This is a genomic window from Pseudomonas fluorescens, from assembly GCF_001623525.1.
GTDB lineage: Bacteria > Pseudomonadota > Gammaproteobacteria > Pseudomonadales > Pseudomonadaceae > Aquipseudomonas > Aquipseudomonas fluorescens_Q.
In genome coordinates, this window is record NZ_CP015225.1 from 3,154,151 (window position 1) to 3,267,412 (window position 113,262).

At 60.6% G+C, this 113,262-nt stretch carries 105 protein-coding genes, 1 tRNA gene, 1 pseudogene and 1 riboswitch (2 of these 108 only partly in view); of the genes and pseudogenes, 42 read left to right on the forward strand and 65 right to left on the reverse strand.

Annotated features, from left to right (window positions below; translation table 11 throughout):
• The 3 genes from TK06_RS13430 to TK06_RS13440 all read right to left on the reverse strand — a co-directional run.
• Positions 1-3,844 carry the start of a filamentous hemagglutinin N-terminal domain-containing protein gene (locus tag TK06_RS13430; protein WP_238992630.1) on the reverse strand. Its footprint begins 9,242 nt before the window's first position, so 3,844 of the gene's 13,086 nt are visible here — the first part of the coding sequence; the start codon lies at positions 3,842-3,844; its stop codon lies beyond the left edge, outside the window.
• 24 nt (positions 3,845-3,868) lie between these two features.
• The gene (locus TK06_RS13435; RefSeq protein WP_063322461.1) at positions 3,869-5,575 is read right to left on the reverse strand and encodes a ShlB/FhaC/HecB family hemolysin secretion/activation protein; all 1,707 of its coding nucleotides are present in this window, start codon (positions 5,573-5,575) and stop codon (positions 3,869-3,871) included.
• A gap of 324 nt (positions 5,576-5,899) precedes the next feature.
• The gene (locus tag TK06_RS13440; protein WP_063322462.1) at positions 5,900-8,404 is read right to left on the reverse strand and encodes a glycoside hydrolase; all 2,505 of its coding nucleotides are present in this window, start codon (positions 8,402-8,404) and stop codon (positions 5,900-5,902) included.
• A gap of 366 nt (positions 8,405-8,770) precedes the next feature.
• Between TK06_RS13440 and TK06_RS13445 the strand changes: the two genes are divergently transcribed.
• Complete coding sequence (locus tag TK06_RS13445; protein ID WP_063322463.1) at positions 8,771-9,046, forward strand: hypothetical protein; 276 nt, start codon at positions 8,771-8,773, stop codon at positions 9,044-9,046.
• Between the two features lie 245 nt (positions 9,047-9,291).
• Here TK06_RS13445 and TK06_RS13450 read toward each other — a convergent pair whose 3' ends face one another.
• Complete coding sequence (locus TK06_RS13450; protein ID WP_063322464.1) at positions 9,292-10,638, reverse strand: DEAD/DEAH box helicase; 1,347 nt, start codon at positions 10,636-10,638, stop codon at positions 9,292-9,294.
• Positions 10,639-10,831: 193 nt separating this feature from the next.
• Here TK06_RS13450 and TK06_RS13455 point away from each other — a divergent pair, with 193 nt between their 5' ends.
• Positions 10,832-12,130: a mechanosensitive ion channel family protein gene (locus tag TK06_RS13455; RefSeq protein ID WP_063322465.1), complete on the forward strand. Its 1,299-nt coding sequence runs from the start codon at positions 10,832-10,834 to the stop codon at positions 12,128-12,130.
• Between the two features lie 109 nt (positions 12,131-12,239).
• Here TK06_RS13455 and TK06_RS13460 read toward each other — a convergent pair whose 3' ends face one another.
• The 4 genes from TK06_RS13460 to TK06_RS13475 form a co-directional block, all read right to left on the reverse strand.
• A complete protein-coding gene (locus tag TK06_RS13460; RefSeq protein WP_063322466.1) occupies positions 12,240-13,106 on the reverse strand; it encodes a carboxylate/amino acid/amine transporter in 867 nt (288 codons plus the stop codon).
• A gap of 80 nt (positions 13,107-13,186) precedes the next feature.
• A complete protein-coding gene (locus TK06_RS13465; RefSeq protein WP_063322467.1) occupies positions 13,187-15,055 on the reverse strand; it encodes an ATP-binding protein in 1,869 nt (622 codons plus the stop codon).
• Positions 15,056-15,355: 300 nt separating this feature from the next.
• Entirely contained in the window at positions 15,356-15,955 is a 600-nt protein-coding gene (locus TK06_RS13470) for an FMN-dependent NADH-azoreductase (RefSeq protein ID WP_063322468.1), read from the reverse strand.
• A 150-nt stretch (positions 15,956-16,105) separates the two neighbouring features.
• Positions 16,106-16,420: a hypothetical protein gene (locus tag TK06_RS13475; protein ID WP_063322469.1), complete on the reverse strand. Its 315-nt coding sequence runs from the start codon at positions 16,418-16,420 to the stop codon at positions 16,106-16,108.
• A gap of 50 nt (positions 16,421-16,470) precedes the next feature.
• On the opposite strand from TK06_RS13475, the gene TK06_RS13480 reads away from it, so the two are divergent.
• The 5 genes from TK06_RS13480 to aqpZ all read left to right on the forward strand — a co-directional run bounded on the left by TK06_RS13480 (position 16,471) and on the right by aqpZ (position 21,809).
• Entirely contained in the window at positions 16,471-17,394 is a 924-nt protein-coding gene (locus TK06_RS13480; RefSeq protein ID WP_060738713.1) for a LysR family transcriptional regulator, read from the forward strand.
• Between the two features lie 14 nt (positions 17,395-17,408).
• The gene (locus TK06_RS13485) at positions 17,409-18,212 is read left to right on the forward strand and encodes an alpha/beta fold hydrolase (RefSeq protein WP_063322470.1); all 804 of its coding nucleotides are present in this window, start codon (positions 17,409-17,411) and stop codon (positions 18,210-18,212) included.
• Positions 18,213-18,216: 4 nt separating this feature from the next.
• On the forward strand, positions 18,217-18,780 hold the full coding sequence (locus TK06_RS13490) for a peptidylprolyl isomerase (RefSeq protein WP_063322471.1): 564 nt from the start codon (positions 18,217-18,219) through the stop codon (positions 18,778-18,780).
• Between the two features lie 84 nt (positions 18,781-18,864).
• Complete coding sequence (locus TK06_RS13495) at positions 18,865-20,697, forward strand: ABC transporter ATP-binding protein (protein WP_063322472.1); 1,833 nt, start codon at positions 18,865-18,867, stop codon at positions 20,695-20,697.
• A 422-nt stretch (positions 20,698-21,119) separates the two neighbouring features.
• The gene (aqpZ, locus tag TK06_RS13500; protein ID WP_063322473.1) at positions 21,120-21,809 is read left to right on the forward strand and encodes an aquaporin Z; all 690 of its coding nucleotides are present in this window, start codon (positions 21,120-21,122) and stop codon (positions 21,807-21,809) included.
• A 17-nt stretch (positions 21,810-21,826) separates the two neighbouring features.
• On the opposite strand, the gene TK06_RS13505 is transcribed toward aqpZ, so the two are convergent.
• The 9 genes from TK06_RS13505 to aceK all read right to left on the reverse strand — a co-directional run bounded on the left by TK06_RS13505 (position 21,827) and on the right by aceK (position 36,085).
• Positions 21,827-22,951, reverse strand: coding sequence for a GNAT family N-acetyltransferase (locus tag TK06_RS13505; RefSeq protein WP_063322474.1), 1,125 nt, complete (start codon positions 22,949-22,951; stop codon positions 21,827-21,829).
• Between the two features lie 180 nt (positions 22,952-23,131).
• Positions 23,132-24,163: an RHS repeat-associated core domain-containing protein gene (locus TK06_RS13510; RefSeq protein WP_063322475.1), complete on the reverse strand. Its 1,032-nt coding sequence runs from the start codon at positions 24,161-24,163 to the stop codon at positions 23,132-23,134.
• A 1-nt stretch (position 24,164) separates the two neighbouring features.
• Positions 24,165-25,241 (reverse strand): RHS repeat-associated core domain-containing protein, encoded by a 1,077-nt coding sequence (locus tag TK06_RS13515; RefSeq protein ID WP_063322476.1) that lies wholly within the window; start codon positions 25,239-25,241, stop codon positions 24,165-24,167.
• A gap of 194 nt (positions 25,242-25,435) precedes the next feature.
• Positions 25,436-26,746 (reverse strand): OprO/OprP family phosphate-selective porin, encoded by a 1,311-nt coding sequence (locus TK06_RS13520; RefSeq protein WP_063322477.1) that lies wholly within the window; start codon positions 26,744-26,746, stop codon positions 25,436-25,438.
• A 222-nt stretch (positions 26,747-26,968) separates the two neighbouring features.
• A complete protein-coding gene (locus TK06_RS13525; RefSeq protein ID WP_063322478.1) occupies positions 26,969-27,205 on the reverse strand; it encodes an anti-sigma factor family protein in 237 nt (78 codons plus the stop codon).
• Positions 27,199-27,810 (reverse strand): RNA polymerase sigma factor, encoded by a 612-nt coding sequence (locus tag TK06_RS13530; protein WP_063322479.1) that lies wholly within the window; start codon positions 27,808-27,810, stop codon positions 27,199-27,201. The genes TK06_RS13525 and TK06_RS13530 overlap by 7 nt, the downstream gene beginning before the upstream one ends.
• 192 nt (positions 27,811-28,002) lie before the next feature.
• The gene (locus TK06_RS13535) at positions 28,003-29,124 is read right to left on the reverse strand and encodes a beta-ketoacyl-ACP synthase III (protein ID WP_063322480.1); all 1,122 of its coding nucleotides are present in this window, start codon (positions 29,122-29,124) and stop codon (positions 28,003-28,005) included.
• A gap of 248 nt (positions 29,125-29,372) precedes the next feature.
• Positions 29,373-33,284 carry an ATP-dependent RNA helicase HrpA gene (gene hrpA, locus TK06_RS13540; RefSeq protein ID WP_063322481.1) on the reverse strand — a complete coding sequence of 1,304 codons (3,912 nt, stop codon included), beginning with the start codon at positions 33,282-33,284 and terminating at the stop codon, positions 29,373-29,375.
• Between the two features lie 1,079 nt (positions 33,285-34,363).
• Positions 34,364-36,085 (reverse strand): bifunctional isocitrate dehydrogenase kinase/phosphatase, encoded by a 1,722-nt coding sequence (gene aceK / locus TK06_RS13545; RefSeq protein ID WP_063322482.1) that lies wholly within the window; start codon positions 36,083-36,085, stop codon positions 34,364-34,366.
• A gap of 130 nt (positions 36,086-36,215) precedes the next feature.
• On the opposite strand from aceK, the gene TK06_RS13550 reads away from it, so the two are divergent.
• Positions 36,216-37,124: a DMT family transporter gene (locus TK06_RS13550; RefSeq protein WP_063322483.1), complete on the forward strand. Its 909-nt coding sequence runs from the start codon at positions 36,216-36,218 to the stop codon at positions 37,122-37,124.
• Between the two features lie 119 nt (positions 37,125-37,243).
• Here TK06_RS13550 and TK06_RS13555 read toward each other — a convergent pair whose 3' ends face one another.
• The 3 genes from TK06_RS13555 to cysK form a co-directional block, all read right to left on the reverse strand.
• A complete protein-coding gene (locus tag TK06_RS13555; protein ID WP_063322484.1) occupies positions 37,244-38,107 on the reverse strand; it encodes a DMT family transporter in 864 nt (287 codons plus the stop codon).
• Positions 38,108-38,445: 338 nt separating this feature from the next.
• Positions 38,446-39,384 (reverse strand): aspartyl/asparaginyl beta-hydroxylase domain-containing protein, encoded by a 939-nt coding sequence (locus TK06_RS13560; protein ID WP_063322485.1) that lies wholly within the window; start codon positions 39,382-39,384, stop codon positions 38,446-38,448.
• Positions 39,385-39,815: 431 nt separating this feature from the next.
• Positions 39,816-40,790, reverse strand: coding sequence for a cysteine synthase A (gene cysK, locus TK06_RS13565; protein WP_063322486.1), 975 nt, complete (start codon positions 40,788-40,790; stop codon positions 39,816-39,818).
• A 147-nt stretch (positions 40,791-40,937) separates the two neighbouring features.
• Between cysK and TK06_RS13570 the strand changes: the two genes are divergently transcribed.
• On the forward strand, positions 40,938-42,005 hold the full coding sequence (locus TK06_RS13570; RefSeq protein ID WP_063322487.1) for a DUF748 domain-containing protein: 1,068 nt from the start codon (positions 40,938-40,940) through the stop codon (positions 42,003-42,005).
• Positions 42,006-42,010: 5 nt separating this feature from the next.
• Here the strand turns inward: TK06_RS13570 and TK06_RS13575 are convergent, their stop codons facing one another.
• Together TK06_RS13575 and TK06_RS13580 are read right to left on the reverse strand one after the other, a co-directional pair.
• On the reverse strand, positions 42,011-42,511 hold the full coding sequence (locus tag TK06_RS13575; RefSeq protein ID WP_063322488.1) for a DUF2442 domain-containing protein: 501 nt from the start codon (positions 42,509-42,511) through the stop codon (positions 42,011-42,013).
• Complete coding sequence (locus TK06_RS13580; RefSeq protein ID WP_063322489.1) at positions 42,499-42,729, reverse strand: DUF4160 domain-containing protein; 231 nt, start codon at positions 42,727-42,729, stop codon at positions 42,499-42,501. The genes TK06_RS13575 and TK06_RS13580 overlap by 13 nt, the downstream gene beginning before the upstream one ends.
• Before the next feature lie 199 nt (positions 42,730-42,928).
• Here TK06_RS13580 and TK06_RS13585 point away from each other — a divergent pair, with 199 nt between their 5' ends.
• Both TK06_RS13585 and TK06_RS13590 read left to right on the forward strand, forming a co-directional pair.
• Positions 42,929-43,774, forward strand: coding sequence for an AAA family ATPase (locus tag TK06_RS13585; protein ID WP_003184225.1), 846 nt, complete (start codon positions 42,929-42,931; stop codon positions 43,772-43,774).
• A 34-nt stretch (positions 43,775-43,808) separates the two neighbouring features.
• Positions 43,809-44,987, forward strand: a complete 1,179-nt coding sequence (locus tag TK06_RS13590; protein WP_003198888.1) for a vWA domain-containing protein — start codon at positions 43,809-43,811, stop codon at positions 44,985-44,987.
• Positions 44,988-45,089: 102 nt separating this feature from the next.
• Here TK06_RS13590 and TK06_RS13595 read toward each other — a convergent pair whose 3' ends face one another.
• From TK06_RS13595 to TK06_RS13625, 7 genes are all read right to left on the reverse strand, one after another.
• A complete protein-coding gene (locus TK06_RS13595) occupies positions 45,090-46,010 on the reverse strand; it encodes a biotin-dependent carboxyltransferase family protein (RefSeq protein ID WP_063322490.1) in 921 nt (306 codons plus the stop codon).
• Positions 46,007-46,711, reverse strand: coding sequence for a 5-oxoprolinase subunit PxpB (gene pxpB / locus TK06_RS13600; RefSeq protein ID WP_063322491.1), 705 nt, complete (start codon positions 46,709-46,711; stop codon positions 46,007-46,009). Before pxpB ends, TK06_RS13595 begins: the two co-directional genes overlap by 4 nt.
• Positions 46,708-47,460 carry a 5-oxoprolinase subunit PxpA gene (locus tag TK06_RS13605; protein ID WP_063322492.1) on the reverse strand — a complete coding sequence of 251 codons (753 nt, stop codon included), beginning with the start codon at positions 47,458-47,460 and terminating at the stop codon, positions 46,708-46,710. Before TK06_RS13605 ends, pxpB begins: the two co-directional genes overlap by 4 nt.
• A gap of 64 nt (positions 47,461-47,524) precedes the next feature.
• Entirely contained in the window at positions 47,525-48,811 is a 1,287-nt protein-coding gene (locus tag TK06_RS13610; protein WP_060738732.1) for an MFS transporter, read from the reverse strand.
• 546 nt (positions 48,812-49,357) lie between these two features.
• The gene (locus TK06_RS13615) at positions 49,358-49,900 is read right to left on the reverse strand and encodes a DUF2937 family protein (protein ID WP_063322493.1); all 543 of its coding nucleotides are present in this window, start codon (positions 49,898-49,900) and stop codon (positions 49,358-49,360) included.
• 12 nt (positions 49,901-49,912) lie between these two features.
• The gene (locus TK06_RS13620) at positions 49,913-50,689 is read right to left on the reverse strand and encodes a class II glutamine amidotransferase (RefSeq protein WP_003198875.1); all 777 of its coding nucleotides are present in this window, start codon (positions 50,687-50,689) and stop codon (positions 49,913-49,915) included.
• A 32-nt stretch (positions 50,690-50,721) separates the two neighbouring features.
• Positions 50,722-51,219: a hypothetical protein gene (locus TK06_RS13625; RefSeq protein WP_063322494.1), complete on the reverse strand. Its 498-nt coding sequence runs from the start codon at positions 51,217-51,219 to the stop codon at positions 50,722-50,724.
• Between the two features lie 135 nt (positions 51,220-51,354).
• Here TK06_RS13625 and TK06_RS13630 point away from each other — a divergent pair, with 135 nt between their 5' ends.
• Positions 51,355-53,409: a S9 family peptidase gene (locus TK06_RS13630; RefSeq protein ID WP_063322495.1), complete on the forward strand. Its 2,055-nt coding sequence runs from the start codon at positions 51,355-51,357 to the stop codon at positions 53,407-53,409.
• A 160-nt stretch (positions 53,410-53,569) separates the two neighbouring features.
• Complete coding sequence (locus TK06_RS13635) at positions 53,570-54,043, forward strand: cyclic nucleotide-binding domain-containing protein (RefSeq protein WP_063325148.1); 474 nt, start codon at positions 53,570-53,572, stop codon at positions 54,041-54,043.
• Positions 54,044-54,112: 69 nt separating this feature from the next.
• Here the strand turns inward: TK06_RS13635 and TK06_RS13640 are convergent, their stop codons facing one another.
• The gene (locus tag TK06_RS13640; protein WP_063322496.1) at positions 54,113-54,400 is read right to left on the reverse strand and encodes a hypothetical protein; all 288 of its coding nucleotides are present in this window, start codon (positions 54,398-54,400) and stop codon (positions 54,113-54,115) included.
• Positions 54,401-54,472: 72 nt separating this feature from the next.
• Here TK06_RS13640 and TK06_RS13645 point away from each other — a divergent pair, with 72 nt between their 5' ends.
• From TK06_RS13645 to TK06_RS13665, 4 genes are all read left to right on the forward strand, one after another.
• Positions 54,473-55,159 carry a spermidine synthase gene (locus tag TK06_RS13645; RefSeq protein ID WP_063322497.1) on the forward strand — a complete coding sequence of 229 codons (687 nt, stop codon included), beginning with the start codon at positions 54,473-54,475 and terminating at the stop codon, positions 55,157-55,159.
• Between the two features lie 48 nt (positions 55,160-55,207).
• Complete coding sequence (locus TK06_RS13650; RefSeq protein ID WP_003184246.1) at positions 55,208-55,582, forward strand: YajD family HNH nuclease; 375 nt, start codon at positions 55,208-55,210, stop codon at positions 55,580-55,582.
• Between the two features lie 305 nt (positions 55,583-55,887).
• A complete protein-coding gene (locus TK06_RS13660) occupies positions 55,888-56,142 on the forward strand; it encodes a DUF2933 domain-containing protein (protein WP_063322499.1) in 255 nt (84 codons plus the stop codon).
• 2 nt (positions 56,143-56,144) lie between these two features.
• On the forward strand, positions 56,145-58,304 hold the full coding sequence (locus tag TK06_RS13665; protein WP_109790757.1) for a copper-transporting P-type ATPase: 2,160 nt from the start codon (positions 56,145-56,147) through the stop codon (positions 58,302-58,304).
• A 77-nt stretch (positions 58,305-58,381) separates the two neighbouring features.
• On the opposite strand, the gene TK06_RS13670 is transcribed toward TK06_RS13665, so the two are convergent.
• Positions 58,382-58,714: a DUF2790 domain-containing protein gene (locus TK06_RS13670; RefSeq protein ID WP_063322500.1), complete on the reverse strand. Its 333-nt coding sequence runs from the start codon at positions 58,712-58,714 to the stop codon at positions 58,382-58,384.
• Positions 58,715-58,898: 184 nt separating this feature from the next.
• On the opposite strand from TK06_RS13670, the gene TK06_RS13675 reads away from it, so the two are divergent.
• Together TK06_RS13675 and TK06_RS13680 are read left to right on the forward strand one after the other, a co-directional pair.
• Positions 58,899-59,369: an RNA methyltransferase gene (locus TK06_RS13675; protein WP_063322501.1), complete on the forward strand. Its 471-nt coding sequence runs from the start codon at positions 58,899-58,901 to the stop codon at positions 59,367-59,369.
• Positions 59,370-59,446: 77 nt separating this feature from the next.
• On the forward strand, positions 59,447-59,824 hold the full coding sequence (locus TK06_RS13680; RefSeq protein WP_063322502.1) for a YgaP family membrane protein: 378 nt from the start codon (positions 59,447-59,449) through the stop codon (positions 59,822-59,824).
• Positions 59,825-59,926: 102 nt separating this feature from the next.
• Here TK06_RS13680 and TK06_RS13685 read toward each other — a convergent pair whose 3' ends face one another.
• Positions 59,927-61,156 carry a hypothetical protein gene (locus TK06_RS13685; protein ID WP_063322503.1) on the reverse strand — a complete coding sequence of 410 codons (1,230 nt, stop codon included), beginning with the start codon at positions 61,154-61,156 and terminating at the stop codon, positions 59,927-59,929.
• Between the two features lie 31 nt (positions 61,157-61,187).
• Positions 61,188-61,637 (reverse strand): YcgN family cysteine cluster protein, encoded by a 450-nt coding sequence (locus TK06_RS13690; protein ID WP_063322504.1) that lies wholly within the window; start codon positions 61,635-61,637, stop codon positions 61,188-61,190.
• Positions 61,638-61,797: 160 nt separating this feature from the next.
• Between TK06_RS13690 and TK06_RS13695 the strand changes: the two genes are divergently transcribed.
• Positions 61,798-62,391, forward strand: a complete 594-nt coding sequence (locus tag TK06_RS13695) for a nitroreductase family protein (RefSeq protein WP_063322505.1) — start codon at positions 61,798-61,800, stop codon at positions 62,389-62,391.
• A 234-nt stretch (positions 62,392-62,625) separates the two neighbouring features.
• Here TK06_RS13695 and TK06_RS13700 read toward each other — a convergent pair whose 3' ends face one another.
• The 6 genes from TK06_RS13700 to TK06_RS13725 all read right to left on the reverse strand — a co-directional run bounded on the left by TK06_RS13700 (position 62,626) and on the right by TK06_RS13725 (position 69,300).
• Complete coding sequence (locus TK06_RS13700; protein WP_063322506.1) at positions 62,626-63,558, reverse strand: D-2-hydroxyacid dehydrogenase; 933 nt, start codon at positions 63,556-63,558, stop codon at positions 62,626-62,628.
• A 126-nt stretch (positions 63,559-63,684) separates the two neighbouring features.
• A complete protein-coding gene (locus TK06_RS13705) occupies positions 63,685-63,978 on the reverse strand; it encodes a YcgL domain-containing protein (protein ID WP_003198853.1) in 294 nt (97 codons plus the stop codon).
• Entirely contained in the window at positions 63,975-65,108 is a 1,134-nt protein-coding gene (rnd, locus tag TK06_RS13710; protein WP_003198851.1) for a ribonuclease D, read from the reverse strand. The genes TK06_RS13705 and rnd overlap by 4 nt, the downstream gene beginning before the upstream one ends.
• A 121-nt stretch (positions 65,109-65,229) precedes the next feature.
• Complete coding sequence (locus TK06_RS13715) at positions 65,230-65,871, reverse strand: class I SAM-dependent methyltransferase (protein ID WP_063322507.1); 642 nt, start codon at positions 65,869-65,871, stop codon at positions 65,230-65,232.
• 68 nt (positions 65,872-65,939) lie between these two features.
• Positions 65,940-67,589, reverse strand: a complete 1,650-nt coding sequence (locus TK06_RS13720; protein WP_063322508.1) for a phosphoethanolamine transferase — start codon at positions 67,587-67,589, stop codon at positions 65,940-65,942.
• Positions 67,590-67,932: 343 nt separating this feature from the next.
• The gene (locus TK06_RS13725) at positions 67,933-69,300 is read right to left on the reverse strand and encodes a glutamine synthetase family protein (protein WP_161951756.1); all 1,368 of its coding nucleotides are present in this window, start codon (positions 69,298-69,300) and stop codon (positions 67,933-67,935) included.
• A 536-nt stretch (positions 69,301-69,836) separates the two neighbouring features.
• Here TK06_RS13725 and TK06_RS13730 point away from each other — a divergent pair.
• Positions 69,837-70,769 (forward strand): LysR family transcriptional regulator, encoded by a 933-nt coding sequence (locus TK06_RS13730; RefSeq protein ID WP_063322510.1) that lies wholly within the window; start codon positions 69,837-69,839, stop codon positions 70,767-70,769.
• A gap of 3 nt (positions 70,770-70,772) precedes the next feature.
• Here the strand turns inward: TK06_RS13730 and TK06_RS13735 are convergent, their stop codons facing one another.
• The 6 genes from TK06_RS13735 to TK06_RS13760 form a co-directional block, all read right to left on the reverse strand.
• A complete protein-coding gene (locus TK06_RS13735; protein WP_063322511.1) occupies positions 70,773-71,138 on the reverse strand; it encodes a 5-carboxymethyl-2-hydroxymuconate Delta-isomerase in 366 nt (121 codons plus the stop codon).
• A 103-nt stretch (positions 71,139-71,241) separates the two neighbouring features.
• A complete protein-coding gene (locus tag TK06_RS13740; RefSeq protein WP_063322512.1) occupies positions 71,242-72,165 on the reverse strand; it encodes a LysR family transcriptional regulator in 924 nt (307 codons plus the stop codon).
• A 227-nt stretch (positions 72,166-72,392) separates the two neighbouring features.
• Positions 72,393-74,480, reverse strand: a complete 2,088-nt coding sequence (locus tag TK06_RS13745; protein WP_063322513.1) for a DUF6311 domain-containing protein — start codon at positions 74,478-74,480, stop codon at positions 72,393-72,395.
• Positions 74,477-74,812, reverse strand: a complete 336-nt coding sequence (locus tag TK06_RS13750; protein WP_063325150.1) for a GtrA family protein — start codon at positions 74,810-74,812, stop codon at positions 74,477-74,479. Before TK06_RS13750 ends, TK06_RS13745 begins: the two co-directional genes overlap by 4 nt.
• Before the next feature lie 44 nt (positions 74,813-74,856).
• Positions 74,857-75,567 (reverse strand): class I SAM-dependent methyltransferase, encoded by a 711-nt coding sequence (locus TK06_RS13755; protein ID WP_063322514.1) that lies wholly within the window; start codon positions 75,565-75,567, stop codon positions 74,857-74,859.
• Positions 75,568-75,569: 2 nt separating this feature from the next.
• Positions 75,570-76,538, reverse strand: a complete 969-nt coding sequence (locus TK06_RS13760; protein WP_063322515.1) for a glycosyltransferase family 2 protein — start codon at positions 76,536-76,538, stop codon at positions 75,570-75,572.
• 301 nt (positions 76,539-76,839) lie between these two features.
• Here TK06_RS13760 and TK06_RS13765 point away from each other — a divergent pair, with 301 nt between their 5' ends.
• The 3 genes from TK06_RS13765 to TK06_RS13775 all read left to right on the forward strand — a co-directional run bounded on the left by TK06_RS13765 (position 76,840) and on the right by TK06_RS13775 (position 78,518).
• Entirely contained in the window at positions 76,840-77,031 is a 192-nt protein-coding gene (locus tag TK06_RS13765; RefSeq protein WP_063322516.1) for a YegP family protein, read from the forward strand.
• Between the two features lie 208 nt (positions 77,032-77,239).
• Positions 77,240-78,046 (forward strand): AraC family transcriptional regulator, encoded by an 807-nt coding sequence (locus TK06_RS13770; protein WP_063322517.1) that lies wholly within the window; start codon positions 77,240-77,242, stop codon positions 78,044-78,046.
• A gap of 103 nt (positions 78,047-78,149) precedes the next feature.
• Positions 78,150-78,518, forward strand: coding sequence for a cupin domain-containing protein (locus tag TK06_RS13775; RefSeq protein ID WP_063322518.1), 369 nt, complete (start codon positions 78,150-78,152; stop codon positions 78,516-78,518).
• Between the two features lie 11 nt (positions 78,519-78,529).
• On the opposite strand, the gene TK06_RS13780 is transcribed toward TK06_RS13775, so the two are convergent.
• From TK06_RS13780 to TK06_RS33475, 3 genes and pseudogenes are all read right to left on the reverse strand, one after another.
• Positions 78,530-79,276, reverse strand: a complete 747-nt coding sequence (locus TK06_RS13780; RefSeq protein WP_063322519.1) for a phytanoyl-CoA dioxygenase family protein — start codon at positions 79,274-79,276, stop codon at positions 78,530-78,532.
• Positions 79,277-79,289: 13 nt separating this feature from the next.
• Positions 79,290-80,078 carry a methyl-accepting chemotaxis protein gene (locus TK06_RS33470; protein WP_409077395.1) on the reverse strand — a complete coding sequence of 263 codons (789 nt, stop codon included), beginning with the start codon at positions 80,076-80,078 and terminating at the stop codon, positions 79,290-79,292.
• Between the two features lie 69 nt (positions 80,079-80,147).
• A pseudogene (locus TK06_RS33475) lies at positions 80,148-80,924 on the reverse strand (MCP four helix bundle domain-containing protein); the annotation flags it as partial.
• Between the two features lie 789 nt (positions 80,925-81,713).
• Between TK06_RS33475 and TK06_RS13790 the strand changes: the two are divergent.
• The gene (locus tag TK06_RS13790; protein ID WP_063322521.1) at positions 81,714-82,007 is read left to right on the forward strand and encodes a DUF1778 domain-containing protein; all 294 of its coding nucleotides are present in this window, start codon (positions 81,714-81,716) and stop codon (positions 82,005-82,007) included.
• Complete coding sequence (locus TK06_RS13795; RefSeq protein WP_063322522.1) at positions 81,965-82,486, forward strand: hypothetical protein; 522 nt, start codon at positions 81,965-81,967, stop codon at positions 82,484-82,486. Before TK06_RS13790 ends, TK06_RS13795 begins: the two co-directional genes overlap by 43 nt.
• A gap of 240 nt (positions 82,487-82,726) precedes the next feature.
• Here TK06_RS13795 and TK06_RS13800 read toward each other — a convergent pair.
• The 5 genes from TK06_RS13800 to dapA all read right to left on the reverse strand — a co-directional run bounded on the left by TK06_RS13800 (position 82,727) and on the right by dapA (position 86,415).
• Positions 82,727-82,816, reverse strand: a tRNA-Ser gene (locus TK06_RS13800).
• An 83-nt stretch (positions 82,817-82,899) separates the two neighbouring features.
• The gene (gene purC, locus TK06_RS13805) at positions 82,900-83,613 is read right to left on the reverse strand and encodes a phosphoribosylaminoimidazolesuccinocarboxamide synthase (RefSeq protein ID WP_063322523.1); all 714 of its coding nucleotides are present in this window, start codon (positions 83,611-83,613) and stop codon (positions 82,900-82,902) included.
• Positions 83,614-83,640: 27 nt separating this feature from the next.
• Positions 83,641-84,399: an MBL fold metallo-hydrolase gene (locus TK06_RS13810; RefSeq protein WP_063322524.1), complete on the reverse strand. Its 759-nt coding sequence runs from the start codon at positions 84,397-84,399 to the stop codon at positions 83,641-83,643.
• Positions 84,400-84,403: 4 nt separating this feature from the next.
• Positions 84,404-85,519 carry an outer membrane protein assembly factor BamC gene (gene bamC, locus TK06_RS13815; protein WP_063322525.1) on the reverse strand — a complete coding sequence of 372 codons (1,116 nt, stop codon included), beginning with the start codon at positions 85,517-85,519 and terminating at the stop codon, positions 84,404-84,406.
• A 17-nt stretch (positions 85,520-85,536) separates the two neighbouring features.
• The gene (gene dapA, locus TK06_RS13820) at positions 85,537-86,415 is read right to left on the reverse strand and encodes a 4-hydroxy-tetrahydrodipicolinate synthase (RefSeq protein ID WP_063322526.1); all 879 of its coding nucleotides are present in this window, start codon (positions 86,413-86,415) and stop codon (positions 85,537-85,539) included.
• Positions 86,416-86,730: 315 nt separating this feature from the next.
• On the opposite strand from dapA, the gene TK06_RS13825 reads away from it, so the two are divergent.
• Both TK06_RS13825 and TK06_RS13830 read left to right on the forward strand, forming a co-directional pair.
• On the forward strand, positions 86,731-87,291 hold the full coding sequence (locus TK06_RS13825; protein WP_003184325.1) for a glycine cleavage system protein R: 561 nt from the start codon (positions 86,731-86,733) through the stop codon (positions 87,289-87,291).
• 10 nt (positions 87,292-87,301) lie between these two features.
• Entirely contained in the window at positions 87,302-87,775 is a 474-nt protein-coding gene (locus tag TK06_RS13830) for a peroxiredoxin (RefSeq protein WP_063322527.1), read from the forward strand.
• A gap of 129 nt (positions 87,776-87,904) precedes the next feature.
• Here TK06_RS13830 and TK06_RS13835 read toward each other — a convergent pair whose 3' ends face one another.
• Positions 87,905-88,975 carry an AI-2E family transporter gene (locus TK06_RS13835; protein WP_063322528.1) on the reverse strand — a complete coding sequence of 357 codons (1,071 nt, stop codon included), beginning with the start codon at positions 88,973-88,975 and terminating at the stop codon, positions 87,905-87,907.
• Between the two features lie 29 nt (positions 88,976-89,004).
• The gene (locus TK06_RS13840; RefSeq protein WP_053120054.1) at positions 89,005-89,244 is read right to left on the reverse strand and encodes a sulfurtransferase TusA family protein; all 240 of its coding nucleotides are present in this window, start codon (positions 89,242-89,244) and stop codon (positions 89,005-89,007) included.
• Between the two features lie 98 nt (positions 89,245-89,342).
• On the opposite strand from TK06_RS13840, the gene TK06_RS13845 reads away from it, so the two are divergent.
• Complete coding sequence (locus TK06_RS13845; RefSeq protein ID WP_063322529.1) at positions 89,343-90,776, forward strand: M48 family metalloprotease; 1,434 nt, start codon at positions 89,343-89,345, stop codon at positions 90,774-90,776.
• Positions 90,777-90,839: 63 nt separating this feature from the next.
• On the opposite strand, the gene TK06_RS13850 is transcribed toward TK06_RS13845, so the two are convergent.
• From TK06_RS13850 to rpoE, 4 genes are all read right to left on the reverse strand, one after another.
• Positions 90,840-92,270 carry a DegQ family serine endoprotease gene (locus TK06_RS13850; RefSeq protein ID WP_063322530.1) on the reverse strand — a complete coding sequence of 477 codons (1,431 nt, stop codon included), beginning with the start codon at positions 92,268-92,270 and terminating at the stop codon, positions 90,840-90,842.
• 234 nt (positions 92,271-92,504) lie between these two features.
• The gene (locus TK06_RS13855) at positions 92,505-93,452 is read right to left on the reverse strand and encodes a MucB/RseB C-terminal domain-containing protein (RefSeq protein WP_063322531.1); all 948 of its coding nucleotides are present in this window, start codon (positions 93,450-93,452) and stop codon (positions 92,505-92,507) included.
• Positions 93,453-93,464: 12 nt separating this feature from the next.
• A complete protein-coding gene (locus TK06_RS13860) occupies positions 93,465-94,052 on the reverse strand; it encodes a sigma-E factor negative regulatory protein (RefSeq protein ID WP_039010798.1) in 588 nt (195 codons plus the stop codon).
• Positions 94,053-94,083: 31 nt separating this feature from the next.
• The gene (gene rpoE / locus TK06_RS13865) at positions 94,084-94,665 is read right to left on the reverse strand and encodes an RNA polymerase sigma factor RpoE (RefSeq protein WP_003172477.1); all 582 of its coding nucleotides are present in this window, start codon (positions 94,663-94,665) and stop codon (positions 94,084-94,086) included.
• A gap of 559 nt (positions 94,666-95,224) precedes the next feature.
• On the opposite strand from rpoE, the gene nadB reads away from it, so the two are divergent.
• Positions 95,225-96,841 (forward strand): L-aspartate oxidase, encoded by a 1,617-nt coding sequence (gene nadB / locus TK06_RS13870; protein ID WP_063322532.1) that lies wholly within the window; start codon positions 95,225-95,227, stop codon positions 96,839-96,841.
• Here the strand turns inward: nadB and TK06_RS13875 are convergent.
• Together TK06_RS13875 and TK06_RS13880 are read right to left on the reverse strand one after the other, a co-directional pair.
• Complete coding sequence (locus tag TK06_RS13875) at positions 96,810-97,262, reverse strand: protein YgfX (protein ID WP_063322533.1); 453 nt, start codon at positions 97,260-97,262, stop codon at positions 96,810-96,812. The two genes, nadB and TK06_RS13875, sit on opposite strands and share 32 nt — an antisense overlap.
• Positions 97,246-97,500 (reverse strand): succinate dehydrogenase assembly factor 2, encoded by a 255-nt coding sequence (locus TK06_RS13880; protein WP_003184348.1) that lies wholly within the window; start codon positions 97,498-97,500, stop codon positions 97,246-97,248. Before TK06_RS13880 ends, TK06_RS13875 begins: the two co-directional genes overlap by 17 nt.
• Before the next feature lie 149 nt (positions 97,501-97,649).
• On the opposite strand from TK06_RS13880, the gene TK06_RS13885 reads away from it, so the two are divergent.
• The gene (locus TK06_RS13885; RefSeq protein WP_063322534.1) at positions 97,650-98,591 is read left to right on the forward strand and encodes a YgfZ/GcvT domain-containing protein; all 942 of its coding nucleotides are present in this window, start codon (positions 97,650-97,652) and stop codon (positions 98,589-98,591) included.
• A 35-nt stretch (positions 98,592-98,626) separates the two neighbouring features.
• Positions 98,627-99,448 (forward strand): HDOD domain-containing protein, encoded by an 822-nt coding sequence (locus TK06_RS13890; RefSeq protein ID WP_063322535.1) that lies wholly within the window; start codon positions 98,627-98,629, stop codon positions 99,446-99,448.
• Between the two features lie 132 nt (positions 99,449-99,580).
• Here the strand turns inward: TK06_RS13890 and TK06_RS13895 are convergent, their stop codons facing one another.
• Complete coding sequence (locus tag TK06_RS13895) at positions 99,581-100,972, reverse strand: sensor histidine kinase (RefSeq protein WP_063322536.1); 1,392 nt, start codon at positions 100,970-100,972, stop codon at positions 99,581-99,583.
• Positions 100,965-101,636 carry a response regulator gene (locus TK06_RS13900; protein ID WP_063322537.1) on the reverse strand — a complete coding sequence of 224 codons (672 nt, stop codon included), beginning with the start codon at positions 101,634-101,636 and terminating at the stop codon, positions 100,965-100,967. The genes TK06_RS13895 and TK06_RS13900 overlap by 8 nt, the downstream gene beginning before the upstream one ends.
• A gap of 426 nt (positions 101,637-102,062) precedes the next feature.
• On the opposite strand from TK06_RS13900, the gene TK06_RS13905 reads away from it, so the two are divergent.
• The 4 genes from TK06_RS13905 to TK06_RS13920 are packed head-to-tail and all read left to right on the forward strand — an operon-like array spanning position 102,063 to position 106,121.
• Positions 102,063-103,055: a Bug family tripartite tricarboxylate transporter substrate binding protein gene (locus TK06_RS13905; RefSeq protein ID WP_063322538.1), complete on the forward strand. Its 993-nt coding sequence runs from the start codon at positions 102,063-102,065 to the stop codon at positions 103,053-103,055.
• Positions 103,056-103,110: 55 nt separating this feature from the next.
• A complete protein-coding gene (locus TK06_RS13910) occupies positions 103,111-103,572 on the forward strand; it encodes a tripartite tricarboxylate transporter TctB family protein (RefSeq protein ID WP_063322539.1) in 462 nt (153 codons plus the stop codon).
• 1 nt (position 103,573) lies between these two features.
• Positions 103,574-105,088, forward strand: a complete 1,515-nt coding sequence (locus TK06_RS13915) for a tripartite tricarboxylate transporter permease (protein ID WP_063322540.1) — start codon at positions 103,574-103,576, stop codon at positions 105,086-105,088.
• Positions 105,081-106,121 carry an AbrB family transcriptional regulator gene (locus TK06_RS13920; protein WP_063322541.1) on the forward strand — a complete coding sequence of 347 codons (1,041 nt, stop codon included), beginning with the start codon at positions 105,081-105,083 and terminating at the stop codon, positions 106,119-106,121. Before TK06_RS13915 ends, TK06_RS13920 begins: the two co-directional genes overlap by 8 nt.
• A gap of 244 nt (positions 106,122-106,365) precedes the next feature.
• Here the strand turns inward: TK06_RS13920 and ung are convergent, their stop codons facing one another.
• Positions 106,366-107,058: a uracil-DNA glycosylase gene (ung, locus tag TK06_RS13925; protein ID WP_063322542.1), complete on the reverse strand. Its 693-nt coding sequence runs from the start codon at positions 107,056-107,058 to the stop codon at positions 106,366-106,368.
• A gap of 131 nt (positions 107,059-107,189) precedes the next feature.
• Between ung and TK06_RS13930 the strand changes: the two genes are divergently transcribed.
• On the forward strand, positions 107,190-108,302 hold the full coding sequence (locus tag TK06_RS13930) for an enoyl-CoA hydratase/isomerase family protein (RefSeq protein ID WP_063322543.1): 1,113 nt from the start codon (positions 107,190-107,192) through the stop codon (positions 108,300-108,302).
• A gap of 92 nt (positions 108,303-108,394) precedes the next feature.
• On the opposite strand, the gene TK06_RS30875 is transcribed toward TK06_RS13930, so the two are convergent.
• Positions 108,395-108,823 (reverse strand): hypothetical protein, encoded by a 429-nt coding sequence (locus tag TK06_RS30875; protein ID WP_086936650.1) that lies wholly within the window; start codon positions 108,821-108,823, stop codon positions 108,395-108,397.
• Positions 108,824-109,127: 304 nt separating this feature from the next.
• Positions 109,128-109,229, forward strand: a riboswitch (guanidine-I (ykkC/yxkD leader).
• 60 nt (positions 109,230-109,289) lie between these two features.
• On the opposite strand from TK06_RS30875, the gene TK06_RS13935 reads away from it, so the two are divergent.
• The 5 genes in view from TK06_RS13935 to TK06_RS13955 are tightly spaced (at most 15 nt apart) and all read left to right on the forward strand, a layout consistent with a single transcriptional unit that may run on beyond the window.
• Positions 109,290-110,357 (forward strand): putative urea ABC transporter substrate-binding protein, encoded by a 1,068-nt coding sequence (locus TK06_RS13935; protein ID WP_063322544.1) that lies wholly within the window; start codon positions 109,290-109,292, stop codon positions 110,355-110,357.
• 15 nt (positions 110,358-110,372) lie between these two features.
• A complete protein-coding gene (locus TK06_RS13940; RefSeq protein ID WP_063322545.1) occupies positions 110,373-111,188 on the forward strand; it encodes an ABC transporter permease in 816 nt (271 codons plus the stop codon).
• On the forward strand, positions 111,185-111,973 hold the full coding sequence (locus tag TK06_RS13945) for an ABC transporter ATP-binding protein (RefSeq protein ID WP_063322546.1): 789 nt from the start codon (positions 111,185-111,187) through the stop codon (positions 111,971-111,973). The genes TK06_RS13940 and TK06_RS13945 overlap by 4 nt, the downstream gene beginning before the upstream one ends.
• A 12-nt stretch (positions 111,974-111,985) precedes the next feature.
• On the forward strand, positions 111,986-112,711 hold the full coding sequence (locus TK06_RS13950; RefSeq protein ID WP_063322547.1) for an urea amidolyase associated protein UAAP1: 726 nt from the start codon (positions 111,986-111,988) through the stop codon (positions 112,709-112,711).
• 11 nt (positions 112,712-112,722) lie between these two features.
• Positions 112,723-113,262: the 5' portion of an urea amidolyase associated protein UAAP2 gene (locus TK06_RS13955; RefSeq protein WP_063322548.1), read on the forward strand. It continues 102 nt past the right edge of the window; the window shows 540 of its 642 coding nt (coding positions 1-540); the start codon lies at positions 112,723-112,725; its stop codon lies beyond the right edge, outside the window.

The following is a 113,262-nucleotide window of genomic DNA, read 5'->3' on the forward strand; positions in this document are numbered from 1 at the left end:
CTTTCTGGCTATTGTCCAGGCTGGCGCTTTTGAGGCTCAGGCCGGCGTCGGTGCTGATGGAGCCACCCTGGTTGATCAGCCCACCCTGGCTGACAATGGACAACGCGCCGGCACTGCCGAGGCTACCGGCGGTGTTATCGAGGCTGCCGGCGTCGACGCTCAGTTCACCTTCGCTGCTGATCAGGCCTTTGTTATTCAACAATGCGTTGTCGAGTGTGATCACCAAAGCATTCAGGCTACTGAGTGCGCCACCGCTGTTGTCCAGCGTACTGCCCGTGAGCATGAGTCGGCCTTGGGCGTGGACCAGGCCCTTGGTCTGGTTGATCAGTTGCGCGACTTTCAATTCAAGCGCGCTGCCTGCAATCAGTTTGCCGCCGTCGCTGTTGTCCAGGCGTTGAGCGCCAACCTTGACGTCCAGCCCTGCGGACAGTTCGCCCGCCCGGTTATCGATCTGCTCAACCTGCAAATCCAGCGCTTTTGTGGTGCCGACCAATCCACCGTTGCGGTTATCCAGAACGCTGCCGGTCAGGCTCAGGTTGCCTTGTGATACCAACGCGCCTCCCTGCTGTTGCAGGGTATCGATCCGCGCGGTGAGGTCGGTTTGGCTGGAGATGCGGCCAAGGGCGTTTTGCACCTCATTGGCCTTCAAGTTCAGCGGGCCTACGCTGCTCAGCAAACCACCGCTGTTGTCCAGCCGCGTGACTTCGACGCCGACGCCGGCTTTGCCGGTAATGATCCCGTTGCTGCGGTTGTCCAGTTGCGCGACCGTCAGTTGCAGCGCTCTGTCGGCGCGGATGTTGCCGCCACGGTTGTCGAGCGAATCGCTGCGCACGGTCAGCAGGTCGACCCCGGTGAGACGACCGCCGCGGTTGTCGAGGCTACCGGTTTGCAGGTCAAGTGCGCCCTTGGCGATCACTTCGCCCTGGCCCTGGTTGTCCAGCAGGCCACTGATGCGTGCGCTCAGGCTGCCGTCGCTGATCACTTGGCCAGCGTTGCCGTTGTTCAGGCTCGCGGCCTGGATGTCCACGACCTTGCCCGAACCGAGCACACCCTCGCGGTTGTCCAGCGCGCCGCCCAGGCTGATGTTCAAGGCGTTATCGCCCAGCACCTGACCATTGCGGTTGTTCAGGGTCATCGCGTTGAGCCGGGTCAGACCGGCACTGGACACTTCACCCTCCAGGTTGGTCAGCGTTCCATCGACGTCCACACTCAGGTCGGCGTCGCTGCTCAAGGTGCCGCTGCTGTTGTCCAGGCTGGCTGCGCGCACGGCAAGGCCATTGGCCGAGACCACTCCTTGGGCGTTGTTCAACGCCTGGGCAATGGTCAGGTTGAGGCCCTGCTTGCTGACGACTTTGCCGGCGCTGTTGTCCAGGCTGTTTGCATTCAGGCTGAAGGACTTGTCGCTGGAGATCTCGCCGTCACGGTTGTTCACAGCGGCGAGGTTGTTCAACAGCAGCGCGCCGGGGGTGCTGATCAGCCCGCCCTGGTTGTTCAATTGCCCATGGTTGAGGTCAAGGGAAAGGCTGGTGTTGCTGACCAATTGGCCGTTCTGTTGCTCCAGCCCGGTGACGCTGGCGTTCAGGGCCTTGGCGCTGGCGATGCGACCGGAGGTGTTGTTCACCTGACCGGCCTTCAGTAGCAGCGTGTCACCGCTGATCAGGCTGCCACCCAGGTTGCTCAGGGTCGCGGCGCTGTCGATGCTCAACGCACCGACGCTGGTCAACTGACCCGCATCGTTATTGATACCGGCGGCTTTGACGCTGGCGGTGGCGTCGCTTTTGAGGCTGCCTTGGGCATTGAGCAGTTGCCCGCGCAGGTCCAGGTTCATCCCTCGCTGGGCATACAGCGACCCCTGGCGGTTGTCGAGTTGGCCGGCGTTGACCGCCAGGACGCCTCGGGTCGAGATCAATCCGAGGCTTTGGTTGGTCAGGCGTTCGAGCGTCAGGCGCAGATCACCATAGGCAATTACTTTGCCGCTGTTGCTGTTGTCCAGCTCGGTGCCGGTCAGCGTCAGGACACCCTGGCTCGACAGCTCACCGCTGCGGTTATCCAACTTGCCTACATCGAGGCTGGCGGCCTGGGTTGTGGTGACGACGCCGTTCTGACGGTTATCCAGGCTCGCCGCATTGAGCGTCAGCAGCCCCGCCGAAGACAGCAATCCCGCCTGATTCAGCAACTGCGCCGAAATGCTGGCGGTGAGCGCACCGTCACTGAGCAAACGGCCTGCGGTGTTATCCACCGACGCAGCGCTGAGCTGCACGCTCTTGCTTGAAGTGAGCCGGCCGCTGCGGTTGTTCACTTGGCCGCTGGCATTAATATCCAACCCCTGCCCTGCCGCGACCAGGCCAGCCACGTTGTCCAGCGACGCAACGCGCAATGTAACGCCGCTCAAGCCGGTGAGTTCGCCACCGTTGTTATTCAACTGACTGACATTGGCCGTCAGGTTGCCGTTGCTGCTGACCGTGCCCTGGGTGTTGAGCAGCGTGTTGGCGGTGACGTTCAGCGTATTGCTGCTGAGCACCCGTCCTTTACTTTGATTGTCCAAGGTCGCGGCGTTGACCGTGGCGGCCTGCCCGGCGCTCAGCGTCCCACCCTTGTTGCTCAGCGTCTGCGCAACGTCGACTGTGAGGTTACGACTGGCAACAACGCTCTTACCGTTGTTACTCAGACTCTGCGCCTCCAGGCTCACGTCCCCCGCCGCGTTACGGGTGTTATCCGCGTTGACCCCGGCCTCGATAATGCCGTTGTTGGTCAACTGCCCACCCGCGTTCAGCGTAATGCTGTCCCGCGCCGCAAGACTCTGCTGGTTGCTCAAGTTGCCCTGGGTCTGGGCGTTCAACCTGGTGCCGGCGTAGGCCGGACCTCGGGCATCAAGGCTCGCGGCTTTGACATTGATGGCGCCACTGGCCGAGGTCTCTGCCAGGCTCAGGCGGCCGTTGGCATCGAGCTGAATGTCGCCGCCGCTGGCGATCAGTTTGCCGTCCAGTTTCACGCCGACGCCAGCTTCGGTGCCCACCAGCTTGATAGTGCCTGCGTACATGCCGCCCAAGGCCGAGGAGTCGATGGCCAATTCGGGCTTGGCACTGCCATCATCGGCCCGGGCAGTGGCGTTGAGGGTATTGGCGTTAACGTCGTTGCGCCCGGCGACGATGGTCAGGTTCTTGGCCTGGATCTCGGCATTGATCCTGGCACTGCGAGTAATGATTTCGAAACTGTCGACGTTGTTGGCGTTGAGGCCCGCGCCTTCGATGGCGACGCTGCCCTGGTCAACCTGGTAGCGGCTCACCTGACCGTTTTCGATGATCGGCTTGCCCGTGGTCAGGGTCGCCTTTGGGGCATTGATGAAACCGCAGCCATTACAGCTGATGCCGTAAGGGTTGGCGACGATGACGTGGGCCGACTGCCCTGCCACTTCGGTGTAGCCGCGCAACTGGCTCGGGTTGCCGCCATTGACTTCGTTGAGAATGGTGGTGGCGGCCGTGCCGTTGAGGTTTGGGTTGCCGAGGATGATCCCGCCCAGTTGCGTGGACTGGGTTCGGTTTGTGGCGTTGTTGAGGATTACGCCGTTGCTGCCGACGTTGTAGTCCTTGAATTGGTTGTGGGACAGACCGCTGCCGTTGGGTTTGGCGATGTTGACGATAGGCACACCATTGCCTGCCTGGCTGAGGCCGGTGCCCGGTGCGCTGACCACAATGCCGTCGGCCTGGGCCCACAGCGGTTGCCAGAACATGACGTTGGCCAACAGGAACGCCAGGCCGCGCTTGGGCATGCCGCAGAACCGGTCACGGGCGTGCAGGGCTGCGGAAGGTTGGCGGGCCAGGAAGGCGTATTGGCGGTCGTCCATGTTCAGGTCTCGTTGCAGCAAAATTTAGAGGAGTACGTCCACGCGGAAGTAGATCGGCGCTTCGCGCTCGCTCAGGGCATCCGGGCGTTCCAGGGAATGGGCGAAGGTGACGCTGGCGCTCAGGTGCTCACCACGGGCGAACAGCTCCAGCGAGTTGCTCGACATGCGCCCGTGCTGGCCGCCGTTGTAGCGGTCGCCGCGAATCACGCCCTGGTCATAGCCGAGGCTGGTGCCGTATTCGGCGAACACCGGGCGCAGCCACTCCAATGTCACCGGACGGCTCCAGCGCAAGTCGTTGCGCCAGTAGCCGCCGCTGTCGCCAGACAGCGTCTGGTCTTTGTAGCCGCGAATCGACGACAGGCCGCCCAGGCTCATGCGCTGGGGGCTGAACAGCACGTCTTCGCTGCGCTGGCCGGTCATCAGGCTGCTGAAGCTGAAGGACTCGCCACCCAGCATGAAGGGCTGCAAATAGCTGAGGGTCGCGGTGTATTTGCGATAGCGCGCATCCGGTACGCCAGGGCCCGGGTCGTGATCGCCCTGGGCATCGAGAGCACCGATACCTTGTTGCATGCCCAGGTCGAGGTTGACGAAGGCATTGCCGATTCGCCGGCCATGGTTGATGCCGAACTGCGCCTCGCTGATGCGATTGCTGCTCTCGCGAAGCTTGCTGTCTTCGATGAAGTTGTTGGTGCGCAGGTACGAAAGGCCGGTGTTGAGGGAAGTCTTGCTCAGCGCATCGCGATGGATCACCCGCTCGACCCGCAACTGATGGTTCTGGCTGTCGCCGGTCTGCTTGAAGTTGAAACCGTTGGCCGGAATTTGCGAGCGGTATTCGCTCTGGCTGTAGGTGTAGCTGACGTTCCACCAGCCCCAAGGCAGGTTGTAATAAAGCATGGCGTTGTTGGAGGTGTGCTGGTGGTCGGTCATCGCGTCATGACCGCCGCGCAACATCAACTGGTCGGCCAGGCCCAGCGGGCTGTCCCACTCGAAACTGCTGCCCCACTGCTGCTCACCGGTGCTGCGCTGGCCGTCGTTGCTGCGCGACAGGCCGGCGCGCCAGGGCTTTTTCGGCTCGTTGGTGACCCGCACTTCACTGCCACCGACTTCCTGGCCGGGGGTCAGCTCCATTTTGGCCTGGTTCGACGGCAGGCGATTGAGCTGATCCACCATCTGCTCGATCTCCCGCAGGTTGACCAGGTCACCGGCCTTGCCGGGAAAAGCCATTCCCAATTCACGGTCCGACAGCTTGCTGTCCTCGGTCCCCTTCAGGCCTTCAAGTCGCCCTTCCACCACCAGCACGCTCAGATGCCCACCGGACAAATCCTGCTGCGGCAGATAGGCACGACTGGTGACCAGCCCCTTTTCGATGTAGTGGTCGGTGATGACTTTGAGCAGTTCGTTAAGCTGCCGCACACCCAGGCATTGGCCGGTGTAGGGCTTGAGCAGTCGTTCGCGCTCACTGGCGGACAGGCTGTCGGCCCCCTTGAGTTCGATGGTCTTGATCGGGAAGCAACGGGTATCGACAGGTGCGGTCGGCTGGGTCGGCTTCGCCTCCTGGCCGGGCAGGTCCTTGAGTTCCTCCAGGCGACGACGCTGCTCTTCGAGCAAACGGTTCTGTCGCTCGCGGATCAGGTCCGTCTCGCCTGGAGTGGGGGCGGCGCGAGCCAGGGTCAGCGGAGAAAGGCACAGCACAGCCACGCACAACCTCGCCCAAAAGGCGGGTGAGGACATGTTCGATCCCTCGAGCGGAAAATGACATCAAAATAGTGGCGCGATGTTAATGAGCCATCATTTTGACGTCAACTAAATGGGTTGGGCTTTAAGGCTATTGCTGGAACCATTCATCTGAAATCGGATGGCTCCGGTACGGGGGTACGAAAGGTCCCGAGGCTACTCTGGAAACCTCCTACAAAACGGACAAGCAGCGTTCGCCGGGGGGTAATTTTGTGTCGAAGGGGCTTCATAAAAAACCGGACTCAAGGTCCGGTTCTTTATGAAAGAGCGAGGAATTCGCCTCGGACAGCAGGGCTATCCTGCTGGGCAGTGGTTTGACGACTACTTGCTTGCCTCCTCGACGGCTGCTGTGTTCTGAGGACCGAAAGAATATTTCAGGGCCCGTGCCTTCATGGTGCGCGGATCAGGTAAGCCTACGGTCTCTGGGCCCGCAAAGCCGGTGACACCTTTGCTGAACGTGGGATTGATCGCATCGAACAGGAAACTGAAACCTTGTTTGAGCGAGCTCTGGGCGATGCCGTGACATCCCATGCAACCGCCCATGGTCAGGCCTTGGGTGCTGTGGTCGTAATCCGGTACCTTGATGTTCGGCTGGTTGCGCGCATTGGTCAGGGTGTTGTTATTCGGGATCGGGAATACGTTGCTCCCGCGAAACAGCTGAATCCCCGGCTGGCTGCTTTCGACCATGATATTGGCCAAGTAGTAATCCGGATCGGTTTGAGTGCTCGACGGGATGGCTTGAACGCCTTTGAGCCGATAATGCTTCCAGACCGAATTGTTGAATTCGCCGCTGCCGTCCATCAACTGCTTGACCTGGTTGTTCACCGCCGCGACTTCGACATCCATGGTGAGCGGTTGCACGACCCGGATCGGGCCGGCCTGCCCTTCAGGGATCCCGTTACTGCCGGAGTAGACCGGCGGATCAAGGCTCGCGTTTGCGACTGCGCCCGCTTTTGGCAGGGAAACCGTATAGGTCTTGTTGCCGTCAGAGAAGGTGGCGGTCGGGGGGTTGTTTATATCGAAACCGGGGTAATCAATCTTGTTGTAGTTGGCAATGTAGTAGAGCCCGGTCGGTGATTTACCGTCGGGCAGCGTCAGGGCATCTTCGTGCTCGAACGTGGCGAAAATGAAGGTCGGGTAGTTGGACGTCTTATGGATTATATGTAAGGCGACCAGTGCGTAGTCTTCGTTCTGCGCCACCGGGTCACTGTCGAGGCCCTTATAGGTCACCACCGTCGCCGTGTGGTAACGCGCGCGATTTTGAACCGGGATGTCTGCCAGCTTGCGCCATGTCGCCTTGACCTCCACCGCGCCGTCGGGCAGCACTACATTCATATCCGGGAAGCTGGTCAGGCCTTTCGCATACTCGTAAACGACGGGGTTCGCCTTGGCCTCGAACAGGATCTGGCTGTCGTTTGAAGGGGCATAATCTCTCCCTGTCTTCGCCACATTTGGCGGATTGACCGGGAAGAAAATAGCGTTTTGTCCTATTTGGGTCGCCTCATCCAGATTGTTGTAATGATTAAAGGTGGCGCCAGGCGCCAAACGAATACCCTGGGGAAATTGTATATAGCTGTATTGCGGGTCAGAACCAAACGGGCGCGTCGGACCACCTGCGGTGTTTTTTTGTGGTCCCGCGGGAAACAACTCAGTACGGTGCGCGAAGGTTTGCCATAACAAGGGGCTGGGAGACTTTGGCACCTTGCCCGAATCAGCAAAACTGCTGGCGGGATTGCCGACGCCGCGGTTAGCGGGCAATGGTGCGGCAGCTGTATTGTTCAGTGCGAAAAAGCTGCGCCAGGCGAACGTTGCATAGTCGCTATGGCTGAGGCCTGTGGCCAGGTCCGAGGGCAGTTGCGGGTTGCGCACGGTTAGATCGCTTGCGGTAATGCCATAGGAAACGCCCAAAACCGAGGGAAAGTTATCAAGCCCACTCGCAGCGAAATACGGATTCCAGTTAACCCCATCGCTGGAGTAAAAAGTTTTTGTATTGTTGCTGACAAACACACGATCGTTGATCATCGCCGCACTGTTCAGGAAAAGTTTACTGTTTATACCTTTCAGCTCTTGCCTCTCTCCCCACTGGCCGCGACGGTTGTAAGTGCGTGCGTACATGAGGCGATTTTCCACCGTGTAATAGACCCAAATTTTACCGCTATAGACGATAGGCACCACTTTGGTCAGAGGCGTGTCAGTGCTTTCCTGGAACGCTGGAGTTTCCCGGCCAAACAGAAGACCATCATTCGAAGTGACGTAATAAACAGTTTTAGCATTACCGTCACCTTTATGATAAAAAATGAATAATTGACCGTTATACACAACGGGGCTGTTAACGCCGGCCATAGGGCTGGTATTGATAGTTTGAATATCGGTCCAACTGACGCCGTCTGTAGAGCTGGTGGTCCTCAAGCGTTGCTGAGGGTCGGCAAAGGTCAGTACTAGTTTCTGCTTAAATACAGTCACTGAAATATCCCCACCCCATCGGTAGCCATTCACTGGGATAGTTTTAGCAGGGGACCACTTTCTCCCATCTGTCGAATAGGAAGAATAGATATGCTCTGAATCATAATTATTGGACCAGAACATATAAATTTTTCCCTTGAACGACTGCACCGCGGGTATAAATCCCGCTGGGAGGCCGAATCCCACCAGGCTCGTCGAGGAAGGAATACCGTTTGAGGCATCGGGCTTGTCAAAGACATCGACTTTTATTCCCACACCTTGTTGCGGTGTGGCGATGATCAGACTTTCCGCATAGGCCGATGAGAGCGCGAACAAACCCCACAGACACAACATCAGCCGACTGAATATCGCTCTAAGACTCATAGGTTTCATTCCTTTGAATTAACGGCTACCACAGGCCGTGGATACGTCCTGACAGGCGTAGTTATTCTATTGTTCAATGCGAGCTGAACTGGATGTTCTGGAAGTCATTGACTGCATCGCGACAGACATATTGTTAGCCTCCTAGCTAATGAAGCACTTACATCCTGTGTGAAGCAGCGACCCGGCGTTGCAGGCATAGGGCTACCAGTCGCCTTTCTCCATGGTAGACGACGGTTTAATATCGGCTAGGGAAATTCTGAAAAAAGGCACCCTGCGAAGCGGCAGCCAGCATGGCGGCCAATGAACTTTCCACCCAACAACGGCCTCAACCCATTACCTGCCCAACAAGGAATATGAGGCCCAGCCATGAAAACCCTCTTGAAACTCACCCTCGCAGCCACCCTCACCTGCGCCCTGCCCGCCTGGGCCACTTGCACGCCAGAAGAAGCGACCGCCAAACGTGAGCAACTGGCCCAGGAAGTGACCAAGCTCACCGAGCAGAACCCGGCCAAGGCCAAGGAAATCAACGACGAGTTGCAGGCCATGGACCTGGAGACTGCCAGCAAGGATGTGCCGGACAAGTGCCAGTTGATCGATAAGCGTCTGCAAGAGTTGAAGGATGCGGAGAAGAAGGCCGGGTGAGTGCCCTAGTCTGAGCACCGCTTCGCTTTTGTGGCGAGGGAGCTTGCTCCCGCTGGGGTGCGAAGCGCCCCCCAAAAACAAGTCTCACCGCGCAATAATGGGTGAACACGCAACTTTGGGGCTGCTGCGCAGCCCAGCGGGAGCAAGCTCCCTCGCCACAGGTTCTGCATCGAACTTAAGGTCGAGTTTCACCCATAAAAAAACCGGACCTTGGGTCCGGTTTTTCATGAGGCACTACCGCCGCTTCACTCAGCAGCAGGCGCTTCTGGCTTGCGGCGCTTGAGCGGGGCCATGCCGTCCTTGCTGACCAGCGACGGGGCGTCGGCCTTCGGACGGTTGGCGGTCTTGCGCTTGGTCGGGGCCTTGGCGCCGGTTTTCTTCTTGTCGCCCTTGGCGTCGACCTTTTTCTTCTTCACGCCAACGGCCTTGCCCGAGGCCTTGACCTTCTTCGGCCCGCCGTAGGTGCCTTTGACTTCCTTGATGGTGCGGCGCTCGAAGCTCTGCTTGAGGTAGCGCTCGATGCTCGACATCAGGTTCCAGTCGCCGTGGCAGATCAGCGAGATCGCCAGGCCGTCGTTGCCGGCGCGGCCGGTACGACCGATGCGGTGCACGTATTCGTCGCCGCTGCGGGGCATGTCGAAGTTGATGACCATGTCCAGGCCTTCCACGTCCAGGCCGCGAGCGGCGACGTCGGTGGCGACGAGGATTTTCACGCCGCCCTGCTTGAGGCGATCGATGGCCAGCTTGCGGTCCTTCTGGTCTTTCTCGCCGTGCAGTACGAACGCCTTGTATTCCTGAGCCACCAGGCGGCCGTAGATGCGGTCGGCCATGGCCCGGGTGTTAGTGAATACGATGGCTTTTTCGTAGGTTTCGTTGGCCAGCAACCAGTTGACGATCTGTTCTTTGTGCTGGTTGTGATCAGCGGTGATGATCTGCTGGCGGGTGGTGGAGTTCAGTTGGCTGACCGCGTTGAGCTGCAAGTGCTCAGGGTTGTTCAGCACCTTGGCGATCATCTCGCGCAGGCCCGAGCCGCCAGTGGTGGCGGAGAACAGCATGGTCTGCTGGCGATTGACGCATTCGTCCACCAGGCGCTGCACGTCTTCGGCAAAACCCATGTCGAGCATGCGGTCGGCTTCGTCCAGCACCAGCACTTCGACTTCCTTGAGGTCAAGGTTGCCGGCGTTCAGTTGCTCGATCATCCGCCCCGGTGTGCCGATCAGGATGTCCGGCACCTTGCGCAGCATGGCGGCCTGGACCTTGAAGTCTTCGCCGCCGGTGATCAGGCCGGACTTGATGAAAGTGAACTGCGAGAAGCGCTCCACTTCCTTCAGGGTTTGCTGGGCCAGCTCACGGGTCGGCAGCAGGATCAGGGTCTTGATGCTGACGCGGACCTTGGCCGGGCCGATCAGGCGGTTAAGGATCGGCAGCACGAACGCGGCCGTCTTGCCGCTGCCGGTTTGCGCCGTCACCCGCAGGTCACGCCCCTGGAGCGCGAGCGGAATAGCCGCTGCCTGCACCGGCGTTGGCTCGACAAATTTAAGCTCGGCCACGGCTTTGAGCAGGCGTTCGTGCAGGGCGAATTGGGAAAACACGGGTGCTACCTCGAAGAAATGCAAAAAAACAGCTGCATAGGGTAACGGTTTCGAGCGCGAAGGCCGAGTTTCTTTATACAAACGGCGGCAAATCAGTGCATTTTTATCAGCCGTTATTGCATCAACAGTCACTTGACCGGGCTTAAATGCTCTAATCGTCCCGTCGCGTCTTTATAGAAGAATCGTTTCGTCCATGGACATCAAACAACTCTGGGTCAACCTCCAAGACCTCTGGGGTGCCCTTGACCAGCACCCGCTCCTGCATTCCAGCCTCGCCCTGATGTTGCTGCTGGTCATCGCCCTGGTGCTTGGCCGTGTGGCGCGCTACCTGATCCTGCACGCCGCCAAGCTGCTGGGGCGCCAACCGGCCTTGAACTGGGTCAACGACCTGCGCCAGAACAAGGTCTTCCATCGCCTGGCGCAGATGACACCGTCGCTGATCATCCAGTTCGGCCTGCACCTGGTGCCGGAACTGAGCAAGACCAGCCTGATTTTCCTCGGCAATGTCGCCCTGGCTTTCACCATTTTGTTCCTGGTGCTGGCTCTCAGTGCCTTGCTCAGCGCCCTGCTGGACGTCTATGCGCGCACCGAGCACGCCCGTACCCGCTCGATCAAAGGCTATGTGCAACTGACGAAGATGGTGCTGTATGTATTCGGTGCGATCATCATCGTCGCCACCCTGATCGACCGTTCGCCGCTGTTGCTGCTGTCGGGCCTGGGAGCGATGTCGGCGGTGATCCTGTTGGTCTACAAGGACACCCTGCTGTCGTTCGTCGCCAGCGTGCAGCTGACCAGCAACGACATGTTGCGGGTCGGCGACTGGATCGAGATGCCCCAGGTCGGCGCCGACGGTGACGTGGTGGACATCACGCTGCACACGGTCAAGGTGCAGAATTTCGACAAGACCATCGTCTCGATCCCGACCTGGCGGCTGATGTCCGAGTCGTTCAAGAACTGGCGCGGCATGCAGCAATCCGGCGGGCGGCGGATCAAGCGCAGCCTGTTCATCGACGCCAGCGGCGTGCGTTTCCTGCATGACGAGGAAGAACAACGCCTGACCCAGGTGCGCCTGCTGACCGACTACATCGGCCGCAAGCAGGCCGAACTCAAGGCCTGGAACGAGGCCCAGGGCAACGTCGCGGCGATGTCGGCCAACCGTCGGCGGATGACCAACCTGGGCACCTTCCGCGCTTATGCACTGGCGTATTTGAAAAGCCACGCGGAGATCCAGCCGAACATGACCTGCATGGTCCGGCAGTTGCAGACCACCGCCCAAGGCATCCCGCTGGAAATCTACTGCTTCACCCGCACCACCGCGTGGACCGACTACGAGCGTATCCAGGGGGATATTTTCGATTACCTGCTGGCGGTGATGCCGGAGTTTGGGTTGAACCTGTATCAGCAACCGAGCGGCACGGACTTGCGTTCGGGGTTGTTGCCGGCGGTGCTGGGGGCGAGCCACCTGCCGGAACCGCAGAAGCAGGTGGTCTGAAACCACCACAGATCCCCTGTGGGAGCGAGCTTGCTCGCGATAGCGGTGTATCAGAAACATAGATGCTGACTGACACTCCGCCATCGCGAGCAAGCTCCCACAGGGGTTTTCAGCGTGCAGGTAGCGGTTGGCGGATCCCCAACCGACTGATCCACACCGCCGCCAATATCACCGATCCCCCCAACAGCAACCGCCCCAACGCCTCGTGCTGGTTCCAGATCAACAGGTTCACCAGCAGCCCCACCGGCACATGCAGGTTGTTCATCACCGCCAGCGTCCCGCCATTGACCAGGCACGCGCCTTTGTTCCACCAGTACAGCCCCAGCGCGGTGGAGACCAGGCCGAGGAACACCAACACGCCCCATTGCAGCGGCGCTTCAGGCCAGAAGTTGGCCTTGCCGAACAGCAGGAAAGCCGGCAACGCCACCATCAGCGCCCCAAGATAGAAATAACCGAAACGCCGGTAATGCGGCAGGTCGCTCGGGTGGCGGGCCACCAGATGCTTGTACAGCACCTGCCCGGCTGCATAGGTGAAGTTGGCCAGTTGCAGCAGCAAGAAACCCATGAAGAAATCCGGGTTGATCCGGTCGTAGCGAATCACCGCGGCCCCCGCCACGGCCACCAGCGCCGCGATCAGCGCCCAGGGGTTGAAGCGACGGTTCAGCGCGTCTTCGATCAAGGTCACGTGCAGGGGCGTCAGGATGGTGAAAAGCAGCACCTCGGGCACCGTCAGCACTCGGAAGCTCAGATACAGGCAGACGTAGGTCACGCCAAACTGCAAGGCACCGATCAACAACATGCCGCGCATGAACGCCGGCTCCACCTGGCGCCAGCGCGTCAGCGGAATGAACACCAGCCCGGCCAGCAACACCCGCACCAGCACCGCGAAATAACTGTCCACATGCCCAGCCAGGTACTCGCCGATCAGGCTGAAGGAAAACGCCTGGATCAATGTCACAAAAAGTAGATAGCCCATACCGCCCTCGTTTCGAATGGCGGCGAAGATAGCGCTTTTGAACGGTGGGAGCGAGCTTGCTCGCGCCCACAGATACTCCACTAACTTGAAAGTTCATCCACGACCCAAGGAGTGGCCTGACGCTGGTGCCGATGGCTGGCGGCACGCTGGAGCACTCGGGTCAGCGCCTGGAAGTTTGCCGGTTTGGTCAGGACGTCATCGGCCCCCCCAGCCCTGAAACGCTCTATCTCGCTGGAAAAAACACTCGCGGTGAAAGCAACGATGTAGCAAGTATCGCCCTGGGGTAACTCGCGAATTCTACGCACAGCCTCCATCCCATCCATCACGGGCATGTTGATATCCATCAGAATGATCTCTGGCGTCGAAGCCATGCAACGATTGACCGCTTCCAGGCCATCTGACGCAAGGTCGGGTGTATAACCCAACTCTTGTAGCATCGCCATGGCCACTTTCTGACTCACCGGATGGTTCTCCACCAGAAGGATATCGAGCGGATAATCCTCGGCAAAAGACGAGTCGAAGCCAACCGCCGCATGATCATCCTTGATGGGTATTTCCGAGACTGAAAAAAGCGCCAGGGGCAGAGAGAAGGAGAATGTCGAGCCTAAACCTGGCTGACTGGTGAACGTTAAAGTCCCCTGCTGCGCCTCGAGCAGGTTCTTACAGATAGAAAGACCCAACCCGCTCCCAGTGAAGCGTTGGCTAGCCGCCCCTTTAAACTGGACAAAGGGTTTGAACAGATTGTCTTGCCGTTCCGTGGGGATACCGATGCCGGTATCGCGTATGGAGAAGTCGAGCCACGCTTGAGAGCCGTAACCGCTGGTGGTGACCAGGAGCGATATTTTTCCGGCTTCGGTAAATTTGACCGCATTGCCCAGCAAGTTGATCAATACCTGGCGAAGGCAATCCATATCAGTCTTGACCAAAGGCGGTACGTCTGGGGAAAACTGCGCCTCCAGCACGATGGGTTTGTCCTGGATATTTTGCCGGATGAGTTCCATACAGGATGAAACCAGTGCTCTCACTTCGAAAACACGAGGTTTCAATTCAAGTTTGCCCGCTTCGATTTTGGCGAGATCGAGAATGTTATCGATAAGAGACAGCAGGGTCCGTCCACTGGAATGAATCGTTGTGAGAAGACGGCGTTGCTCGGGATCCAGGGCGGACCGGGCCAATAGTTCGGTCGCGCCAATGACACCGTACATCGGGGTGCGAATTTCATGACTCATGGTTGCCAGAAAGCTGGTTTTTGAACGATCAGCGTCTTCGGCGGCATTTTTAGCCTGATTCAATACCTGCTCATTGACTCGCAGTTGCTGAAGATGAGCGCGCATGCGTAAAAGGAGGAAAGCGAGAAATACCAGGATGGCCAGGATGATGTGGTACAGCGAGTCATGATTAAGTTGTTGGTAGTAGTCCGCCAAGGTAACTTCCGCCCCGACAACATACACCGTACCGTCTTGTGATTTTAAGGGGACAAAGACCGCGCGAAAATCACCCCAATGATCCGAGTAGTCGATCCAGGTTGGCTCGGTACGCTCAAAACTATCGAGTAAAGCCTGGCTGGCATCGGGATAAGGATCGAAAAAACGCACGAAATTCTTCTCTTGAATTTCTTCTTTCGATGCGCTGGAACTGATCAGGTAGGCCTTTGCACCTCGCTTGATCACGCTATAGACAAACGCAGTGCCCATGGACTCGTTGAAGCCGGAGAGGCGCTGAATGGTATCCCAGTCCTGCGCTTGCGATTTGGATTGCTTATCGACCAGATTGTCATGGTAACGGTCGCCGAGGATCGCCGAAGCCCCCAGCGCGGCATGCAGCAATTTATTATTAATGTTGTCAGTAAGGACGCTTTGCGTCTCGACATAGAGGTAGTAGATATAGCCACCTGCCCCTATGAGATAGGCCAGAAATAAAGCCCATGTTTGCCGTTTGATTTTTAACATATCACAGCCTCCCTACTGTAATTCGGCGCATAAATTACCACAGCCAGACGTCGACAGACTTGCCCAATCCGAGTGAGTTTGCGGCCTGTCTATCTCCCTGCCCTCAAGGCTTGAGGGGCCGTTCATGTCAGGTGGTGGTTATTTCTATTCCCCAAAAAAAAAGCCCGATCTCGCTAAAGCGTTCAATCGGGCTGATGCACTCAGGAGCAAAAAGTGCAAAGGGAGGTTCGATGCGCAAAACGATTTGAAGGGAAGCGCCAGGCCACTAGACCACCTGGCGATTATCCGAGGATTAACGGATCAGGCGACCTGGGACAGTTTGGCGTTGGCCTGATTCAGGCCCTTCTCCTGGAAGTCGCCGCCCAGGTTCATGCCTTCGGCATGGATGAAGGTCACCTCGTGGATCCCGATGAAGCCCATGACCTGGCGCAAGTAGGGTTCTTGATGGTCAGTGCTGCCGCCGGCATGAATGCCACCACGGGCGGTCAGCACGAAGGCGCGCTTGTCGGCCAGCAGGCCTTGAGGTCCGGTGGGGGTGTATTTGAACGTCACGCCGGCACGCAGCACATGGTCGAGCCAGGCTTTAAGTGTGCTGGGGATGGCGAAGTTGTACATCGGTGCAGCCATTACCAGCACGTCGGCGGCCAGCAGCTCATCGGTCAGTTGGTTGGAGCGCTCCAGCGAGGCGTTTTCAACGTCGCTGCGCTGCTCGGCCGGCTTCATCCAGCCACCCAGCAGATTGGCATCCAGGTGCGGCACCGGATTGACGGCCAGGTCGCGAACGCTGATTTCATCGGCCGGGTGCGCCGCTTTCCACTGGCTGATAAAGGTCTGGGTCAGTTGACGGGACACCGAGTCTTGCTGGCGGGCACTGCTTTCGATGATCAGAACGCGGGACATGGCTTGTAGGCTCCATCTGAGAATGTTGTCAGTCGATGGAGTGAAGGTTAAACGCGATCATATCGATGAAAAAGCGCAAATAACTGCTGTAAAGCATCGATAAATTCGTTTATAAGCGGAGCAAGCAATATTGCCTGCCTCACTGCCGGGCTATTTCGGCTGACAGGTCAGCTTGATGCGCAGCTTGATGATGTTGCGGTTGAACTTGGCCGTGGCGTTCTTGAACTTGCCGGCGGCGACTTCGATCTTGCGGGTGCGCGGTGCCTCGGGGCCATTGTTGAAGACCACGGTACAAGCCGCGTCGGTGTTGCCGTAGTTGTTGACCTGGATGGAACCGATATCGGCATCGGTGTCATAGGCGTTGTAGTCGATGCTCAGGCCGTTGAGGTGTTTTTCCACATCGATCGGGTAGGCAAACGCAGTCAGTGGCAGCAGGGCCAGCACCACACAACAGATTTTCTTCATTCGGCAGTCTCCACCAAGGGACTGCCAGCTTAGGACAAGAGGAGCTCGATATGAAAGCGCCCCGCGTAACCCTTGATCAATGGCGCACCTTGCAGGCCGTGGTCGACCACGGCGGCTTCGCCCAGGCCGCTGAAGTGCTGCATCGCTCCCAGTCGTCAGTGAGCTACACCGTGGCCCGCATGCAGGATCAGCTCGGCGTACCGTTGCTGCGCATCGATGGGCGCAAGGCCGTGCTGACCGAAGCCGGCGGCGTACTGCTGCGCCGTTCCCGGCAACTGGTGAAACAGGCCAGCCAACTGGAAGACCTGGCCCACCACATGGAGCAAGGCTGGGAAGCGGAAGTGCGCCTGGTGGTCGACGCGGCCTACCCCAACGCCCGCCTCGTTCGCGCCTTGACGGCGTTCATGCCACAAAGCCGTGGCTGCCGGGTGCGGCTGCGCGAAGAAGTGTTGTCGGGTGTCGAAGAAGTGCTGCTCGAAGGCGTGGCCGACCTGGCCATCAGCGGCTTCAGCATTCCCGGTTACCTGGGGGCGGAGTTGAGCGACGTGGAGTTCATCGCGGTGGCCCATCCCGAGCATGCCCTGCATCGCCTCAACCGCGAACTGAACTTCCAGGACCTGGAAAGCCAGTTGCAAGTGGTCATCCGCGACTCCGGCCGCCAACAGCCCCGCGACGTCGGCTGGCTCGGCGCCGAGCAGCGCTGGACCGTGGGCAGCCTGGCCACCGCCGCGAGTTTTGTCGGCAGCGGTCTGGGCTTCGCCTGGCTGCCCCGGCACATGATCGAACGGGAACTCAAGGAAGGCGTGCTCAAGCGTCTACCCTTGGAACAGGGAGGCAGCCGCAACTCGACCTTCTATCTTTTCTCAAACAAGGAAAAACCCCTGGGCCCGGCCACGCAGATCCTGATCGAATTGCTGCGCACCTTCGACACCGCGCCGCTGGATGCGCCGTTCGCCGCCCCTGAACAAGCCTGACAAGGACTTCGCCGATGGCCTATTTTGAACATGAAGGTTGCAACCTGCATTATGAGGAATACGGCCACGGTACGCCCTTGCTGCTGGTCCACGGCCTGGGCTCGAGCACCCGCGACTGGGAAAAGCAGATCCCGGTGCTGTCCACCCGCTACCACCTGATCGTGGCGGATGTGCGCGGCCACGGTCGCTCCGACAAACCGCGCGAGCGCTACAGCATCGAAGGGTTCAGCGCCGACCTGGTCGCCCTGATCGAACACTTGGACCTCGGCCCGGTGCATCTGGTGGGTTGGTCCATGGGCGGCATGATCTGCTTTCAGCTGGCGGTGGACCAACCCAACCTGGTCAGGAGTCTGTGCATCGTCAACAGTGCTCCCGAAGTCAAAGTCCGCACGCCCGATGACTGCTGGCAATGGTTCAAGCGCTGGAGCCTGATGCGCATCCTCAGCCTGGAGACCATCGGCAAGGCCCTCGGCGCCAAGTTATTCCCCAAACCCGAACAAACCGAGTTACGCCTGGAAATGGCTCGGCGCTGGGCAAAGAACGACAAACGTGCTTATCTCGCCAGCTTCGATGCGATCGTGGGATGGGGCGTGCAGGAACGACTGTCGCAGGTCGCCTGTCCAACCCTGGTCATTTGCGCCGACCATGACTACACCCCGGTGGCACTGAAAGAAGCCTACGTCAGGCTACTGCCCGATGCACGGCTGGTGGTCATCGCCGATTCGCGGCACGCCACCCCGCTGGATCAACCCGAACGCTTCAACCAAACCCTGCTCGACTTTTTGACCGCAACCGATTCCACCACTCAGGATCACTGACCCCATGCTGAAAAAAATCGCCCTTGCCGCCGGCACCGTATTGTTTGCCGCCAACCTGATGGCTGCGACTCCCGCCAAGGCACCCCATGTATTGCTGGAAACCACCAACGGCCAGATCGAAATCGAACTGGACCCGGTCAAGGCCCCCATCAGTACCAAGAACTTCCTTGAGTACGTGGACAGCGGCTTCTACAACAACACGATTTTTCACCGAGTGATCCCGGGCTTCATGGCTCAGGGCGGTGGGTTCACTCAAACCATGCAACAAAAAGACACCAAGGCCCCAATCAAGAACGAAGCCAGCAATGGCCTGCACAACGTTCGTGGCACCTTGTCGATGGCCCGCACATCCAACCCGGACTCGGCCACCAGCCAGTTCTTCATCAACGTGGCCGACAACGCCTTCCTCGATCCGGGCCGTGACGCCGGTTACGCAGTGTTCGCCAAGGTGGTCAAGGGCATGGACGTGGTGGACATCATCGTCAACTCGCCAACCACCCAACGCGGCGGCATGAAAGACGTGCCGGCCGATCCTGTGATCATCAAGTCGGCCAAGCGCATCGACTGAAGAGGCACACGGCAAGCCTGGGCGGCGCGGTCATCCCGCACCGCCCATTAGCAAAAAGGAGAGCCCCTGCCAGGGCATTTACAGATGGTTTTTCGCCGTTTCGAAACACTGATCGATATCTTCCGCGACGCCCCGAGCTCGGCCCCGCCGAACCGCGTCCTGCCCTTCTACACCTATTACCTGAAACAGGTCTGGCCCAGCTTCGCCGTATTGCTGGTGGTGGGCCTGATCGGCGCGCTGATCGAGGTGGCGCTGTTCAGCTACCTGAGCCGCATCATCGACCTGACCCAGGGCACGCCGAATGTGGACTTCTTCAAGGTCCATGGCCTGGAACTGGCCTGGATGGCGGTGGTGGCGCTGGTCTTTCGGCCGATCTTCGTGGCCCTGCATGACCTGCTGGTGCACCAGACCCTGAGCCCCGGCATGACCAGCCTGATCCGCTGGCAGAACCACAGCTACGTGCTCAAGCAGAGCCTGAATTTCTTCCAGAACGACTTCGCCGGGCGCATCGCCCAGCGCATCATGCAGACCGGTAACTCCCTGCGCGACTCGGCGGTGCAAGCCGTGGACGCCCTGTGGCACGTGCTGATCTACGCTATCAGCTCCCTGGTGCTGTTCGCCGAAGCCGACTGGCGCCTGATGATCCCGCTGCTGATGTGGATCGCCGCCTACATTGGTGCCCTGTGTTACTTCGTGCCGAGGGTCAAGGAGCGCTCGGTGGTGTCGTCCGATGCCCGCTCCAAGCTCATGGGGCGGATCGTCGACGGCTACACCAACATCACCACTCTGAAGCTGTTCGCCCACACCAACTTCGAGCAGCAGTACGCCCGCGAAGCCATCCAGGAGCAGACCGAAAAAGCCCAGTTGGCCGGTCGCGTGGTCACCAGTATGGACGTGGTCATCACCAGCATGAACGGGCTGCTGATCGTCGGCACCACCGGGCTGGCGCTGTGGCTCTGGACTCAGTCGCTGATCAGCGTCGGCGCCATTGCCCTGGCGACCGGGCTGGTGATCCGCATCGTCAACATGTCCGGTTGGATCATGTGGGTGGTCAACGGCATCTTCGAGAACATCGGCATGGTCCAGGACGGCCTGCAGACTATCGCCCAGCCAGTCAGCGTCACCGACCGCGACCAGGCCAAGCCCCTGGCGGTCGCTCGCGGCGAGGTGCGTTTCGAGCACGTGGATTTCCACTATGGCAAGAAAAGCGGCGTGATCGGCGACCTCAACCTGATCATCAAGCCCGGGGAAAAAATCGGCCTGATCGGCCCGTCCGGCGCGGGTAAATCCACCTTGGTCAACCTGCTGCTGCGTCTTTATGACGTGCAAGGTGGGCGCATCCTCATCGACGGCCAGGACATCGCCGAGGTCGGCCAGGAAAGCTTGCGCGAGCGCATCGGCATGATCACCCAGGACACGTCGCTGCTGCACCGCTCGATTCGTGACAACCTGCTTTACGGCAAGCCCGACGCCACCGATGCGCAACTCTGGGAAGCCGTGCGCAAGGCCCGGGCCGATGAGTTCATTCCATTGTTGTCGGATGCCGAAGGTCGTACCGGTTTCGACGCCCATGTGGGTGAGCGCGGCGTGAAGCTGTCCGGCGGCCAGCGCCAGCGCATCGCCATTGCCCGGGTGCTGCTCAAGGACGCGCCGATCCTGATCATGGACGAAGCGACGTCGGCACTGGACTCGGAAGTCGAAGCGGCGATCCAGGAAAGCCTCGAGACCCTGATGCAAGGCAAGACCGTGATCGCCATCGCCCACCGCCTCTCGACCATCGCCCGCATGGACCGCCTGGTCGTGCTGGAAAACGGCCGCATCGCCGAAACCGGCAGCCATGCCGAACTGCTGGCCCATGGCGGGTTGTATGCGCGGTTGTGGCAGCACCAGACGGGTGGGTTCGTGGGGATCGACTGAATCAACCAGACACCACTGACCCCTGTGGCGAGGGAGCTTGCTCCCGCTGGGGTGCGAAGCGCCCCTGAAAATCTGAGCGTCACCCCATAGAGCCGGGTGGAACTCAGCCTTGTTGGGGCTGCTGCGCAGCCCAGCGGGAGCAAGCTCCCTCGCCACAGGGTCTTTGCTTAAACAGTAGGGCCAGTGCAGCCCCAAGGCCTTTCTGAAAAAATCTGTCCAGAATCCATTTAGCCCATATAGCAACGACATACTCCCCGCCGACCACGGCCAAAACCGCCCCAGTCCATGACTCTGGCGGTTTTTTTGTGCCGCTGGATTTGTCGATAAACCCTGCTGTACTCAGCCCAGGTTCTGGAGATGAACCTGTCGTAATGCTGCAGGATGCATAACCGATTATCACGACTGTTTTTTCAAGGATGCTTATGTCTTTACTCAAACGTTCAACGACTGAGTTGTTGGGTACGTTCTGGCTGGTGTTGGGCGGCTGCGGCAGCGCGGTATTGGCCGCCTCCGGGATTGGCGTGCTGGGGGTTGCCCTGGCGTTCGGCCTGACGGTGTTGACCATGGCGTTCGCCATCGGTCATATCTCCGGCTGCCACCTGAACCCGGCCGTGTCGGTGGGTTTGTACGTGGGCGGGCGGTTTCCGGCCAGGGAATTGCCGGCCTACATCATCGCCCAGGTCATCGGTGGTGTGCTGGCCGCGGCGCTGATCTACTTCATCGCCAGCGGCAAGGAAGGCTTTGACCTGACCGCGTCCGGCCTGGCGTCGAACGGTTACGGCGAGCATTCACCCGGTGGGTATTCGTTGGCGGCCGGTTTTGTGACCGAGCTGATCATGACGGCAATGTTCATCCTGATCATCCTCGGCGCCACCGATAAACGTGCCCCGGCCGGGCTGGCACCGATTGCCATCGGCCTGGCCCTGACGCTCATTCACCTGATCTCGATCCCGGTCACCAACACTTCAGTCAACCCGGCCCGCAGTACCGGTCCGGCGCTGATCGTCGGCGGCTGGGCCATCGAGCAACTGTGGCTGTTCTGGGTAGCACCGCTGCTGGGTGCTGTCATTGGTGGTGTCTCTTACCGCTGGCTGGGCAACGAAGACAGCTGAGTCACACCCACGAAAAATCAGCACTGCCGATACGGCAGTGCTGTTTTCGCCTCTTCGGCATAGGCCAGCACTCCCTCTTGCTCGCGCACGAGGAAATCCGCCACAGCCGCTTTCAACCCCGGATGCCGCAAGTAATGCCACGAGCGGGTAATCACCGGTTCGAACCCGCGAATCAATTTGTGCTCCCCCTGGGCACCGGCGTCGAAACGCTGCAAGCCATGGGCAATCGCGTAGTCCATACCCTGGTAGAAACAGGTCTCGAAATGCAGGCGATCAAATTCCGCCAGGCAGCCCCAATAACGCCCGTAGAAACTGTCGCCGCCCACCAGGCTGAACGCCATCGCCACCGGCCGTGAACCTTGCTTGGCCAAGACCACGCGAATGGCCTCAGGCATGCGCTCGGCCAGCAGGCTGAAGAACGCTCGGGTCAGGTACGGCGCCTGCCGCCGCACCGCGTAGGTGTTGGCGTAACAGGCGTAGACAAAGTCCCACTGGGCCTCGTCCAGTTGCTGGCCTTCGAGCCATTCGAACTCGATGCCCTGCCCCGCCACCTGTTCACGCTCCTTGCGCATCTGCTTGCGCTTGCGCGAACTGAGGGCATCGAGAAAATCCTGGAAGTCCCGATAACCACGATTTTGCCAGTGGTACTGGCAGCCAATCCGCTGCAGCCAGCCTTCTTGCCCGGCAAGTGCCGCGTCGGTGAAGGCATCGGTGAAGTTGATGTGGGCACTGGAAAGCCCTTCGATCTCAAGATAACCCGGCAGGCTGCCCAGCAGCTCCAGACCATCCTCGACCCGCGCCGCCAGCAGTCGCGGACCGCTGACCGGACTGAACGGCACCGCCGTCAGCAACTTCGGGTAATACTCGATCCCGGCCCGGGCGCAGGCATCGGCCCAGGCGTGGTCGAACACGTACTCGCCGTAAGAATGCCACTTGCGGTAACTGGGCAAGGCTGCGAGCAGGCGTCCGTCTTCGATGTGCAGCAGATGCTCAGGCTGCCAGCCAGATTGCGGGCCGAGGCTGGCACTGTCTTCCAGGGTGCTCAGGAAGGCGTGGCGCAGGAATGGTTGGTTGGCGGGTACCAGGGCGTCCCATTCTTGCGGCGCAATGGCGGACAGGCTGTCCAAGACGTGAAGCGGCATGCGGTTCCTCGATATCCAGACAATGGATGGAGCGAGTATCGCCGATCCGGACGGTAGGAACGAGAAGCAGGATACTTTTTTACGGGCTTGGGTGATGAGTGATCCGAAATAGGATATTGGCGGTACTACTCGACACCTTGCAGTTCGAAAAAATCAGTTATTAGAGGTCGCCCCCTTTACTTATTCGCGAATATTCTTCATTTCCGCCGCTGTTCTGACTCTATCTTCCACACTGGCTAAATGTTCAGCGCGCTCCTGCCCTGGTATGTTTTTCATCATCTTATCGTACACTTCTGCGAGCGCCTCGAGTTTTTTTGCCCCACGCCGCGTAATTCCAACCTCACCTTTGTGGCGTAGAGCGAATTCATAATTCTTCAATGCAGATATTGTTTTTCCGCGAAAAAAATCTTGCTCACTGATCATGTTACTCACAATCTCCGGACTGACTTCCAGATCACTAATTTCAATAAATTTAGCCTCATATTTTCTAACCATCACGTCAAAATAAGCCACGTTTTTTTGGGCATTCAAAACATCTTCAGACCCAATAACTCTTAAACTCGGAGGCTTGACTCTGTGCTTAGTCAAGGTAAAAATCCCGGATGTAGTTTCGCCCACAGAAAACGCTGCTGGCTTTCTAAAAAAACGCGATACAGCTCCTATAAAACCATGCCCCGTCGGGTCTACATTATTAATTGGATCCCCCACACAATACATGTACGCATTCAATCCCCCCTTACCGAAGGGACTCAAGTTATCCGGGCTGTGAAACCTCATCAACTGAGGATTGAAGACACGGTAGCCCTTGCCCAGCAAATACCAGCCGGTCTGCCTTTCGCGCCGCTCGCCGTTGTAACCCAAATGACTATTCGCCGAGCTGCCTTCAACCCGATGGCCATAGGGTGAATACGCAATACTCGTGAGTCCCTGCCGAGTAACTTCACCCATCACACTGTTCTTATCATCGCCCATCAGCAATATGGAACTGGCATCACCACCGGTTTGGCGCTCGGCGAGCACGACGCCCTCTGCACGCACGAAGGTTGTGCTGACAGTCCCGCTGACCTCGCTCGCCAGCTCATCGCCGCGGTAAAACCGGCGTTCCTTGCCGTCGGCAGTGTCGCGTCCGATCAAGGTGTCCAACGCGTCATAGTGAAAGATGATCGTCGCTTCGTCAGATGCACGCTGTTCGGTTTTATTTGAAATATCCATTTTATGCCTCGCTGATTCTCAAAACGACTATTTCACCCTGTCGAATTTCTAAATTTATAAGTGGCGCGGGTGCAAAATCCCGCTCAGGCGGCATTCTTCCTATATCTATCCTCAATGTCGGATGGTATTGAGCTGCTCGCTCCTTGATCTTCTCTGCACTGTGCCGAGTAATACGGCGCTTACCTAGGCTTTTCTCGGCAAAAAGGCGATCCACTGAAGCCGATAAGGCATCAGTGTAAAACCGCTTGTTCCTATTACTTATATCTATTGCTTCTTCCGGAGAGATGAGGTATCGCCTTTCAAGATACTTTAAGTACCTTTCTTCGATATCAAAGATAAACCAATTCGAAATCTCGACCTCCTTAAGATGCTGAACATGCGTCTCCGTAATAGGGATTAGCGCAACCGGTCTTTTCTTTGGATTTTCTTTAAAAGTAGGGAGAATTTTCTCACTGACGGAAGATGCAGTGGTTTTCCTGAAAGGCAAAGCCCGCAAAAAATCCCCTTTAAAACTATGCCCTGTTGGATCCACATTATTAATAGGATCCCCCACACAATACATATACGCATTCAATCCCCCCTTACCAAAAGGACTCAAGCTGTCCGGACTGTGAAACCTCATCAATCGCGAGTTGAAGACCCGGTAGCCATTGCCTAGAAAATACCAACCGCTTTGCGTTTCGCGCCGCTCGCCGTTGTAACCCAAATGACTATTCGCCGAGCTGCCTTCAACCCGATGGCCATAGGGTGAATACGCAATACTCGTGAGTCCCTGCCGAGTAACTTCACCCATCACGCTGTTCTTATCATCGCCCATCAGCAATATGGGACCGGCATCACCACCGGTTTGGCGCTCGGCGAGCACCACGCCCTCTGCACGCACGAAGGTTGTGCTGACAGTCCCGCTGACCTCGCTCGCCAGCTCATCGTTTCGGTAGAACCGATGCTCTTTGCCCTCGGACGTAGTGCGCCCGATCAAGCTATCGAGTGCGTCATAGTGAAAGCGGGTGGTCGGTTCATAGGGCGAGGCACCGAAGTTGGTAATGGGGTGATTGGACCCAAGATCTGAATCCGCCATGGTCGACTCTCCAGGTGAGCTATGGTGGCCTGAAGAAGTAAGCACGCTTTCCGGATACGGCGAAACTGTCAGGGTTGACAGGTGGCTACCCATACAGCGCTTACCCAAACGCGGCTCAAAAAAAACCCCGCCAGAGGCGGGGTTCAAAGGAGCGCTTTAACGGATGAAGTCAGAGCGGTATATCAAAGTGCGGTTTAGAACACGTACTGAGCACGCATCACAAAACCGTCGCCATCGTCGTCGCCATTGGCGTTGGTCACTTTGTCGGTCTTGGCCTTGATGTAGGCAGCGGAAATTTTCACCGCTTCGTTGGCGTACCAGTTCACGCCCAGGTTGTGCACCTTGGCTTCGGCATCGCCCACGTCGCGGGTCGCCGAGGCAGTGGTGATGTTGTCGTCTTCGACGGTCAGGCTGTCGAAGCGATAGAACACTTCCCAGGCACCGATGGATTTGTTCTGAGGTTTGATCGCGTCAAACTTGCCGACTTTATAACCACGGGACTCGCCGGTAAGGGTGTACGCGCCCTGTACGTAGAAGCCATGGCCTTTGATGTCTTCGAAACCATCGGCATCAGCCTTGGTCTTGCGAGTGATGTATTCGCCCTGGATCGACGCAGGCCCCATGGCGAAAGCGGCTTCCAGGCCGAAGGCGGTGTCGCGGTCGTACGAACCGGCTGGCGAGTTGTTCGCGCCGCCCAGTACCGGACGGTTGCCGTTAGGGCCGGCGTCGTTGCCACCCAGGGTTTCAACGCCACGCATGCCCAGGCGGGAGCGATAACGCGCATCGAAGACGGTGTCGGAGACGTCGCGCGAAGCCACGTTCACACCGAAGTGCAGCACGTTGCCAGCATCGTGCATTGGCGCGAATACGAAGCGACCGTTGACTTGCTTGACGCTGTCGCCGTCGGTGTCGTCGGTGTCTTTGCTGAATACACCGGCCGAGGCATAGAACGAATCGGCGAAGGTGCTGGAGGCTTGCAGGCCCAGGCCGTTCTGATGGCTGTTCGTCCAGTCGATCAGGTCGTAAGCGGCGTTACGCTCAGGTGCAGTGACCCACTTGGAGCTGGTGGCTTTTTCCAGGCCGAAGTCGGGGTCGAAGCGACCCACCTTGATCGAAACCGGCTTGAAGCCGTTGTAGGCCAGGGACGCTTCGTCGAAGTAGCCGTTATCGGAGTCGCCACTGTTGTGGGACATGTCGTAGTTGATGGTGTAGGCCCAATCCGTGTACAGCACGCCGGACAGTTCCAGGAACGCGCGGCGGATGTAAGCGGCATCGGCCGAGTTGCCGTTGTCGGTGTAGATACCATCGAACTGGCTGTAGTCAGCCTGCAGACGACCACCGAGCTTGAAGCTGAACTCTTTGTCAGTGGTAGCGACCTCAAGGCCGCCCTTGGTTTTGACCACGATATCGGCGCCGTCGGTGGTGACGGTGCCGGCGAAAGCCTGGGCGGTTACTGCCATTGCCAGTGCGCTGGCGGCAACACCTGCGAAGTGCTTGCGGATCATCGAAGAATTCCCCTGTTGGTAGTCTATGCGTTAGAAAACACGCGGAACTGGGCCCGCTGGTGTTGGGAGGGGATCTTGGCGACGGGTTGTGTCAGGCGAGTTGCTATCACATAAAGATTTTATGACAGCGGAACTTTTTACTTCGAAAGGGAATAACTGAGAAGCAGCTGCAAGGGGTGAGCTGCAAGCGGCAAGTTAGAGCAGTCGCAGGTGCATACGGAACTAGGGGTGGTGACGTTTACGTTCAGCCGCGAGTTTTTCGGCGAGGTGATCCAGGTCGGGAATGGGGGCTTCAGGAAGCTTTTTGAGGGTCGCCTGCATTAGCCGCATCTGGCGGATAAAACGCCGGCAGTTGGGGCAGAACATCAGGTGATGACGCACCATCAGGCGTTCACGAAAACTTAACTGGCCGTCGAGATAATCGCTGGAGCGCGCCACTTGTTCCTTGCAGGTCAGCATTCGCCGGTTTCCTCGAAATGTTCAACGGTCGCGAAGACTTTCAGCCGGGCGCGATGCAACAGCACTCGCACATTGGAGAGCGAAATATCCAGAAGATTACAGATTTCTTCCAGCTCCAGCCCCTGGCGTTCCCGCAGGTTCAGCACGCTGCCTTGCAGTTCCGACAGGCTGAGCAACGTGTGCTCCAGGCAATCGCGTAATTCCGCCATCGTGAGCAGCGCCTCAGGCGTGTCCTGGTGCCAGGCGAACGGCGCCAACAGCCAATGACCGTCGGCGGCGAAACGATCATCGCCGAGGGTGCCATGGGGTGACGGCAGATCGTCGAACAACACCTCCCGACGGTTCTGTTTGTAGCGCCCTCTGGCAGCGTTGGCGGTGATGGTCAGCAGCCAGGTCTTGAGGCTGGAACGTCCCTGGAAACCACTGAGATTGCGCACCACCGACAGCCACGCGTCCTGCACCACCTCATCGACATGGCGGCTGCCGACGATGGCATAGGCCACGGCGCGCATCGGGCTCTGGTAGGCGCTGACCAGTTCCTTATAGGCCTGCTGCTCACCGGCCAGGAGGCGTTGGAGCAGAAGGGTGTCATCGGTGACCGTCATTCAACGCCCCGTTGCCTGGAAGGACTGATGATGTTTGTGGCGAGGGAGCTTGCTCCCGCTCGGTTGCGCAGCAGCCGCAAAATCTTAGGGCCGCTTCGCGCCCCAGCGGGAGCAAGCTCCCTCGCCACACAAAAGCTGAACCAGCCCAGGTAGAAACTGAAAAGGCACAGATCGAAGCTGAGCCAGACCAGATCAATGCTTACGCAAAATCACGCTGCCAATCGAATACCCGGCGCCAAACGAACTGAGCACGGCGACCGAACCGCTGGGCAAATCATCCTGGTATTTGTGGAATGCAATCACCGAGCCCGCCGAACTGGTGTTGGCGTAGCGGTCGAGGATCACTGGCGCTTCCTCTTCGGTGGCTTCGCGCCCCAGCAGTTTGCGCACGATCAGGTGGTTCATGCTCAGGTTGGCCTGGTGCAGCCAGAAGCGCTTCACCTCGCCGACGTTCAGCTGGTTTTCTTCCAGGTGGGCACCGATCAGCTCGGCCACCATCGGGCAGACGTCGCGGAACACCTTGCGGCCTTCCTGGACAAACAGCTTGTCACGGCTGCCGATGCCTTCTTCGGCGGCGCGGTTGAGGAAGCCGAAGTTGTTGCGAATGTTGTTGGAGAACTTGGTCAACAGCTTGGTGCTGACCACGTCGAACTGGTATGGCGAGGTCGCCAGGTCCGCCCGCTCGATGATCACGGCGGTAGCCGCGTCGCCGAAGATGAAGTGGCTGTCGCGATCACGGAAGTTCAGGTGGCCGGTGCACACTTCCGGGTTGACCATCAGGATTGCCCGGGCCTGGCCCAGTTGCACGCTGTTGGCTGCTGCCTGGATGCCGAAAGTGGCTGAGGAACAAGCCACGTTCATGTCGAAACCGAAACCTTCGATGCCCAGGGCTTCCTGGACTTCGATGGCGATGGCCGGGTAGGCACGCTGCAGGTTGGAACAGGCGACGATGACCCCGTCGATGTCGGCGACCGTGCGGCCGGCGCGCTCCAGGGCCTGTTTCGCAGCGCCGATGGCCATCTCGCACAGCACCGACCATTCGTCGTTGGAGCGCTCGGGCAACCGTGGGGTCATGCGTTGCGGATCAAGAATGCCCTCCTTGTCCATGACAAAGCGGCTCTTGATGCCGGAGGCCTTTTCGATGAACGCGGCGTTGGATTCGGTCAACGCCTCGACTTCACCGCGCGCGATGGCATCGGCGTTGTCGGCGTTGAATTGTGCGACATAGGTATTGAAAGATTGCACCAGCTCTTCATTGGAGATGCTGTTGGCCGGGGTGTACAGGCCGGTGCCGCTGATGACGACGTTATGCATGGTCGTGTCTCTGATCTGTTCAGGCAGAAAGCATTGGCACCGACGTACCAATACACAAAGGGACTTTTCCCATCCGGGGAAGCAGCCCTGGCATCGCTTTATTCCGATCCGCCCGTGGCATTGAAGCTCAAAACCACGGGACCGGCATTTATAGCCGCGAAGTTTGCCATAAACGCTGGCGTTTGGCCCATTCTCCCTCACTTACTACATAAAACCTGTGGGTTACGGGCCTGCCCGTGATTCTGCGATCAGCCCTCCACCAGGCTCCACTGCTTGCCCAGGCGCTTGTCGGAAATCGGCACCTTGGTCCCCAGTTGCTGGGCGAACAGCGACACCCGGTATTCCTCCAGCCACCAGCGGTACAGTTCCAGTTGCGGATCGCGCTTGCCTTCCTGGGCGTGTTTGCTGGCGCGGGCCTGGTATTGGGCCCAGAGGTTCGACAGTTCGCCGCTCCAGACCCGGTCCTTCTGCACCTGGCTACCGAGCTTCTCGAAGCGTTGCTCGATGGCCTTGAGGTAGCGCGGCAGTTCCTTGAGCCACTGATGTGGGGTTTCGCGCACGAACCCCGGATACACCAGGTGGCTGAGTTGCTGCTTGATATCGTTCAGCGCCACGGCCTGGGCCAGGTCGATCTTGCCCTTGAAGCGTTTTTGCAGGCCATGCCAGAGCTTGAGGATGTCCAGGGTCAGTTTCGCCAGACGTTCGGCGTGCTCGGTCCAGCCGCCGCGCTTGCGCTCGGCCAGGGAGGCCAGTGCGGCACCGTCGCGAGGCAGGCTCGCTTCGCCTTCGAGCACACAACTGTCGAGGCTGGCCAGCAGGATGTCTTCCACCAGGCTGTCGATCCGCCCGAGTTCGCGGTACAGCAGGCCCAGCTCCGTCAGCCCGGGCAGCTTGCCACGCAGGAACTTGGCCGATTCGGCCAATTGCTGCATGAGCAAGCGTTGCAAGGCGCGGCGATGCTGGAATTCGGCTTCGGCCGGGGTCGGGAAACGTCCTTCCTTGACCACGCCGCCCTCTTCCACCAGCGCCGGATAGACCGTCATCGACAGCCCGGCGATCTTCTGCTGGGTTTTCTCGGCCACCGGCGCAAAGATTTTCGCCTCCACCGGCGCCTGGCTTTTCGCCGTTTGCGGTACGGCCAAGGCGGCCTGGCTGGCCTCGGCAAAGCGCGCCGTCAGCTCGGCCAAGTCCCGGCCCTCACCGAGGAACTTGCCCTGGCCGTCGACGATTTCCAGGTTCATGCGCAGATGGCTTTCCACCTGCTGCGCGGCTTCCGCCCAGGCTTCGTCGCTGACCCGCGCGCCGGTCATGCGCAACAACTCACGGCCCAGGGCTTGCGGCAACGAACCTTCGGCGAAGGTGATGCGTTGCAGCGCCGCCTTGACGAAGTCGGGCACCGGCACGAAGTTCTTGCGCAAGGCCTTGGGCAGGTTGCGCACCAGGGCGATGCACTTGGCTTCGATCACCCCGGGCACCAGCCACTCCAGGCGCTCCGGCGGTAGCATCGGCAGCAGCGGCGCCGGCACTCGCAACGTCACGCCGTCGCGTGGGTGGTTGGGCTCGAAGTGATAGCTCAGCGGCAAGGTCAGGTCGCCGACGCGCAAGGTGTCGGGGTAATGCGCGGCGGTGACTTCGCTGGCTTCGCGGGCCAACACGTCTTCTTCGCGCATGATCAACAGTTGCGGGTCTTTCTGGCTGTTGATCCGGTACCAGCTGTCGAACGTCGCGGTCTGGTGGATCTCGGCTGGCAAGCGCGCGTCGTAGAAGGCATACAGGGTTTCCTCGTCCGCCAGGATGTCGCGGCGACGAGCCTTGGCTTCCAGTTCGTCGAGTTGCTCCAGCAACCGGGTATTGGCACTCAGGCACTTGGCCTTGGACTGGATCTCGCCGCGCACCAGCGCCTCGCGGATGAACAGCTCCCGTGACACCACCGGATCCACCGGCCCGTAATGCACAGGCCGGCGACCAACGACAATGAGCCCGAACAGGGTGATTTGCTCATAGGCCACCACCTGTCCGCGCTTCTTCTCCCAATGGGGTTCGAAGTGGTTTTTCTTGATCAGGTGCCCGGCCAGCGGCTCGATCCAGTCCGGTTCGATCTTGGCAACCATGCGCGCATACAGCTTGGTGGTTTCCACCAGTTCGGCGGTCATCAGCCATTGCGGACGCTTCTTGCCCAGGCCCGAAGACGGATGGACCCAGAACCGCCGCTGGCGGGCGCCGAGGTAGTCGCCCTCTTCGGTTTTCTGGCCGATCTGGCTCAACAGGCCCGAAAGCACCGCTTTGTGCAGTTTCGGGTAATCGGCCGGTTCTTTATTGAGGCTCAACTGCATGTCGCGGCAGATCAGGCTCAACTGACGATGGGAATCGCGCCACTCGCGCAGGCGCAGGTAGTTGAGGAAGTTCTTGCGGCACCAATTGCGCAGCGGGCTGGCGGTCAGGGCCTGGCGCTGCTCTTCGAAACCGCGCCACAGGTTGACCAGCCCGGCGAAGTCCGAATCCGCGTCCTTCCACTGGGCGTGGGCCTGGTCCGCCGCCTGTTGGCGCTCCGGCGGACGCTCGCGCGGATCCTGGATCGACATGGCACTGGCGACGATCAACACCTCCTGCAAACTGCCCAGCTTCGCCGCTTCCAACAGCATGCGGCCCATGCGCGGATCCACCGGCAGGCGCGCCAACTGGCGACCGAGCGGGGTCAATTGGCTGTTGCGGTCCACCGCCGACAATTCCTGCAGCAGGTTGAAACCGTCACTGATGGCCTTGCCATCCGGCGGCTCGATGAACGGGAAATCAGTGATCTCGCCGAGACGCAGGTGCAGCATCTGCAGGATCACCGCCGCCAGGTTGGTGCGCAGGATTTCCGGGTCAGTGAACTCCGGCCGCCCAAGAAAATCTTCTTCGCTGTACAACCGCACGCAAATCCCCGGCTCGACCCGTCCGCAACGCCCCTTGCGCTGGTTGGCGCTGGCCTGGGAAATGGCTTCGATGGGCAGGCGCTGGACCTTGGCGCGATAGCTGTAGCGGCTGATGCGCGCGGTGCCGCTGTCGATCACGTAGCGGATGCCCGGCACGGTCAGCGAGGTTTCGGCGACGTTGGTCGCCAGCACCACGCGACGGCCCGGGTGGGACTGGAAGATCCGCTGCTGTTCGGCCGGCGACAGTCGCGCATACAGCGGCAGGATCTCGGTGTGCTTGAGCTGGGCCTTACGCAGCATCTCCGCCGCGTCGCGAATCTCCCGCTCGCCCGGCAGGAACACCAGCACGTCCCCAGGGCTGCGGCGCTCGCTGCGCTCGTAGGCGGCGATTTCATCGAGGGTGGCGAGGATCGCCTGGTCGACAGTCAAGTCATCCTCGACCCGGTTGCCTTCCTCGTCCTGCTCCAGGGTCAGCGGGCGATACCAGGTTTCCACCGGGAAGGTGCGGCCCGAGACTTCCACGATCGGCGCATCATCGAAATGCTTGGAGAAGCGCTCCAGGTCGATGGTCGCCGAGGTGATGATGACTTTCAGGTCCGGACGGCGTGGCAGCAGGGTCTTGAGGTAGCCCAGCAGGAAGTCGATGTTCAGGCTGCGTTCGTGGGCTTCGTCGACGATGATCGTGTCGTAGCGCTCGAGGTAGCGGTCGTTCTGGGTCTCGGCCAGCAGGATGCCGTCGGTCATCAGCTTGATCAGGGTGTTGGCGTCGCTCTGGTCCTCGAACCGAACCTGATAACCCACCAGCGCGCCCAACGGCGTGGCCAGTTCCTCGGCCACCCGACTCGCCACACTGCGCGCGGCGATCCGGCGCGGCTGGGTGTGGCCGATCAAGCCATGCTGACCGCGACCGATTTCCAGGCAGATCTTGGGCAACTGCGTGGTTTTACCCGAACCGGTTTCACCGGCGATGATCAGCACCTGATGCTTGAGCAGCGCGTCCTTGATTTCGTCGCGCTTGGCGGCGATCGGCAGATTGTCGTCGTAGCGGATCACCGGCAGGCTCGCCTTGCGCGCCAACACCTGGTCGCACGACGCCTGCATGCGCGCCACCCACTGGGCCAACTTGGCCTCGTCGGGTTTCTTGCGCAGCTCGAGCAACTGGCGCCGCAACCGGTGACGGTCGGCGAGCATGGCGTGGTCGAGGTTTTTCAGCAGCTTGTCGATAGCGGGGGCTTGGTCAGTCATCAGGTACGCAAGGGTCTTCGGTTTGTGCAGGGGGGCGATTGTCGCAGATTTGCGGCCATTGCGCCGAACGCGCAAAGCAGCCCACCGCCACACCCTTGTGGGAGCGAGCTTGCTCACGATGGTGGTGGTTCAGCCTGCATTAGATGTTGACTGAGATACCGCTATCGCGAGCAAGCTCGCACACAGGAGCTTTTCGTCAAAGCTGCTTGTGTGGCGAGGGAGCTTGCTCCCGCTGGGCTGCGCAGCAGCCCCCTCTCAAGCTCACTCAATCAACCTGATCCACCGCGTCGCGGTTCTAGGGCCGCTGCGCGCCCCAGCGGGAGCAAGCTCCCTCGCCACGGGAATTGGGCTCGGCGCGGGTTAAGGGAATGCCTCGAATCAGTGTCAGTCTCAAGAGCAAATCGGTTGGTCAACCGGGATGCTTTTGAGCTTTTGAGCTTTTGAGCTTTTGAGCTTTTGAGCTTTTGAGCTTTTGAGCTTTTGAGCTTTTGTGGCGAGGGAGCTTGCTCCCGCTGGGCTGCGCAGCAGCCCCCTCTCAAGCTCACTCAATCAACCTGACCCACCGCGTCGCCGGGTTCTAGGGCCGCTGCGCGACCCAGCGGGAGCAAGCTCCCTCGCCACGGGAATTGGGCTCGACGCGGGTTAAGGGAATGCCTCGAATCAGTGTCAGTCTCAAGAGCAAATCGGTTGGTCGACCGGGATGCTTTTGTGGCGAGGGAGCTTGCTCCCGCTGGGCTGCGCAGCAGCCCCCTCTCAAGCTCACTCAATCAACCTGATCCACCGCGTCGCGGTTCTAGGGCCGCTGCGCGCCCCAGCGGGAGCAAGCTCCCTCGCCACGGGAATTGGGCTCGGCGCGGGTTAAGGGAATGCCTCGAATCAGTGTCAGTCTCAAGAGCAAATCGGTTGGTCGACCGGGATGCTTTTGTGGCGAGGGAGCTTGCTCCCGCTGGGCTGCGCAGCAGCCCCCTCTCAAGCTCACTCAATCGACCTGTTCCACCGCGTTGCCGGGTTCTAGGGCCGCTGCGCGCCCCAGCGGGAGCAAGCTCCCTCGCCACAGGGGGCTTCGTTTACCTGCTGGGTTATTCGTTGTCCGGGTCCTTACGCCGATACGGGAACACGTCGATCACCTTCCCCGCCCGGATTGCCTCTTGCAGGCCTTTCCAATAGTCGGCGTTGTACAACTCGCCGTGCAACTGGTCGAACAGCTTGCGCTGCCCGGCGTCAGCGAACAGGAAGGGTGGGAACTCCTCGGGAAACACGTCCAGCGGCCCGATGGAATACCAGGGCTCGGAGGCCATTTCGTCTTCCGGTGTACGGGGCTGGGGGATGTGGCGGAAGTTGGCTTCGGTCAGGAAGCAGATTTCATCGTAGTCGTAGAACACCACGCGGCCGTGGCGGGTCACGCCGAAGTTCTTGAGCAGCATGTCGCCGGGAAAGATATTGGCCGCCGCCAGTTGCTTGATGGCCAGGCCATAGTCTTCCAGCGCCTCGCGCACCTGGTCCTGGTTGGCGTTTTCCAAATACAGGTTCAGCGGTGTCATGCGGCGCTCGGTCCAGCAGTGACGAATCAGCACCGTGTCGCCTTCCACCGACACCGTGGACGGCGCCACTTCCAACAGTTCCTCCAGGCACGCCGGCTCGAACTTGCCCAGGGGAAAACGGAAATCGGCGAACTCTTGGGTATCGGCCATGCGCCCGACCCGGTCGACGCTCTTCACCAAGCGGTACTTCTCGATCACCGTGGCCCGGTCAACGTTTTTCGACGGCGAGAAACGGTCCTTGATGATCTTGAATACCGTGTTGAAGCCCGGCAGGGTGAACACGCTCATGACCATGCCACGCACCCCCGGGGCCATGATGAACTGGTCGTCGGTGTTCGCCAGATGATTGATCAACGCTCGGTAGAACTCGGACTTGCCGTGCTTGTAGAAACCGATGGAGGTGTACAGCTCGGCGATGTGCTTGCCCGGCAGGATGCGCTTGAGAAAGCCGATGAATTCCGCCGGCACCGGCACGTCCACCATGAAGTACGAGCGGGTGAACGAGAAGATGATCGACACCTGCGCCTCGTCGGTAATCAACGCATCGATCTGGATACCCCGGCCCTCGCGGTGCAGCAGCGGGATCACCAGCGGCCATTGGTCATCGCGGGTGAAGATCCGGCCCACCAGGTAGGCGCCCTTGTTGCGGTAAAGCACCGAGGAAAACAACTCCACCGTCAGTTCCGGGTCCTTGCAGACCCAGTCCGGCAGGTTCTCGCGCAACTGCGCTTCGAGGCGCTGCAGGTCGCCCGGCAGATCGGCGTAGTCCTCGCTGAAACGGTAATCGGCGAACACGCTCGCCAGCATCCGGTCCAACTGTCCCTGGGGTTTGTAGGTGCGGGTCTGGGCGGCACGGGCGCGGCGCAGGCTGGGCCGGGTGGTGTGGATGAACATGGTGCCATCGCTGATCAGGTCGTGGCTGAACAGCCCGCAAAAGATCGAGTTGTACCAGGTTTCCGACAGCTCATCGTCGAAGCGCAGGTCGATCAGGCTGATATAGGCGCTCTTGACCAGCGGCCAGCAGCTCACGTCCATCAGGGTTTCGTCATCGAAGGCCTTGTGCAGCTTGGCAACGGTTTCGAAGACTTTTTCTTCATACAAGTTGATGCGCGCCGCCGAAGCCGCTTGCGCCTCCAGCCACAGCGCCTGCTCGAACCGGGCGCGGGCGCCGTCGGTGATCTGCCGGAAATGCTCACGATAATCGTCGAAGCCGTCGAGGATCGAACGGGCGATTTCGATGGCGGGCCATGGCTGCGGCATAGGGTAAACCTCGGCGGGTCATGCTTGTTATTGGCGACTGAGCTTAGAGGCCAATCACGCGCCAACGCAACCATTGCCATCGCTATTCAGGGCGGCGACACTTGCCGCCCAATCAAGGAAGGAATGACTCGTGAACCTCGTCGATATCCTGCGCTTACTGTCACTGGCCGCTATCTGGGGCGCCAGTTTCCTGTTCATGCGCATTATCGCCCCCGTCATTGGCACAATTCCCACTGCCTTTTTTCGCGTGTCCATCGCCTTCGTCGGGCTGCTGGTGATCCTGGCCCTGATGCGCATCGACTGGAATTTTCGCGGCAAACTCAAAGTCGTGATGGGGCTGGGCCTGATCAACTCGGGCATTCCGGCCACCTTCTATTCGTTGGCCGCCCAGGTGCTGCCGGCCGGTTATTCGGCGATCTTCAACGCCACCACGCCGTTGATGGGGGTGCTGATCGGCGGCTTGTTCTTCAGCGAAAAACTCACCCCGGCCAAGGTCAGCGGTGTCTGCCTGGGGTTGTTCGGCGTCGGCATCCTGACCCGCGCCGGCCCGGTGGCGTTCGACCTGCAATTGCTGATGGGCGCCCTCGCCTGCCTGCTGGCCACGACCTGCTATGGCTTTGCCGGTTTTCTCACCCGTCGCTGGCTCGATCAGCAAGGTGGCCTGGACAGCCGTCTCTCGGCCTTGGGCAGCATGTTCGGCGCCACGGTGTTCTTGCTGCCGCTGTTTGGCTACAGCGTCATCAGCCAACCACCGGCCAGCTGGGGTGGCTGGAGCGTCTGGATGTCACTGCTGGGGCTGGGCCTGGTGTGTACCGCGCTGGCGTACATCCTTTATTTCCGCCTGCTCAGTTCCATCGGCCCGGTCAAATCCATGACCGTGACCTTCCTGATTCCGCCGTTCGGCGTGCTGTGGGGGGCGTTGCTGCTGGATGAGCCGTTGGGGATGGCGCATTTGTATGGCGGGGTGTTGATTGCGGCGGCGTTGTGGTTGGTGCTCAAGCCTGGGGTGGTGAAACCGGCTGAGGTGTCTGCCCGGTAGTTCATCGGCGCGGACAAAAACGCCATCGCGAGCAAGCTCGCTCCCACAGGTCATGCGCAGTCCTTGTGGGAGCGAGCTTGCTCGCGATGGCGGTATAACAGCTGCCGGAGCGCTAGCAGCTAACGGCTTTTACGAAACACAAACACCAACCCCACGATGATCAGCACCATCCCCAACAAGCTCAACAACGCCAGCCGATTGCCAAACACCAGGTAGTCCATGATCGCCGTCACCGCCGGCACCAGGTAGAACAGGCTGGTGACATTCACCAGGTTGCCCCGGGCGATCAGTCGGTACAGCAGCAACGTCGCCAGCACCGACACCACCAGCGCCATCCACAACACCGGCACGATGAAACCCGTGTTGTACTCGAAGTGAAACGGCTGAAACGGCACAAACACCGCGCACAGCACCAGCCCGGCCAGGTACTGCACCGGCAGCGTGCCCAGTGGGTTGTCGGTGATGCGCTTCTGCATGATCGAACCGGCCGTCATGCTCACCAGTGCCAGCAACCCGCAGAGCATCCCGGCCAGGGACATGCCGGCCAGGCCGATGCCTTGGTACACCACCATGACCAACCCGACCAACCCCAGCATCAAGCCGAACAGCCGCGACCAGGAACGCTGCCGTTCCATGAGCACCACGGTCAGGATCGGCTGCACGCCCATCAGGGTGGCCATCACCCCGGGGGTGACGTTCATTTGCAGCGCCAGCAGATAAAAAATCTGATAGGCGCCCAGCAGCACGAGCCCGGTGGTCGCCGCGTACAGCATCGGCTTGCCGGTCTTGGGCAGCTTGAACTTGAGCAACGGAATCAACAGCACCAGCGCCGACAGGGCGATGGCAAAACGGATCAGCAGAAAAGCGAAAGGTGAAGCATGGGCCAGGCCCAGCTTGGAAAAGATCGCCCCACTGCTCCACAGCAAAACGAACAGGCTCGTGGAAGCCGCCGCCAACAAGGCGTTTTTAGAAAGGGAAAACATGAATACCACCTGTAGTCAGGCAAAAAGCCAACTCAGCCGAAGCTGAAGTCCAGTAGTTTTTTCAGGCAGGCACAGGGGACGGCAACCGTTGCCGATCAGCCCTGAACGCCAACACCCGGCGGTGATACGACGGCGTACACCGGTGGGCTACTGACAGGTGGAGGGTATTGACCGATCTGCGCAGGCTGCTGACTCCCACACGGCACGACGCCAGCGTTGAACGCTGGAACCACGACCGCGATGACAGGGGATGCAGGCATGAGCCGATCTCTTGAAGGGTGGGTTCGAAAACCCGAAGAGCGCCGACTATAACCAGCGCTCGATGGACTACGCAATATTTAAACGGACAACCAGTAGCCAAGCGCCGTCAGCACCGCCACCGCCAACACTGGCCGCATCACCCGGTAGGCCTTGGGATGCTTGCGCTTGAACTGCTTGACCCGGCCGCTGATGCCGTCACTGAACGATTTGCTCCAGGCATAGGCCCGGTTGATGCCACCGACGTGTTCTTCCTCCAGGTTCTGCGGCGCGGTGGCGCGCCCGAGGAACGCGCTGATGCTGCGGTTGAGGCGGGTCATCAACCGGCTTTTCAGGGGCCGCTCGACATCGCAGAACAGGATCACGCGGGTCTGCGGGGTTTCGTTCTTGACCCAGTGCACATAGGTTTCATCGAACATGACGTCTTCGCCGTCGCGCCAGGCGTAGATCTGACCGTCGACGAAGATCCGGCAGTCGTCGGAATTGGGGGTGGACAAGCCCAGGTGATAACGCAACGAACCGGCGAAGGGGTCTCGGTGGGGGTTCAGATGGCTGTCACCCGGCAGCAGGGCAAACATCGCGCCCCGGACATTGGGGATCTGGCTGACCAGCGCGACCGTCCTGGGGCACAACAGCTCAGCCGACGGCAGCGGTTTGTCGTACCACTTGAGGTAAAAACGCTTCCAGCCCTTTTTGAAGAACGAGCCGAAACCCGCGTCGTTGTTCTTCTCGGCAGCGCGAATGTAGCCCTCGTCGAACAGGTGCATGGCCTCGTCGCGGATGACTTGCCAATTGTCCTTGAGCACATCCAGTTCGGGGAACTTGCTGCGGTCCAGGTAAGGTCTCGAGGGCACGCCGGAGAACAGGTACATCAAGGTGTTATAAGGGGCGAACAGCGCCGAGTGGTTGACGAACTGGCGCAGTACCGGCAAACGCGCCTTGCCACGCAGGTGCACGTACAGCGTACTGCCCAGGAACAGCAGCAACACCGAGGCCTTGGCGACAAACGAAACGGTCATTTTTACAACTCCTTGTCCAAAAACAACTGACGCAACGCCTACTGCCCGACGTAGCCGAAGGCCATGTTAACCACTCCAGGCCCGGGTAAAAACCATCTGACGCAACATTCTCTGTTGAGTGAAACGCAATAAACACTTTCTAACATGCGCCGCCTGAACCTTGGCTGACGCATCGAACAATCATTCAACCTACGATGGCGAGAGCTTTTGTGGCGAGGGAGCTTGCTCCCGCTGGCGTGCGAAGCGCGCCCCTACCACCTGGCCCCCCACCCGGGAGCCCGGACGCCTGCTGCGCTGGGGCGCGCGAGCAAGCTCCCTCGCCACAAAAGCGCCTGCGACTTGATGAGGGCCACCTATTTTGGGGGCGCTGCGCACCCCAGCGGGAGCAAGCTCCCTCGCCACAAAGCTCCCATCACATCCTGTGCAGGCAGTTACTGCTGAATCTCCTGCTCGGTAAACAAATCACTGAACAACATGCTCGACAAGTACCGCTCGCCCGAATCCGGCAGGATCACGACGATGGTCTTGCCCTGCATCTCCGGTTTTTCCGCCAGGCGCACGGCCACGGCCATCGCCGCGCCACAAGAGATCCCGCAGAGGATGCCCTCCTCCTGCATCAAGCGCAGGGCCATGGCCTTGGACTCGTCGTCAGATACCCGCTCGACCAGGTCAACGATCGACAGGTCAAGGTTCTTCGGCACGAACCCAGCGCCGATCCCCTGGATCTTGTGGGGGCTGGGCTTGATCTCCTGGCCCGCCATCGCCTGGGTAATCACCGGCGAAACCTCGGGCTCGACCGCCACCGACAAAATCGGTTTGCCGCAGGTGTTCTTGATGTACCGCGAAACGCCGGTGATGGTCCCGCCGGTGCCCACACCCGCCACCAGCACGTCCACCGCGCCGTCGGTGTCGTTCCAGATTTCCGGGCCGGTGGTTTTTTCGTGAATCGCCGGGTTCGCCGGGTTATCGAACTGCTGCGGCATGAAGTATTTGGCTGGATCGCTGGCCATGATCTCAGCGGCTTTGTCGATGGCCCCTTTCATGCCCTTCGCCGGCTCTGTGAGCACCAGTTCCGCGCCGAGGGCCTTGAGCACCTTGCGGCGCTCGATACTCATGGAGGCCGGCATGGTCAGCATCAGCTTGTAGCCACGAGCGGCGGCGACGAACGCCAGGCCGATCCCGGTGTTGCCCGAAGTCGGTTCGACGATGGTCATGCCCGGCTTGAGTTTGCCCGAGCTTTCAGCGTCCCAGATCATGTTTGCGCCGATCCGACACTTGACCGAATACCCTGGGTTCCGCCCCTCGATCTTGGCCAGGATGGTCACACCGCGCGGGGCAATGCGGTTGATCTGCACCAGCGGCGTATTACCGATGGAATGGGCGTTGTCAGCGAATATACGGCTCATGGCTGGGTCCTTGATGCAGCGGGAATGTAAGCCTTTAAAGGTATGCCTGTTGCCCACGGGCGTCCAGTTGCACCGAACGTTCCCGCAGTTGCGACAGTCAATGGCATTAGAAGGCGCTCCCCCAACAAACGCTGGAGACTGACTGACATGAAGCGTCGATATCGCTGGCCATTGTGGGTGTTCGCCGCCCTCGTCGCGGTGCTGGTGGCCCTGCATTTCGCCCTGCCTTACCTGGTACGCGACTACCTGAACGACAAACTGGCCAACATGGGCGATTATCGCGGCCAGATCACCGACGTGGACCTGGCCCTGTGGCGCGGTGCCTACCGGATCAACGGCCTGGAAATCGTCAAGGTCGACGGCAAGGTTCCGGTGCCGTTCGTCACCGCACCGCTGGTGGACTTGTCGGTGAGCTGGCACTCGCTGTGGTACGACCATGCGGTGGTCGCCGAGGTGGAATTCACCCGCCCGGAAGTGAACTTCGTCGACGGCGGCGCCAACCGACAGAACTCCCAGACTGGCCGGGGCACCAACTGGCGCGAGCAATTGGGCAAACTGCTGCCGATCACCTTCAACGAAGTGCGCATCCGGGATGGCAAGGTCACCTTCCGCAATTTCAACTCCAAGCCACCGGTCAACCTGCGGGCCACCGACGTCAACGCCAGCTTCTACAACCTGACCAACGTGGTCGACACCGAAGGCAAGCGCGACGCCCGTTTCGAGGGCAAGGCCCTGGTGGCCGAACACGCGCCATTGGAAATGCAGGCCACCTTCGACCCGTTGAGCAACTTCGAGGATTTCGACTTCCGCCTGCGAGCCAGGAACATCGAGCTCAAGCGCCTGAACGATTTCGCCGCTGCTTATGGCAAATTCGATTTCAATGCCGGTCACGGCGACCTGGTGATCGAGGCCGAAGCCGACAACGCCAAGCTCAGCGGCTACATCAAGCCATTGCTGCGCGATGTCGATGTGTTCGACTGGCAGCAGGACGTGGAAAACCAGAACAAGAACATCTTCCGCTCGGTCTGGGAAGCGCTGGTCGGCACAGGCGAAACGGCCCTCAAGAACCAGCGCAAGAACCAGTTCGCCACCCGGGTGGAACTCAGCGGCAATGTCCACCAGCAGGACATCAGCGCCTTCGAGGCCTTCCTGCAGATCCTGCGCAACGGTTTCGTCCAGGCCTTCAACGCCCGTTATGAACAGCCACCGCCTTAGACCGATTAGGGTTTGCGCGTGACGGTGTAGCGGCCGATCGGTTCCGCCGCCGCGATGCCCGCGCCACGCTGCAGCGAGTCCCATCCCAAGCACGCGAGGGCCAACGAACGCGGTACAGCCTCGCGCCCACTGCTATAGCGGCTGATGCTGCGAGCGCTGACCCCCAGTGCTTCAGCCGCCTGGTTCAGCGATAGGCCGGTACGGGCACGCCAATCGATGAAGATACGGGTATTTTCATCCACGGCATTCTGCGCCAGCGCATCCAGATACAAGGTATCGGCACCGATCTGGATATCCAGTTCGGGCCATTCCACGCTCCAACCATCATCCCCCACGCTCGCGTCTCCAAACGCTGCCTCTTTCAGCAAAGGCTGCAAGCCTGGGTAACGTTGTACGTCGGCACTCAAGTCCAGCGTCAATTGCTGCCCGTCGATGAACGTCAGTTCAAGACTGAACGGCAATAAAGCCTGCACGGCCAATAGCCGCGGCCGTTTCATGGGTAACATCGTTTCCAATCCTCCAACAGTTGCGCCTGATGGACCCTGACCCAGTCCAGCGCTTCCTTGATGATCAACGGCGGCGCACGGCCCATCATCACTTCCACGGTTTCCAGGCTCAACATCACATCCACCCCACCACCCGTCAGGTGAACATGGGGCGGTGGATGGTCTCGTTCACGCAGTTGAATGCGGTAAGTATTTTTGAATCGATATTTAGTAGACATGCACCAAACATATCGCCAAATTGGCGATATGCAATACTGGCAAGCCGCCGAGACTGAGTCAACATGTGACGCTCCATTCAGAGACTGAATACAGCGTCTGCGTTCACAGTCGGCGGGGCCTCGCGGTATAGTCGGGCACGCTATTTATTTTCGCGCGCCCCGCCTCGCCAGGCCGGCGACACCGTTCGAGGAATTGCAGATGAAGTTCGAAGGCACCAGCGCCTACGTGGCCACCGATGACCTGAAACTGGCCGTGAACGCCGCCATCACCCTGGAGCGGCCGCTGCTGGTCAAGGGCGAACCGGGCACCGGCAAGACCATGCTCGCCGAGCAACTGGCCGAGTCCTTCGGCGCGCGCTTGATCACCTGGCACATCAAGTCCACCACCAAGGCTCACCAGGGCCTGTACGAGTACGATGCGGTCAGCCGCCTGCGGGACTCGCAATTGGGCGTGGACAAGGTCCATGACGTGCGCAACTACCTGAAGAAGGGCAAGCTCTGGGAAGCGTTCGAGTCCGAGGAGCGGGTGATCCTGCTGATCGACGAAATCGACAAGGCCGATATCGAGTTCCCCAACGACCTGTTGCAGGAACTCGACAAGATGGAGTTCTACGTCTACGAGACCGACGAAACCATCAAGGCCAAGCAACGGCCGATCATCATCATTACCTCCAACAACGAAAAAGAGCTGCCGGATGCGTTCCTGCGCCGCTGTTTCTTCCATTACATCGCCTTCCCCGACCGCGTCACCCTGCAGAAAATCGTCGACGTGCATTACCCGGACATCAAGAAGGACCTGGTCAGTGAAGCACTGGACGTGTTCTTCGACGTGCGCAAGGTGCCGGGCCTGAAGAAAAAGCCTTCCACTTCCGAACTGGTGGACTGGCTCAAGCTGCTGATGGCCGACAACATCGGCGAAGCGGTGCTGCGCGAGCGCGATCCGACCAAGGCCATCCCGCCGCTGGCAGGAGCCTTGGTCAAGAACGAACAGGACGTGCAATTGCTCGAGCGCCTGGCGTTCATGAGCCGCCGCGGCACTCGCTGATCCTCTTCGTCTAACAAGAGCGAGGGCGATTGCCATGCTGCTTAACCTGTTCAATGAAATGCGCGCCGCCAAGGTGCCCGTGTCGGTGCGTGAACTGCTGGACCTGATCAACGCGCTGAAACAGCGGGTGATCTTCGCCGACATGGACGAGTTCTATTACCTATCCCGGGCGATCCTGGTGAAGGACGAACGGCATTTCGACAAGTTCGACCGGGCGTTCGCCGCCTACTTCAACGGCCTGGAGAAACTCGACGATCATCTCCAGGCGCTGATTCCCGAAGACTGGTTGCGCAAGGAGTTCGAGCGCTCGTTGACTGACGAAGAGCGGGCGCAGATCCAGTCCCTGGGCGGCCTGGACAAGCTGATCGAAGAATTCAAGAAGCGCCTGGAAGAACAGAAGGAACGCCATGCCGGCGGCAACAAGTGGATCGGCACCGGCGGCACCAGCCCGTTCGGCTCCGGCGGCTTCAACCCCGAAGGCATCCGGGTCGGCGACGCCGGCAAGCGCCAGGGCAAGGCTGTGAAGGTCTGGGACCAGCGCGAGTACAAGAACCTCGACGACCAGGTGGAACTGGGCACCCGCAACATCAAGATCGCCCTGCGCCGCCTGCGCAAGTTCGCCCGCCAAGGCGCGGCCGAAGAGCTGGACATCGACGGCACCATCGACCACACCGCCCGGGACGCTGGCCTGTTGAACATCCAGATGCGCCCGGAGCGACGCAACACCGTGAAGTTGTTGCTGTTGTTCGACATCGGCGGCTCGATGGATGCCCACGTGAAGATCTGCGAAGAACTGTTCTCGGCCTGCAAGACCGAGTTCAAGCACCTGGAGTATTTCTACTTCCACAACTTCGTGTACGAGTCGGTGTGGAAAAACAACCTGCGCCGTACCTCGGAACGCACCTCGACCCAGGATTTGCTGCACAAGTACGGTGCCGACTACAAAGTGATCTTCATCGGCGACGCCGCCATGGCCCCCTATGAAATCACCCAGGCCGGCGGCAGCGTCGAACACTGGAATGAAGAGGCTGGCTATGTGTGGATGCAGCGTTTCATGGAGAAGTACAAGAAGCTCATCTGGATCAATCCGTACCCCAAGGACACCTGGGGCTATACCGCCTCGACCAACATCGTGCGCGAGTTGGTGGAAGACCGGATGTATCCGCTGACTTTGCGGGGGTTGGAGGAAGGGATGCGGTTTCTTTCCAAGTGATCTTTGGCGCCCTTTAGGGCCTCATCGCGAGCAAGCTCGCTCCCACAGGGGATCTCAGTGTGACGAAGATCCAGTGTGGGAGCGAGCTTGCTCGCGATGCTTTTAGCGGTCGAGAAAACTACGCAGACACTCAACCTGCTGGCGATGCGCAACCTCCTGCACCACCGGCCGCAACCGTACCTGCGCCCCCGGCAGGCATTGCGCCAACCGGGCCAGGGCCAACGGCGTCAAGGCGCCCAGGCGTGGATAGCCACCGATGGTTTGCCGGTCGTTGAGCAGCACGATCGGTTGGCCATCCGGCGGCACCTGCACCGCACCGAGCGGAATGCCCTCGGAAATCATCGCCGGCCCCTGATACGCCAACGCCGTGCCCAGCAAGCGCATGCCCATGCGGTCGGCGCGACTGTCCAGTGTCCACGGGGTGTTGAACGCGTCGAACAGACTCTGCCCGCTAAATGCGCCATTCTGCGCCCCCAGGATCAGGTCCAGCGGCTGCGCTTGCTGGAAGTCCGGAATCCGCGTGTGCGGCATGGGCCGAGGCGTCGCCGCGCCTGAATAGCTCAGGTGCTCGCCACGACTCAGCGCTCGCCCTCGCCCATCCAGGCCACCCAGTTCCTCGCGCACGACCGTCGCCCGGCTGCCCAGTACCGCAGGCGCATTGAAACCGCCAGGGGCCGCCAGATAGGCCCGAGCACCGAGCACGGGCTGGGTGAGCGCCAGCACCTGGCCCTTGCGCAGACTGAAGAAACGCCACGATGCCACGCCCTGGCCGTCTATTCGCGCGCCCAGGTCCGCCCCGGCCAGCGCCAGCACGCAATCCTCTTCGGCCACTACGGTAAAGCCGCCGAGGGTAATCTCCACCACCGCCGCGTCCAGGCCATTGCCGAGCATCCAATTGGCCCAGGCCATCGACAGCCAGTCCGCCGCCCCGCCCTGGGTCACACCCAGGTGCCTCACGCCGAAACGGCCGGCGTCCTGCAACAGGCACAGCGGTGTGCTGGCCTCGATCAACAAGCGGCTCATGCCTGGGTCTCCAGCGGTGTGTCGTCGCCACCCAGCGCGATGAATTCGGCATGGTCCACGGGGGCGAAACGCACCGTGTCCCCCGGCTGCATCAGGCTGTAGCCATCGCGCTCGCGATCAAACAGTTTGGCCGGGGTGCGACCGATCAGGTTCCAGCCACCGGGCGACACCACCGGATACGCCGCAGTCTGGCGCTCGGCAATGCCGACACTGCCGGCGGCCACGCGCTTGCGCGGCGTGTCGAGGCGCGGTGAAGCCAACTCTTCATCCACCAGCCCCATGAAGGCGAAACCGGGGGCGAAGCCCAAGGCAAACACCTGGTACTCGCGTTCACTGTGGCGACGGATCACCTGGGCGACCGTCAGCCCGCTGCGGCTCGCCAGCAGCTCCAGCTCCGGCCCGACACTGAGGTCGTACCACACCGGCAGCACGTGGCATTGGCCGGCGGACCGGGCATCCGGTGAAAGGTTATTCAACGCCTCATCGATCAATTCACGAGCCTGCACCGTGTTCAGGGCGAGCAAATCGTAGTGCACCATCAACGTGGTATAGGACGGCACCAGGTCAATCAGATGCTCGGCAAACACCGCTCGCAGGCGCTCGCTGGCGGCGAGCATCCAGGGCATGTTGGCCTCGGCGATCTCATCGAACAGGCGCACCATCAAGCAGTCCACCGCCACCACTTCCAAGCGTGGTCTCATGGTGCACTCTGCCGGTCCAGGGCTTCGCGGATGCGTTGCACGGCCGCCACGGAGCTGGCGTTGTCGCCGTGTACGCACAAAGTGTTGGCAATAAGGTGCAAGGCGCTGCCGTCACTGGCGGTCAACGCATTGCCGCGGGCGATAGCCAGGGCCTGCCCGACAATCACCTCGGGATCGTGGTGCACGGCACCCGGTGCTTGCCGCGAAACCAGGCGACCGGCACTGTCGTAGGCGCGGTCGGCAAAGGCTTCAAACCACAGGGTCAGGCCGTACTCATCGCCCAGGGCCTGGGCGGCGCTGTTGTCCCGGGTCGCCATGAGCATCAGCGGCAGTTGCCGATCATAGGCCGCAACAGCCTGGATCACCGCGCGCAGTTGCGCCGGGTTGGCCATCATGTCGTTGTACATCGCGCCGTGGGGCTTGACGTAGCTGACCCGCCCGCCTTGCGCCCGGCAGATGCCGTCGAGGGCGCCGATCTGGTAATGCAGCAGGTCCTGCAATTCCTGGGCGCCGTAGGCCATGGAACGCCGGCCGAAGCCCGCCAGATCCTGATAGGCCGGGTGCGCGCCGATTCGCACGCCATGGCTCAGGGCCAGGCTGACGGTCTTGCGCATGATGCTCGGGTCGCCGGCATGAAAGCCGCAGGCGATGTTGGCGCAATCGATGAAGGGCATCACCTCGGCGTCCAGACCCATGGTCCAGTTGCCGAAGCTTTCGCCGATGTCGCAATTCAATAGCAGGCGGTTCACGGTGAACGCTCCTGTAGGTTCTTTCTTTGTTTAACTGTGGGGCACGCGCACCACAGGTTATCAGTTACTCGGCTTCCAACTGCTTGCCTTGGGTTTCCGGCAGGCTCAGGGCCGCCAGGATCACCACGCCATAGGACACCGCGGCGAACGCTCCGATACCCACGCTCAGCGGCACCTTCTGGCTCAAAATACCAATCAACAGCGGGAACAATGCCGCCACCGCCCGGCCAATGTTGTAGCAGAAGCCTTGGCCCGAACCACGAATGCGCGTAGGGAACAGTTCGGTGAGGAACGAGCCCATGCCGCTGAACATGCCCGACGCGAAGAACCCCAAGGGAAAGCCCAGCCAGAGCATCACGTTATTGCTCACCGGCACCTGGGTATACAGCAGGACGATGGTGAAAGAGCCGACGGCGTACAGGACAAAGTTCTTTTTGCGTCCCAGGATGTCCGACAGATACGCACTGATGACATAGCCCACGTAGGAACCGACGATCACCATCGCCAGGTAGCCGCCGGTACTCAATACACTCAGGCCACGCTCATTTTTCAGGAACGTCGGCAGCCAGGACGTGATGGCGTAGTAACCGCCCAGGGCACCGGTGGTCAGCAGCGAGGCGCGAAGGGTGGTGAAGAGAATGCCGGGGGCAAAAATCTCGTAGAACTTCGCTGGGTTTTCCGGCGTCAGCCGGGCCTTGGTCTGGTTATAGACTTCCGGATCCTTGACCAGTCGGCGGACGAAAATCACGAACACCGCCGGCACGATGCCGAGGATGAACAGTGCGCGCCAGGCGTCTTCCGGCGGCAGCACCGAGAACAGCAGCGCATACAGGATCGCCGTCATGCCCCAGCCCAGCGCCCAACCCGACTGCACCATGCCCACCGCCTTGCCGCGATCCTTGGCACGAATCACTTCACCCATCAACACGGCGCCGGCGGTCCATTCGCCGCCAAAACCGAAGCCCATCAATGTGCGGGCGATCAGCAGTTGTTCATAGTTCTGGGCAAAGCCGCACAAAAAGGTGAAGAAGGCGAACCACAGCACCGTCAGTTGCAGGGTGCGCACCCGCCCGATGCGGTCCGAGAGAATGCCTGCCACCCAGCCGCCAATGGCCGAAGCGATCAAGGTACTGGTGTGAATCAGGCCTGCCTGGCCAGTGGTAATGCCCCACATCGCGATCAGGGTCGGCACCACGAAACTGAGCATCTGCGTGTCCATGCCGTCCAGGGCGTAGCCGATCTTGCAGCTCCAGAAGGTGCGACGTTCCTGCTGGTTGATGTTGCGATACCAATCGAATGGGCCGGAACGGGCCTGGGGTTGGGGGACGCCGAGCGTGTCGGGTGCACTCATGATGGTTCTCCGCAGTTTTATTGTTGTAAGTCTCGACGACGCTGACGTGGAGACCGATGCGTCGATTCTTGAGCGCGCGGCCGATCCCGTCCAACGAATAAAACCTCGGTTGGGTCATAAGAAAAATTTGATTGGGTAACACGCAGGGCCTGGCTGCACACCGTTGTGGCCTAGCTGAACACCATTGTGGCGAGGGAGCTTGCTCCCGCTGGGCTGAAGCAGCCCCTAACCTGTTGGATACCATCTACCTGACACTGCGCGGTGCCTGGTTTTGGGGCCGCTTCGCGGCCCAGCGGGAGCAAGCTCCCTCGCCACGGGGTTTGTGTTTGGCGATGGGCTGGGTGAGTCAGACCGTTCGAGCCACTTTACCAACCACGAACCTGTGGCGAGGGGATTTATCCCCGCTGGGCCGCGAAGCAGCCCCAAACCTGCTGGATACCATCTACCTGACACTGCGCGGTGTCTGGTTTTGGGGCCGCTTCGCGGCCCAGCGGGAGCAAGCTCCCTCGCCACAGAAGCCGGTTGCGGTTTCGATCAGTCGTGCAATCAGAGCCCGCGCAAATCCCGCTCTTCAATCGGCCGGCTCTGGCGCAGGCGCTTGCCGCCCAGCACCACCCAGTCGATCAGGCGGAACAGGCACTCCAGGCCGAACGACAGCAACAACGCACCGCTGATGCCCCAGATCATGGCCTCGGGAGTCAACAGGATCTGGTAGCTGTAGCCGTTCCAGGTTTCCTTGCGGATGTCCGGATCGGCGGCCAGCGCCACTTGCAGCAAGCGGATGTACCACGGGCCCTGCATGGCCTGGAATTGCTTGTCCAGGGCCTGCTGGCGCACGAGCAAGGTGTTCAGGCTGTCGGCGTCGCTGCGAAAGATCGGGTCTTCGCTGGCGCGGTAATGGGCCACCAGGGCTTGCATGTCGCCCTTGAAGAACTGATTGGCGGTGCCCTGGAACCCTTGCAGGCCGGTCTGCGCCTCGATCAGGTGGGCCTCGACCCGCTTGGCGTAATCATTGATGAAGCCCGGCACCTGGACCCCAACCAACAGGCCCACCGCGAACAACACCAGCCGTAGATAACTGAGCAACATAACGTGACGTCCTTATTCGGTCCGGCCGTGGCTGACGCATTCGCCGCGTCGCCACAGGCTCCATTGGCCCGGTTCGTAGCGGGTCCAGGTTTCGTTTTCGGTCAACGGTTCGGTGGCGATCACCGTGACCACGTCGTTGGGCGTGGTTTCAGCCTGGAAATCGACTATCACATCCACATCCTTGAGCCGAGCCGGGCCGAACGGCGCACGACGGGTGATCTGGGCCAGTTTGGTCGAGCAATAGCAGAACAGCCAGTCGCCATCGCTGAGCAAGCAATTGAACACGCCTTTGCTGCGGTATTCGGCGCAGGCCTCGATCAGCGACGGTAGCAATTGTTCCACCTCCACCGGTTCGGGGAAGGCCTGGCGCACACGGTTGAGCAGATCGCAGAAAGCCGCTTCGCTATCGGTATCGCCCACCGGGCGGTAGAAGCTCACGCCCGGCTGGAAATCGGCGAGTTGGCCATTGTGGGCAAAACACCAGTTGCGGCCCCACAACTCACGCACGAACGGGTGCGTATTGGACAGGCAGACCTTGCCGACGTTGGCTTGGCGAATATGCCCGATCACCACTTCGCTCTTGATCGGATAGCGCTGCACCAGGTTCGCCACTTCCGATTCGCTGCTGGCGGCCGGGTCCTGGAACAGGCGCAGGCCACGGCCCTCGTAGAAGGCGATGCCCCAACCGTCCCGATGCGGCCCGGTCTTGCCGCCGCGCTGCATCAGCCCGGTGAAGCTGAACACGATGTCGGTCGGCACATTGGCGCTCATGCCCAATAACTCACACATGCTCGAACTCTCGCTTCAAGGGGCAGGCCCGGTTACAGGCGCGGTTCGATACGCGAACGCTGGGGGTTGCTCGGCACGGGCGGGCGACCGTAACGGTCATCACCGGCCACGCCAAACGGTGGCTCGTCCTCCGGCTCATCGACCGCAGCGGCGGCTTTTGCGGCGGCGGCCCGTTCCTTGCGAGCGTTGGCGGCCCGCTCGATGGGAAAGCGGATCAGCACCAAAATGAAGTAGAGACCGAAGGCGATCATGCCGTACATGAGCAGATCGGAAGCCGCCCGCCAGACGTTGTTGCCGACTTTGAACAGCACGTCCAGGGCAACAATAGCCAGGGCCGGGGCGACCTTGTCCTTCACCGGATCTACGATGGTAGGGCAAAACAGCAGCACCGCCAGCAGCAACCGCAGCGATTCGCGCAACCAGCGCCACATCCAGCGGGTCATGCGCATCCATACCAACAGGCAGCCCAGGGCGGCGAAGGCGTAGAGGCCCCAGGCGATCAGATAGTCATTCTCGGTCATGGTGTCCATGGCAAGGCAGGCAAAGAGGCGCTTATAGTAACGGCTTTTCGCTCGTCAGGCTGCCCCGGCGTCTGGCGAATGGCCTGTGTGGTTGGTTCTGTCCAGGCCATGTGTCCCTTTTCGTACAACGTTCGAGAGCCTTTCATGTCCCTATCTGCCCACGTTTCCAACGCCCCGATTGCCCGCAGGGACCCCGGTGTTGACCCATACGCCTGGCTGCAGGAACGCGACACCGACGCCGTGCTCGACTACCTCAAGGCGGAAAACAGCTACCAGGAGGCGCAACTCGCCGACCAGGCCGAACTGCGCGAAACCCTGTTCCAGGAGATCAAGGGTCGGATTCTCGAGACCGACCTGTCACTGCCCTCGCCCTGGGGCCCGTACCTGTATTACACCCGTACCACGGCCGGTGACGAATACCCGCGCCACTACCGCTGCCCGCGTCCGGCCGATGACAGCCTGAACGTGGATGAAAGCCGTGAACAACTGCTGCTGGACCCGAACGTGCTGGCCGGCGGCGGCTTCTTTTCCCTGGGCGCTTTCAGCATCAGCCCTGACCACCAGCGCCTGGCCTACAGCCTGGACACCACGGGCGATGAGATCTACACCCTATTTGTGAAGGAATTGTCCAACGACAAGGTCAGCGAACTGTCCTTCGCCGATTGCGACGGCAGCATGACCTGGGCCAACGACAGCCTGACGCTGTTTTTCGGCGAGTTGGACGACACCCATCGCCCCCACAAACTCTGGCGCTATCGCCTGGACGGCACTGCCGCCGAAGAGGTGTTCCACGAGCCGGACGGGCGTTTCTTCCTGCATTGCTATCGTTCGAGTTCGGAAAAGCAGTTGATCCTGTCCCTGGGCAGCAAGACCACCAGCGAAGTCTGGGTACTGGACGCTGCGCAACCGCAGCGCCCCTTTACCTGCCTGGCGCCCCGCGTGGAAAACCATGAATACGACGTCGACCACGGCCTGCTCGATGGCCAATGGACCTGGTTGATCCGCAGCAACCGCGACGGGATCAACTTCGCCCTGTACCAGGCCGCCGACACAGGCGTGGCGCCGACCGAAGCCGACTGGCAGAACCTGATCCCCCACAGCGACACGGTGATGATCGACGGCCTGAGCCTGAACGCCGGGGCCATGACCTTGAGCCTGCGCGAAGGCGGCCTGCCGATCATCGAGGTTCACCCGCAAGGCTTGCCGGCCTATCGGGTGCAACTGCCGGACGCGGCCTACAGCCTGCATGTGCAAAACAGCCTGGAGTTCGTCAGCGAGCGCATTCGCCTGCGCTACGAGGCCCTGAACCGTCCGGCGCAGATCCGCCAGTTGGACCTGGCCAGCGGCGCACAGGTGGTGCTCAAGCAAACCCCGGTACTGGGCCCGTTCGACGCCGATGCCTACGTCAGCCAACGGCTGTGGGCCACGGCGCCAGACGGCACACAAGTGCCCATCAGCCTGGTGGTCAAGCGCGAAGCCCTCGGCCGACCGGTACCGCTGTACCTGTACGGCTACGGTGCCTATGGCGAAAGCCTCGACCCGTGGTTTTCCCATTCGCGGCTGAGCCTGCTTGACCGCGGCGTAGCGTTTGCCATCGCCCATGTGCGCGGCGGCGGCGAGCTGGGTGAAGCCTGGTATCGCGCCGGCAAGCAGGAACACAAGCACAACACGTTCGGCGATTTCATCGCCTGTGCCGAGCATTTGATCGCCAACGGCTTCACCACCGCCGAACAACTGGCAATCAGCGGCGGCAGCGCCGGTGGCCTGCTGATCGGCGCGGTGCTCAACCAACGCCCGGAGTTGTTCAAGGTTGCGATTGCCGAGGTGCCGTTCGTCGACGTGCTCAACACCATGCTCGACCCGGACTTGCCGCTGACCGTCACCGAGTACGACGAATGGGGCAATCCAGAGGAGCCGGACGTTTATGATCGGATCCGAGCCTACGCCCCGTACGAAAACGTCAGCGCCCAGGCGTACCCGGCGCTGCTGGTGATCGCCGGTTACAACGACAGCCGTGTGCAGTACTGGGAAGCGGCCAAGTGGGTGGCGAAATTGCGCGCCACCAAGACCGACGACCACCCCCTGCTGCTCAAGACCGAACTGGGCGCCGGCCACGGCGGAATGAGCGGGCGTTACCAGGGATTGCGTGACGTAGCGCTCGAATATGCATTTGTCTTGAAGGTTTTGGGGGTGGTCTGAGGAACTCTGTGGGATGGCCGGGTCTTAGCTCCATGCGCCGGGCATCCCGGATCAAATAACGGTGGGAGCGAGCTTGCTCCCACAGGGGATCTACCATGGATCTTTTTACACCCGGGCCAAACTGAACCTGCAACACACACAAGAAAAAGACCGTGCCAACATGTCAGAACCGACCTTACTGAATAAAGAAATCCGCGACTGGTTGATGGACTGCGGTCTGTTCGACCAGTTGCTGCCTGTGGACTTCGCCGCGGCGTCGGGCTATTTCAGCATCAGCGCCATCGCCCAGGGCGAAGCGATTTTCCACGAGGGCGATGCCGGCAGCTTCATGTGCATCATCCACACCGGCCAGGTAGCCGTGCAGAAAACCGGCCCCGACGGCCAACCCGTGACCATCGCCACGCTGCGCAGCGGCCGGGCATTCGGCGAAATGGCCGTGCTCGACGGCGAACGGCGCTCGGCCAGTTGCATCGCCGCCAGCGATTGCCAATTGCTAAACCTGGGCAAGGACTCCCTGGAAAAAATGCTCAACGACGCCCCCAAGATCGCCGCCAAGATCATCCGCGCCCTCGCCGTCTCCCTGTCCAAGCGCCTGCGCATGGCCGATGGGCAGTTGTTGTCGCAGCAGGTCTGACAGCCAAACCACAATACCTGTGGGAGCGAGCTTGCTCGCTCCCACAGGTGAATGCGTCGTCTTGTCGATTTATCCTCCCGGCGACTTGGCCTTCACTGGCTTGGGCTCCATGCCCGGTATCGGCTGGTCCTTGGGCGGCTTGGGCATTTCGATGGGGGGCAGCAAGGGCGGTCCGCCGCTTCCGGGGCCAACCTTGGGCACCCCGTTGGGCGTGACCGGCGGATAGGGCATGGGAGTGGCGGTGCCAGGCGATCCGGGGATGCTGGGCGGGTTGACTGGAATCGTCGGTTGTTGAGCCTGGGCGCAACTTATTGAGAGCGCCGCCAGGGCAATGGCCGTTAGAATGATGCACTTCATCAATGGCTCCGTGGCTATTGTCTGCTTTAAGGCTAGTCGTTACCGCGCGGTTTGCCCTCCTACGAGATTTCCATGAAACGTTTCGTTCTGCTCGACACCACGCCCATCCCTGATAACGGCGGTGCCCTGTGCCTATTCGAGTACGGGGAAGACTTCGTCATCAAGATCCAGGGCGGTGACGGCGGGCAGTTGATGAACACCCGCATGCACGGTTCCGAAGACGCCCTGGCGGAGATTCCCTGCCGCAAGGTCGCCGGTCGTCTAGGCTCGCGCGTGCTGATCGGCGGCCTCGGCATGGGGTTCACCCTCGCTTCGGCGCTCAAGCACCTGGGCAAGACCGCCGAAGTGGTGGTGGCCGAACTGGTACCGGGCGTGGTGGAGTGGAACCGTGGCCCCCTGGGTGAAAAGGCCGGGCGGCCGTTGTCGGATCCGCGCACAGTGATCCGCATGGAAGACGTCGCCAAGGTGCTGCAAGCCGAGCCCCAGGGGTTCGACGCGATCATGCTGGACGTCGACAACGGCCCGGAAGGCCTGACCCAGAAAGCCAACAGTTGGCTGTATTCGGCTGGAGGCCTGGCCGCCTGCGCCAAGGCCCTGCGGCCCAAGGGCGTGCTCGCGGTGTGGTCGGCCAGCGCTGACCGGCAGTTTTCCGACAAGCTGAAGAAGGCCGGCTTCAAGGCCGAAGAGGTGCAAGTGTTCGCCCATGGCAACAAAGGCACCCGCCACACCATCTGGATTGCCGAGAAGCTCAAGGGCTGAGCTAAACTCTGTCCAACCGTCATCCGTCTTGTCTACAAAGGTGAACCCATGAGTTCGTCAACGCCACCGTCCAACACCGCCAAGCTGGACCGCATCCTCGCCGATGCCCAGCGCGACCGGGAGATGGGCTACCGCGACAAAGCCCTGAAAATGTACCCCCATGTCTGTGGCCGCTGCGCCCGTGAGTTTTCCGGCAAGCGCCTGAGCGAACTGACCGTTCACCACCGCGACCACAACCACGACAACAACCCGCAGGACGGTTCCAACTGGGAACTGCTGTGCCTGTACTGCCACGACAACGAACACTCGCGCTACACCGACCAGCAATATTTCGGCGACGGCTCCCTGAGCACTCCGAAAATCGCCAAGGCGACCCACAACCCCTTCGCCGCATTGGCCGGGTTGATGAAAAAGGACGAGTAATCAGCCGTGGTGGCGAGTGGGTTTATCTTGCGCTGCAAAGTGTTGCTCCACAGATCAAATCCCCTCGCCAAAAGTGGCCTGCTCGACTGTGGGGCGGCTGCCTGGGCCGCTTTCATGGTCCAGCTGACAAATCTGCAATGCCCCCGTCAGGTCGCTGACAGCTTCGCACCTTTAGCATGCCCGCTACTTCCCTCATTTGCAGGTGAAGCAAGCCAAGGTTGATGAATATCAATCTGCCAAAGCCCTCCCTGCCTATTCTGTGGTTATCGGTGGCGGTGGCTCGCCTGGCCTGAAGGAGCGACACCATGAACACTCATCAACCCCCTGCGGGTGCAACGCCATTCTGGCGGGGCAAGACCGGCATTGTATTGATCATGTTGTTGGCCATCGGCCTCTTCTATCTGGCGCGAGAACACTTCAGCCACATCGCGGCGAATTGGCCGTACCTGATTCTCCTGATATGTCCCTTGATGCATATCTTCGGACACGGCCACGGCCATGGCGGTCATGGACAACATGGCCAACCACCCGTCAACCGCAGGGATCAGGAAGGCCCCTAGCCATGCCCAACGTTCCAGCGCACCTTCACCACAGTGCTCCAGCGCCCAGCGGCGACATGGCGACTGAATACACCTGCCCCATGCACCCGGAAATCCGCCAACCCGGCCCCGGCACCTGCCCCAAGTGTGGCATGACGCTGGAGCCGGTGATGCCCGCGCTGGAAGAAGAGGACAATCCAGAACTCAAGGACTTCACCCGCCGCTTCTGGTGGTCACTGCCGTTGACGGTGATCGTCACGGTGCTCGCCATGGCGGGGCACGCTTTGTCGCTGTTTCACGGTGCAACGCAAAATCTCGTCGAGTTTTTCCTGGCGACCCCCGTGGTCCTGTGGGCAGGCTGGCCGTTTTTTGTACGGGCAGTGGCCTCTGTTCGCCAGCGTAGCCCGAACATGTGGACCCTGATTGGCCTGGGCACCGCGGCGGCCTATCTCTACAGTGTCGCCGCCACGTTTTGGCCCGGAGGATTCCCCGCCACGTTCGTGCAGGAGGGGCGTATCGGCGTCTACTTTGAAGCCGCCGCAGTGATCATCTCCCTTACCTTGCTGGGGCAGATGCTGGAGCTCAAGGCACGCTCGCAGACGTCGGCCGCCATCAAGTCGCTGCTGGGGCTGTCCCCCAAAACCGCGCGCCGGATCAATGCCGATGGACAGGAACAAGACATTCCCCTGGCCCACGTCCATCAGGGTGACCACCTGCGGATCAGGCCCGGTGAAAAGGTCCCGGTCGATGGTACGGTACTCGAAGGGGAAAGTGCCGTTGACGAGTCGATGCTCACCGGCGAGCCGGTTCCGGTGATCAAACGCGCCGGGGACAACCTGATCGGCGCCACGATCAACACCCACGGTAGCTTGGTGATGACGGCGCAGAAGGTCGGCGCCGAGACCGTCCTGGCGCAAATTGTCCAGATGGTCGCCCGGGCCCAGCGCTCGAAAGCGCCTATGCAGCGCATGGCCGACGTGATCGCTGGCTATTTCGTCATGGGCGTGATTGCCATCGCCGTACTGACCTTTTTCGGCTGGGGGCTGTTAGGCCCCGAACCTGGCTGGGTCTTCGGGCTGATCAACGCCGTCGCCGTGCTGATCATCGCCTGCCCCTGCGCGCTGGGACTCGCAACCCCCATGTCGATCATGGTGTCCACCGGCAAGGCTGCCAGCCTGGGCGTGCTTTTCCGGGACGCCAGCGCCATCGAGAACTTATGCAGGATCGACACGCTGATCGTCGATAAGACCGGCACCCTGACCGAAGGGCGCCCGGCCTTTCACAGCGTGAAAGCCACCCAGGGCTTCGACGACCGCCAGGTGCTGCTGTTGGCCGCCAGCCTCGACCAGGGCAGCGAACATCCCCTGGCCCACGCCATCGTCGATCACGCACGAGCCGAGCATCTTGAACTGATCAAGCCGGCTTCATTTGAATCCGGCAGCGGCATCGGTGTCAGTGGCCAGGTGGACGGCAAACAGATCCACTTGGGCAATACCGCCCTGATGAACGCCGCCAGCATCAGCGTCAGCCCACTGCAACAGCAGGCCGAGCAGCTACGCGCGCAAGGCATCAGCATTATCTACATGGCGGTCGACGGTGTACTGGCCGGGCTGCTGGGCGTCTCGGACCCGATCAAGCCAACCTCCAGGGAAGCGGTCAGCCGGCTCAAGGCTCACGACATCACAATCATCATGGCCACCGGTGACGGCCTCACCACGGCACGCGCCGTGGCCAGGGAGATGGGCATTGAAGAGGTCCATGGCGAAGTCAAACCCGAGGACAAGGAACGTCTGGTGGCGGACCTGCAGCGCGATGGCCGCCAGGTCGCGATGGCGGGTGACGGAATAAACGATGCGCCCGCCCTGGCTCGGGCGAACGTAGGCATTGCCATGGGTACAGGCACGGACGTGGCGATGAACAGCGCCCAGCTGACCTTGGTAAAAGGCGATTTGATGGGGATCTTGCGGGCCCGCACCCTTTCGGTGGCAACCGTTAGAAACATGCGCCAGAACCTCGGCTTTGCCTTCCTCTATAACTCGATGGGTATTCCGTTGGCGGCCGGCCTGCTGTACCCCCTGACCGGTCACCTGCTCTCGCCCATGATTGCCGCCATCGCCATGAGCGTGAGTTCGGCGTCGGTGGTGTTCAATGCCTTGAGGTTGCGTAACACGCCAGCACAATAATCCGGCGCCCATAAAAAACAGGCGCCACCAGGGCGCCTGACCGTCTCAAAACCAAAGGAGAACAAACGAGACGGTAATCAGCCGCCATTCGGACAGTTATCACCCAGGAGCCTATATTCCAGGGTATTGAGCTTGCCGTTCGAGTCTTCGTAGGTCATGCGCGACGGTCCGACACCACAGCCTTTATTGGCCGGTGTAATGCTCACCACTTTTTTAACATCGAGTTTCATGCCGTATTCGTAATGAACGATTTCGGCGATGGCTTTGCCGTTTTCGACGGCGTATTGCGCCATGGCTTGTTGATTGTTCTGGATCATCTGGCCATAAACCCGGTCACCTCCGCCTTCCGCCAAGGCAAGGGAAGAAAGGGACAGGATCGAAACGGCGAGCAAGGCATCAAGGGTTTTCATGAGGAACTCCGGCAGTCATTTGTCAGGCAAACCATAACGACTGGTGCCTGTCACGACGCTGGCGGGGACGTTACCGATTAGTCAGGTTCGTGAACAGGTAACCGACCATCCCCCCCACTCACAAACTGAACACGCAGCCCCATTCCCCGTATAATCGCGCCTTTTCCCCAAAGGCACCCCGCCCGTGGCCAACAAACGCTATAGCTGCATCGGTCTGTTCAACCCCAAGTCACCGGAAAACGTCGGTTCGGTCATGCGTGCCGCCGGCTGCTACGGCGTGGCGTCGGTGTTCTACACCGGCAAGCGCTATGAGCGAGCCGCCGACTTCGTCACCGACACCAAGAAAGTCCACTACGACATTCCGCTGATCGGTATCGACGACCTGAAGAAAATCCTGCCCCTGGGCTGTGTGCCGGTGGCCGTGGAACTGGTGGAAGGCGCTCGCCCACTGCCCGAATACACTCACCCGGACCGAGCGCTGTACATTTTTGGCCCGGAAGATGGCTCGCTGGACAAGAACATTCGCGATTGGTGTGAGGATGTGGTGTACATCCCCACCACCGGCTGCATGAACCTGGCCGCCACCGTCAACGTCGTGCTGTATGACCGCATGGCCAAAGGCAACAACACCCGTTCGGGGCCGCAATTCCGCTGATCGGTGCAACATTCGATTGAACAAGGCAATCGCTCGGGCAGTCAGCTTTATACCAATCCCCATACTGGAGACAGATCATGAGCGATAACAATCCGTTCGAGCCGATTGAGACCACCCCTTTCCAATCCCATCCGCCACAAAACGTGCATGGTTGGGAACGCATTGGCTCACTGGCCGGCGGTGTGCTGATGATGGGCAAGGGCTTGCGCCGTGGCGGTGTGCTCGGCCTGGCTCAACTGGCGATCGGCGGCATGGCGCTGGCGCGGGGGATCACCGGGCATTGCTCGGCCAAGGCCTTGTTGGAAAAGAACCGGCAGAACCTCAGCAACGCCCGCGCCCGCATCGAACAGGCCGGTGATGAGCTGGGCCGCCTGAAGGCCAATGCCGAGGCGGCGACTGGCACGGCTACGGTGACGGGGAATGATTCGTTGGATTCGCCGAAGGTTGGGCTCTGATTTTTGCAGCGCCGCTGATGGCCCCTTCGCGAGCAAGCTCGCTCCACATGTTTTGTGAACGCCGAAAACCCAATGTGGGAGAGCTTGCTCGCGATGGCGGTGTCACTGAAGTAACCGGGTATCCAGCACAGTAGAGGCCCCACCCAGAACGCTCTCACTGAGCTGCACAAACTCTTTGGTATCGACCGTTTCCAACCGCATCGCCGCCTGCAACACATCATCCAGCGAACGTTTGTTACGGGTTTTCAGGCGAATCTCGCGGTCCAGTTCCTGCAACAGCAACACCGCCTTGGCCACCTCCGCCGAGCTGATCTGTTCGCCGCGCAAGGTGGTGATGCCCTTGCTGTCGCGGGCGAGCCGGTCGTTCAAGGTCTGATAGCGCTCATCACTCAGGCCGCCGGCGCGGCGCAGCAGTTCGATGGCGTAGTACTCGGTCAGCCCTTCGCTGATCCAGTCGCTACGATCATGATCATTGACCCGGGCCAATGCCTGCACCAACTCCCGCAGCAATGGGCTACTGCCCCGCTCGCTGACCAGCGGCGGACGGCTGTGCAGGTAGATCGAGTCGTGACCGGCCTGGGCGCCACGCCACAACGGATCGCCGGCGCCGACAATCAGCAACTTGGCCGGATGGCGCGGCACCAGTGCTTGTACCTGCGGCCAGACGAATGTCAGCAGCGTCAGCACATCCATCCGGCGCATGCCTTGGCCCTGGGGCGAGGCGACCGTCACCTCAGTTTCGCCCAGGCGGGTGCGGCGGCTACCCAGTTTGCCGGCGAGCATCCAGCCCGTAGGGCGGTCGAACAGGCGCGAGGGGTTGTCGATGCGAAAGCGTTGCTTGCCGATGCGCGGCCAGGGCGTCTCGATGCTTTTCCAGCCATTGGGCAATTCAACTTCAAGACGGGCCACCAGTTCGACGCCGTCCTGCTGGTCGAGCCTGGCCGACGGCACCAGGTCGTCGCCGCGCAGCAACGCCCACGTCGGGGTCATGCGGGTTTCGAAGGTGGCGTTCTTGCGCGCATGGCTGATGCGCACGCGGTAGCTCAGGCTGGCCTTGTCCGCTGCCGGCCGCCAGACACCTCGCGCCTCTTTGCCGGGAGTGAGTTGCCATTGGCCGTCGGCCTTGAAATCGCTGTAGCGACTGCCGTCGCCGAGGTCGAAATCCAGGCTACGCACCGCCGCCCCCCGGGCCAGGGTCAGACGCACCTCGGCCTGATCGCTCAGGGGCAACAGGTGCACGTGATAGTCCAGATCGACTTTCTGCGCCGCCCACAGCGGCCCGCACATCGCCAGCAGCCCGGCGGCCAGCATCCGTTTCAATCCTGCAGCCATGGGTTCTCCCTGGGGCGCGCCGCCCGACGGCTCAGCCGGCGCGGAAAATCAGATGATCTTCCCAATCGTCTTCCGGCACGCTGCCTTCGGCCAGCATACGCCCGGACTGGGAAATGCGTTCGTGGTGCACCGCATCGCGATCACCGCAGACCAGGTGGTGCCACAACGGCAAGTCCTTGCCCTCGCTGACCAGCCGATAACCGCAGGTCGGCGGCAGCCATTTGAACTCATCGGCCTTGCCCGGCGTGAGCTGGATGCAGTCGGGGACAAAGTCGCGGCGGTTGGGATAGTCGGAGCACTGGCAGGTTTTCAGGTCCAGCAGTTTGCAGGCGATGCGCGTGTAGTAGACGCTGTTGTCGTCTTCGTCTTCGAGTTTTTGCAGGCAGCACAGGCCACAGCCGTCGCACAGCGATTCCCATTCCTGCAGATCGAGCTGATCGAGGGTTTTGCGTTTCCAGAACGGTTCGACTTTGGCGGCCATGGCTCAAGCATCAACATCAGGTGGTGAAAAGGCCGACAGTCTAGTGCCCGGGCCTCTTCAGGCCAAGCATTGGCGACTGTCGGTAGGCCGGGACTTGTCAGCCCGGGCGGCGGGACGTAGGTTGTTTCATTGACTTTCCAAACCCCAGCCAGGTAAGCCCATGAGTGCCAATCCCCGCATTGCCGATTACGCGATTCACCCTCAATTCATCGAGCGCTGGTCGCCCCGTGCCTTTACCGGCGAGACCATTGCCGAAGAAACCCTGCTGGGCTTCTTCGAAGCTGCACGCTGGGCGCCGTCGGCGTACAACTCCCAGCCATGGCGCTTCCTGTATGCGCGCCGCGACACGCCGAATTGGGAGCGTTTCCTGGGCCTGCTCAATGAATTCAACCGCAGCTGGGCCCAACACGCCTCGGCACTGGTGATCATTGTTTCGAAAACCACCTTCGCCGTTCCCGGCGCCACCGAAGAAACCCCTGCGCAGTCCCACACTTTCGATACGGGGGCGGCCTGGGGCCACCTGGCGCTGCAAGCCAGCCTCAGCGGCTGGCACACCCATGGCATGGCCGGTTTCGACCAGGCGTTGACCCGCAAGGAACTGAAGATCCCGGAAGGCTACGCCCTGCACGCCGCCGTGGCGATTGGCAAGCTGGGGGACAAATCGACACTGGCCGAATACCTCCAGGCCCGCGAAACCCCAAGCCCGCGCCGGCCGTTGAGCGAACTGGTGGCTGAGGGCGACTTCACCCTGTAACCCTGCCCCTTCATGTGAACAAACTATTCACATAAGAACGGCACTTCCCGTGGCGAGGGAGCTTGCTCCCGTTGGGCTGCGCAGCAGCCCTGAATCAGCCGGCTCGGACAATCTGATGCACCGCGTGCTTAGGTTTTGGGCTGCTTCGCAGCCCAGCGGGAGCAAGCTCCCTCGCCACAGGGTTGGGTTCACACAAACCTTAAGTGAACGGCGCAACCCGGAGCGGGAAGAAAGTCAGTAACCCCGGCTGAAATCCACTTCCCCGCGTAGCGCCTCACCGGCCTGATAGGCCCGCAGGTTTTCCAGGAACAACTGCACCATCATCGGCGGCGAGGTCGGTGCCGAGCTGTGGCCGGTCAGCAGCAGGCCCCAGGCGGTCCAGAAGGGGTGGCGCTGTGGCAATGGCTCCTGGCGGCAGACGTCGATCACCGCACCGGCCAGGTGCCCATCCTTCAGGGCTTGCACCAGGTCCGCATCCACCACCGCCACGCCGCGGCCGACGTTGATGAACAACCCGGTCGGCTTGAATTGCTTGAATAGCGCCGCGTCATACACATCATGGGTATCGGGTGTGTTGGGCAGCAAATTGATCACGTAATCCGCCTCACCCACCAAGCGCGGCAGATCCTTCAGCGCCCCGACTTCGATGAACGGCGCCAACGCTCGCGCTTCACTGGCCACACCGTACAGTTGCACACCAAACGGCACGAGGAACTGCGCCACACGCTGACCGATATCACCGGTCCCGACGATCAACACCTTGCGCCCGGCCAGGCCTTGTCCCTGGCGGTTGTCCCACTTGCGCTCGACCTGGCTGACCAGCCGTGCCAGTACCTCGCGCTCATGGCCGAGCATGTAAGTCAGCACGTATTCGGCCATCACCTGGCCGAAAATGCCCACCGCACGGGTCAGGCGGTAGTTGCGCGTCAAGCCTTCGGCCAACAACGGCGTGATACCCGCCCAGGTCGATTGCAGCCAGCTGGGTCTATGGCCCTGACGCAACAGGGTGGCCAGCAGATCAGGCTGGCCGAGCCAGACCGGGCAATCGGTGGCCAGTCGCGACAATTCGGCGGAGTCGCCGCTGGTCAGGACTTCAATATCGGGTGCCGCCTGACGCAGAAGCTGGGCGTACACCGGGTGGTCGTGTTCGGCAATCAGAACGCGCATGAATCAAACCTTTCAAAAACAGTGCAGACAACCGCCGATAGAGTGTCGCTCCATCCATACGATCGTCGTCAATAAACCCTTCCAGTGTTTTTCCAGAGGCACCCAGAACAGGTGCCTCAGAGACCGTCAGACCGGGTCGTTGCGGCGCAACAACTCTTCGGGCAAATGCTCGATGTACTCGTCTTCGGCCGGCGGCATTTGCAAGTGATAGCCCTGGGTGTCGAGGTTTTCCAGCACTTTGTTGATGTCCTCCCGTGACAGCGCCCGCTCGGGGCTCAGGACCAGGTCGAAGGCATGGATCGCCTTGCCAAAGGCGGCCATCAACGGCTCAGGCACGCGCTCCAAGGCATCGCTCTTGAGCACATACAGGTACATCTCGTTTTTCTTCGAGCTTCGATAGATGGAGCAGATACGTTTCAAGGCTGTTCTCCGGCAGTGGCCAGGCTGTCGAGCAGCGCCTGGCCCATCAATTCGCGGCGCCAGCCACGCAGCGAATCGGGCAATTGGTAAGGGCCCTCGGGGAAGCCGCTCTTGATCAGCGCTTCGAGGGTTTTCTTGCGCAGCATCAGCTCCGGGGCGATTTCCAGGCGCTCGGCTTCAGCCTGCCCCAGCGCCCGCAGACGCTTGACCAGGGCCGAGGCCTCGATGGGCAGTGGCTCGGCCACGGCCGGCGGCCATTGCTCGGGCGGCACGCTGGCGGCGCGCTGGATCAGGTCCAGCAGAAACTGGCCGTCCTGGCGCACGGTGCGCGGGTGCATGTCTTCGATTTTCGCCAACGCGCCAAGGTTATCCGGCTGGGTACGGGCCAGGGGCCACAGCGAATGCTCGCGAATGATGCGATTGCGCGGCAGGTCACGGGCCCGCGCCTCGCGTTCGCGCCAGGCGCACAGCTCGCGCAGCACGGCCAATTGGGCGCGGGACAGTTTCCAGGCGAGCTTGGCCTCGCGGTAGACCTCGTACGGGTCGACCTCGCGACGCAGGTTGGCCACCAGTTCGGCGCCGTCTTCCAGGACCCAACGGTATTTTTCGTCGGAAAGCTTCGGGCGCAGCAGTACGAAAACTTCTGCCAGGTGCACGGCGTCCTCTGCCGCGTAGCTGATCTGTGTCTCGGACAGGGGCCGTTGCAGCCAGTCGGAACGGGTCTCGCCCTTGGGCAACTCGATACCCAGCACTTCCTGCACCAGCCGCGAATAGCCCATGGAGAAACCCAGGTTCAGGTAAGCGGCGGCCAATTGCGTATCGAACAGCGGCGCAGGCAGGCTGCCGGTCAGGCGCAGCAGCACTTCAAGGTCTTCGCTGCAGGCGTGCAACACCTTGAGCACCGCCGGGTTTTCCAGTAGTGCGGCCAAGGGTTGCCAATTGTCGATGGTCAAGGGGTCGATCAGGTAGGCACGCTTGCCATCGCCGATCTGCAATAAACCGGCAATAGGGTAAAAAGTGTCGACCCGCATGAATTCGGTGTCGAGGGCGACGAATGGCAACTGCTGCCACTCGGCGCAAAACTGACCGAGGCTATCGTTGTCGCGAATCCAGTGAATATCGATGGCCACACGGCTCTCCCTTGAAGAATGGCGCGCAGTATATATCGCCGCCGGCGATTGCGAGCATCCATAGAGCAGCCGCCTGAGAGAAATCGCCTGCGAAAAAGCAAGAATAGTCCTACATCAAGACTTAACCGGTCTTACGCAACGCATAAACACGCGTCAGGGCAAAACCGGGCAGGAAATCCTGGTACCAAAGCACGCTGAAACCGGCCTGGCGGAACTCGGCTTCCACATCAGCCTTGTCGGCCAAGCTCCGTCGCGGCGCCTGGCCGATCTTGAGGCGGCCTTCGATTTGCACCGAAACGATCACCGTGTCGCGACTGACCCGATGAAATTCGCGCAACAGCGCCAGGCGATGCTCGCTGGCGCTGACGTGGCGAAACAGTTGCAGACAGAGAATACAATCCACCGCGTTGGCCGACAGCCCGAGGGTGAACGCTGAACTCGGGAAGGTCTTGACCCGTTGGAGCAACGCGCCGCCATGGTGAGTGAGCGCATGTTCGAGCATGTCCGGCGACGGGTCCGCCGCCAGGATCACCCGGTTGGCGTGCTCGGCCAGCACCGGCCAGAATCGTCCCGCGCCACAGGCCACATCCAGCACCAACCCGGGCTCGCCCGCCACCTTCAGGGCATTGCGTACCATGTGCTCGTCGCGCCAGAACGCCAGGCGCAATCGTCGAGGCGTCGGCCCACAGCAGACCTGAGCATGCTCCTGGTCATGCTGCCTGGCGAACTCAAGCTCGACGGTGGATGGGGGTAGCCCGGACATACGAACGGCTCTTGGAAAAGATTGAGTGACAGGTTAACCAACACTGCGTGAAAAAAAGGTCCAGGCCATCACTCTCGTGCCAGGACACCGTCAATCACCGCGCCGCGACAGCTGGCGAACAGGTCCAGGTCCCGGTTGTAGACCTGGCTGTTGACTTCCAGCAGCCCGAGCATCGAATGAAACAGGTTGTCCTGGCTCAAAGGCTTTTGCCGACTCAGTTGCAGGCAATGGGTGTCGACCGAGAACGATTTCTGATAGCTGTCGGAAAACCAGGCAAGCATTGCCACATGTTTCTGTTGCTCCGGGGCGAGCATGTAGGGCGTGCCATGGAGAAACAGGTTGTATTCGCCCAGGGACTCGCCATGATCCGACAGGTACAGCATGGCCGTGTCGACCTTGTCCTGGTTGGCCCGCAACAGATCGATCAGGGTCGAGAGCACATGATCGGTGTACACCAGCGTGTTGTCGTAGCCGTTGACGATGCTCTCGCGGCTGCAATTGTTCAGCGCGTTGCTTTCGCATACCGGGGTGAAATGCTCGTATTCCTTGGGATAGCGCTTGAAGTATTCCGGCCCGTGGCTGCCCATCTGGTGCAGTACCAGCACCGTGTCCTTGTCGAGTGTGTCGATGAAATGCTGCAAACCCTGGAGCAGGATTTCATCACGGCACTCACTGTTGGCGCACAGGGCCGGGTCCTTGAGATTGCTGACATCCTGCAGCGTGACCCGATTACAGGTGCCCTTGCAGCCGGATTGGTTGTCCCGCCAGATCACCTCCAGCCCGGCGTGCTTGAGCACGTCCAGCAAACCCTCTTCATTCTTGGCCTTGCTGGCGTCATAGTTCTTGCGCCCCATGTTGGAAAACATACAGGGCACAGACACGGCGGTTTCCGTGCCGCAGGAATGCACATCGGTAAAGGCGATCAGGCCGGCCTCTTTGTCCAGTGTCGGTGTGGTATCGCGGTCATAGCCGAGGATGCCGAAGTTCTCGGCCCGGGCACTCTCGCCCACCACCAGTACGGTCAGGGATTTGCGGCCGTGGGTTTGCCAGGCCGGGTTGCGGCTCGCGTCCTCGCCCAGGGTGATGAACGGCTGCTTGGCCGACGCGACCTGCTCACGCAAATAGCCGAGCGACGCACCGATGTAGTTGCTCGGCACGACCATCAAACGCAACTCGTGGTGGTTGCGAAACAACGAAGACAAACCTTGGTAGTTGGCCAGGGCGACCATACCGATTACCGCGGCCGACGCCACGCCAACCAGTAACTTACTTAATAACTCTTTGGGCCAGCGACGGTAGCTGATCGGGGTCTTGAATAATAACCAGCAAGGCAACACCCCCAACAACCCGAGGTAGATAAACAACTTCAGCGACAACAGATCACGAACTTCCGTGGCATTGGTTTCAGCAAAGTTGCGCAACATGCCCGCATCGATCAATACACCGTATTGGGCCATGAAATACGCCACGCCAGCACTGATCAGGAACAATAGCATCAGCACGGGCTTGAGCAGCGGACGGAAGGCCACGAGCGTCAACACCAGATTGAACGCGCAGAAAATCATCAGGCCAAACGCCACGCACATCAGCAGGCCACGAGCGTCAGCCGTGGTGATCGCCAGCAAGTGTTGCCAGAGAACGAGGTTGAAACCCACTAACAAAAAGGCACTGGCGGCCAGTGTCACCCACTCGGGGCGCACCGCTTTAATGGTCAGCATGATGGTTGACGATTTCCTGAAAGTTGCTCTTTTAAAAAGAAGTGCCGCAGGAAAATGTGAAAAGTTCATTTCCTACGGCAGCACAAACTTTAGGTAGCCCACCATCAATTTTTCGTGAAAAAGTTGCTATTAAATAATTATTTAAGCGGCAAGCTCGACCCAGCTTGCAGTGCTAAAGAAAAGTGATGCGTGGTGAGGGAGCTTGCTCCCGCGGGGCTGCGTAGCAGCCCCTTTTTGTGAGTGCTTCGCACTCAAGCGGGAGCAAGCTCCCTCGCCACGTTTTTTCGACTGCCCTAAGTGAGCAGTCTTTCTTTGCCAATCAGCTTGCAGCTTGAAGCTGTTCTTAAGCCTGATTCAGATACCAGCGCCAGTCCTGCTCTCCGACTTCCGCCATGAATTGACGGTATTCGGCGCGCTTGACCGCCAGATAAACGCCAAGAAACTCATCGCCAAACGCTTCCCGCGCCCAGGCCGATGCCTCAAGGGCACGCAGGGTGGTGAGCCAGTCGGTGGGCAGCAACTCGGCCGCCTGGGCGTAGCCGTTGCCTTCGACAGGTTTCCCGGGATCGCACTGTTCACGTAGGCCGCGATGAATGCCGGCCAATATCGCCGCCGCAGCCAGGTAAGGGTTGGCATCGGCGCCGCAGATACGATGCTCGATGTGCCTCGACAACGCCGGGCCGCCCGGCACCCTCAGGCTCACGGTGCGATTGTCCACGCCCCAGGTCGCCGCCAGCGGTGCGTAGCTGTTGCTTTGGAATCGCCGGTAGGAGTTGGCGTTCGGACAAAACATCAACAGCGAATCGAGCAAGGTGTCGAGCATCCCACCCACCGCATGGCGCAACAGCGGCGTGCCGTCGGCGGCTTCACTGGCAAACAGATTGTGGCCATCGCGGTCCGCCAGGCTGACATGCATGTGCATGCCGGAGCCCGCCAAGTGATCGAACGGCTTGGCCATGAAACAGGCCTGCATGCCGTGCTTGTGGGCCACGCCCTTGACCAGTCGCTTGTAGCGCACCGCTTCATCCATGGCTTGCAAGGCATCGCTGCGGTGTTCAAGGGTGATCTCCACTTGTCCCGGTGCGTATTCGGAAATGGCGGTCCGGGCCGCAATGCCTTGCAGCTTGCACGCAGCGTACAGGTCGGCCAGGAACGGCTCGATCTGCTCCAGCTCGCGCAAACCGTAGACCTGGGTGGCACGCGGTCGGCCACCGTCGGCGTCCCGCGCTGGCTGTGGCCGGCCTTGGCTGTCGCGTTGCGCGTCCAGCAGATAAAACTCCAGCTCCGCCGCCATCACCGGGTAATAGCCGTCGGCCTGTAAAGCCTCGATCACCTGGCTGAGCAGATAACGCGGATCGGCGATGGTCGCCGGCATGCCCTCCTGGGGATGCATGCTGACCTGCACGGCGGCCGTAGGAATCAATCGCCACGGCATACGTTGCAAGCTGCCGCTGAGGGGGTAGGCACGGCAATCGATGTCGCCGATGTCCCACACCAGTCCGGAATTTTCCACATCATCGCCATTGACGGTGAGCCCGAGAATCGTACTGGGCAGTGGCCGGCCACTTTCGAAAACCGCCAGCAACTCGTCCCGATGCAACAACTTGCCCCGGGGCACGCCGTTGTTGTCGAGGATGAACAGCTCGAACAGTTCGATATCAGGGTTCTGCGCAAGGAACGCCTCGGCGTGTTGCACGGGAGCGAAAGAAATCTTGGCAAGGCTCATGAGAAGGCTCGTATTTCCATGTCGGACGGGCGACAAGGCACCGTCAGTCTGTGCTCGCCATTGAGCGAACACTGCGAATGATCAACAGGTAATACGAGTATCTGGAGGACGGGCGTGACGACAATGCCAGAGCGCCCAAAAGGCCAGCTCGGAGGGCAACGCACTGAGGGTTGGGGCCATGGCAGGCGTGAACCGGCCGACCGGATCGACCGCGGCAGATGAAGGGTATTGGAATGCCAGGGGCCAACCGTCCATGAGCGCATCACAGGAAACACATCGGACAAGCGTCCCACGCTACCCTGGGAGGTTAAACCTGGATTTGATGGAGCTTGGATCGCAGCCAACTAAACATAGGCAAACCAAACAGTCGTTGATCGACACGTCGTGTTCCCTACATTATCTGTCCCGTTCCCGACCATGAAAGCGCCTGCCTGGCATTCTCTTGGCACGATCGTTCCGTTAGGATCATCGGCCTGGTTTGCGCAAAATCCGCGCAAGGAGCACAGCGAGAGACAGAACGGATGCTGAACAGTAACTCCCTCAGAAAGCTCGACATGCAAGACCTCATGGTGTTTAGCGCCGTGTACGAGCAAAGCAGTGTCACCGGCGTGTCCGAGGCATTGTGCGTCAGTCAGTCAACCGTCAGTTATTGCCTCAAGAAACTGCGAACCTGTTTCGAAGACGAGCTATTCATCAACACCCGCACCGGCATGCGCCCCACCTATAAGGCCGAGGGCATGTACGAGCATGTGCGCGCCATTTTGCAAAGCATCAACCTGTGCCATGCCGGTACACCCACCTTCGATCCGACCCGGCAAGCCATTACCTTCAATATTTGCGCACCGGAATATTTCGAACAGTTGATCCTGCCGCAACTGCTGCAAGGCTTCGATTACGCCAATCTGCCGGTGGTGGTGAACGTGCACAAGCTCGAAGCCGACATCCCCGCCGAAGAGTTGCGCGACGGCAGCCTGGACCTGGTGATCTGCTTCGGCCCGAACTTCCACAGCAACCATGCCGATTTCAAATCCCGGCAGTTGCTGGAGGAGGACCTGGTTTGTGTCGTGGATAAACGGGCGACGCCACTTGAACAGCAACTGAGCCTTCAGTCTTTCGTACGGCGCCGACACGTGTTTCCGACGCCCTGGTCGTCAGCGACCAACATGGTGGACGGCTGGCTGTCGCAGCAGGCGCAACAACGCCAGATTGCCGCCCGCGCCAACAGCTACAGTGCCGCACTGAAGATGATCACCGGCACCGACTTCATCCTGACCCTGCCCCGCCGCATCCAGAAATTGCTGGCCAACGAGGCAATCTTCAATCATCACGAAGCGCCCCAGGGCCTGCCGGGGTTCACCCTGAACATGCAGTGGAGCCTGGCCGTCGATCAGGACAGTGCCAACGCCTGGCTGCGCGAACAGATCATCAAGGCCTGCGCCGCCCGCGACACCTGAACGTCATTGACCGATCAAGGCCTTGGCATACGGGCCTCGATCGATGTCGAGGATTTCCACGCACAGTTGCACGCTAACGTCGGCCGGCCATGGCCCCAGTTCCTGGATCACGGCCAGCAGGCTATCGGCCAGTTGCTTCTTGATTTCCGTCGAGCGACCGCTTAGCAAGGCCAGCTTCACATGCACGAAACCTCGCTCGCCCAGCCCCGTGCCCACCCGGAACGTCTCGAGCTTCACGGCCCGGCTCTTGATGTCCAGCTCGGCCGCGAATTGACCAGAAGCCACCAGCGCATTGTTCAGGCGCAGCAATGCAACATCGGCCTTCAGCTCGGGCAGGTTGGCGGTGTACTCCATGTGCAGGTGAGGCATGTGTTCGACTCCGATTCGAAAATATGACAAGGGGATTTCAGCCGTCACAACCTTACCCCGACTTTAAACGTTGGGGCAGTTTTTGTTTCGCTGCGGGCCGGTGTCAGGGTTGTACCGAGACCTCACGCTCGCCCATGAAGGCCTCCAACCGTGACCGCAACCAGCGCTCGGCCGGGTCGCTGTCGACATGGCTCAGCCAGACCATGGACAAATCCAGGGTCGGGGTCTTGAAAGGAAAGGGTTCGTTGAACAGTTGCCCCGAAGCCGCCATGGCGGCGGCGGTATAGTCCGGCAAGCTGGCGATCAGGTCAGTGCCGGCCAGCAATGCCGGCAATGCGCTGTATTGCGGCACCGACAGCACGACCTGGCGTGTGCGTCCGATCTCGGCCAGCCATTCATCGACAAACCCGGCGACGTTCGCGGTATGGGACACCAGCACATGAGGTCGCGCGCAATACTCGTCCAGGGTCAGCGGCGTGTCCGACGCATCGGCGCGCAACACGCGGGGCTGGATGTGTCGCAACAATTTGCGCTTGGCGTTGGCCGGCAGGCCGCGAGTCTGGCTGATGCCCACGGTGATGTCGCCCGATGCCAGCAAATCGGGGATGCGCCAGTAATCGACGTGCTGGACCACGAACACAATTTTCGGCGCCTCTTGCCGCAGGCTGCTCAACAGGGGCGGCAAGAGGCCGAACTCGACGTCGTCGGACAGGCCGATGCGAAACGTCATGGTGCTGCTGGTGGGGTCGAAATCGTGGGTCAGGCTCAAGGCCACCGACAGCGAATCGAGCGCCGGAGACAGATGCCGGATGATTTCTTCAGCCCGGGCCGTCGGCTCCATGCGGTGACCGACGCGAATGAACAACGGGTCGTTGAACATTTTGCGCAAACGATTGAGGGCCGAGCTGATGGTCGGTTGGCCCAGGAACAGTTTTTCCGCCACCCGTGTCACGTTACGCTCAAGCATCAGCGTTTCGAAAACCACCATCAGGTTGATGTCGGCCTTGCGCAATTCGTTGCGGTTCATCCACTGCCCTCCATCCCTTGATTGGCTGCAGTGTAGAAACGCCATGGGTTGTGCGTCTATGCGCAAAAAGGTTAAGCGCCTGCGTAATACCGTCGAAGAAATTGGGAGCGGCACCCTGCTTTTGTGGCGAGGGAGCTTGCTCCCGCTGGGCTGCGAAGCGCCCCCAAGATTTTGGGGTTGCTGCGCAACCGAGCGCGAGCAAGCTCCCTCGCCACAATGAAAAAGCCCTACCTCACGATCAGCGATTTCAGCCCCAGCGCCATGACTCGCTCATCACCTCCCAGCCCCAGCGCCTTGGGGCTGATGGCATCGGGTAAATGAAAATGCACGCGCAACGACCCATCCGTGCCCATCGTTTCACGAATAGCCGGTGTCAGGGGCAGTTCAAGGGTGTTGTCTTGCAGGCGCGTGAACTGCGTCGACAACGCCGCCACACCGTTGATCGAGACGTCCACTCGCTGGCGCGTATGCAGGGGGGGCTGCACGAACGCCGCCGCGTCTATCGAGAGGACGCGCGCTTCTGGCGCAATGCGCAAGACAATCTCAGCCTCGGTCCCTTCCGACCAGGTGCCCCAATCCTCGACGCGTCCCCAGCCACTGGCCAACATCGGGTTGATTCGGCTGAACACCTGGCGCTCGCCGATCTTCACCTGCACGTCCAGCGTCTCATCGGCAAACGATGGGCATTGGGCACATGACCTCCAACCCGGCGCCAGCACCACAAGGCCATCGATACGGGTCAACAGGTCGGTCTGGCGATTGACGGTCTTCGCCGCCTGGAGCGCGGCGCCAGGGTCGAGGATGTACAGCGAATCCGCTGCATACTCGCCGCTGGCAAGCATCTGCGCGGCGCGTCGCTGGGCTTGTTCGATCTCCCGGGTGCCCATGCGCCCCAGGTACACGCCATCGGTTTCCAATCCATGTTTCAGGGCGTATTGGCTGGTCAGCAGCCAGTTGTCCGGCTGGTTCTGCGGCAGCAGCGTCCGGACTTTCGAATAGTGGCTGGCCGCACTGGCCCAGAATGGATCATTCATGGAGGTGGACCAACTGGAGGCGGCCGGCATCATCCGGCTCTGGCGCAGACCTGCCCATCCAGCGCGGGTATCCAGGACTTGCACCAGCAGGGCGATGGCCAACAGACACGCCGCCGCCCGTGGTTTGTTGCCGCGGATCACCAGGAAAATGACGGCAAATACGATGGCGTAGAACACCGGCCAGAACATCCGGCCAGACGCGCGAAAGACATTCGCCAGCTTCTCCAGGCTTCCGGGCAGCCAGTAATGCACATCCAGCACGCCGATACCGAGGGTGTTGGTCAGCGAAAACAGCGTCAACCCGAACAGCGCCCACAGCAACAACCCTCTGTGGCGCACGGCACTCACCAGACCGGTATTGCCTTGCAGCAGTGCCGCAGCGGCACAGATCGCCAGGATCAGGACTCCCAGTCCCAGGTAATTGAACCCTTCATAGTCCCCGGGCCCCTCGGGCAGGTCCCGCACGATGTAGGACCAGCCACTGGGGTCGACCAGCGACAGTACATTCAAGCGGTACAGGCCGTAACCACCCGATACGGTCCCGCCACCCACACTGAAATAACCGGCCTGCCAGCAACAGAACGCAACCAGCAAAAACAAACCGCCCAGCTCGATCAAGGCATCGCGCCGGGACAACCGGCCCTTGATAGCCTGGCTGGCAAGGTCAGCCAGCCAGATCAGCGCCACCATGGCCAACAGGTAGGCATGCACCAACGCTGTCGCAGCCAATAGCACGCCCCAGGCCAGCCGTCGCTTCTGCAAACCAGGACGCAGCGCCAGGTACAAGGCCGCCAGAATCAGGAAATGCCCGGACAACGACAGGTGCCCGCCCATGCGCAGAAACATCGGAGGCGAAAACACAAACAACCCGGCGCCCAACAGCCTGATCCACAGTGACGGCGTCAGCAGGCCGAGCAGTTTCCAGGCGAACCAGGCTTGCAGGATGAAACAGGCCAGCAACCACAGGCCAAAATACTGGAACGTCTCGGGCAGCCAGCCGCTGAAGGGCTTGAACAGGAACGCCAGCAACGGATTGGAATCGGAAAAAATGATGCCGCTGCCCAACTCCAGGCCATAGGAAGGGTTCATGCCCAACGGAAAGGTCCAAGGCGAACTGCGAAAAAACGCCCAGCCCATGTAATGGGTCGCCGCATCGCCCTCCCCCAGCCAGGCGATGTTCGTGGGGTCCAATACCCGTGGGCCGATCACCAGCAGGAATGCCAGCGCGCCCAACAGGATGGGCAACAAGCAGCCCCAGTAACGCTCACCACGAACGGTCATCGATACGTCCAGAAATTATGCAGGATGAAGGTGAACACCGGGATAATCAGCGCCACGGCTGCGATGCCCGCCAGGTAATCCAGGCCGACGCGCTGGGCGCCCCAGGCCACCAGCATCGCCAGCCCGAACCCGCCGATCGATACCACCACGAAACGGCCAAGGGTACGGCCATGCAAGCGGCTGGAAAAGCTCCATAGGGTGTTGACCAGGTACGACACCACGGTCGCCACGACAAAGGCGAAACCATTGGCCAGTGGCGGGTTTGCCAGGATCAGGTGCACAAACAGCACGGCAGCCACCACATGGACTACGGTGACAACCAAGCCCGTCATGGCAAAGCGCAAGGCACGGCGCAGCAACGGCGAGTGCGTCCAGGTCACGGCTTCTGCGCCAGGCAGAACACCGTCAGGCCGACCATACGATTGGCACCCATGAACGGACGCTCCAGGCTGCACAGTGACCTCAACACGCCATTGACCAGCGGATGATGACGCGCAAGCTGCGACTTGGCCGGGGCGCCGGACGCCTTGCGCTGCAACAGGCGCAGGGCGGCGGCAATGGGAAATACCAGGCCGAAGTAATACGCACCTTGCTGGACCTGCAAACCCGCCTGCGCCACGACACTTTCCAGCTGTTTGAGGGTGTAGCGGCGCTTGTGCTCGAGAAAATCATCATGCCCGCTCCAGAGAAACTGGAACGCCGGCACGGTGATCAGGAAGCGGCTGCCCGACGGCACTTTGTCGACGTAGGCCTTGAGCAGCCCCACGTCATCATCCACATGCTCCAGCACGTCCATCAGCAACACCAGGTCAGCGTCCAGCGTGTCGATGGCACGGCGGTAGCGGACCGGTTTACCGGCGGTACTGGCGTCGGAGTCGGCCGGATAACTGATGTCCACGCACCAGGCCTGGGCCGTTGCGGTATGGGTCAGCAGGTGATGGGAAAAAAAGCCCGACCCGGCCCCCACGTCCAGCAGCGTACTGGCCGAGGTGCCCTTGAGCATGTGCAGCATGGCGCGCGCTTTCGACCGGTAGTACCAATGCTGCTCGATATCGGGACCGAGGATATCGGTTTCCTTGAGGTCCATGGTCAGTCCTTGGCGTCATAGAGGCGCCGCACCAGGAAAATCGGTCGGCGCTTGGATTCGATGTAGGTGCGCCCCAGGTACTCACCCAGCACGCCGATACCGATCAGTTGCAACCCACCCAGGAACGTGACCGCCACCATCAGCGAAGCATAGCCCGGCAGGTCTACCCCGGAAATCAGGGTTCGCAGTACGATGAAGATGGCGAACGCAAAAGACACCAGCGAGACGCAAAGCCCCAGGTACGTCCAGATACGCAGCGGTTCGGTGCTGAAGCTGGTGATGCCTTCAAGAGCAAAATTCCACAGGCGCCAGCCATTGAACTTGCTTTCACCGGCGGCCCGTTCAGGCCTGACGTAATCCACGTAGGTGGTGCGGAATCCTACCCAGGCAAACAGCCCTTTCATGAAGCGGCGAGATTCAGGCAGGGTTTGCAGGGCATCGACCACGCAGCGATCCATCAAGCGAAAATCGCCGACATTCTCCGGCAGCTTGTGGTCGGCGATTTTATTGTGCAGCCGGTAGAACCCGTTGGCGGAAACCTGCTTGGCCCAGGAGTCGGAGTCGCGGTTGATCCGATGACCCAGCACCACTTCGGCACCGTTGCGCCAGTGGGCAATCATTTCCAGGATGACTTCGGGAGGGTCTTGCAAATCGACATCGATCGGCACCACCGCCTGGCCACGAGCGGCTTGCAGGCCGGCACTCAACGCCGCCTCCTTGCCGAAGTTGCGACTCAGGTCGACGACTCGGATGCGCGGATCGGTCTTCTGCCGTTCCAGCAGCAGCACCAATGTGTCGTCCACGCTGCCGTCGTTGACGAACACCAGCTCCAGGCTCACCAGCGACTCATGGGCAAAGACCTGGTCGATCCTGGCCATGAACACATCGATGGACTGGACTTCGTTGTAGACCGGAATGACAAGCGAAAGCGCTAGACGACCTTGCAGATCCGTTCCTGGATATTCAGTCACTTGATAGCTCTTTTTCTTATAGTGTTTTCAGTCCCATCGGCTTGCGGCCCTAGGCGTCGAAACGTATTAAGCAGGACCGAGCTGGGCAACGCAAGGATCAAACCGGAACTTCATTGGACTGCGTGTTCGCAACATGACTTTTTTCCTACAGAAAGTCGAACCCTCTTTCCAGGCTCATGCCCAGCAATATTTAATAACCAATGGAAACGAATTTCCCGTAGCCAAAACCCGCCACTTGGCTAGGCTGGCAGCCACATGTCCAACGCATGTCTTGACTGAATGAATCGCAGGGAGCGAACCGATGTATTTTGAAATCTATCGACAGACCCGAGGCACCCCGAGCACTGGAAAAGGCCAATGGCGCTGGCGCTTGAGAGCCGGCAACCACGAAACGATCGCCAGCGGCGAATCCTATGTGAACAAGAGTGACTGCCTTCACGTCATCAGGCTGATCAAGAATGTCCAGGGCGAAACGCCTGTGAAGGAGATCTGAACCGAATCATTGTGGCGAGGGAGCTTGCTCCCGCTGGGCTGCGAAGCGGCCCTATGATTTTGCGGTGGCTGCGCAACCGAGCGGGAGCAAGCTCCCTCGCCACGGGTTCAATCGCCTCAAGTGAGCAGTTTGCAGCCTGAGCGTTTTTTGCTGTAACGAAGGTTTTCAGGCAGGCAGGGTATGCGGACAAAAGCAGGAGGCTGGTGCAATGACTCGATCAAACCATAATCGCGACTGGCTGGTGCGGGCGCCCGAATCGAGGAAAATGGAACGCATCGAGGCCTATTTCAGCGGGCATGGCTACACCACCCATCGCCACGACACCTACGCCATCGGAATCACACTTTCCGGCGTGCAGAGCTTCAACTATCGCCACAGCAAGCGCCACAGCCAGCCTGGTGGCACCATCGTCCTGCATCCGGACGAGGCGCACGATGGCGAAGCCGGGACGAACGAGGGTTTTCGCTACCGGATGTTCTACATAGAACCGTCGGTGATCCAGCAAGTGCTGGGGGGCAAGCCATTGCCCTTCATCGAAGGAGGATTGTCCAACGACCCTCGCCTCAACATCGCGACCCGTCGACTATTGAACGGCCTGGATCATCCCCTCGATCCGCTGGAGGAAGAGGACGCCATCTACGATTTGGCCCAGGCACTCGACATCGCGGCCGGCAGCCGACGTGGGCGGCGGCTGATCGACTACCCTGCGGCAGAGCGTGCCCGCCTGTTCATCCATGATGCCCTCCAGCAGACGATCACACTGGATGACCTGGTGCAGGCCAGCGGCCGGGATCGATGGAGCCTGTCCCGGGATTTCCGGGCACTGTATGGCACCAGCCCCTATCGCTACATCACCCAGCGCCGCTTGAACGAAGCCCGGCGCCTGGTATTCCATGGCATACCGCTGAGCGAAGTAGCCCTGGCCTGTGGTTTTTTCGATCAGAGCCACATGACCCGACTGCACACCCAGGCCTTCGGTATTTCACCGGCACGCTGGCTGAAAATGCTGCGCTGAAGGCACAGGCTGGGCACGACAAAAAGCTGCACGATCATCCAATACGACACCCAGGCCCCGACAGTAAGGTACAGCTCACCACCCACCTGAGGAGCATGCCTCGATGACCCACTACGCCCCCATCAACTTCGCTCAGAAATACGCACTGTTCCACGAACAATGGGCACCGAAAGTCGTGGCCGAAATGAATGACTACCAATTCAAGATCGTTCGGCTCGAAGGCGAATTCATCTGGCACACCCACGCCGACACCGATGAAACCTTCATCGTGCTGGAGGGCCAGTTGCATATCGACTTTCGCGACGGTGCGGTGACCATAGGGCCGGGCGAAATGTACGTGGTCAAAAAAGGTGTCGAGCACAAGCCCAGCGCCGCACGCGAAGTGAAACTGCTGCCGATCGAACCACGTGGTGTCCTCAATACCGGCGAACAAACCAATGAGCGAACGGCAGTCAATGATGTGTGGATCTGACTGAGCCAGGCTCAATCGTATTCAGCTTCCTGGTGATCGCCCAACAACCGTCGCTGACGAGGTGTCGCGGCGACCAAGACCACAGGATTGAACTGCCAATGCAGGTAAGGTGAGAACTTCTGCGCGACCATCCGCCGACCATAGTGCACCTGAAGCATGTAACGCGTGCGGTCGGCGGTCCGGTTATCGCTACCGGCGTGCCATAACTCACTGCGCAGTATCAGCACATCGCCCGCCCGGCACAGCACGGGCTGCGCGGGGCGCCCTTGCCACTGCGTTTCGCCCTTCACGGGTGCCCGGCCGGCTTTGTGGCTGCCCGGAACGACCTGGGTCGGGCTCAAGTCGGCGTCGATATCATCCAGGTAAAACTGCGCGGTAAAAACCTGCATCGGCAGTTCAAAGGCAGGGTCGGCCAACAGCCCTGGCGGCAATTGCATCGCCAGATAATCCAGGTGCAACGGCGCCCCGGTAAAACCGGGATGGCAGCGCCAGGCCGTTTGGCCGATGACATGGCAATCATCGCCCAGGGCCGCTTCGGCCAGCTCGATCACCCCGGCCACATCCAGGAACGGCAGCCAGAACGGATCGCGATTGAACACACATTTGTAATGATCGATGACACCGCTGTAGTCCCAATGCTGGGGCTTCAACTGGTCGATGGCATGGCGCAGGTCGGCGATCTGTCGGGCATCCAGCACGCCGGGCATCAGGACAAAACCGTCCTGATGCAGCGCGCGGAGCTGATCGTCAGTGGACACGACACCCCCTGCTTCAGGTGCGGAAGCGACCGGTCAGTTCTGCCAGGTTTCTCGACAGGCTGGAAAGCTGTTGGCTGGCATGCATGCTCTGGGCAGAGTTCGCTGCCGCTTCGTTGGACAAGTCGCGGATATCAGAGATGTTGCGGGCGATCTCTTCGGTGACGCTGCTTTGCTCCTCGCAAGCACTGGCGATTTGCGCGGCCATGTCATTGATCTGCTGGATCGAACCGCCGGTACCGCTAAGCACCTGATCGACACCCGCGGCACGTTCGACGCTATCGCGGGCCTTGGTGCTGCCCACGTGCATGGCTTGTACAGCCTTGGCGACACCGCTCTGCAACCGCTCGATGCGCACCTGAATGTCCTTGGTCGAGTCCTGTGTGCGCGCCGCAAGCGCCCTCACTTCATCGGCCACCACGGCAAAGCCACGGCCCTGCTCACCGGCCCGCGCGGCTTCGATGGCAGCGTTCAGCGCCAACAGGTTGGTCTGTTCGGCAATGCCACGGATCACCTCGAGCACGGCGCCAATACTGGAGGTTTCCTGGGCCAATGCCTCGATCGTGCCCGAAGCGCTCTCCACTTCCTGGGCCAACTGACGGATCGATTCGATGGTACTGCTGACCACCTCGGCACCGTCACGAGACTGGCTGCTCGCCTGTTGCGCGGCGCCCGAGGCGTTCGCCGCGTTATGCGCGACTTCATGCACCGCTGCGCTCATCTGGGTCGCAGCGGTGCTGACCTGATCGAGCGCCGCATGTTCGCTGCTGATCAACCGGTCATTCGTCGCGGCCATATCGGCCATGGCGCGGGCGGCGGAATCTACTTCACCTGTCACCCGTCCAACCTCGGCGATCAACGGCTGCAACTTGTCGAGAAAGCGGTTGAAGGCGCTGCCGAGCTGGCCCAACTCATCGGCCGAGCGTACCTCCAGACGCCCTTTCAGATCGCCGCCGCCCTCGGCAATCTGCTCGACGCGGTGCAGCAGTCGACGCATAGGGCTCAGCACCACAAGTGGCAGAACGACAAGCACCAGGATGCAACCAAGCAAGCCGACCAGCAGAATCACGCCTTGATGCACGCCGACCGTCTCACCGTTTTCAATCGCTGCGTCGCCTTCGCGATGCGACGCAGCATCCTCTAGCTCACCCAGCTTGTCGATAGAGTCGCGCATGGTTTCGAACAGGCGCTCACTGTCACCAAAACTCAGGGCACTGGCGCCCTGCGGATCGCCTACAGACAGTTCGAGGACCCGCCGCGACACCTGCATCCATTTCCCGAAGCTGTCATTGAACTGACTGACCAAAGCCTGCGCCTCGGCACCGGGCTGCATCGCGGCATATTTCTGCACGCGGTCATAAGCCTGCTTCGCATTCTCGCCATGACTGGTGCTCAGCGCTTTCAAATGCTCGTTTGCATGACCATCCAGCAGGCTGCGCTCGGCGACGAAAGCCTGATAAAGATCACGGTCGGCGTTGAGCAGCAGGCTGATCGCCGGCAGATAACGCTTGGTCAATTGCGTACTGGATTCAGTCACCTGACCGATACCGCGCATGCCCGCCCACCCCATCAGCACCAGCAACACAGCCAGGAATGCGATCGGAAGGGTGATTTTCCAGCGAAAGCCCAGATCGGCAAAAAACCGCAGCATGGGGTGTCACTCCTTTCATGGGGATTAACCTACCTATCGGCAGCCATGCCTTGAGCTATAGACCATTAGTCCAATTGTTACAAAGCTTTGGGTCTGGCAGACACCGGGGTTATGCAGGTCGCTGAGGGGGTTGGCGGGATAAAAAAAGGCGGGGGAGGCAATAGCTGCGGGAGTTTTCTGACACTTCCCGCCTACATAATTTAGGGAGTTTTCTGACTCATCATCTGATTGATGATTTTTCCAGAAGGGCTCTATAGTCCAAGCGTCGTTCGTAAGAGCGGCTTGGGTTTGGCGACGATCGGGTTTCCTCGGGATTTCGTACAGAGTCTAGCGCTTGGCGGACGCAATACCTCCCGCGTCTCACTCGATCCAATGGTCTCGGCCCGCGAATGCCTGGGCTGCCAATACTCTATTGGCAAACAAAGCCGGCACCCAGATCGCTATGGGCTGTACCACTTTCGTCGCTCACCCGAACGGATGGGATCAGATGGCTGAGCCGCATCGAGCGGTTGAAAATGGTGGGGGGTCTCGGACTGGATGCGACCACCCTTGCGAAGGCTTTCAGTGCCCGGAACGCCGTTGCTACGCGGGAAGCGGAGCGGGTTTGACGGGGTTGCCAGCGGCGCAGGCCGTATAGCCAAACGATACACGCGTATAGACAATAGCTATACACCGATATAGTGTTAACCACGAAGCCGACTCAACGGCATCGAATCTAAATCGATAGATCTTTCCAACGACCGATCACATTAAGCGAAGCACCGAGGCACCTCCAAGGCGGGAATCAACATGACCGTAAATATTGAAAAAATCGAAAGATCCAAGCCCGTCCCCATCAACATGAGGGCGGATGAAAAAAAACGGAACCTGATCGATTTGGCAGCTGCCATGTCTGGTCGTGATCGAACCAGCTTTATCTTGGAAGCTGCTTGTCAGAAAGCAGAGGAAGTCATCCTTGATAAGCGGCTGTTCCTTCTCGATGACGTTGCATTTGACGCATTTGAACAGGCCTTGGAAGCCAATCCGATTCAAGGTAACAAATGTCTGCTTCAACTTCTCGAAAGGCCCAAACCGTGGAGCTGAGGGCTCCAGAAAAGCTGAACGACGACCACATCCTGGACGAATTCGATTCAGGCGTAGCGTCGATCAACGATTATCTTCAAAAAACGGCGCGTAAAGCCCAAGCCGCCAAGCAAGCCGTTGTGTACGTTGTCTGTCGCAAGAACACGTTGGTCGTCATGGGCTATTACACACTGTCGAGTGGATCGATTGCTCGGGAGAATGTCGTTCCGAAAAGCCGTCAGCGCAATCCCCCAAGTGTGCACCCAGTGACCTTGTTGGGACGCATGGGCGTCACTGAGGCAGCACAAGGCCGGGGCTTCGCTATCGGCTTGCTTCAAGATGCGGTTGAACGAGCAATTATCGCGTCTGAAACCATCGGCTCTACTGCAATGATTGTCCACCCGCTTGACCAGCGTCTGTCGGACTTTTATGCCAAGCACGCAGGATTTATACCGTGCCCAGGGCTTTCACCTATTACGCTGATGTTGCCACTCCGATAGCTTTTTGACGGACCACGCCCCATCCCAAGGTCCACAGTATATCGACGGCTTAGCATGTTCATCCGCACCGCATCAGAGTGCCGGGGATCGGCGCTTTTGCGAATTGCTCATGCTGTCCAAGCGAAACAGGGTCTGTCCCCGTTTTCCCGATGGGTTCCAGTCATGCCCCGGACCAAACGCCAGAAACGAAAAAGCCCCTGAAATGTTCAACCATTTCAGGGGCTTAGTCGTATTCAATAATGGCGGAGAGATAGGGATTTGAACCCTAGGTACTGTCGCCAGTACAACGGATTTCGAATCCGTCCCGTTCGGCCACTCCGGCATCTCTCCAGTGGCGCGCATCATACCAGCACATTCGCCGGAAGCGAACCCCCGAGCGAAATTTTTTCCGTGCTATCAGATGCTTGCGTCGATTACAGCGGCACACCCAGGCGCTGGGCAACTTCTTCGTAGGCTTCGATGACGTCACCGAGGCCCTGGCGGAAGCGGTCCTTGTCCATCTTCTTCTTGGTGTCCTTGTCCCAGAGGCGGCAGCCATCCGGGCTGAACTCGTCGCCCAGGACGATGGAGCCGTCGCTGAACACGCCGAATTCAAGCTTGAAGTCCACCAGCAGCAGGCCGGCGTCGTCGAACAGCTTGGTCAGCACTTCGTTGACCTTGAGGGACAACGCCTTCATGCGGGCCAGTTGCTCGGCGGTGCCCCAACCGAATGCCACGACGTGGGATTCGTTGATGAACGGGTCGCCCTTGGCGTCGTCCTTCAGGAACAGCTCGAAGGTGTAGGGGTTGAGCTTCATGCCCTCTTCCACGCCCAGGCGCTTGACCAGGCTGCCGGCGGCGTAGTTACGCACGACGCATTCGACCGGGATCATGTCCAGCTTCTTGACCAGGCATTCGTTGTCGCCCAGCAGCTTGTCGAACTGGGTCGGCACGCCGGCGGCTTCGAGCTTCTGCATGATGAAGGCGTTGAACTTGTTGTTCACCATGCCCTTGCGGTCCAGCTGTTCGATGCGCTTGCCGTCGAACGCCGAGGTGTCGTTGCGAAACAGCAGGATCAAGCGGTCAGCGTCGTCGGTCTTGTAAACCGACTTGGCTTTGCCGCGGTAGAGTTCTTCACGTTTTTCCATGATGGGCTCCGCTTGCTAAGTAGTGGGCTAGGCGATATGTCGCCAGTCGAGCCCTGAATCTTGATCGGCCAGTTGCAGCCAGTCCGGGTCGCACCCGAGGGTGTCGACAAAACATTGCCGGGCCAGCTGCGGCAGGTTGTTCTTGCTGCTCAGATGGGCCAGGACCAGGTGTTGCAGGCCTTGCCAGCCCAACTCGGCCACCAGGAACGCTGCCTGGTGGTTGTTCAAATGCCCGTGTTCCCCGCCTACCCGCTGCTTGAGGAAGTACGGGTAGTAACCACGCGCCAACATGTCGCGGCAGTGGTTGGACTCGATCATCAACGCATCGAGGTCCCGATAACTGTCCATCACCCTGTCGCAATACGACCCCAGGTCGGTCAACAGCCCAAAGCGCCGCTCGCCGTCGCTGAACACATATTGCGTCGGTTCCCGGGCATCGTGCGCCACGCTGACCACGCTGATATCCAGGCAACCGATGCGCAGTTGTTCGCCACCGGCCACGAAACCGGCCGGCTCGATGGGCTTGCGCAGGCCTGCCAGTGTCCCACGGCTCAGGTACACCGGCAGATTGTAGCGCCGAGACAGCAAACCCACGCCATGCACGTGGTCGGCATGTTCGTGGGTCACGAGTATCGCGCTCAGTTGCGCCGGGTGCACACCCAGGCGCAACAGGCGCTTCTCGGTTTCCCGCAGGGAGAAACCACAATCGACCAACACATACGTGCCGGCGCTGGCTACCAGCGTGCCGTTCCCTTGGCTACCGCTGCCGAGAACGGAAAAACGCATCGGATCAGCCCAGGTTGTCCTGAATCACGCCCAACACCTTGCGGGCCACATCAGCCGGCGCCACGGTATTGATGTTCTTCTCGACGGTGACCTGGACGTTGTCGCCGACCTTGCTCAGGCGAACCTGATAACGCTCGGCGCGCGCCTCGATTTCTTCCTTGTCCGGCTTGCTGCCGAACAGGCCACTGAAGAAGCCAGGCTTCTCGTCTTTCCTCTCGGCTTTTTCAGCGAGGTTGATGTAGTACAAGCCCAGGCTGCGGTTGATGTCTTCAACGCGCCACTCGCCCTGCTCCAGCGCGCGACCAACGCTCGACCAGGCACGGTCCAGGTCGGAGCCGACGTTGAGCACCGGGTTGCCGCTGCCGTCTTCGCTCAGGCTGACGCGACTCGGCGCATCGAACTCCTTGGACGCCAGCATCGAGACCGAACCGCCCTGCTCCGCGTTACGACTCATGCTGGCAAGCATGTCGTCCACCAGCGCAGCGTCGAGGCCGGTATTGACCGAGCGGTTGGTGAAGGCCACGTCGGCGGTGCTGCCGGCAGGTCGCTCGGCGCTGACCACATAGACCTCACTGGTGTTGCGCTGCACGCCCGGCTCGATGCGCACCCGCACGCGGGTTTCGCTGTCGGCCGCGACACCGGCGGCGCTCATGCGCTTGGCCATGGCAGCAGACAGTTCATCGGAGCGCTGCCAGGTGGTGGTGAACTCGCCGGTTTGCGGACGCTGTTCGTCCAGGCGGAAACCGTTGTCCTGGAAGAACTGGATCGCCACTGGCCAGACTTCGGCCGGTGGATGCTGGCCCATGACCCAGCTGGAGTCGCCGCTCTTCTGCAGGGTGTAGTCGCTGGCATCGGCCACGGCCGACAGCGGCTGTGGACGTGGGACGATGTATTCGCCCTTGACGCTGTCGTCGGCGACGTTGCGCGGGATCGGCAGCAGCGGATCAAGGCGCTTGGCAACGCTGACGTCTTGCGGCAGTTGCATCGGTGCAGTCTGTTGCGCCTGCAGGTAATCGCTACCACGGTCGCGGAAGTAACCTTCCGGTCCCCAGATCCATCCGCAGCCGCTGGTGCTGGAGATAATCAAGGCAAGTGCGGAAAGTCCGGCCATTCGCTTCATGCGTTGTACTTCCTCAATTAAACCAGGACGCCGGACTGGCGCATGGCCTGCCGCAGCGGTTCGTGACAGGGGGTGCTCAGCCAGGTCAGTGGCAGGCGGATGCCTTCGTGCATCAGGCCCATTTCAACCAAGGCCCACTTCACCGGAATCGGGTTGGCCTCGATGAACAGGTCCTTGTGCAACGGCATCAGTTTTGCGTTGATTGCCCGCGCAGTCTCGGCGTCGCCCTTGAGCGCGGCCTCGCACAGGTCGGCCATTTCGCGCGGAGCAACGTTGGCGGTGACGGAGATGTTGCCCTTGCCACCCAGCAGGATCAGCTCGACCGCTGTCGGATCATCACCGGACAGCACGATGAAGTCCTTGCTCACGCCATCGAGGATGGCCTTGGCGCGCTTCATGTCGCCGGTGGCTTCCTTGATGCCGATGATGTTCGGCACGGTGGACAGGCGGATCACGGTCTCGGCCTGCATGTCGCAGGAGGTGCGGCCGGGAACGTTATAGAGGATCTGCGGGATATCGACGGCTTCGGCAATGTGCTTGAAGTGCTGGTACAAGCCTTCCTGGGTCGGCTTGTTGTAGTACGGAACGACCAGCAGGCAAGCGTCGGCACCGGCTTCCTTGGCGTTGCGGGTCAGCTCGACGGCCTCGCGGGTCGAGTTGGCGCCGGTGCCGGCGATGACGGGGATGCGACCGTTGACCTGCTTGACCACGGCACGGATGACTTCGATGTGCTCATTGACGTCGAGGGTTGCCGACTCGCCGGTGGTACCGACAGCGACAATGGCATGGGTGCCGTTCTCAAGGTGGAAGTCCACGAGTTTGCTGAGGCTGGCCCAGTCAAGATGCCCTTGTGCATCCATGGGTGTGACCAGTGCCACCATACTGCCCGCAATCATGAAACCGCTCCTGCCGGAAAAAGAGAGCGGTAATGGTACTGGCGCCAAGATGCTTGTACAAGCGAACTACCATTCCCCTTGGCGATGGTTTTCGCTACCCTTCAGGCTTTGATCGGTACCGACAAGCTCATATGCCGGTTTCCAGCCTCCGTTTTCGTCGCCGCAAGCCCCGATCCCGGGTTTGTCCCGGTGCGTTCCAGCTGTCGTGGAATGCAGCGCAACCCCGGGCACAAGGCTTGAGCCGTTCGTTTTTCCGGGCCTGGCGCTGTATCGAGCGGCAAAAGTACCGACCGCTCATCGCTTTAGGAATGCTGCATGTCCACCCCCACAGTCCGCGAACAATTCCTTGTTATCAGTGCCCTTGGCGCCAACCCCATGGAGCTGACTAACGTCCTGTGCCGCGCCAGCCATGAAAATCGCTGCGCCGTCGTGACCTCACGCCTGACCCGTCACGGCGAATGCAGTGCGCTCGTGCTCGAGATCTCCGGCAGCTGGGACGCCCTGGCTCGCCTGGAGGGCAGCCTGCCGGTGCTGGCCAAGAAGCATGCCTTCACCGTCAACGTGGTGCGTAGCGCCGCGCTGGAGAACCGTCCCCAGGCCCTGCCCTACGTGGCCTATGTGAGCTCGGCCTACCGTCCGGACATCATCAACGAGCTGTGCCAGTTCTTCATGGACCATCACGTCGAGCTGGAAAACCTGACCTGCGACACCTACCAGGCCCCGCAGACCGGCGGCACCATGCTCAATGCCACGTTCACCGTGACCCTGCCGGCCGGCACCCAGATCAGTTGGCTGCGCGATCAGTTCCTGGATTTCGCCGATGCGATGAACCTGGACGCGCTGATCGAACCGTGGCGCCCACAAAACCCAATGTAAGGAAGCGTTCATGGCCGTTGCAGTCGACCAGCCGGTTACCGATTTCCAGGCACCCGCCACCAGCGGACAGACCATCAGCCTCGCCGCCCTCAAGGGCAAACAGGTGGTGATCTACTTCTACCCCAAGGACAGCACCCCGGGCTGCACCACCGAAGGCCAGGGTTTTCGGGACCAGTATGCGCAGTTCCAGGCCGCCAACACCGAAGTGTTCGGCGTCTCCCGGGACAGCCTCAAGTCCCACGAGAATTTCAAGTGCAAGCAGGAGTTCCCGTTCGAGCTGATCAGCGACAAGGACGAGGCCGTCTGCCAGCTGTTCGACGTGATCAAGCTGAAAAAACTCTATGGCAAGGAATACCTGGGCGTTGATCGCAGCACCTTCCTGATCGACAAGAACGGCGTGCTGCACCAGGAATGGCGCGGCGTGAAGGTGCCGGGGCATGTGGATGCGGTGTTGGCGGCGGCTCAGGCCCTCGACAAGGGCTGAAATTCTCGCTGCCTGTACTGGCGCCATCGCGAGCAAGCTCGCTCCCACATGGGATCTGTGATGTTCAATAGAACCCTGTGGGAGCGAGCTTGCTCGCGATGAGGCCATCAGCCCCAACCGATGGATCAGCTACAACAACGGCGCGACAACCGGCTCCTTGCTCGGCCACGCATCCAGCACCGCCTTGAACAGGGTCGCCAGGGGGATCGCGAAGAACACCCCCCAGAACCCCCACAGCCCACCAAACAACAGCACCGCACAGATGATCGCCACCGGGTGCAGGTTCACCGCCTCGGAGAACAGCAGCGGGACCAGCACGTTGCCATCTAGCGTCTGGATAATCCCGTAGACCGCCATCAGGTAGATGAACTGATCGCTCCAGCCCCACTGGAACAGCGCAATCAAGGCCACCGGCACGGTCACCACCACGGTGCCAACGTAGGGCACCACCACTGAAATGCCCACCAGCAGCGCCAGCAGGGCGGCGTAATTGAGCCCCATGGTCACGAAACCGATATAGGTCACGCCGCCGCAGATGAAAATCTCGATGACTTTTCCGCGAATGTAATTGGCGATCTGCCGATTCATCTCCTGAGCCACTCGGGTAATCAGCGCCCGCTCACGCGGCAGGTAGCCTCGGACCCAACGACCGATCATTTCCCGGTCCTTGAGGAAGAAGAACACCAGGATCGGCACCAGCACCAGGTAGATCATGATGTTGACCAGAAGCGGCAGGCTGGACAGCGAAAACGTCAGCGCCCATTGGCCGAACTTGCCGATCTGGCCGCGCACGACTTCAATGGCTTGCAACACCTGCTCGTCGGACACCAGATGCGGATAACGCTCGGGCAACAGCAACAGCACGGACTGCCATTTGGCAAGCATCCCCGGCAACTCGTTGAAGAGCGTCACCAACTGGTGCCAGAGCAGCGGCACGATCACGATTATGAACACCAACAACAAGCCCATGAACAGGGCGAACACCAAGCCCACCGCCACCGCACCCGGCAACCGCAAGCGCTCCAAAGTCGTGACCAAACCTTGCATCAGGTACGCCAGCACCATCCCCGCCAGCACCGGCGCGAGCATGCCGCCCAGGGTGAGCACGGCGGCAAAGGCCAGGAACAGCAGCACCGCCAGGACCACAGCTTCTTCATCGGAGAAGTAGCGCTGGATCCAGTCGCGTAACACTTTGAACATTAAAAATCCTTAAGAGACGCTGTGGGTTTTCAGGCCTTTTTCAGCCAGTAACGGTAGACGCCGTTTTCGTCTTCTTCACGCAGCAGCGTGTGACCGGCCAATCGGGCGAAGGTGCGAAAATCACGTTGCGAGCCCGCATCCGTGGCGATCACCTTGAGCACACTACCGCTGGCCAAGCGATTGAGTTCCAGCTTGGCCTTGAGCAACGGCAACGGACAGTTCAGGCCGCTGGCGTCCAGTTCGGCATCGTGGGCTACAGCATCGGTCATGGGTTCACTCCGCGGCAGATCGTTGAGCGGCCTAGAATATCTGGTCCCGGGCCCGGTGTCCGGCTACAGTAAGGTCTTTGTCGACTAAGGCTTCGTGCATGACATTTCTGCGCCCCACCCTGCTGACGCTCGCTTGCCTGCTTGCCTCACCGGGCTTCGCCGACGACCTGCCGTCACTTGGCGATGCCAGTTCTGCCATCGTCTCGCCAGAACAGGAGCACCAACTGGGCCGCGCCTGGCTGGCCCTGCTGCGCAGCCAGGTTTCACAGCTCAACGATCCACAGCTCAAGGACTACGTCGAATCCAGCGTCTATAAACTGGTGGAAACCAGCCAGGTCAACGACCGACGCCTGGAGTTCATCCTGATCAACAGCCCGCAGCTCAACGCCTTCGCCGCACCTGGCGGAATCGTCGGGGTCAACGGCGGCCTGTTCCTCAATGCGCAGACCGAAGGCGAATACGCCTCGGTCATGGCCCACGAACTGGCGCACTTGTCACAACGCCACTTCGCCCGCGGCGTCGAAGCCCAGCAGCGCATGCAAGTGCCAATGATGGCCGCACTGCTGGCCGGCATCGTGATTGCCGCCGCCGGTGGCGGTGACGCCGGGATCGCGGCCATCGCCGGGACCCAGGCCGCGGCCATCCAGGAACAACGGCGTTTCTCGCGCCAGAACGAACAGGAAGCCGACCGCATCGGTATCCAGAACCTGGAAAAGGCCGGCTACGATCCGCGGTCCATGCCGACCATGTTCGAGCGCCTGATGCGCCAGTACCGGTTCGACGCCAGGCCCCCGGAATTCCTGCTGACTCACCCGGTGACCGAATCCCGGATCGCCGACACCCGCAATCGCGCCGAACAGGCCAAGCCGGGCGGTATCGAGGACAGTGTGCGCTACCAACTGATTCGCGCACGGGTCCAGTTGATCTATGAAGAAACCCCGGGCCTGGGCGCCAAGCGCTTCCGGGCGCAGCTGGATGAGAACCCGAAGAACGACGTGGCGCGCTATGGCCTGGCGATCGCGCAGATCAAGGGTGGCCAGTTGAATGAAGCACGGGAGAACCTCAAGCCGTTGCTGGCCAAATCGCCCAACGAGATCATCTACAACCTCGCCCAGGTGGACTTGGACATCACCAGCAACAAACTGGCCGACGCTCAATCCCGCGTCGACCGGATGCTGGGCCAATACCCGGGCAACTATCCGCTCAACCAGGTGCGCGTCGACCTGCTGCTCAAGCAGAACCGCCCCGCCGACGCCGAGAAGGCCCTGGAAAACTTGCTCAAGACCCGTCCGGACGATCCGGATGTCTGGTACATGGTGGCCGAGACTCGCGGGCTGTCGGGCAACATCATCGGCCTGCATCAGGCCCGTGCCGAGTACTTCGCACTGGTGGGCGACTACCGTCAGGCCATTCAGCAGTTGGACTTCGCCAAACGGCGCGCCGGCACCAATTTCCCCCTGTCGTCACGCATCGATGCCCGGCAGCGGGAACTCATGGAGCAGGAACGCATGGTCAAGGACATGATGGGCTGAGCATTTGCCAGACAATAAAAAACCGCCTCTATCGAGGCGGTTTTTTTTTGAGCCGCTAACCGGTCATTCGGCCAGCTTGAAGGTGATGAAGCTCGCACGCCCCTGGCGCAGGACCCGCATCGAGACCGAACGATTCTTCGGCAACGCCTTGGCGATGTCGGTGAACTCCTTGGCGGAACCGATGGCCTGGTTGTTCAGGTGCGTAATGATATCGCCCGGCTGAAGGCCGATCAGGGCGGCAGGACCATCCTGCACCTCCTTGATCACCACACCGCCCTGAAGCTCCAGGGTGCGCTTCTGCTCTTCGGTCAGCTCGGCCACAGCCACGCCCAGACGGTTGCTGCTGCGCTCGACGCCAGACTTGGGCAGCGAATCCAACTCCTTGCCTTCTTCAGGAATGGCGCCGACGGTCAATTCGACGTTCTTGCGCTTGCCTTCACGAATCACTTCCAGATTGGCCTTGGCACCGGCCTTGAGGGCACCTACCAAGTGCGGCAGGTCGGCGGACATGACGATCGGCTGACCATTCATGCTCAGGATCACGTCACCCACTTGCAGGCCGCCCTTGGCAGCCGGGCCACCTTCCTGGATCTGCGCCACCAGCGCACCGGCCGGCTTTTCCAGCCCGAACGACTCGGCCAGGTCCTTGTTCACTTCCTGAATGACCACGCCCAACCAGCCGCGGCTCACCTTGCCTTCGCTTTTCAGTTGGTTGGACACGTCCATGGCAACGTCGATCGGAATCGCGAAGGACACGCCCATGAAACCACCCGAACGGGTATAGATCTGGGAGTTGATGCCGACGACTTCACCCGCGAGGTTGAACAGCGGGCCACCGGAGTTACCCGGATTGATCGGCACGTCGGTCTGGATGAAGGGCACGTAGTTTTCGTTCGGCAGGCTGCGACCGATGGCGCTGACAATACCCTGGGTCACGGTGTGGTCGAAGCCGAACGGCGAACCAATGGCCACGACCCATTGGCCGGCTTTCAGGTCCTGGGATTTGCCCAGCTTGAGCACGGGCAGATCCTTGCCTTCGATTTTCAACAGCGCCACGTCGGAACGCGGATCGGTGCCGATCAGCTTGGCCTTGAGCTCACTGCGATCGGCCAGGCGTACCAGGATTTCGTCGGCATCGGCGATCACATGGTTGTTGGTCAGGATGTAGCCATCAGACGAAATAATGAAACCCGACCCCAGGGATTGCGCTTCGCGCTGGCGACCACCGCCAGGCGAACGGGGTTGTTGCGGCATGCCGCGTTCGAAGAACTCACGCAGCATCGGCGGCAAACCTTCAAGGTCCGGCATTTGCTGGTCCGACACGCGGCGATCCGGCAGTTTCTGGGTCGTGCTGATGTTCACTACGGCGGGCGACGCCTGCTCGACCAATTGCGTAAAGTCGGGCAACTCGACCGCCACGGCAGGAACGGCCTGGCCGAGCACAAGCACGGTGGCAAGGATAGAGAGATAGGTTTTCAAGCGTGGTATCGACATACGGCTCCCGTTACGACGAGCATGGTTAAGCGATATGGAGCAAGGAATACCAGGAAAAGATACGCCGGTATTTTTGTTCCGGAAACAGACAAGGCCAGGGCCGAGCGGCTCTGACCTATAGAAAAAAAGCTGGATTTTTGCAAATGAAAATACTGACAGGAAGTTTCGGCATTTCGATCAAGCCCTGGCATCATCAGCCTCTCGCACAATCGAACCACCCATCCAGCCTGCAGGCTATTGAGTTGCCGTGACGTCGGAGCGCATGGAAAGCGCAATCCGTTCCGCCGTACCGATAGGAATCTCACCGACCACCGTGACCATCATCTCGCCCTGGGGCGTCGTGAGCCTGCGGGAGACGGCAGCCGTCGGGCCGAGCTGAGTACGGGTATCAGTGGCGTTGGCACCGTTCAACGGCTCCAGGAACACCGAGAAGCGCGCCAGGCCATCGTCGTACATCAAGCTGTTGACCTGGACCTGAGTGTCCGGGTCCTTGCGCACGGCACTGCTGGACAGCTCGAACCCAGGCGGAAGCCAGTCCGAGTGCCAGGCGGCTTTCACCGCGACGACCTTGGCGGAATCCTGCGTGACAGCCTTGCATTCGGCGCTGGCTTGCAGATCACCGTCTGTCGGCGCGGCGACATTCAAGCGGGTGAACTGGAAACGTTCGAGCAACTGGCCCTTGTCATTGAGCAACAGGGACTTGAGCGGCAAGCCGGTCTCTTTATCCAGGTGCAGCTCGAAACCATAGCGATGCTGGTCCTTTGGCGTCATCGCCACAATGACCGCTTGACGCCCGGCCACGCGCGACTTGCCAATGACGGCCAGGTCATACCAATTCTTGAGTTTTTGCGGATCGAGCGCACGTGAGGTGCCGTCAGGCGTATTGCCCAGCCCCGCGATCAAGGAGCCACTGACGCATTGAGTATGCCCATCAATGCGCAGGACTTCCTGTGCCGAGCCGTCGAGCTGGAGTAACCGCTCGCGGACTTTGCCATCCTGGACGCGATGCCAGATGTTATGGGTAGAAAAACTACCGTTGCGCTCGTAAACGAAAGTGCCCTGGAAGCTCTGCTGCTGCTCGGCTTGACTCAGGCGATTCAACCAATCCTGAGCCTCATCGGCATGGGCTGGAATCACACACCAGCCACCAAGCAGAAGCGTGAATAGAGGTATGGCGCGCAATGGTTTTCCTTATTAACGATTTTCCATGCTGGCTGCACGGGCGTAAGGCAGTGCGCTTTCAGTACCTTTCAGGGCAGCTTGCTGAGCATGCTGACGCAGGTAGTTGGGCAGACGCTGATCATGCCAGCCAGGTTGGCCTTGCAGAACACCATTGACCATTGGGCCCGCGGTTTCCGAGCCTTCGCTGTAACCGGCCAGTACCGCTGGACCCTTGACCTGTGGAGCGGCCAGGCCAGGCTGGTTGGATTGCTGCGCCATCTGCACGCCGGCAATCTCATCCTGGTTGTACAGGCGCACACCGGCCAGTACGGCCACGGTGACCGAAGCGGCTACTGCCAGGCGACCCAGGCTGCGCCATGGTCCGCGAGAGGCTTTAGCCGGTACGGCTTCGTCAGCCAATGCAGCGGAAACTGCCGCAGCGATGTCCAGGCGTGGAAGCAACAAATCCTTGTGCATCACGGCCCGGGCGATCTGGTAACGAGCCCAGGTCTCACGGGTTTCAACATCGTCGAAGGCATTCAATACCCGACGCAATTCCAGTTCGTCCGCTTCGTTATCCATCACTGCGGACAGCGATTCCTGCAGGGCTTCACGACTCATGGCGTTCCTCTCTTGGCTGTCGCCGCTGTCTCTAGTTTTCCTGCAACAAAGGTTGCAGGGCTTTATCAATGGCCTCCCGGGCGCGGAAGATCCGGGAGCGCACGGTGCCTACAGGACATTGCATGACGCTCGCAATGTCTTCGTAACTCAGACCGTCGAACTCGCGTAAAGTTAAAGCCGTACGCAAATCTTCGGGCAATTGCTGGATGGTTCGATGGACGGTGCCTTCGATCTCATCCCGCAGCAACGCACGTTCTGGTGACTCGAGATCCTTGAGGCCATGATCGCCATCATAGAACTCGGCATCCTCAGAACTTACATCGCTATCCGGCGGCCGGCGGCCGCGTGAAACCAGATAGTTTTTCGCCGTGTTGATGGCGATGCGGTAAAGCCACGTATAAAACGCGCTGTCCCCGCGAAAATTACCAAGTGCGCGGTAGGCCTTGATGAAGGCTTCCTGAGCGACATCTTGCGCTTCATGGGTGTCGTGCACGAAACGCACGATCAACCCGAGAATTTTGTGCTGGTATTTAAGCACTAGCAGATCGAAAGCTCGCTTGTCGCCGCGTTGGACGCGCTCGACCAGCTGCTGATCCTCTTCCTGGGTTAGCATGAACACTCCTCGATAAGCTCGAAGGAGGCTTGCATTACTAATTGACCGGGCTTGCAAACATAGACTCGGGCTTTTCGCAAAAGTTCTCCCCCTTCCAAGCAAGTTTCCGGCGCGCTCTGATCTCGGCACGCACGAAAAACGCAGCAGGAGATTCCCCGGCTGCGCGAATAATCTGTCACCGGGCCTGACGGCAGAGACTCCAATCGAAATCTTGCACCAACCCGACGCTGCTCCCTTTTGCAGACAACCGTCTATTGAACGTAGGCGCTTGGCAAAAGTTCCCGCTATCTATAGCGCTGTATACTGAATATCAGGCAACCGTGACGAGATAAACAGCGTTCTGTCCTCGAAACGGCGGCCTTATCGACGTTGTACCCAAACCGGCAATCCGACGAAGCGTGTCGCTTTTCCGTCACGCTGGTTTCACATTGCCATGAATGCCCGGCTATTGTGCCGATCCCCCCCTCTATATACTAGTGGGCTGCGTGGCTGCCTGACCCGTTGAAGCGGTGTCTTGCGCCAACCCCGACCCGGGTCGCCTTGAGCGGAAACCATTCGAATGAGCCAACAGTTTCAACACGATGTTCTGGTAATCGGCAGCGGAGCCGCCGGATTGAGCCTTGCACTGACGTTGCCTGCGCATTTGCGCATTGCAGTACTGAGCAAGGGCGACCTGGCCAACGGTTCGACCTTCTGGGCCCAGGGCGGCGTCGCCGCCGTACTGGACGATACCGACACCATTGAGTCCCATGTCGACGACACCCTCAACGCCGGTGGTGGCCTTTGCAATCCACAGGCGGTGCGTTTCACCGTGGAACACAGCAGGGAAGCCATCCAGTGGCTGATCGACCAAGGCGTACCGTTTACCCGTGACGAACAATCGGGCACCGAAGACGGCGGTTTCGAGTTCCACTTGACGCGCGAAGGCGGTCACAGCCATCGACGCATCATCCATGCGGCTGACGCCACCGGTGCAGCGATCTTCAAGACCCTGCTCGCCCAGGCGCGACTGCGGCCGAACATCGAGTTGCTGGAACAGCGCGTCGCGGTCGACCTGATCACCGAAAAACGCCTGGGCCTGGACGGCGATCGCTGCCTCGGTGCCTACGTGCTCAATCGCGGCACCGGTGAAGTCGATACCTACGGTGCGCGCTTCGTCATCCTGGCGTCCGGCGGCGCAGCGAAAGTCTACCTTTATACCAGCAACCCCGACGGCGCCTGCGGCGATGGCATTGCCATGGCCTGGCGTTCGGGTTGCCGGGTGGCGAACCTGGAGTTCAACCAGTTTCACCCCACCTGCCTCTATCACCCGCTGGCCAAGAGTTTCCTGATCACCGAAGCCCTGCGTGGAGAAGGGGCCCACCTCAAACTGCCCAACGGCGAACGCTTCATGCAACGCTTCGATCCGCGCGCCGAACTGGCGCCGCGCGACATCGTCGCCCGGGCCATCGACCACGAAATGAAGCGCCTGGGTATCGATTGCGTTTACCTGGACATCAGCCACAAGCCCGAAGCGTTCATCAAGAGCCACTTCCCGACGGTGTACGAACGCTGCCTGGAGTTCTCCATCGACATCACCAAGCAGCCGATTCCGGTGGTGCCGGCAGCGCATTACACCTGCGGTGGCGTGATGGTCGACCAACAGGGCCGCACCGACGTGCCTGGCCTGTATGCCATTGGCGAAACCAGCTTCACCGGCCTGCACGGCGCCAACCGCATGGCCAGCAACTCGCTGTTGGAATGCTTCGTCTACGCCCGCTCGGCGGCGGCAGACATCCTGGCGCAATTGCCGCAGATTGCCGTTCCAGCCGCCCTGCCCTCGTGGGACGCCAGCCAGGTCACCGATTCGGATGAAGACGTGATCATCGCGCACAACTGGGACGAACTACGGCGATTCATGTGGGACTACGTGGGCATCGTGCGCACCAACAAGCGCCTGCAACGAGCACAACATCGGGTGCGCTTGCTGCTGGATGAAATCGACGAGTTCTACAGCAACTATAAAGTCAGTCGGGACCTGATCGAACTGCGCAACCTGGCCCAGGTGGCCGAACTGATGATTCGCTCGGCCATGGAACGCAAGGAAAGCCGGGGACTGCATTACACCCTCGACTACCCGAACCTGCTGCCCGAGGCACTGGACACTATCCTGGTGCCGCCCACCTACGCCGACTGAACCTGAGCTGCACCCGCAGGCGCCGATGAACATCCGGCGCCAGCGCATCGCGCGGCACACACACCGACCGGACCCGCCGTTCACCCTGCACGCGAAAACGCAGCACGACGATCATCGGCAGCGCCAGGCTATCGGGGCGCAGTTGCACAGCCCGCCACCCATCGGCCCGGCTCCAGAGTTGCCAGCCAGCGGCATTACGACGCAACCCGCAGAAAGCCCGGCGATGGGTCAGCACGACATATCGGGGGATCACCCAAGCACCATGGGCCAGGCACAATACAATGCCGAGCGCTGCGAACCAGGATGGGACGGACAACAGGCACAACGAACCCAGGGCGAACACCTGGGCCAGCAGATAAGCCGCCAGCAGTTGCCCGGAGGCCTGCCAGCGGCATTCGAAGCGATTACTTGGGCTGGACACGGTCCAGAATCATCCGGACCATGCGCTGCAACTCAGGGTCTTCGGATTCACTGCGCTCCATGAACCAGCCGAACATGTCCTGATCCTCGCATTCGAGCAGGCGGACATAGCACGCGCGGTCCACTTCATTGAGATGGGGATAGACCTCTTTGACGAATGGCACCAGCAACACGTCCAGCTCAAGCATGCCGCGGCGGCTGTGCCAGTAGAGGCGATTCAGTTCAACATCTTCGACCATGGAGCGCTCCTCAAATAGAGCGCAAGTATACAGGCCCCGCCGCAGTGGAACAGACAGCTTTGGTCGGGCACCACCGATCCTTTGTGAACTACCCATTTCAAGGGCGCCCCCTTATGATGTCTACCAGACCTTTTATCCTGCGATGACCCATGGCTGATTCCGCTTTTTTCTGCACCCTGTCCCACGAAGGCGTCCTCGCGGTCCGCGGCGTGGATGCCAGCAAATTCCTGCAAGGCCAATTGACCTGCAACCTCGACTACTTGAGCGACAGACGAGCCAGCCTCGGCGCCCGCTGCACCCAGAAAGGCCGGATGCAATCGAGCTTCCGCATTTTGCTCGAAGGTGACGGCGTGTTGATGGCCATGGCCGCCGAACTGCTCGAACCGCAACTGGCCGACTTGAAAAAATATGCCGTGTTCTCCAAATCCAAGCTCACCAACGAAAGTGCGGCCTGGGTTCGCTTCGGCCTGGAAAACGCCGACAAGGCGCTCACCGACCTGGGTCTCGAACTGCCGAGCGACACCGACAGCGTGGCTCGCCATGAAGCCTTGATCGCCATCCGCGTATCTCCCGGTCGCGCCGAATTGTGGGCCCCTGCCGAACAGGCACAGACGCTGCGAACCCGCCTGGGCGCAGAACTGGCCGAAGCGGACCTGAACCCCTGGCTGCTGGGCCAGATCCGCGCCGGAATCGGCCAGGTCATGCCGGCCACCCGCGAACTGTTCATCCCACAGATGCTCAACCTGCAAGCCGTCGGCGGCGTGAGTTTCAAGAAAGGCTGCTACACCGGCCAGGAAATCGTCGCCCGCATGCAATACCTGGGCAAGCTCAAGCGACGCCTGTATCGCCTGCAACTGGACGCCAGCGAACTGCCGGAACCCGGCACAGCGCTGTTCTCCCCCACGCATGGCAGTTCCATTGGCGAAGTGGTGATTGCCGCCCGCGGCGAAGGAAATATTGAACTGCTGGCAGTATTGCAGGCCGAAGCAGCAGAAGATGACAATCTGCACCTCGGCGCCTTGGAAGGCCCACGCCTTCAACTGTTGGACCTGCCTTACGAACTGGATCGCGACCGCGAAATCCAGCGCTGATCGCAGCATTTGCCGCAATACCCTAGAGAACCGAAATGAGCGATTTGGCGGATAAGGTCCAACGGGATTTGGTGCAAGCCATCGATAACGACGACTTGGTTCTGCCGACATTACCGGAAGTGGCCCTGCAGATTCGCCGGGCCGCCGAAGACCCGGAAATCAGCGTCAGCAACCTGAGCAAAGTGATCGGCCGCGATACGGCCCTCTCGGCACGCCTGATAAAGGTGGTCAACAGCCCACTGCTGCGCGCCACGCAGGAAGTCACCGACCTGCACACGGCCATCACTCGATTGGGCGTCAACTACAGCAGCAACCTGGCCATCGGCCTGGTCATGGAGCAAATTTTCCACGCCCGCTCCGAGGTGGTGGAACTGAAGATGCGCGAGGTCTGGGGAAAGAGCCTGGAGATCGCCGGCGTCAGCTATGCGCTGTGTCGCGGTTACACCCAACTCAAGCCCGACCAGGCCGCGTTGGGTGGGCTGGTGCACCAGATCGGCGTGTTGCCGATCCTGACGTATGCGCAAGACAACAATGAATTGCTGTCGGACCCGGTCAGCCTCAACCACGTCATCGAAACGATTCACCCGGTGCTGGGGGACAAACTACTTAGCGTCTGGGAATTTCCGGAGCGGTTGGTGAAGCTGCCGGGGCTGTATCTGGATTTCACCCGGGATTCCAAGCAAATCGATTATGTCGACCTGGTGCAGGTCGCGGCGCTGTATTGCTACAAGGACACTGATCACCCGCTCAGCCGAATTGATGTGTTTTCAGTCCCGGCTTTCAAGAAACTGGGGATTGACCCGGACAACAAGGCCCGCTGCGTGGATATCGAAGAAGCGCGGTCGATGTTTTATTAAGCCCAGCCTGACAACCAGGAAATCTGGGCCAGATGCTGACCTGAACAGACACACCGCAGTGATAGCAAATCCTGGGGCGCTACGCGCCCAACGGGGATAAATCCCCTCGCCACAACAGTGTTCGGCCTTGGCTCAATCTGAACCTGGGATAAAACTCACCCGCACCTTCAACCCCCGCTCCTGCCCATCATGCAAGGTAATCTGCGCCAAGTGGGCACGGCAGATTTCACCCACGATCGCCAACCCCAGGCCGGAGCCGGCCACTTGCTGGTTGCGTCGATAGAAGCGCTCGAACACCCGATCCCGCTCGTGCAGCGGAATGCCGGGGCCATCGTCCTCGACCTCCAGCACGGCCGGCGCAGAAACCCGCAGGATTACATTGCCGCCCGATGGGGTATGGGCCAGGGCGTTGTCCACCAGGTTGCTCAACAACTCGTTCAACAAGGTCGGCTCGCCCCGCAACCACACAGGCTCGTCGGCTTCCAGGGCCAGCGCCACCCCTCGGGCATGGGCCAGCGGGGCCATGGCCATGCCCAACTCACGAGCCAACTGGCTGAGATCAAGCAGTTGCGCGCCGCCCTCGGCAATGGCCCGGGCGCCGTTTTCCACACGCGCCAAGGACAGCAATTGGTTAGCCAGGTGGGTTAACCGGTCAGTACCTTGGGCCGCAGTTTCCAGGGTTTCACGCCAGGTCGCCGGTTCGCTGGCTCGCAAACCCAGCTCAAGGCGGGCCTTGAGTGCAGCCAAGGGCGTGCGCAGCTCATGGGCGGCATCAGCGATGAACTGCGCCTGACGCTCGAACTGCCCGCGCAGACGCTCGGTGAAATGGTTGAGGGCGCGCACCAGCGGCCAGAGTTCATGCTGCACTTCCACCAGGGGCAATGGCCGCAGGTCATCCGACTGGCGCTCTTCCACCGCCGTGCGCAAGCGTTCCAACGGGCGCAATGCCGCGCTGACTGCAAACCACACCAACAGCAGCGCGCCCACGGCCAGCATGCCCAGGCGCAACAGCGTGTCGGCCATCAGCCCGCGGGCCATGCTGACCCGCGCCTCTTCGGTCTCCGCTACACGAATTTCCGCCATGCCGTTCATGTTCGGCTCGCTCACGGCCTTGAGCAGGCTCACCACCCGCACGTTCTGGCCCTGATAGCGAGCGTTGTAAAAGCGCGCCAGGGCTGGGTAATCGTCCGTGCGCGGCGTGCCGGGCGGCGGACCGGGGAGGTTTTCATAGCCGGAAATCAGCTTCTTGTCGATGTCATTGACCTGGTAATAAATGCGTCCGGCGCTGTCGTAGGCGAAAGTATCCAGGGCCACGTAGGGCACATCCGCACTGAGGCTGCCGTCACGCGCCGAAAGGCCCGCTGCGATGGTCCTGGCCGAAGCCAGCAGGGTCCGATCGTAGGCGGTGTCGGCAGCCTCGCGACCGTTCCAATAGGCGCTCAAGCCGCTGGCGAGCATCAATACCACCAGCAGCAGCGCGAGGTTGCGAAGCAGCCGCCAGCGCAGACTGTCGGGCTTATGCATTGCGATTTTCCAGCAGGTAGCCCAGGCCGCGGAACGTCACGATCGCCACCGCATGACCATCGAGTTTCTTGCGTAAGCGATGGACGTAGATTTCGATGGCGTCGGGGCTGGCCTCTTCGTCCAGGCCGAACACCTGGGCCGCCAGTTGCTCCTTGCTCATCACCCGCCCCGGCCGGGCGATCAATGCCTCCAGCACGGCTTGCTCACGGGACGTCAGCGTCAACAGTTCATCGTCGAGGGTAAACCGGCGGGTGTCCAGGTCATAGACCAGCCCGCCACAGCGCTGCTGGCGCTCGCCGCCCAGTACGCTGCGGCGCAGCAGGGCCTTGACCCGGGCCTCCAGCTCAGTGAGTTCGAATGGCTTGGCCAGATAGTCGTCGGCACCGAGGTTGAGGCCGTGGACGCGGTCCTTGACGTCGCTGCGGGCAGTCAACATCAGCACGGGCAAAGTCTTGCCGCGAGCCCGCAAACGCGCCAGCACCTCGAAACCGTCCATGCGCGGCAGCCCGACATCCAGGACCGCCACGGCGTACTCCTCGCTGCTCAAGGCCAGGTCGGCCGCGACGCCGTCGTGCAGCACGTCCACGGTCAAACCGGCACTCTTGAGCGCTTGGGCAACGCTTTCGGCGAGCTGCAGATGGTCTTCGACGAGCAGAACACGCATGGGTTTTTCCTCGATTCAGGGATGGCCGACGCCATTCTTTGGCGCGGAGTTTACAGCCGCATCCGCCACTGTGAAGCCAAAAAACACGCTGAAAGCTTTTGAAAGGTTAGCGAAAGGTTGGGCCGTTAGAGTCCCTTTACGGATAGTTTCGACTGACCGTCGCGGCGCCCGATCGCGAATGAAAAATGCCACGAAGCATTTTCGTCCTGAATAAGAAGAATAAAAGCGGAGTATTCACCATGCTGTCCATGCAGCTACAGGCCCCAGCGCCTGCTCGCCCTTCTCGCTTCAACCAGACCGCCTTGGGCGGTGTCGCCCTGCATCCAATCCCGGTAATGACCTGCGCGCCCCGTCAGCGATGACTTGGGCGGGGTCCGTCAACGACACATTTTCACCACGCATAACAACAATCCTGTGGAGACAACAATGAACCTTTCCCTGCGTAAAGTAGCCCTGGCCGCCGGATGCCTGATGTTCGCCGGGCAGTTGCTCGCCGCTGATCCATCCAAAGAGCCCAAGCGCCCCGAATGCATCGCCCCAGCCTCTCCCGGCGGCGGTTTTGACCTGACCTGCAAACTGGCGCAAAGCGCGCTGGTCAATCAAAAACTGCTGACCAAACCGATGCGCGTCACCTACATGCCAGGCGGCGTCGGCGCAGTGGCCTACAACGCAGTCGTCGCTCAGCGTCCGGCCGACGCTGGCACGCTGGTGGCCTGGTCCAGCGGCTCGTTGCTGAACCTGGCCCAGGGCAAGTTCGGTCGTTTCGATGAAAGCGCCGTGCGCTGGCTGGCCGCCGTCGGCACCAGCTATGGCGCCATCGCCGTGAAAAGCGATTCCCCCTACAAGAACCTCGACGATCTGGTACAGGCCCTGAAGAAAGACCCGGGCTCCGTGGTCATCGGCTCTGGCGGCACCGTCGGCAGCCAGGACTGGATGCAGACCGCCCTGATCGCCAAGGCCGCCGGCATCAACCCGCGCGACCTGCGTTACGTGGCCCTCGAAGGCGGCGGTGAGATCGCCACCGCGCTGCTGGGCGGCCACATACAGGTCGGCAGTACCGACATTTCCGACTCCATGCCTCACATCCAGAGCGGCGACATGCGCCTGCTGGCCGTGTTTGCCGAGAAGCGTATCGACGAGCCGGAGATGAAAGACATTCCAACCGCGAAAGAACAAGGCTACGACATTGTCTGGCCGGTGGTTCGTGGCTTCTACCTCGGGCCAAAAGTCAGCGACGAAGACTACGCCTGGTGGAAGGACGCGTTCGACAAGCTGCTGGCCTCCGAAGAGTTCGCCAAGCTGCGTGACCAGCGTGAGCTGTTCCCGTTCGCCATGACCGGCCCGGAACTGGATGCCTATGTGAAGAAACAAGTGGCTGATTACAAGGTGCTGGCCAAAGAGTTCGGCCTGATCCAGTAACCGTCTCTGTTCTCGCGGCGGCGCCGGCACTGTCGGCGCCGCCCAGGAGTTAGTCATGCTCACCATCCAACGTATTTTTGCCGCGGTGCTGCTACTGGCCTGTATCGGCCTGGCACTGATGGCCTGGCCCTATCAAGCGGCCTTTTCCTACGAACCGGTCGGCCCGCGCGCCTTTCCCTTGCTGATGCTCGGGCTGATGGGGCTGGCATTGCTGTACATGCTGTTTCGCCCGACGCCCATCGTGCATAGCGACGAAGACCCGCACCTGGACCGCGAAACCTTGCAGAAAATCGGTATCTGCGTGGTGCTGCTGCTGGTCTTCGCCGGCACCTTCGAACCCTTGGGCTTCATTCTTGCCAGCATCCTGATCGGCGTGCCGATGGCGCGCCTTTACGGCGGTCGCTGGGTGCCCAGCGTGGTGATCATCAGCCTGATGGCCATCGGTCTTTACCTGTTGTTCGACAAGCTGATGGACGTGCCGCTGCCCCTGGGCCTGCTCGACGTCCTGGAGAATTGATATGGATACCCTGAATTATCTCGGCCAGGGTTTTGGCGTTGCACTGACCCCCTACAACCTCGTCACAGCACTGACCGGCACCCTGATCGGCACCGTGGTCGGCCTGCTGCCGGGCCTGGGCCCGATCAACGGCGTGGCGCTGCTGATCCCGATTGCCTTTGCCCTGGGGCTGCCGCCGGAATCGGCGCTGATCCTGCTGGCCGCGGTGTACCTGGGTTGCGAATACGGCGGACGTATCAGCTCGATCCTGCTCAACATCCCGGGTGAAGCTTCCACCGTGATGACCACCCTCGATGGCTATCCAATGGCCCGCCAAGGCCTGGCCGGCGTGGCGTTGTCGCTGTCGGCGTGGAGTTCGTTCATCGGCGCGTTCATCGCCACCTGCGGCATGGTGTTGTTCGCACCGTTGCTGGCCAAATGGGCGATTGCCTTCGGGCCGGCGGAATATTTCGTCCTGATGGTGTTCGCCATTGTCTGCCTCGGCGGCATGGCCGGCGACCGACCGCTCAAGACCTTCATCGCGGCGCTGATCGGCCTGTTCCTGTCCAGTGTCGGGATCGACGCCAACAGCGGCGTGTACCGTTTCACCGGGGACAACATCCACTTGACCGACGGCATCCAGTTCGTCGTGCTGGTGCTGGGCCTGTTCTCCATCAGCGAAATCCTGTTGCTGCTGGAAAAAACCCATCGCGGCCAGGAGGCGGTGAAAGCTACCGGGCGAATGATGTTCAACTTCAAGGAAGCCGCGTCGGTCTTCACTGTGAACCTGCGCTGCGGCGTGCTCGGTTTCATCATGGGCGTGCTGCCGGGTGCTGGTGCGACCCTGGCCAGTGCCGTGGCCTATATGACGGAAAAACGCATTGCCGGCGCCGGTGGCTCGTTCGGCCAGGGCGACAAGCGCGGCCTCGCCGCCCCGGAAACAGCCATCGGTGGCGCGGCCTGCGGTGCGCTGGTGCCAATGCTGACCCTCGGTGTTCCCGGCTCGGGCACCACCGCGGTGATGATCGGCGCGCTGTCGCTGTACAACATCACGCCCGGTCCACTGCTGTTCCAGCAACAGCCGGACATCGTCTGGGGCCTGATCGCGTCGTTGTTCGTCGCCAACATCATGCTGGTGATCCTCAACATCCCGATGATCCGCATCTTCACCCGGATCCTGGCGGTGCCGAACTGGGCGCTGGTTCCGGTCATCGCGATCATCACCGGGATCGGTGTCTATGCGGTGCATGCCACCACGTTCGACCTGTTCCTGATGATCGGTATCGGCATCTTCGGCTATATCCTGCGCAAGCTGGACTTCCCGCTGTCGCCAGTGCTGCTGGGCTTCATCCTCGGTGGCCTGATGGAGCAGAACCTGCGGCGTGCGCTGTCGATTTCCAACGGTGCACTGGAGATCCTCTGGTCGAGCCCGATCACGTTCGGCTGCTGGATCCTGACAGCGATCATGCTGTTCATGCCATTGCTGCGAATCTGGCGCCGCCGCGCCGCTCAACGTCGCGCCCTGGCCAATGTCTGAGGCGACATTCAGACAATGGTGGGGAACACCGCTGGTCGGCCTGGCCGGCGGTTACCTGGCCAGCCTGATCGGCTGGCCTTTGCCCTGGATGGTCGGTTCGTTGCTGGCGATCATCCTGGTGCGCTGTCTTACGCCGTGGCAACTGATGGAAATCCCCGGCGGCCGTAAGTGCGGCCAATGGGTGGTGGGCATCGGTATCGGCCTGCACTTCACTCCTGTGGTGATGGAGCAGGTGCTGAGCCACTTCGGCCTGATCTTCTTCGGCGCGCTGATCACCAGCGTGTCCAGCGTGGTGAGTGTCTGGCTCATGCGTCGCACTGGCGAGGAGCGCGCCACCGCGTTCTTCTCGAGCATGCCGGGCGGTTCCGGCGAAATGGTCAACCTCGGTGCCCGCAACGGCGCGGACCTTAGTCGTGTTGCAGCAGGCCAGAGCCTGCGGGTGCTGGTGGTAGTGCTGTGCGTGCCGGCAGCCTTCAAGTACCTGTTGGGCGAAGGCTCGCCGGTGCAACACGCCACGACGGTGGACTGGCTGTGGCTGGCGATCCTGTTCCCGGCGGGCGCCCTGCTCGCCTGGGTCTGGGAGCGATTGCGCCAACCCAACCCCTGGTTGTTCGGACCCTTGCTGGTAAGTGCGGCGGTGAGCGTCGGTTGGGACCTGCACATCGGCCTGCCCAACGGCGCCAGCCAGGTCGGCCAGTGGTTGATCGGCAGCGGATTGGGTTGTCATTTCAACCGGCAGTTCTTTCGTCGGGCGCCGTCGTTCATGGGGCGTACCCTGATCGGCACGGTGTTGACGATGCTGATCGCCACGCTTGCAGCCCTAGGCTTGAGCACCTTGACCCATCTGGATCTACGTTCACTGACACTCGGTATGATGCCCGGCGGCATCGCGGAAATGAGCCTGACGGCGGAAACATTGCAACTGTCAGTGCCATTGGTGACAGCGTTGCAGGTGATGCGATTGCTGTTTGTGTTGTTTCTGGCGGAGCCGTTGTTCAGGTATTGGATGCGCAAGCCGGGTTCGGACTTATAGACCAAGTTGCCTTCATCGCGAGCAAGCTCACTCCCACAGGGACTTCGGTCGAGCTCCAATTTCGGCTTCACACAATGTGGCGAGGGAGCTTGCTCCCGCTGGCCTGCGAAGCAGGCCTCTGCATTTTTTCAGCCGGACCGCATGATCCGATTTTGCGACTGCTGCGCAGCCGAGCGGGAGCAAGCTCCCTCGCCACGGGTTGTGGGTGGTTTGGGCTCGCGATGAAGCCCTGACTGCCGACCACTTAAAGCGGCGGCAACCGCCAATCAATAGGCGCCTCGCCATGTTGCTCAAGGAACTTGTTGGCCCGACTGAAATGCCCGCACCCCAGAAAACCCCGATAAGCCGACAACGGTGACGGGTGAACCGAGGTCAGCACCAAGTGCTTGGTAGCGTCGATCAGTTTCTGCTTGCTCTGGGCATGGGCGCCCCATAACAGGAAGACCAGGTTCTGCTGGTGTTCGCTGACCACTTCGATGACCCGGTCGGTGAAATGCTGCCAGCCCTTGCCTGCGTGGGCGTTGGCGTTGGCACGCTCCACGGTCATGGTAGTGTTGAGCAGCAACACGCCTTGGTCGGCCCAGCTTTGCAGATAGCCGTGGTTGGGAATATCGATGTTCAGATCGCGCTTCAACTCCTTGTAGATATTGACCAGCGACGGCGGCGCCGGCACACCCGGTTGCACCGAGAAACACAAGCCATGGGCCTGGCCCGGGCCGTGATACGGATCCTGGCCGAGGATCACCACCTTGACCTTGTCCAGCGGTGTGGAATTGAGGGCATTGAAAATCAGCGGTGCCGGTGGATAAATTTCCTTGCCGGCGGCGTACTCCCGACGTAGGAATTCGCGCAACTCCGCCATGTAGGGCTGGTCGAACTCGGCACGCAGTGCCTGCTTCCAGCTCGGTTCGAGTTTGATACGGTCGTCGGCAGTCATGGTTGCATCCGGTAAAAACAATGGGCGCACCCTAGGAAAGCCTACATGGCTTGTCAATTGATCTGACGCAGAACCAGCACTTTCCCACGCAGCGGTCATACTGAGTATTCAAATTTCTGATCGAGGTCACGATGAATCTGCACTTCGAAGAGCTCACCGGCATCGACGGTGCCCGTATCGGCATCGCCACCCTGGACGCCGAAAAATCCTTGAATGCCTTGTCCCTGCCGATGATCAACGCCTTGCGTGATCGTCTCGATGCCTGGGCCCGGGAGCCACAGGTCGTGTGCGTGTTATTGCGCGGCAATGGCGCCAAGGCTTTCTGCGCCGGCGGTGAAGTGCGCAGCCTGGTAGAGGCCTGCCGTGCCCATCCCGGTGAAGTACCGCCGCTGGCTGCACAATTCTTCGCCGCGGAATACCGCTTGGACTTCAACCTGCACACCTATCCAAAACCCCTGCTGTGCTGGGGGCATGGTTATGTACTGGGTGGCGGCATGGGCCTGCTGCAAGGCGCCAGTACCCGCATCGTCACGCCAAGCAGTCGCCTGGCCATGCCGGAAATCAGCATCGGCCTGTACCCGGATGTCGGCGCCAGTTGGTTCTTGTCGCGCCTGCCCGGCAAGCTCGGGCTGTTTCTCGGCCTGACCGGCGCCCACATGAATGCCCGGGACGCCATCGACCTGGACCTGGCCGATCGCTTTTTGCTGGATGAACAACAGGACGACCTGATCGAAGGCCTGCTGCAACTCAACTGGCAGGAACAGACCGCGGTGCAGCTCAACAGCCTGCTCAAGGCCCTGCAACAGGAAGCGGTCGGCCAAATGCCCGAAGCCCAATGGCTACCACGTCGGCAGAAAATCGATGAATGGCTGGATGTCAGCGATGTGCGCTGCGCCTGGAAAGCCCTCAGCCTGCTGGTGGACCACTCGGACCCACTGATCGCCCGCGCCGCCAAGACCATGACCGAAGGTTCGCCCTTGACCGCTTATCTGGTCTGGGAACAGATCGCCCGTGCCCGGCATTTGTCCTTGGCCGGCGTGTTCCGGATGGAATACACCTTGAGCCTCAACTGCTGTCGCCATCCGGAATTCAGCGAAGGCGTGCGCGCGCGGCTGATCGACAAGGACCACAAGCCCCGTTGGCACTGGCCGGACATCAACCATGTGCCCGAGGCGGCGGTCGAGGCGCACTTTCACAAGGCGTGGGAAGGGCGGCATCCGTTGGCGGACTTGTCCAACGAGTAACGAGTCAGCAACTCCCACAAGAGCTATCCCATCGGGTTTATTGCAGGCACAAAAAAGCGGCGCTTCATGCGCCGCTTTCTGTTGCCCTGGGATCAGCGGTGACTGCCCCGTCCATCGTGATCGCCGCGTCCCCGATGATCACGTCCGCCTCGACCGCGTCGGTCGTCATTCCAGCCGCCCCGGTCATGGCCGTCCCAGCCACCCCGATTCGGATAAGACCGGTACGCCGCTCGCGGTGGCGAGTAGTAGCGTGGGCCTTGCTGATAGTAACGCGGTGCCGAGTAATGGCGCGGCGCCGGTTGGTAGTAACGCGGTGCCGAGTAATAGCGCGGCGCCGGTTGGTAATACCGCGGGGCGTAATAGCCACGCGGAGCCGAATAATAACTCCCGCCACTGTAATAGACCGGTGCCGGTGAGGTATAGACCTCGGAACGATAGTAGCTCGAGTCTCCGTCGTAGTAAGGCACGCATGCCGAAAGAGTCAAACCGAGAAACGCAATGAGGAGCAGTCGTCGATACATGGCGGCCTCCTGGACCGCGAATGAGCCGCATCAGCGACGCTGATGGGCGGCAGCCAACTTTGTGTGACTGACGCATATTCAGACAGCAAAATCGGAATCTGGTGCGACCTGGCAACAACTAGAAACATGTCGCTCGTCGCCCTCTTCCGGTGCGCGACGGCACCACAAGCAAGCACAAATCCGCCCTCAATCGTCGTTCCCCAACTCCTGCCCTCTCTATCCCGGGCCTTTGCCCGAATTGGCACGGCTCTCGCTTTAACAAATTCCGTGCAGGAGTCATCACAGGTTCGCGGCACCACAATTTGCAATGGCTGACTAGGGTTCCGGCTCGCCTCTGGCGAGTGACTGGTCCGAGAGTTGGCGACCTCCAGTTGAGGTTACACGGCGGGACAAAAGCCCGGGAGACAAGCCACCGTTCGCGGTGCCGCGTTGCTCCTGTCCGCCCTTGATCAACTGGAGAACCACCATGTTCAAGCTTCGTCTGTCCGCCCTGCTCCTCGCCGCGCTCTCGGCCCTCGTGAGCTTCTCATCCGCCGCCGCCCAAAAAGACCACTTCAGCGTCTGCTGGACCATTTATGCCGGCTGGATGCCTTGGGAATACGCCGGCAGCCAAGGCATCGTCGACAAATGGGCGAAAAAATACGGCATCAAGATCGATGTCGTGCAGCTCAACGATTACGTCGAATCCATCAACCAGTACACCGCCGGTCAGTTCGACGGCTGCACCATGACCAACATGGACGCCCTGACCATTCCCGCCGCCGGTGGCGTGGACAGCACCGCGCTGATCGTCAGCGACTTCTCCAATGGCAACGACGGCATCGTCCTCAAGGGCGAAGGCAAGAAAGTCACCGATCTCAAGGGCATGGACGTCAACCTGGTGGAACTGTCGGTGTCCCATTATCTGCTGGCCCGCGCCCTGGATTCGGTTGGTCTCGCCGAGAAAGACCTGAAAGTCGTCAATACCTCCGACGCCGACATCTCTGCCGCCTTCAACACCGACCAGGTCAAGGCCGTCACCACCTGGAACCCGATGCTCTCGGACATCAAGGCCCAGCCCGGCGTGAGCGAAGTGTTCAATTCCAGCCAGGTCCCTGGCGAGATCATGGACATGATGGTGGTCAACACCCAGACCCTGCAGGACAACCCGGCCTTGGGCAAAGCGTTGACCGGCGCCTGGTTTGAAGTGGTGGCGCTGATGAACGCGAAAAACGCCGCGAGCAAGACCGCGTTGGAGCACATGGCCAAGGCCTCGGGCACCGACCTGGCCGGCTTCCAGGCGCAACTGGACACCACCAAGCTGTTCGCCACACCCAAGGAAGCCCTGGGTTTCGCCACCAGCGAACAACTGCCCGCCACCATGGGCAAAGTCGCCAACTTCTCGTTCCAGCACGGCTTGCTGGGCGAAGGTGCCAAGGACGCCAACGCAGTCGGCATGGCGTTCGCCAATGGCGTAACCCGCGGCGACAAGGCCAACCTCAAGCTGCGCTTTGACCCGACCTACGTACAGCTGGCCGCCGACGCCAAGCTGTAAACCGGAGGACCTGGCATGCGCCTGATCAACCGCTATCCGGATCGCCCCAGCCGTTTATTGCTGGTGATCCTGCCCTTCGCGCTGGTGTTGTTCGCCTACTTCATGGGCTCGGCCGAACGGTTGACGGACAACCCCAACGACAAGCTGCTGCCCAGCGCCGTGCAAATGACCGATGCGGTGAAACGCCTGGCCTTCACCGCCGACGCCCGCAGTGGCGATTACTTGCTCTGGCAAGACACCGCCTCGAGCCTGCGCCGCTTGGCCATCGGCCTGGGCATCAGCGCCCTGGCCGGACTGTGCCTGGGCATTGCCGCCGGCACGTTGCCGCTGTTGGGCGCGCCGTTATCGCCGTTGCTCACCGTGGTGTCGATGGTGCCGCCGCTGGCCATCCTGCCGATCCTGTTCATCGTCTTCGGCCTGGGAGAATTGTCGAAAGTGATGCTGATCGTCATTGGCATCACACCGTGCCTGGCCCGGGACCTGGAACAGCGCGCCCGGGAAATTCCGCCCGAACTGCTGATCAAGGCCCAGACCCTCGGCGCTTCGACCTGGACGCTGATGCTGCGGGTGGTGCTGCCGCAATTGCTGCCGCGCTTGCTGATTTCCCTGCGGCTGATGCTAGGTTCGGCCTGGCTGTTTCTGATCGCCGCCGAAGCCATCGCCTCCACCGATGGGCTGGGCTATCGGATTTTCCTGGTGCGGCGTTACCTGGCGATGGACGTGATCTTGCCGTACGTGGTGTGGATCACCCTACTCGCCTGGCTGATGGACTGGTGCCTCAAGCGCCTGACCCGGCAAGCGTTCCCTTGGTATGAAGGGGCGAAGGCATGAGTTTCATTACGGTGAACAACGTCTGGCAGCAGTACGCCGATCAGGTGGTGCTCGAGCGCTTGAACCTGAGGGTCGCCGAAGGGGAGTTCTGCACCCTGGTGGGCGCGTCGGGTTGTGGCAAGTCGACCTTCCTGCGGTTGCTGCTGGGCCAGGAGCGCGCCAGCCGCGGACAGATTCTCCTCGATGGCGAACCCTTGGCCGGCGAGCCGGATGCCAGCCGGGGCGTGGTGTTCCAGCGTTATTCGGTGTTCCCGCACCTGAGCGTGCTGGACAACGTGACCCTGGGCCTGGAGTTGCCGCGCTCAGCACTTTTGGGGCGGCTGTTCGGCAGCGCCAAGCGCCAGGCCCGCGAAGAAGCCGCACAACTACTGGACAAAGTCGGCCTCGGCCATGCGCTGGATAAATACCCGGCGCAACTGTCCGGGGGTATGCAGCAGCGGCTGGCGATCGCCCAGGCACTGATCATGAAGCCGCGTGTCCTGCTGCTGGACGAGCCCTTCGGCGCCCTCGACCCCGGCATTCGCAAAGACATGCACGCCTTGTTGCTGGAGCTGTGGCGCGAAACCCGGCTGACGGTGTTCATGGTCACCCACGACCTGTCCGAAGGTTTCAGCCTCGGCACACGCCTGTTGGTGTTCGACAAGGTCCGCGTCGATCCCCACGCCCCCGGCGCCTATGGCGCACGCATCACCTACGACATCCCATTGAACAGCGACCGCCGCACCGCCCGTGCCGCCGTCGACGCCCTGCCCGCCGAACTGGCCGGCACGTTGCGTATTGCTTGAACGGAGTTTTTCATGACCGACTCGACCCACTTGTTTACGCCCTTCGCCGAAGAATTGCTGCCCGGTGGCGGCCACCGCTCCTTCGTGCTCAAGCGCGGCCAACTGCTGCGCCTGACCGACCTGCGTGGCGGGGCCAACGTGAGCCTCACGCTACTCAATGCCAACGAGAAAACCGAACGCCTGAACCTGCCCGACAGCCTCAAATGCCAACACACCGCCAAGCTCACCGCCGGCCACTGCCTTTACTCGGACATGGGCCGGGTGCTGGCGGCCATCACCGCCGACACCTGCGGCTGGAGCGACAGCCTGGGCGGCGTGCTCTGCGCCGAGGAAGTCGCGCAAAAATACGGTCAGGGCCGCTACCAGGAACTGCGTAACGGCTTCTTTCGCAACGGTACCGACAACCTGTTGGTGGAACTGGGCAAATGGGGACTGGGCCTGTCCGACCTGCTGATGACCCTCAACCTGTTCAGCCGGGTCGATGTCGATGAGGCCGGAAACTTTCACTTCGTCGAGGGCAATTCCCTGACCGGCGACTACATCGAGTTGTACGCGCCGATGGACACCCTGGTGGTGCTGACCGCGCTGCAACACCCGATGGACCCGAACCCGCAATACGCCCCGCAACCGCTCAAGCTCAGCTGGATGAATGCCGATGCCAGCGTCGCCGAGCACTGCCGCCTTTCGCGCCCGGAAAACCAGCGCGGCTTCATCAACACCGACCGCCTGTTCGCCTGAGGATCGCTGCCATGTCACACGCCATCGCCACCGCACACAAGCAACCCGACACCGCCGTCTACCGTGCCACGATTCCCGCCGGGGAACCCTGGCTGGTGGAGGTCAAGAAGGGCCAGACCCTGCGCATCCTCGACCTGGAAGGCAACCAAGCGGTCGATACGCTGTTCTACAGCCTGGCCAATCCCAAGGAACGCTACGACGTGCAGCGCACCCTGCGTCGACAAAACAGCGTTTATTTGAGCACCGGCAGCGTGCTCTATTCCAACCTCGGCCACCCGATGCTGACCATCGTCGAAGACACGTGCGGGCGCCACGACACCCTCGGCGGCGCCTGCGCCCAGGAAAGCAACACCGTGCGCTACGCCCTGGAAAAACGCTACATGCACAGCTGCCGTGACAACTACCTGCGGGCCTGTGCCCACGACGGTCGCCTGGGCAAGGGCGATATCGGGCCGAACATCAACTTTTTCATGAACGTGCCGGTCACCGCCGATGGCGGCCTGACCTTCGAAGACGGGATCTCGGCGCCAGGCAAATACGTCGACCTGCGG

What these genes read in the sequence shown, in the direction of transcription:
- TK06_RS13435 (WP_063322461.1), bottom strand. Translation starts at nt 5,575, where the DNA reads ATGTCCTCACCCGCCTTTTGGGCGAGGTTGTGCGTGGCTGTGCTGTGC.
- TK06_RS13440 (WP_063322462.1), bottom strand. Translation starts at nt 8,404, where the DNA reads ATGAGTCTTAGAGCGATATTCAGTCGGCTGATGTTGTGTCTGTGGGGT.
- TK06_RS13445 (WP_063322463.1), top strand. Translation starts at nt 8,771, where the DNA reads ATGAAAACCCTCTTGAAACTCACCCTCGCAGCCACCCTCACCTGCGCC.
- TK06_RS13455 (WP_063322465.1), top strand. Translation starts at nt 10,832, where the DNA reads ATGGACATCAAACAACTCTGGGTCAACCTCCAAGACCTCTGGGGTGCC.
- TK06_RS13460 (WP_063322466.1), bottom strand. Translation starts at nt 13,106, where the DNA reads ATGGGCTATCTACTTTTTGTGACATTGATCCAGGCGTTTTCCTTCAGC.
- TK06_RS13465 (WP_063322467.1), bottom strand. Translation starts at nt 15,055, where the DNA reads ATGTTAAAAATCAAACGGCAAACATGGGCTTTATTTCTGGCCTATCTC.
- TK06_RS13470 (WP_063322468.1), bottom strand. Translation starts at nt 15,955, where the DNA reads ATGTCCCGCGTTCTGATCATCGAAAGCAGTGCCCGCCAGCAAGACTCG.
- TK06_RS13475 (WP_063322469.1), bottom strand. Translation starts at nt 16,420, where the DNA reads ATGAAGAAAATCTGTTGTGTGGTGCTGGCCCTGCTGCCACTGACTGCG.
- TK06_RS13480 (WP_060738713.1), top strand. Translation starts at nt 16,471, where the DNA reads ATGAAAGCGCCCCGCGTAACCCTTGATCAATGGCGCACCTTGCAGGCC.
- TK06_RS13485 (WP_063322470.1), top strand. Translation starts at nt 17,409, where the DNA reads ATGGCCTATTTTGAACATGAAGGTTGCAACCTGCATTATGAGGAATAC.
- TK06_RS13490 (WP_063322471.1), top strand. Translation starts at nt 18,217, where the DNA reads ATGCTGAAAAAAATCGCCCTTGCCGCCGGCACCGTATTGTTTGCCGCC.
- TK06_RS13495 (WP_063322472.1), top strand. Translation starts at nt 18,865, where the DNA reads ATGGTTTTTCGCCGTTTCGAAACACTGATCGATATCTTCCGCGACGCC.
- aqpZ (WP_063322473.1), top strand. Translation starts at nt 21,120, where the DNA reads ATGTCTTTACTCAAACGTTCAACGACTGAGTTGTTGGGTACGTTCTGG.
- TK06_RS13505 (WP_063322474.1), bottom strand. Translation starts at nt 22,951, where the DNA reads ATGCCGCTTCACGTCTTGGACAGCCTGTCCGCCATTGCGCCGCAAGAA.
- TK06_RS13510 (WP_063322475.1), bottom strand. Translation starts at nt 24,163, where the DNA reads ATGGATATTTCAAATAAAACCGAACAGCGTGCATCTGACGAAGCGACG.
- TK06_RS13515 (WP_063322476.1), bottom strand. Translation starts at nt 25,241, where the DNA reads ATGGCGGATTCAGATCTTGGGTCCAATCACCCCATTACCAACTTCGGT.
- TK06_RS13520 (WP_063322477.1), bottom strand. Translation starts at nt 26,746, where the DNA reads ATGATCCGCAAGCACTTCGCAGGTGTTGCCGCCAGCGCACTGGCAATG.
- TK06_RS13525 (WP_063322478.1), bottom strand. Translation starts at nt 27,205, where the DNA reads ATGCTGACCTGCAAGGAACAAGTGGCGCGCTCCAGCGATTATCTCGAC.
- TK06_RS13530 (WP_063322479.1), bottom strand. Translation starts at nt 27,810, where the DNA reads ATGACGGTCACCGATGACACCCTTCTGCTCCAACGCCTCCTGGCCGGT.
- TK06_RS13535 (WP_063322480.1), bottom strand. Translation starts at nt 29,124, where the DNA reads ATGCATAACGTCGTCATCAGCGGCACCGGCCTGTACACCCCGGCCAAC.
- hrpA (WP_063322481.1), bottom strand. Translation starts at nt 33,284, where the DNA reads ATGACTGACCAAGCCCCCGCTATCGACAAGCTGCTGAAAAACCTCGAC.
- aceK (WP_063322482.1), bottom strand. Translation starts at nt 36,085, where the DNA reads ATGCCGCAGCCATGGCCCGCCATCGAAATCGCCCGTTCGATCCTCGAC.
- TK06_RS13555 (WP_063322484.1), bottom strand. Translation starts at nt 38,107, where the DNA reads ATGTTTTCCCTTTCTAAAAACGCCTTGTTGGCGGCGGCTTCCACGAGC.
- TK06_RS13560 (WP_063322485.1), bottom strand. Translation starts at nt 39,384, where the DNA reads ATGACCGTTTCGTTTGTCGCCAAGGCCTCGGTGTTGCTGCTGTTCCTG.
- cysK (WP_063322486.1), bottom strand. Translation starts at nt 40,790, where the DNA reads ATGAGCCGTATATTCGCTGACAACGCCCATTCCATCGGTAATACGCCG.
- TK06_RS13570 (WP_063322487.1), top strand. Translation starts at nt 40,938, where the DNA reads ATGAAGCGTCGATATCGCTGGCCATTGTGGGTGTTCGCCGCCCTCGTC.
- TK06_RS13575 (WP_063322488.1), bottom strand. Translation starts at nt 42,511, where the DNA reads ATGTTACCCATGAAACGGCCGCGGCTATTGGCCGTGCAGGCTTTATTG.
- TK06_RS13580 (WP_063322489.1), bottom strand. Translation starts at nt 42,729, where the DNA reads ATGTCTACTAAATATCGATTCAAAAATACTTACCGCATTCAACTGCGT.
- TK06_RS13585 (WP_003184225.1), top strand. Translation starts at nt 42,929, where the DNA reads ATGAAGTTCGAAGGCACCAGCGCCTACGTGGCCACCGATGACCTGAAA.
- TK06_RS13590 (WP_003198888.1), top strand. Translation starts at nt 43,809, where the DNA reads ATGCTGCTTAACCTGTTCAATGAAATGCGCGCCGCCAAGGTGCCCGTG.
- TK06_RS13595 (WP_063322490.1), bottom strand. Translation starts at nt 46,010, where the DNA reads ATGAGCCGCTTGTTGATCGAGGCCAGCACACCGCTGTGCCTGTTGCAG.
- pxpB (WP_063322491.1), bottom strand. Translation starts at nt 46,711, where the DNA reads ATGAGACCACGCTTGGAAGTGGTGGCGGTGGACTGCTTGATGGTGCGC.
- TK06_RS13610 (WP_060738732.1), bottom strand. Translation starts at nt 48,811, where the DNA reads ATGAGTGCACCCGACACGCTCGGCGTCCCCCAACCCCAGGCCCGTTCC.
- TK06_RS13615 (WP_063322493.1), bottom strand. Translation starts at nt 49,900, where the DNA reads ATGTTGCTCAGTTATCTACGGCTGGTGTTGTTCGCGGTGGGCCTGTTG.
- TK06_RS13620 (WP_003198875.1), bottom strand. Translation starts at nt 50,689, where the DNA reads ATGTGTGAGTTATTGGGCATGAGCGCCAATGTGCCGACCGACATCGTG.
- TK06_RS13625 (WP_063322494.1), bottom strand. Translation starts at nt 51,219, where the DNA reads ATGGACACCATGACCGAGAATGACTATCTGATCGCCTGGGGCCTCTAC.
- TK06_RS13630 (WP_063322495.1), top strand. Translation starts at nt 51,355, where the DNA reads ATGTCCCTATCTGCCCACGTTTCCAACGCCCCGATTGCCCGCAGGGAC.
- TK06_RS13635 (WP_063325148.1), top strand. Translation starts at nt 53,570, where the DNA reads ATGTCAGAACCGACCTTACTGAATAAAGAAATCCGCGACTGGTTGATG.
- TK06_RS13640 (WP_063322496.1), bottom strand. Translation starts at nt 54,400, where the DNA reads ATGAAGTGCATCATTCTAACGGCCATTGCCCTGGCGGCGCTCTCAATA.
- TK06_RS13645 (WP_063322497.1), top strand. Translation starts at nt 54,473, where the DNA reads ATGAAACGTTTCGTTCTGCTCGACACCACGCCCATCCCTGATAACGGC.
- TK06_RS13650 (WP_003184246.1), top strand. Translation starts at nt 55,208, where the DNA reads ATGAGTTCGTCAACGCCACCGTCCAACACCGCCAAGCTGGACCGCATC.
- TK06_RS13660 (WP_063322499.1), top strand. Translation starts at nt 55,888, where the DNA reads ATGAACACTCATCAACCCCCTGCGGGTGCAACGCCATTCTGGCGGGGC.
- TK06_RS13665 (WP_109790757.1), top strand. Translation starts at nt 56,145, where the DNA reads ATGCCCAACGTTCCAGCGCACCTTCACCACAGTGCTCCAGCGCCCAGC.
- TK06_RS13670 (WP_063322500.1), bottom strand. Translation starts at nt 58,714, where the DNA reads ATGAAAACCCTTGATGCCTTGCTCGCCGTTTCGATCCTGTCCCTTTCT.
- TK06_RS13680 (WP_063322502.1), top strand. Translation starts at nt 59,447, where the DNA reads ATGAGCGATAACAATCCGTTCGAGCCGATTGAGACCACCCCTTTCCAA.
- TK06_RS13685 (WP_063322503.1), bottom strand. Translation starts at nt 61,156, where the DNA reads ATGGCTGCAGGATTGAAACGGATGCTGGCCGCCGGGCTGCTGGCGATG.
- TK06_RS13690 (WP_063322504.1), bottom strand. Translation starts at nt 61,637, where the DNA reads ATGGCCGCCAAAGTCGAACCGTTCTGGAAACGCAAAACCCTCGATCAG.
- TK06_RS13695 (WP_063322505.1), top strand. Translation starts at nt 61,798, where the DNA reads ATGAGTGCCAATCCCCGCATTGCCGATTACGCGATTCACCCTCAATTC.
- TK06_RS13700 (WP_063322506.1), bottom strand. Translation starts at nt 63,558, where the DNA reads ATGCGCGTTCTGATTGCCGAACACGACCACCCGGTGTACGCCCAGCTT.
- TK06_RS13715 (WP_063322507.1), bottom strand. Translation starts at nt 65,871, where the DNA reads ATGTCCGGGCTACCCCCATCCACCGTCGAGCTTGAGTTCGCCAGGCAG.
- TK06_RS13720 (WP_063322508.1), bottom strand. Translation starts at nt 67,589, where the DNA reads ATGCTGACCATTAAAGCGGTGCGCCCCGAGTGGGTGACACTGGCCGCC.
- TK06_RS13730 (WP_063322510.1), top strand. Translation starts at nt 69,837, where the DNA reads ATGCTGAACAGTAACTCCCTCAGAAAGCTCGACATGCAAGACCTCATG.
- TK06_RS13735 (WP_063322511.1), bottom strand. Translation starts at nt 71,138, where the DNA reads ATGCCTCACCTGCACATGGAGTACACCGCCAACCTGCCCGAGCTGAAG.
- TK06_RS13740 (WP_063322512.1), bottom strand. Translation starts at nt 72,165, where the DNA reads ATGAACCGCAACGAATTGCGCAAGGCCGACATCAACCTGATGGTGGTT.
- TK06_RS13745 (WP_063322513.1), bottom strand. Translation starts at nt 74,480, where the DNA reads ATGACCGTTCGTGGTGAGCGTTACTGGGGCTGCTTGTTGCCCATCCTG.
- TK06_RS13750 (WP_063325150.1), bottom strand. Translation starts at nt 74,812, where the DNA reads ATGACGGGCTTGGTTGTCACCGTAGTCCATGTGGTGGCTGCCGTGCTG.
- TK06_RS13755 (WP_063322514.1), bottom strand. Translation starts at nt 75,567, where the DNA reads ATGGACCTCAAGGAAACCGATATCCTCGGTCCCGATATCGAGCAGCAT.
- TK06_RS13765 (WP_063322516.1), top strand. Translation starts at nt 76,840, where the DNA reads ATGTATTTTGAAATCTATCGACAGACCCGAGGCACCCCGAGCACTGGA.
- TK06_RS13770 (WP_063322517.1), top strand. Translation starts at nt 77,240, where the DNA reads ATGACTCGATCAAACCATAATCGCGACTGGCTGGTGCGGGCGCCCGAA.
- TK06_RS13775 (WP_063322518.1), top strand. Translation starts at nt 78,150, where the DNA reads ATGACCCACTACGCCCCCATCAACTTCGCTCAGAAATACGCACTGTTC.
- TK06_RS33470 (WP_409077395.1), bottom strand. Translation starts at nt 80,078, where the DNA reads ATGGCCGATATGGCCGCGACGAATGACCGGTTGATCAGCAGCGAACAT.
- TK06_RS13790 (WP_063322521.1), top strand. Translation starts at nt 81,714, where the DNA reads ATGACCGTAAATATTGAAAAAATCGAAAGATCCAAGCCCGTCCCCATC.
- TK06_RS13795 (WP_063322522.1), top strand. Translation starts at nt 81,965, where the DNA reads ATGTCTGCTTCAACTTCTCGAAAGGCCCAAACCGTGGAGCTGAGGGCT.
- purC (WP_063322523.1), bottom strand. Translation starts at nt 83,613, where the DNA reads ATGGAAAAACGTGAAGAACTCTACCGCGGCAAAGCCAAGTCGGTTTAC.
- TK06_RS13810 (WP_063322524.1), bottom strand. Translation starts at nt 84,399, where the DNA reads ATGCGTTTTTCCGTTCTCGGCAGCGGTAGCCAAGGGAACGGCACGCTG.
- bamC (WP_063322525.1), bottom strand. Translation starts at nt 85,519, where the DNA reads ATGAAGCGAATGGCCGGACTTTCCGCACTTGCCTTGATTATCTCCAGC.
- dapA (WP_063322526.1), bottom strand. Translation starts at nt 86,415, where the DNA reads ATGATTGCGGGCAGTATGGTGGCACTGGTCACACCCATGGATGCACAA.
- TK06_RS13825 (WP_003184325.1), top strand. Translation starts at nt 86,731, where the DNA reads ATGTCCACCCCCACAGTCCGCGAACAATTCCTTGTTATCAGTGCCCTT.
- TK06_RS13830 (WP_063322527.1), top strand. Translation starts at nt 87,302, where the DNA reads ATGGCCGTTGCAGTCGACCAGCCGGTTACCGATTTCCAGGCACCCGCC.
- TK06_RS13835 (WP_063322528.1), bottom strand. Translation starts at nt 88,975, where the DNA reads ATGTTCAAAGTGTTACGCGACTGGATCCAGCGCTACTTCTCCGATGAA.
- TK06_RS13840 (WP_053120054.1), bottom strand. Translation starts at nt 89,244, where the DNA reads ATGACCGATGCTGTAGCCCACGATGCCGAACTGGACGCCAGCGGCCTG.
- TK06_RS13845 (WP_063322529.1), top strand. Translation starts at nt 89,343, where the DNA reads ATGACATTTCTGCGCCCCACCCTGCTGACGCTCGCTTGCCTGCTTGCC.
- TK06_RS13850 (WP_063322530.1), bottom strand. Translation starts at nt 92,270, where the DNA reads ATGTCGATACCACGCTTGAAAACCTATCTCTCTATCCTTGCCACCGTG.
- TK06_RS13860 (WP_039010798.1), bottom strand. Translation starts at nt 94,052, where the DNA reads ATGAGTCGTGAAGCCCTGCAGGAATCGCTGTCCGCAGTGATGGATAAC.
- rpoE (WP_003172477.1), bottom strand. Translation starts at nt 94,665, where the DNA reads ATGCTAACCCAGGAAGAGGATCAGCAGCTGGTCGAGCGCGTCCAACGC.
- nadB (WP_063322532.1), top strand. Translation starts at nt 95,225, where the DNA reads ATGAGCCAACAGTTTCAACACGATGTTCTGGTAATCGGCAGCGGAGCC.
- TK06_RS13880 (WP_003184348.1), bottom strand. Translation starts at nt 97,500, where the DNA reads ATGGTCGAAGATGTTGAACTGAATCGCCTCTACTGGCACAGCCGCCGC.
- TK06_RS13885 (WP_063322534.1), top strand. Translation starts at nt 97,650, where the DNA reads ATGGCTGATTCCGCTTTTTTCTGCACCCTGTCCCACGAAGGCGTCCTC.
- TK06_RS13890 (WP_063322535.1), top strand. Translation starts at nt 98,627, where the DNA reads ATGAGCGATTTGGCGGATAAGGTCCAACGGGATTTGGTGCAAGCCATC.
- TK06_RS13895 (WP_063322536.1), bottom strand. Translation starts at nt 100,972, where the DNA reads ATGCATAAGCCCGACAGTCTGCGCTGGCGGCTGCTTCGCAACCTCGCG.
- TK06_RS13900 (WP_063322537.1), bottom strand. Translation starts at nt 101,636, where the DNA reads ATGCGTGTTCTGCTCGTCGAAGACCATCTGCAGCTCGCCGAAAGCGTT.
- TK06_RS13905 (WP_063322538.1), top strand. Translation starts at nt 102,063, where the DNA reads ATGAACCTTTCCCTGCGTAAAGTAGCCCTGGCCGCCGGATGCCTGATG.
- TK06_RS13910 (WP_063322539.1), top strand. Translation starts at nt 103,111, where the DNA reads ATGCTCACCATCCAACGTATTTTTGCCGCGGTGCTGCTACTGGCCTGT.
- TK06_RS13915 (WP_063322540.1), top strand. Translation starts at nt 103,574, where the DNA reads ATGGATACCCTGAATTATCTCGGCCAGGGTTTTGGCGTTGCACTGACC.
- TK06_RS13920 (WP_063322541.1), top strand. Translation starts at nt 105,081, where the DNA reads ATGTCTGAGGCGACATTCAGACAATGGTGGGGAACACCGCTGGTCGGC.
- ung (WP_063322542.1), bottom strand. Translation starts at nt 107,058, where the DNA reads ATGACTGCCGACGACCGTATCAAACTCGAACCGAGCTGGAAGCAGGCA.
- TK06_RS13930 (WP_063322543.1), top strand. Translation starts at nt 107,190, where the DNA reads ATGAATCTGCACTTCGAAGAGCTCACCGGCATCGACGGTGCCCGTATC.
- TK06_RS30875 (WP_086936650.1), bottom strand. Translation starts at nt 108,823, where the DNA reads ATGTATCGACGACTGCTCCTCATTGCGTTTCTCGGTTTGACTCTTTCG.
- TK06_RS13935 (WP_063322544.1), top strand. Translation starts at nt 109,290, where the DNA reads ATGTTCAAGCTTCGTCTGTCCGCCCTGCTCCTCGCCGCGCTCTCGGCC.
- TK06_RS13940 (WP_063322545.1), top strand. Translation starts at nt 110,373, where the DNA reads ATGCGCCTGATCAACCGCTATCCGGATCGCCCCAGCCGTTTATTGCTG.
- TK06_RS13945 (WP_063322546.1), top strand. Translation starts at nt 111,185, where the DNA reads ATGAGTTTCATTACGGTGAACAACGTCTGGCAGCAGTACGCCGATCAG.
- TK06_RS13950 (WP_063322547.1), top strand. Translation starts at nt 111,986, where the DNA reads ATGACCGACTCGACCCACTTGTTTACGCCCTTCGCCGAAGAATTGCTG.